This is a genomic window from Sorangium sp. So ce295 (assembly GCF_051527405.1).
Taxonomy (GTDB): domain Bacteria; phylum Myxococcota_A; class Polyangia; order Polyangiales; family Polyangiaceae; genus Sorangium; species Sorangium cellulosum_B.
In genome coordinates this window covers 7,217,796-7,333,138 of sequence record NZ_CP150324.1, presented here as the reverse complement: position 1 = coordinate 7,333,138, position 115,343 = coordinate 7,217,796, and the positions used below count along the sequence as shown (strand labels likewise).

At 72.1% G+C, this 115,343-nt stretch carries 82 protein-coding genes and 3 pseudogenes (2 of these 85 cut by a window edge); 47 read left to right on the top strand and 38 right to left on the bottom strand.

The features are described 5' to 3' along the window. Nucleotides 1-169 carry the end of a zinc-dependent alcohol dehydrogenase family protein gene (locus WMF11_RS27820; RefSeq protein ID WP_437979352.1) on the top strand. The gene continues 827 nt to the left of window position 1, outside the view, so the window shows 169 of its 996 coding nt (coding positions 828-996); its start codon lies beyond the left edge, outside the window; the stop codon is at nucleotides 167-169. Between the two features lie 31 nt (nucleotides 170-200). Further along, on the top strand, nucleotides 201-674 hold the full coding sequence (locus tag WMF11_RS27815) for a hypothetical protein (protein ID WP_437972858.1): 474 nt from the start codon (nucleotides 201-203) through the stop codon (nucleotides 672-674). A gap of 37 nt (nucleotides 675-711) precedes the next feature. Here WMF11_RS27815 and WMF11_RS27810 read toward each other — a convergent pair whose 3' ends face one another. The 4 genes from WMF11_RS27810 to WMF11_RS27795 all read right to left on the bottom strand — a co-directional run bounded on the left by WMF11_RS27810 (nucleotide 712) and on the right by WMF11_RS27795 (nucleotide 4,568). Further along, nucleotides 712-1,827, bottom strand: a complete 1,116-nt coding sequence (locus WMF11_RS27810; protein WP_437972857.1) for a hypothetical protein — start codon at nucleotides 1,825-1,827, stop codon at nucleotides 712-714. Nucleotides 1,828-2,209: 382 nt separating this feature from the next. Next, nucleotides 2,210-2,485: a hypothetical protein gene (locus WMF11_RS27805; RefSeq protein WP_437972856.1), complete on the bottom strand. Its 276-nt coding sequence runs from the start codon at nucleotides 2,483-2,485 to the stop codon at nucleotides 2,210-2,212. A 287-nt stretch (nucleotides 2,486-2,772) separates the two neighbouring features. Then, a complete protein-coding gene (locus WMF11_RS27800; protein WP_437541213.1) occupies nucleotides 2,773-2,913 on the bottom strand; it encodes a hypothetical protein in 141 nt (46 codons plus the stop codon). Between the two features lie 53 nt (nucleotides 2,914-2,966). After that, nucleotides 2,967-4,568 carry a PAS domain-containing protein gene (locus tag WMF11_RS27795; protein WP_437972855.1) on the bottom strand — a complete coding sequence of 534 codons (1,602 nt, stop codon included), beginning with the start codon at nucleotides 4,566-4,568 and terminating at the stop codon, nucleotides 2,967-2,969. Nucleotides 4,569-5,217: 649 nt separating this feature from the next. Here WMF11_RS27795 and WMF11_RS27790 point away from each other — a divergent pair. From WMF11_RS27790 to WMF11_RS27760, 7 genes are all read left to right on the top strand, one after another. Next, entirely contained in the window at nucleotides 5,218-6,417 is a 1,200-nt protein-coding gene (locus WMF11_RS27790) for an MFS transporter (RefSeq protein ID WP_437902299.1), read from the top strand. 216 nt (nucleotides 6,418-6,633) lie between these two features. After that, a complete protein-coding gene (locus WMF11_RS27785) occupies nucleotides 6,634-7,860 on the top strand; it encodes a flavin-dependent oxidoreductase (RefSeq protein WP_437972854.1) in 1,227 nt (408 codons plus the stop codon). Beyond that, complete coding sequence (locus WMF11_RS27780; protein WP_437541203.1) at nucleotides 7,857-8,303, top strand: DUF3237 family protein; 447 nt, start codon at nucleotides 7,857-7,859, stop codon at nucleotides 8,301-8,303. The genes WMF11_RS27785 and WMF11_RS27780 overlap by 4 nt, the downstream gene beginning before the upstream one ends. Before the next feature lie 57 nt (nucleotides 8,304-8,360). Continuing rightward, on the top strand, nucleotides 8,361-9,674 hold the full coding sequence (locus WMF11_RS27775; protein WP_437972853.1) for a hypothetical protein: 1,314 nt from the start codon (nucleotides 8,361-8,363) through the stop codon (nucleotides 9,672-9,674). A gap of 291 nt (nucleotides 9,675-9,965) precedes the next feature. After that, the gene (locus WMF11_RS27770; protein ID WP_437902296.1) at nucleotides 9,966-10,943 is read left to right on the top strand and encodes a fumarylacetoacetate hydrolase family protein; all 978 of its coding nucleotides are present in this window, start codon (nucleotides 9,966-9,968) and stop codon (nucleotides 10,941-10,943) included. Continuing rightward, nucleotides 10,940-12,091 carry a 4-hydroxyphenylpyruvate dioxygenase family protein gene (locus WMF11_RS27765; protein WP_437972852.1) on the top strand — a complete coding sequence of 384 codons (1,152 nt, stop codon included), beginning with the start codon at nucleotides 10,940-10,942 and terminating at the stop codon, nucleotides 12,089-12,091. Before WMF11_RS27770 ends, WMF11_RS27765 begins: the two co-directional genes overlap by 4 nt. Beyond that, complete coding sequence (locus WMF11_RS27760; protein ID WP_437972851.1) at nucleotides 12,091-13,251, top strand: homogentisate 1,2-dioxygenase; 1,161 nt, start codon at nucleotides 12,091-12,093, stop codon at nucleotides 13,249-13,251. The genes WMF11_RS27765 and WMF11_RS27760 overlap by 1 nt, the downstream gene beginning before the upstream one ends. An 89-nt stretch (nucleotides 13,252-13,340) precedes the next feature. Here the strand turns inward: WMF11_RS27760 and WMF11_RS27755 are convergent, their stop codons facing one another. From WMF11_RS27755 to WMF11_RS27745, 3 genes are all read right to left on the bottom strand, one after another. Beyond that, nucleotides 13,341-14,933: a serine/threonine-protein kinase gene (locus WMF11_RS27755; protein ID WP_437972850.1), complete on the bottom strand. Its 1,593-nt coding sequence runs from the start codon at nucleotides 14,931-14,933 to the stop codon at nucleotides 13,341-13,343. Beyond that, nucleotides 14,917-15,534, bottom strand: coding sequence for an ECF-type sigma factor (locus WMF11_RS27750; RefSeq protein WP_437972849.1), 618 nt, complete (start codon nucleotides 15,532-15,534; stop codon nucleotides 14,917-14,919). The genes WMF11_RS27755 and WMF11_RS27750 overlap by 17 nt, the downstream gene beginning before the upstream one ends. 72 nt (nucleotides 15,535-15,606) lie before the next feature. After that, a complete protein-coding gene (locus WMF11_RS27745) occupies nucleotides 15,607-16,146 on the bottom strand; it encodes a MarR family winged helix-turn-helix transcriptional regulator (protein WP_437972848.1) in 540 nt (179 codons plus the stop codon). A 413-nt stretch (nucleotides 16,147-16,559) separates the two neighbouring features. Here WMF11_RS27745 and WMF11_RS27740 point away from each other — a divergent pair, with 413 nt between their 5' ends. From WMF11_RS27740 to WMF11_RS27720, 5 genes are all read left to right on the top strand, one after another. Next, nucleotides 16,560-23,276: an SDR family NAD(P)-dependent oxidoreductase gene (locus tag WMF11_RS27740; RefSeq protein WP_437972847.1), complete on the top strand. Its 6,717-nt coding sequence runs from the start codon at nucleotides 16,560-16,562 to the stop codon at nucleotides 23,274-23,276. Then, entirely contained in the window at nucleotides 23,273-24,007 is a 735-nt protein-coding gene (locus WMF11_RS27735; protein ID WP_437972846.1) for a 4'-phosphopantetheinyl transferase superfamily protein, read from the top strand. Before WMF11_RS27740 ends, WMF11_RS27735 begins: the two co-directional genes overlap by 4 nt. Before the next feature lie 30 nt (nucleotides 24,008-24,037). Next, nucleotides 24,038-25,615 (top strand): SDR family oxidoreductase, encoded by a 1,578-nt coding sequence (locus tag WMF11_RS27730; protein WP_437972845.1) that lies wholly within the window; start codon nucleotides 24,038-24,040, stop codon nucleotides 25,613-25,615. A 94-nt stretch (nucleotides 25,616-25,709) separates the two neighbouring features. Next, nucleotides 25,710-27,191, top strand: a complete 1,482-nt coding sequence (locus WMF11_RS27725) for a cytochrome P450 (RefSeq protein ID WP_437972844.1) — start codon at nucleotides 25,710-25,712, stop codon at nucleotides 27,189-27,191. Between the two features lie 257 nt (nucleotides 27,192-27,448). Continuing rightward, complete coding sequence (locus tag WMF11_RS27720) at nucleotides 27,449-29,116, top strand: LamG-like jellyroll fold domain-containing protein (RefSeq protein WP_437972843.1); 1,668 nt, start codon at nucleotides 27,449-27,451, stop codon at nucleotides 29,114-29,116. A 185-nt stretch (nucleotides 29,117-29,301) separates the two neighbouring features. Here the strand turns inward: WMF11_RS27720 and WMF11_RS27715 are convergent, their stop codons facing one another. From WMF11_RS27715 to WMF11_RS27700, 4 genes are all read right to left on the bottom strand, one after another. Beyond that, nucleotides 29,302-29,568 (bottom strand): hypothetical protein, encoded by a 267-nt coding sequence (locus WMF11_RS27715; protein ID WP_437972842.1) that lies wholly within the window; start codon nucleotides 29,566-29,568, stop codon nucleotides 29,302-29,304. Nucleotides 29,569-29,941: 373 nt separating this feature from the next. Further along, nucleotides 29,942-32,818 (bottom strand): CHAT domain-containing protein, encoded by a 2,877-nt coding sequence (locus tag WMF11_RS27710; RefSeq protein WP_437972841.1) that lies wholly within the window; start codon nucleotides 32,816-32,818, stop codon nucleotides 29,942-29,944. Next, the gene (locus tag WMF11_RS27705) at nucleotides 32,815-33,795 is read right to left on the bottom strand and encodes a hypothetical protein (protein WP_437972840.1); all 981 of its coding nucleotides are present in this window, start codon (nucleotides 33,793-33,795) and stop codon (nucleotides 32,815-32,817) included. Before WMF11_RS27705 ends, WMF11_RS27710 begins: the two co-directional genes overlap by 4 nt. Then, a complete protein-coding gene (locus tag WMF11_RS27700) occupies nucleotides 33,792-34,538 on the bottom strand; it encodes an RNA polymerase sigma factor (RefSeq protein WP_437972839.1) in 747 nt (248 codons plus the stop codon). Before WMF11_RS27700 ends, WMF11_RS27705 begins: the two co-directional genes overlap by 4 nt. A gap of 340 nt (nucleotides 34,539-34,878) precedes the next feature. Here WMF11_RS27700 and WMF11_RS27695 point away from each other — a divergent pair, with 340 nt between their 5' ends. Continuing rightward, complete coding sequence (locus WMF11_RS27695; protein WP_437972838.1) at nucleotides 34,879-36,963, top strand: TonB-dependent receptor; 2,085 nt, start codon at nucleotides 34,879-34,881, stop codon at nucleotides 36,961-36,963. 140 nt (nucleotides 36,964-37,103) lie between these two features. Here the strand turns inward: WMF11_RS27695 and WMF11_RS27690 are convergent, their stop codons facing one another. The 4 genes from WMF11_RS27690 to WMF11_RS27675 form a co-directional block, all read right to left on the bottom strand. After that, on the bottom strand, nucleotides 37,104-38,675 hold the full coding sequence (locus WMF11_RS27690; RefSeq protein WP_437972837.1) for a glycoside hydrolase family 43 protein: 1,572 nt from the start codon (nucleotides 38,673-38,675) through the stop codon (nucleotides 37,104-37,106). A 386-nt stretch (nucleotides 38,676-39,061) separates the two neighbouring features. Continuing rightward, a complete protein-coding gene (gene leuA / locus WMF11_RS27685; protein ID WP_437972836.1) occupies nucleotides 39,062-40,753 on the bottom strand; it encodes a 2-isopropylmalate synthase in 1,692 nt (563 codons plus the stop codon). A gap of 348 nt (nucleotides 40,754-41,101) precedes the next feature. After that, nucleotides 41,102-47,119 carry an AAA family ATPase gene (locus tag WMF11_RS27680; RefSeq protein WP_437972835.1) on the bottom strand — a complete coding sequence of 2,006 codons (6,018 nt, stop codon included), beginning with the start codon at nucleotides 47,117-47,119 and terminating at the stop codon, nucleotides 41,102-41,104. Between the two features lie 163 nt (nucleotides 47,120-47,282). Beyond that, entirely contained in the window at nucleotides 47,283-48,464 is a 1,182-nt protein-coding gene (locus tag WMF11_RS27675) for an LLM class flavin-dependent oxidoreductase (RefSeq protein ID WP_437902276.1), read from the bottom strand. Nucleotides 48,465-48,822: 358 nt separating this feature from the next. Between WMF11_RS27675 and WMF11_RS27670 the strand changes: the two genes are divergently transcribed. From WMF11_RS27670 to WMF11_RS27650, 5 genes are read left to right on the top strand one after another with little or no spacing between them, the layout of a single operon-like run. Then, nucleotides 48,823-49,542 (top strand): hypothetical protein, encoded by a 720-nt coding sequence (locus tag WMF11_RS27670; RefSeq protein WP_437972834.1) that lies wholly within the window; start codon nucleotides 48,823-48,825, stop codon nucleotides 49,540-49,542. Continuing rightward, entirely contained in the window at nucleotides 49,539-50,240 is a 702-nt protein-coding gene (locus WMF11_RS27665; protein WP_437972833.1) for a hypothetical protein, read from the top strand. The genes WMF11_RS27670 and WMF11_RS27665 overlap by 4 nt, the downstream gene beginning before the upstream one ends. After that, the gene (locus tag WMF11_RS27660; RefSeq protein WP_437972832.1) at nucleotides 50,237-50,929 is read left to right on the top strand and encodes a hypothetical protein; all 693 of its coding nucleotides are present in this window, start codon (nucleotides 50,237-50,239) and stop codon (nucleotides 50,927-50,929) included. Before WMF11_RS27665 ends, WMF11_RS27660 begins: the two co-directional genes overlap by 4 nt. Beyond that, nucleotides 50,926-51,627, top strand: coding sequence for a response regulator (locus WMF11_RS27655; RefSeq protein WP_437972831.1), 702 nt, complete (start codon nucleotides 50,926-50,928; stop codon nucleotides 51,625-51,627). The genes WMF11_RS27660 and WMF11_RS27655 overlap by 4 nt, the downstream gene beginning before the upstream one ends. Nucleotides 51,628-51,652: 25 nt before the next feature. Further along, the gene (locus WMF11_RS27650) at nucleotides 51,653-53,197 is read left to right on the top strand and encodes a sensor histidine kinase (protein ID WP_437972830.1); all 1,545 of its coding nucleotides are present in this window, start codon (nucleotides 51,653-51,655) and stop codon (nucleotides 53,195-53,197) included. 79 nt (nucleotides 53,198-53,276) lie between these two features. Here the strand turns inward: WMF11_RS27650 and WMF11_RS27645 are convergent, their stop codons facing one another. The 3 genes and pseudogenes from WMF11_RS27645 to WMF11_RS27635 form a co-directional block, all read right to left on the bottom strand. Then, a complete protein-coding gene (locus tag WMF11_RS27645) occupies nucleotides 53,277-53,861 on the bottom strand; it encodes a hypothetical protein (RefSeq protein WP_437972829.1) in 585 nt (194 codons plus the stop codon). Then, nucleotides 53,858-54,577 carry a PD-(D/E)XK nuclease family protein gene (locus tag WMF11_RS27640; protein ID WP_437972828.1) on the bottom strand — a complete coding sequence of 240 codons (720 nt, stop codon included), beginning with the start codon at nucleotides 54,575-54,577 and terminating at the stop codon, nucleotides 53,858-53,860. The genes WMF11_RS27645 and WMF11_RS27640 overlap by 4 nt, the downstream gene beginning before the upstream one ends. Before the next feature lie 92 nt (nucleotides 54,578-54,669). Beyond that, nucleotides 54,670-55,905, bottom strand: a pseudogene (locus WMF11_RS27635) (type I restriction enzyme endonuclease domain-containing protein); the annotation flags it as partial. A gap of 379 nt (nucleotides 55,906-56,284) precedes the next feature. Between WMF11_RS27635 and WMF11_RS27630 the strand changes: the two are divergent. Further along, the gene (locus WMF11_RS27630; protein WP_437972827.1) at nucleotides 56,285-56,608 is read left to right on the top strand and encodes a hypothetical protein; all 324 of its coding nucleotides are present in this window, start codon (nucleotides 56,285-56,287) and stop codon (nucleotides 56,606-56,608) included. A 268-nt stretch (nucleotides 56,609-56,876) separates the two neighbouring features. After that, nucleotides 56,877-57,494 (top strand): JAB domain-containing protein, encoded by a 618-nt coding sequence (locus WMF11_RS27625; RefSeq protein WP_437972826.1) that lies wholly within the window; start codon nucleotides 56,877-56,879, stop codon nucleotides 57,492-57,494. A gap of 55 nt (nucleotides 57,495-57,549) precedes the next feature. Here WMF11_RS27625 and WMF11_RS27620 read toward each other — a convergent pair whose 3' ends face one another. Together WMF11_RS27620 and WMF11_RS27615 are read right to left on the bottom strand one after the other, a co-directional pair. After that, nucleotides 57,550-57,705 (bottom strand): hypothetical protein, encoded by a 156-nt coding sequence (locus WMF11_RS27620; protein ID WP_437972825.1) that lies wholly within the window; start codon nucleotides 57,703-57,705, stop codon nucleotides 57,550-57,552. 3 nt (nucleotides 57,706-57,708) lie between these two features. After that, nucleotides 57,709-58,765, bottom strand: a pseudogene (locus WMF11_RS27615) (AAA family ATPase). A gap of 723 nt (nucleotides 58,766-59,488) precedes the next feature. Between WMF11_RS27615 and WMF11_RS27610 the strand changes: the two are divergent. Then, nucleotides 59,489-60,325, top strand: coding sequence for a hypothetical protein (locus WMF11_RS27610; protein ID WP_437972824.1), 837 nt, complete (start codon nucleotides 59,489-59,491; stop codon nucleotides 60,323-60,325). A gap of 790 nt (nucleotides 60,326-61,115) precedes the next feature. Here WMF11_RS27610 and WMF11_RS27605 read toward each other — a convergent pair. Then, entirely contained in the window at nucleotides 61,116-62,240 is a 1,125-nt protein-coding gene (locus WMF11_RS27605) for a hypothetical protein (protein ID WP_437972823.1), read from the bottom strand. Between the two features lie 223 nt (nucleotides 62,241-62,463). Beyond that, the gene (locus tag WMF11_RS27600) at nucleotides 62,464-62,889 is read right to left on the bottom strand and encodes a DUF6968 family protein (RefSeq protein WP_437972822.1); all 426 of its coding nucleotides are present in this window, start codon (nucleotides 62,887-62,889) and stop codon (nucleotides 62,464-62,466) included. A gap of 370 nt (nucleotides 62,890-63,259) precedes the next feature. Between WMF11_RS27600 and WMF11_RS27595 the strand changes: the two genes are divergently transcribed. The 3 genes and pseudogenes from WMF11_RS27595 to WMF11_RS27585 form a co-directional block, all read left to right on the top strand. Further along, nucleotides 63,260-63,646 carry a VOC family protein gene (locus WMF11_RS27595; protein WP_437972821.1) on the top strand — a complete coding sequence of 129 codons (387 nt, stop codon included), beginning with the start codon at nucleotides 63,260-63,262 and terminating at the stop codon, nucleotides 63,644-63,646. A 336-nt stretch (nucleotides 63,647-63,982) separates the two neighbouring features. Then, the gene (locus WMF11_RS27590) at nucleotides 63,983-64,822 is read left to right on the top strand and encodes a TetR/AcrR family transcriptional regulator (protein ID WP_437972820.1); all 840 of its coding nucleotides are present in this window, start codon (nucleotides 63,983-63,985) and stop codon (nucleotides 64,820-64,822) included. After that, nucleotides 64,819-65,769, top strand: a pseudogene (locus tag WMF11_RS27585) (PEP/pyruvate-binding domain-containing protein); the annotation flags it as partial. The gene WMF11_RS27590 and the pseudogene WMF11_RS27585, both read left to right, overlap by 4 nt. A 59-nt stretch (nucleotides 65,770-65,828) precedes the next feature. Here the strand turns inward: WMF11_RS27585 and WMF11_RS27580 are convergent. Next, nucleotides 65,829-66,179 (bottom strand): hypothetical protein, encoded by a 351-nt coding sequence (locus tag WMF11_RS27580; protein WP_437979422.1) that lies wholly within the window; start codon nucleotides 66,177-66,179, stop codon nucleotides 65,829-65,831. A gap of 131 nt (nucleotides 66,180-66,310) precedes the next feature. Between WMF11_RS27580 and WMF11_RS27575 the strand changes: the two genes are divergently transcribed. Together WMF11_RS27575 and WMF11_RS27570 are read left to right on the top strand one after the other, a co-directional pair. Continuing rightward, nucleotides 66,311-67,003 carry a PEP-utilizing enzyme gene (locus WMF11_RS27575; RefSeq protein WP_437979351.1) on the top strand — a complete coding sequence of 231 codons (693 nt, stop codon included), beginning with the start codon at nucleotides 66,311-66,313 and terminating at the stop codon, nucleotides 67,001-67,003. Next, entirely contained in the window at nucleotides 67,000-67,491 is a 492-nt protein-coding gene (locus tag WMF11_RS27570; RefSeq protein ID WP_437739268.1) for a permease, read from the top strand. The genes WMF11_RS27575 and WMF11_RS27570 overlap by 4 nt, the downstream gene beginning before the upstream one ends. A 225-nt stretch (nucleotides 67,492-67,716) precedes the next feature. Here WMF11_RS27570 and WMF11_RS27565 read toward each other — a convergent pair whose 3' ends face one another. Next, a complete protein-coding gene (locus WMF11_RS27565; RefSeq protein ID WP_437972819.1) occupies nucleotides 67,717-68,076 on the bottom strand; it encodes a hypothetical protein in 360 nt (119 codons plus the stop codon). 245 nt (nucleotides 68,077-68,321) lie between these two features. On the opposite strand from WMF11_RS27565, the gene WMF11_RS27560 reads away from it, so the two are divergent. The 5 genes from WMF11_RS27560 to WMF11_RS27540 all read left to right on the top strand — a co-directional run bounded on the left by WMF11_RS27560 (nucleotide 68,322) and on the right by WMF11_RS27540 (nucleotide 76,134). Further along, on the top strand, nucleotides 68,322-69,866 hold the full coding sequence (locus WMF11_RS27560) for a dockerin (RefSeq protein ID WP_437972818.1): 1,545 nt from the start codon (nucleotides 68,322-68,324) through the stop codon (nucleotides 69,864-69,866). A gap of 441 nt (nucleotides 69,867-70,307) precedes the next feature. After that, nucleotides 70,308-73,199, top strand: a complete 2,892-nt coding sequence (locus WMF11_RS27555) for a LodA/GoxA family CTQ-dependent oxidase (protein ID WP_437979350.1) — start codon at nucleotides 70,308-70,310, stop codon at nucleotides 73,197-73,199. Then, the gene (locus WMF11_RS27550) at nucleotides 73,196-74,293 is read left to right on the top strand and encodes an FAD-dependent monooxygenase (RefSeq protein WP_437972817.1); all 1,098 of its coding nucleotides are present in this window, start codon (nucleotides 73,196-73,198) and stop codon (nucleotides 74,291-74,293) included. The genes WMF11_RS27555 and WMF11_RS27550 overlap by 4 nt, the downstream gene beginning before the upstream one ends. Before the next feature lie 162 nt (nucleotides 74,294-74,455). Next, nucleotides 74,456-75,031 carry a TetR/AcrR family transcriptional regulator gene (locus tag WMF11_RS27545; RefSeq protein ID WP_437902263.1) on the top strand — a complete coding sequence of 192 codons (576 nt, stop codon included), beginning with the start codon at nucleotides 74,456-74,458 and terminating at the stop codon, nucleotides 75,029-75,031. Continuing rightward, a complete protein-coding gene (locus WMF11_RS27540) occupies nucleotides 75,028-76,134 on the top strand; it encodes an MBL fold metallo-hydrolase (protein ID WP_437972816.1) in 1,107 nt (368 codons plus the stop codon). Before WMF11_RS27545 ends, WMF11_RS27540 begins: the two co-directional genes overlap by 4 nt. A gap of 39 nt (nucleotides 76,135-76,173) precedes the next feature. On the opposite strand, the gene WMF11_RS27535 is transcribed toward WMF11_RS27540, so the two are convergent. Next, on the bottom strand, nucleotides 76,174-76,566 hold the full coding sequence (locus WMF11_RS27535; protein WP_437972815.1) for an MAPEG family protein: 393 nt from the start codon (nucleotides 76,564-76,566) through the stop codon (nucleotides 76,174-76,176). Between the two features lie 269 nt (nucleotides 76,567-76,835). On the opposite strand from WMF11_RS27535, the gene WMF11_RS27530 reads away from it, so the two are divergent. The 4 genes from WMF11_RS27530 to WMF11_RS27515 all read left to right on the top strand — a co-directional run bounded on the left by WMF11_RS27530 (nucleotide 76,836) and on the right by WMF11_RS27515 (nucleotide 79,644). Then, a complete protein-coding gene (locus WMF11_RS27530; protein WP_437902261.1) occupies nucleotides 76,836-77,318 on the top strand; it encodes a DUF1348 family protein in 483 nt (160 codons plus the stop codon). A gap of 14 nt (nucleotides 77,319-77,332) precedes the next feature. Beyond that, the gene (locus WMF11_RS27525) at nucleotides 77,333-78,010 is read left to right on the top strand and encodes a class I SAM-dependent methyltransferase (RefSeq protein ID WP_437972814.1); all 678 of its coding nucleotides are present in this window, start codon (nucleotides 77,333-77,335) and stop codon (nucleotides 78,008-78,010) included. Between the two features lie 174 nt (nucleotides 78,011-78,184). Next, the gene (locus tag WMF11_RS27520; protein WP_437902259.1) at nucleotides 78,185-78,646 is read left to right on the top strand and encodes a hypothetical protein; all 462 of its coding nucleotides are present in this window, start codon (nucleotides 78,185-78,187) and stop codon (nucleotides 78,644-78,646) included. Then, the gene (locus tag WMF11_RS27515) at nucleotides 78,619-79,644 is read left to right on the top strand and encodes a phosphotransferase enzyme family protein (RefSeq protein ID WP_437902258.1); all 1,026 of its coding nucleotides are present in this window, start codon (nucleotides 78,619-78,621) and stop codon (nucleotides 79,642-79,644) included. Before WMF11_RS27520 ends, WMF11_RS27515 begins: the two co-directional genes overlap by 28 nt. A gap of 11 nt (nucleotides 79,645-79,655) precedes the next feature. Here WMF11_RS27515 and WMF11_RS27510 read toward each other — a convergent pair whose 3' ends face one another. Beyond that, nucleotides 79,656-80,876: an acyl-CoA dehydrogenase family protein gene (locus tag WMF11_RS27510; protein WP_437902257.1), complete on the bottom strand. Its 1,221-nt coding sequence runs from the start codon at nucleotides 80,874-80,876 to the stop codon at nucleotides 79,656-79,658. Between the two features lie 362 nt (nucleotides 80,877-81,238). Here WMF11_RS27510 and WMF11_RS27505 point away from each other — a divergent pair, with 362 nt between their 5' ends. The 3 genes from WMF11_RS27505 to WMF11_RS27495 all read left to right on the top strand — a co-directional run bounded on the left by WMF11_RS27505 (nucleotide 81,239) and on the right by WMF11_RS27495 (nucleotide 83,531). Continuing rightward, nucleotides 81,239-81,817 (top strand): TetR/AcrR family transcriptional regulator, encoded by a 579-nt coding sequence (locus tag WMF11_RS27505; RefSeq protein WP_437707404.1) that lies wholly within the window; start codon nucleotides 81,239-81,241, stop codon nucleotides 81,815-81,817. A gap of 52 nt (nucleotides 81,818-81,869) precedes the next feature. Next, nucleotides 81,870-82,733, top strand: coding sequence for a phosphatase PAP2 family protein (locus WMF11_RS27500; protein WP_437902256.1), 864 nt, complete (start codon nucleotides 81,870-81,872; stop codon nucleotides 82,731-82,733). Nucleotides 82,734-83,021: 288 nt separating this feature from the next. Beyond that, nucleotides 83,022-83,531 carry a hypothetical protein gene (locus tag WMF11_RS27495; RefSeq protein WP_437902255.1) on the top strand — a complete coding sequence of 170 codons (510 nt, stop codon included), beginning with the start codon at nucleotides 83,022-83,024 and terminating at the stop codon, nucleotides 83,529-83,531. 108 nt (nucleotides 83,532-83,639) lie between these two features. On the opposite strand, the gene ribA is transcribed toward WMF11_RS27495, so the two are convergent. From ribA to WMF11_RS27480, 3 genes are all read right to left on the bottom strand, one after another. Next, entirely contained in the window at nucleotides 83,640-84,398 is a 759-nt protein-coding gene (gene ribA, locus WMF11_RS27490) for a GTP cyclohydrolase II (protein ID WP_437902254.1), read from the bottom strand. 242 nt (nucleotides 84,399-84,640) lie between these two features. Then, entirely contained in the window at nucleotides 84,641-86,086 is a 1,446-nt protein-coding gene (locus tag WMF11_RS27485; protein ID WP_437902253.1) for an NAD(P)/FAD-dependent oxidoreductase, read from the bottom strand. A 591-nt stretch (nucleotides 86,087-86,677) separates the two neighbouring features. Next, complete coding sequence (locus tag WMF11_RS27480) at nucleotides 86,678-88,609, bottom strand: type VI secretion system contractile sheath domain-containing protein (RefSeq protein ID WP_437972813.1); 1,932 nt, start codon at nucleotides 88,607-88,609, stop codon at nucleotides 86,678-86,680. A gap of 56 nt (nucleotides 88,610-88,665) precedes the next feature. On the opposite strand from WMF11_RS27480, the gene WMF11_RS27475 reads away from it, so the two are divergent. From WMF11_RS27475 to WMF11_RS27455, 5 genes are all read left to right on the top strand, one after another. Continuing rightward, entirely contained in the window at nucleotides 88,666-90,078 is a 1,413-nt protein-coding gene (locus WMF11_RS27475; RefSeq protein ID WP_437972812.1) for a homoserine dehydrogenase, read from the top strand. Next, complete coding sequence (gene murI / locus WMF11_RS27470) at nucleotides 90,075-91,004, top strand: glutamate racemase (RefSeq protein ID WP_437972811.1); 930 nt, start codon at nucleotides 90,075-90,077, stop codon at nucleotides 91,002-91,004. Before WMF11_RS27475 ends, murI begins: the two co-directional genes overlap by 4 nt. A gap of 52 nt (nucleotides 91,005-91,056) precedes the next feature. Continuing rightward, nucleotides 91,057-92,241, top strand: a complete 1,185-nt coding sequence (gene aroC / locus WMF11_RS27465) for a chorismate synthase (RefSeq protein WP_012237475.1) — start codon at nucleotides 91,057-91,059, stop codon at nucleotides 92,239-92,241. Nucleotides 92,242-92,246: 5 nt separating this feature from the next. Further along, a complete protein-coding gene (gene aroB / locus WMF11_RS27460) occupies nucleotides 92,247-93,857 on the top strand; it encodes a 3-dehydroquinate synthase (RefSeq protein ID WP_437902249.1) in 1,611 nt (536 codons plus the stop codon). 209 nt (nucleotides 93,858-94,066) lie between these two features. Then, a complete protein-coding gene (locus WMF11_RS27455) occupies nucleotides 94,067-94,450 on the top strand; it encodes a response regulator transcription factor (RefSeq protein ID WP_437707394.1) in 384 nt (127 codons plus the stop codon). A gap of 493 nt (nucleotides 94,451-94,943) precedes the next feature. Here the strand turns inward: WMF11_RS27455 and WMF11_RS27450 are convergent, their stop codons facing one another. Continuing rightward, nucleotides 94,944-95,690: a TenA family transcriptional regulator gene (locus WMF11_RS27450; RefSeq protein WP_437972810.1), complete on the bottom strand. Its 747-nt coding sequence runs from the start codon at nucleotides 95,688-95,690 to the stop codon at nucleotides 94,944-94,946. 295 nt (nucleotides 95,691-95,985) lie between these two features. Next, nucleotides 95,986-96,591, bottom strand: coding sequence for a hypothetical protein (locus WMF11_RS27445; RefSeq protein WP_437541087.1), 606 nt, complete (start codon nucleotides 96,589-96,591; stop codon nucleotides 95,986-95,988). Nucleotides 96,592-97,082: 491 nt separating this feature from the next. On the opposite strand from WMF11_RS27445, the gene WMF11_RS27440 reads away from it, so the two are divergent. Beyond that, nucleotides 97,083-97,859, top strand: coding sequence for a chlorite dismutase family protein (locus WMF11_RS27440; protein WP_437902247.1), 777 nt, complete (start codon nucleotides 97,083-97,085; stop codon nucleotides 97,857-97,859). Nucleotides 97,860-97,874: 15 nt separating this feature from the next. On the opposite strand, the gene WMF11_RS27435 is transcribed toward WMF11_RS27440, so the two are convergent. From WMF11_RS27435 to WMF11_RS27415, 5 genes are all read right to left on the bottom strand, one after another. Next, nucleotides 97,875-99,650, bottom strand: coding sequence for a phospho-sugar mutase (locus WMF11_RS27435; protein WP_437541083.1), 1,776 nt, complete (start codon nucleotides 99,648-99,650; stop codon nucleotides 97,875-97,877). 171 nt (nucleotides 99,651-99,821) lie between these two features. Further along, a complete protein-coding gene (locus tag WMF11_RS27430) occupies nucleotides 99,822-101,222 on the bottom strand; it encodes an acetyl-CoA carboxylase biotin carboxylase subunit (protein WP_437972809.1) in 1,401 nt (466 codons plus the stop codon). Between the two features lie 92 nt (nucleotides 101,223-101,314). Beyond that, entirely contained in the window at nucleotides 101,315-102,478 is a 1,164-nt protein-coding gene (rlmN, locus tag WMF11_RS27425) for a 23S rRNA (adenine(2503)-C(2))-methyltransferase RlmN (RefSeq protein WP_437902245.1), read from the bottom strand. Nucleotides 102,479-102,543: 65 nt separating this feature from the next. Then, nucleotides 102,544-103,695: a CgeB family protein gene (locus tag WMF11_RS27420; protein WP_437902244.1), complete on the bottom strand. Its 1,152-nt coding sequence runs from the start codon at nucleotides 103,693-103,695 to the stop codon at nucleotides 102,544-102,546. 886 nt (nucleotides 103,696-104,581) lie between these two features. After that, complete coding sequence (locus tag WMF11_RS27415) at nucleotides 104,582-105,472, bottom strand: serine/threonine-protein kinase (protein ID WP_437555500.1); 891 nt, start codon at nucleotides 105,470-105,472, stop codon at nucleotides 104,582-104,584. 589 nt (nucleotides 105,473-106,061) lie between these two features. Between WMF11_RS27415 and WMF11_RS27410 the strand changes: the two genes are divergently transcribed. Continuing rightward, nucleotides 106,062-109,919, top strand: a complete 3,858-nt coding sequence (locus WMF11_RS27410) for a serine/threonine-protein kinase (protein WP_437902243.1) — start codon at nucleotides 106,062-106,064, stop codon at nucleotides 109,917-109,919. 23 nt (nucleotides 109,920-109,942) lie between these two features. Here WMF11_RS27410 and WMF11_RS27405 read toward each other — a convergent pair whose 3' ends face one another. Beyond that, nucleotides 109,943-110,224, bottom strand: a complete 282-nt coding sequence (locus WMF11_RS27405) for a pyrimidine/purine nucleoside phosphorylase (protein WP_437541072.1) — start codon at nucleotides 110,222-110,224, stop codon at nucleotides 109,943-109,945. 68 nt (nucleotides 110,225-110,292) lie between these two features. Then, nucleotides 110,293-115,343: the 3' portion of an RHS repeat-associated core domain-containing protein gene (locus WMF11_RS27400; RefSeq protein ID WP_437972808.1), read on the bottom strand. 685 nt of this gene lie beyond the right edge of the window; 5,051 of the gene's 5,736 nt are visible here — the last part of the coding sequence; its start codon lies off the right edge, out of view; its stop codon occupies nucleotides 110,293-110,295.

Here is a 115,343-nt window from a genome sequence, read left to right as displayed (position 1 = left end):
GTCGGTGGCGAACCTGACGCGCCGCGACGGCGAGGAGTTCCTCGCGCTCGCGCCGCGGGTGCCGGTGCGGACGGAGGTGAACGTCTATCCGCTGGCTGCGGCCAACGAGGCGCTCGACGATCTGCGGAACGGCCGCATGTCCGGGGCAGCGGTGCTCGTGCCGCCGTGAACCAGCGCTCACCGATATCGATATCGACGGCGTGGTCTATGAGTTCGATGGCGGGATCGGCATCCACAAGAAATGGGGCGACTCGGGCGGATCCTGCGACAATGCGTGCAAGGCGTGGGTGTCGGCATGCGTACTTTCCAGGATCAACCACCTCGGGATCCCGACCCCCATCTCGATGCGAGGGAACAAGAGCGAGCTGTCCTCCGACTCGGCGGAGCGGGCCGCGTACGCGACGCGCGAAGGGGCCTACTATGGCAACATCTTCGCGAATCCGCCTCTTTACTACGCTTGCCTGTCACCCGATCAGACCTCGATCCAGCGGGTGTGCGGGTCATCGCTGGACGACTGCGTCGTCACGGCCGTCGGCAGCTGCCGCGACGCGTGCGACAAGCCGCAAGGCGATGGGAGCTACTCGAACTGCCGCGATCAACCGCGCAACGCCTCCGGCAAGTTCCCGAGCGGCACGAGCACCTATAACGGCTCGATCACCATCTTCTTGCAGTAGAGGACGCAACGGCGGGCGCAGGACGTTTCAGGCGGGTTCACCGCAGGCGGCGCCAGCCGTCGCGTCGCGCCGCGTCGCGCAGGTGCTCGCCCATGCCGTAGGCGAAGCGCAGCCCGACCGTATCCACGGTCGAGATCTGACGGTCCAGGAACAGCGAAAGCTGCCATTCTTTGGACGAGAACGGCATCGCCCATTCGGCCGCAAAGTACGGGTCGGCGTGGTCGTTCTGAAACGTGTTCGCCTGGCCGAGCCTGTCGAACCCGACCCCCACCTCCAGGACCACGCTGGGCAGCGGGAACAGGCGTCCGCCGATCGCGGCGCGCCACAGATCCTCGAATCCGCGAGCTCGTTCGTGGTGCGCCATGGCCACGAACGAGAGCTCCTGGGTAGCATGGGCTTCGAGCTGAGCCGTGGCGAGCGCCGTATCGATCCCCACGTAGCGGCGATAGCCGCCGTGAACACCGAGCGAAGCCCAGCCGAGGTGTCCGACGACGGCGAGGCCGATCTCTGCCACCGGCTCTTCCGCGAGCGTTCCGATCTCGGTATCGAGCACGGCGATCACCGCATCCGAGATGCGCTCTGCGCCCCGAAGGCGCGCGGCGAGCAGCGCCGCGTCACCGACGCGGCCTGCTTCGGCGTCGATCGAGAACCCCGGAGCGTAGCCGGCGCGGGCGCTGCCCCCCGCGCCATGAGGCGGCGCGTCGGCCCACGGGCTCTTGCTCGGCTCACCGCGGAGCACCGCGTACTTCAGCTCCAGCCCAGCGCCGTAGCCGTCGTACGCCGGGTTGTGCGGGCCGAGCCCCTGGCCGTTGGACAGGTGCGCCGCGAAGCCCTTGACCCCGACAGACCAGCGATCGTCGAGGGGAACGTCCGCCCCGACGCCGAAGCTGACGAGCCCCTCGTAGACATCGCCTCCTGGCAGGAACGGTCGCCGGGGAAAGAGGAGCAACCCGAGGCCAGTGTACACGTAGGGTCGCACGGACCAGGTCGGCCACGGCGAGAGCCGCAGGCCGAGCTCGCCGCCCCAACCCGAGCGCGCCGGCGGGCCGAGCTCCGCTGTCCCGGCCGTGATCAACCCGAGCGCCGCCGCGTGGGCCTCCAGCGTGGGAGCCAGCTGAAACCGCATGCCGATGCCGTCGATCTCGAGGCTCATGCCGGCGACGCGGTCCACACCGAACGCAAACCGCTGGTCGACGAGGACGGCGCCACGCCAAGCTTGAAGCGGAGCGGGCTCGGGCGCAGTCTCCGCGGCTTCTGCCGCGCCGGCGCTCGAGAACAGGAACCCGATCGCGCCCAAAGCACCCCTGTGGCATCGCCTTCCCATGCGCCCCTTGTTCAGCACCATCGGCCCCTGCATCCCAGACGAGCAAGATACGCTGCCTTCGGCGGATTGACCCGACCTTGTCGTGCAGCGGACGGGCCGGCTGCTGAGGCGCGCCACGGGGGCCAGGGCGATCGGGGCCACGTCGGCCGATGCACGCGCCGGGCCCACCAATGAAAAAGAGGCGCTCGGTCTCCGAGCGCCCCTTCCGGTCTCATTGCGCCGTGCGATGCAGGAGACGAACCGAGACCAGGTTCGCGGTGATCGGGTTACAGCGCTTGCACCCGATGTTCCCGCAGGGGCCCGCCGCATGTTGCCTGGTGCGGACGGTCGCCTTTCGCAGCCGCCTCGCTCGGAGCTTCGCGCGCCGGCTCTTCGTGTTCTGCCCCGCCGCCTTCCATGCTTCGTACTTCGCTCTCTCGGCGGCCTTGCGCGCGCGCTTCGCCGCCCTCCGATGCCGCTTGGCCTCGGACTTCTTCCTCTTACTCATGGGACCACCCAACGCCGCTTCAGGGATCTCGCGGAGTAGGCGGCCGGGGACGGCGCCCGCGGCTCATTTCAACCGGGCGCGGCGTCCCCGAGCACGCCCGGATACGGGGTACCGGGCTAGCGCGTGACGATGCCTCCGCGTGACAACGTCACGCGCAGAGGACGAGGGTGTTCTTCATCGAGCTCCTCCAGCCGAGTCGCAGGTCGGTTTGACGACGCCAGAATGAGAGAGGCCGCCTCCGGATCCCCGGGGCGGCCTCTTGAACGCGTCGCGCGCTCCGTCGCCCGTCAGCGGGGCTCGCTCGCGGGATGGGCCGTGAGCGAGAAAGGGGAGGCGGCAAGGACGACCATAACGACGGCGGAAGGATGCATCGAATCGAGCCGGCCGTCAAGGGTCTTGAGTCGAATCAGCACGTCTTCCATCTCCATTGCGCGCTCCTTTCCTCGTCGCCCTCGCGGAGGACGGGAGACGCCGGCATCGCTCAGCGAAGGCCGGACAGCGCGCGGAGGCAGACCTCGATGCCGGCGCGGAGGTTGCCGTGTGTGGTGACGCCCGAGAGGTCGACCCCGAGGCCACACATGGATTGGGCGACGGCGGGCCCGATGCCGGTGAGGACGCCGCTCGCGCCGAGCAGGCGGATCGCGCGGACGATGCGGACGAGGTGGTCGGCCGTCGCGGCGTCGACGCTCTCGATGCCGGTGACGTCGATGATGGCGAAGCGAGCGCCTGTGCGCACGACCTCGTCGAGGAGCTTTCCGGTGACGTCGGCCGCGCGGGCGTCGTCGAGCGCGCCGATGAGGGGCACGGCGAGCACGCCCTCGGCGACCTGGAGGATGGGCGTGGACAGCGCGCGGATGAGCGCCTGCTGGCGCTGGATGACCGCGAGCTGACCGGCGATGGCGTGCTTCTGCCGCTCGAGCTCGGCGATGGTGGCGGTCATGTGCTCCTCGTGCTCCCGCTGCGCCGTGATGTCCGTCCCAATGGCGAGGATGTGCGCCGTGCCGTCCTGCTCGACGAGAGGCACCTTGACGACGGACATCCACCGCGTCTTGCTGTTCGGGCGCGTGACGGGGTAAACCCGCGAGACCGGCTGCATGCGCGCGAGCACCTCCCGGTCCATCTCGCCGACGACGGAGAGCTCGGCGTGGGAGCGCGGCAGATCGTCAACGGTCTTACCCACCGCGCCCTCCACCGTGGTGTTGTACAGCTCGGCGTAGCTCTTGCTGACGAGCTTCATCTTGCCGTCGCGATCCTTGACGGTCACGACGATCGGGATGGTGTCGAGCACGAGGCGGATGAACTGCCGCTCGCGCTCGAGGGCGAGCTCTGCCTCCTTGAGCGCGGTGGTGTCGATCCGCAGGCCGACGAAGCCGCCGTCGGGGAGGCGCCCGCTCTTGAGCGTGATCCAGCGGTCCCCGAACCGCCGCACGAAGACGTCCCCGGGGCGGCGATGCTCCGCGAGGCGAGCGGCGACCCACTCCTCTTCGCCGAGGCCGCTGTGGAGGTGGATCCCCTTCCGGCAGCCCTCGCGGACGACCTCTTCGAACGTATTGCCCATCTGAATGGCGGCGGCACATTCGGGGTAGAGCGATTTGTACGCCGCGTTGAAGAAGCGGAGCCGCTCCTCGGCATCGTAGATGACGAAGCCGACGTCGAGCGCCTCGATGGCCGCGCGCAGGCGCGCTCCTTCCTCGCACGCCGCCCGCTCGGCCCGGCGTTGCTCGGTCACGTCGCGCAGCGCGAGGAGCACGGCGGCGCACGCGCCCGCAGGGTCGACGAGCGGGCTGAGGCTGCCTTCGGCGAGGACGGCGCGCTCGTTCGCGAGGTGGAGGGTGAAGTCGGGCGGCAGGGCGCGCGGGGCGCGATCGCGGAGCACCTGCTCGAGCAGCGCGCCGAGGGGCGCATCGGGCCGCAGGACCTCATCGACGGGCCTTCCCAGCGCCGTCGCCCCGGGCGTGGAGGAGAGGCGCTCGGCGGCGGGGTTCAGCGCCAGGATCCGACCGCTTCCATCGAGCATGAGCAGCGGGTCGACGCTGCAGGTGAAGGCGAGCGAGCAGAGATCAGCAGGAGCGTCGCTAGGCATCGGGAGGAGCGTAGAGCAAGAGCCCCTCAGGGTGTCAGCCTCGGTGACCTCATGACGCATCGACAGGCAGCGGAGCCGCTGGTCGAGCTCAGCCCGGGCGCGGTCCCGTGAACCGCGCGAATCGTCGGACGACGGCCGCTGCCGGCGCCGCGCCACCTGGACCACCGCGCGCCGCGGCGCACCGGGTTGCCCTCCTGGCATTGCCCGCCCATGCACCCTCACACTGTGTGATTCATCCCTCCATTCCTTTCCTCGTCGCTGAGCTCGTCAGGTCACTTGTGCTGTTGTCTTCACCAGAAGGGCTGTCGGCCAGAGCGGGACGTTGGCCGCGAGTCGGCGCAAGCGCGAGAGCGGATCCAGAGAGCACCGCTCCACGCTCTCGACGAGGGGGCGTGTCGACGATTCGGCAGCCTCCGCGCCCGCCTCCGCCCCGACCCCCATCGCGGCAGCAAAAATCCTGTCGCCTGAGAACGGCTCGCCTCGAGGCATAGGCGGGTATGCCTATGCCTCGAGCCGGAGGGCTCGGGTACGAAGTCGTTGCATCACCGGGTCCGTCACGCTCCACCAGCTACGTTCAAACACCGCATCGGTTCGGCTGCCGCCGGCTGCAACCATCCCGGGCAACGGGAACGAAACGGGAGGTTTCCCCATGGGCGCATCGCCCCCTAACGCGCCGCGCGGCGCCGTCACGCTGTCGCTGTGCTTCTTGATCGCGCTGCTGGAAGGGTTCGACATCCAGGCGGTCGGCGTGGCCGCCCCCCTGCTGATCCCCGCCCTCGGCCTGACGCCAGGGCAGGCGGGCGTCGTGTTCGGGGCCGGCATGGTCGGGCTCGTCTGCGGCGCGCTGGCCGGCGGCTGGATGGCCGACCGCATGGGCCGGAAGCCGCTGCTGATGCTGGCCGTCGGCGTCTTCGGCCTGTTCACGCTGGCCACCGTGGTGGCGGGAGGGCCGGTGTCGCTGGGCCTCTACCGGCTCCTGGCGGGGACAGGGCTGGGGGCGGCGATGCCCACCCTGGTGGCCATCGCCCTGGAGATCGCGCCGGCCGACCGGCGGACCCGCACCACCACGTTGATGTTCAGCGGCATGCCGGCCGGCGGCGCGCTGGCGGCGCTGTTCGCGGCCGGCTTCCTGGCGCGGTTCGGCTGGCAGAGCATCTTCGTGGCCGGCGGCGTGCTGCCGCTGCTGCTGCTGCCGGTCATGGCGCGGCTGATGCCCGACAGCCGCACCGCAGCGGCCAGCGGCGCCCAGCGGCCGGGCGGAGGGGATGCGCTGTTCGGCGATGGCCGGCTGCTGGTCACGCTGCTGGCCTGGTTCACCTTCGGCCTGACGCTGCTGGTGCTGTATCTGCTGCTGAACTGGCTGCCGTCGCTGGTCGCCGCCAAGGGCCTGGGCGGAACGGGGGGCGCTGGCGCCGCCTTCGCGTTCAATGTCGGCAGCGTCATCGGCTGCTGGGTCATCGGATTGCTGGTGGACCGGCTCGGGCCGCGCCTCCCCATCATCGCGGCCTATCCCGCCCTGGCCCTGTCGCTGTTCGGGCTGGCGGGGGCGAGCAGCCTGCTTCCGGTGCTGGTGCTGGCAGGCCTGGCCGGTTTCTTCCTGCTGGGCGCGCAATATTCGCTCTATGGCGTCATCCCGCTCTATTACCCGGCGCGGGCGCGCGGGCTGGCCACAGGGGCCTCCATCGCCGCCGGCCGGCTGGGTTCCATCGGCGGGCCGCTGGTGGCGGGCCACCTGCTGGGGCAGGGCTGGGGCCCCGCCGGCGTGGCCATGGCCATGGTGCCAGTGGTCCTGTCGGCCGGCGTGGCCGCGGCGGTGATGACCATTCGTGGACGTCATGCCGCTGATTGAGCAAAGGGCGGAGGCGATCCGCGCCCGGCAGCGCGCCGGGCGCCATCCGGGCGGCGGCGCCTTCGGCCTGCGCCGTCCCGGGGGTCGCCGCCCGCTGGATCGTTCGAGAGGACTGGCTGCTGCAGGCGCTGGCGGCGCTGTTCGTCGCGCGCTTCGCCCGCTTGGCGGCGGCTTCAACGAGGTGCGGCGTCGAGCCGCATGTCTGCGGGAGGACTCATGCAGGTAATCGTCGCGGGCGCCGGGATCGGCGGCCTGGCCGCAGCTCTGGCGCTACACGCCTCGGGTCATGAGGTGACGGTCTTCGAGGCCGTGCCCACCATCCTGCCGCTCGGGGTCGGCATCAACCTCCTGCCCCACGCCGCCGAGGTGCTGGACGAGCTGGGCCTCGTCGAGGCCTTGATGGCCCACGGGGTGGCGACCCGCGAGCTTGTCTATTTCAACCGCTTCGGCCAGCGCATCTGGGGCGAGCCGCGCGGCCGCTTCGCGGGTCACGCCGCGCCGCAGATCTCCCTGCACCGCGGCGCCCTGCAAGGCGTGCTGTTCGACGCCGCCGTCGAGCGGCTGGGCACAGACCGGGTGATCTGCGACCGGCGCCTCCTCGCCCACGAAGAGGCCGAGGGCCGCATCGTGGCGCGCTTCGTCGACCGCGAGGGCGTGGTCAGGACGGTTCCTGCCGATCTCCTGATCTGCGCCGACGGCATCCATTCGGCGGCGCGCGCCGGCCTCTATCCGGACGAGGGGCCGCCGGTCTACGGCGGTCGCATCCTGTGGCGGGCGACCAGCCTGGCGGCGCCCTTCCTCACCGGCGCCAGCATGATCATGGCCGGGCACCAGGACCAGAAGTTCGTCGCTTACCCCATCTCCCCACCGGGGCCGGACGGCCGCCAGACGATCAACTGGATCGCCGAGCTCACCGTCGCCGAGAGCCTGCGACGGGAGGACTGGAACCGGCGGGGCGATCCCGCCGACTTCCTGCCCAGGTTCGAGGCCTGGCGCTTCGACTGGCTGGATGTGCCCGGCCTGATCCGGAACGCCGACGCGATCTACGAGTTTCCGCTGGTCGACCGCGATCCGCTGCCGCGCTGGAGCCATGGGCGCATGACGCTGCTGGGGGACGCCGCCCATCCGATGTATCCCATCGGCTCCAACGGGGCGAGCCAGGCCATCCTGGACGCCCGCGCCCTGGTCCGCGCGCTCGCCGCCCACGCCGATCCCGTGGAAGCGCTGGCCGCGTACGAGGCGCAGCGCCTGCCCGCCACCGCCGCCATCGTCGCGGCCAACCGCGGCAACGGTCCGGAGCAGTGCATGCAGATGGCCCAGGACCGCGCGCCCGACGGATTCGACCGTATCGAGGACGTCTTCGCCCCCGGCGAGCTGGAGGCCATCGCCGCCCGCTACAAGGTGCTGACCGGGCTGAAGCGCGCCTCGGAGCCCCGCGCGTGAGCCCTCCCCTCATCCCTCTGATGACGCTCGAGGTGGCGGTGGCCCCGCCGGTCACCGTCAATCCGAGCTCGCCCGGCCGGCGCTTCATCCCGATTGTCGGCGGCACGGTGGCCGGCGGCCTCGAGGGGCGGGTGCTGCCGGGCGGCGACTGGCAGACGATCTGGGCCGACGGGCGGATGGACATCTCCGCCCACTACATCCTCGACATCGCCGGCCATGGAACCGTGGAGATCCTCTCCGAAGGCGTCCGCGCCGGGCCGCCGGAGGTGCTGGCGGCGCTCGGGCGCGGCGAGGCCGTGGACCCCGGGCTCTACTACTTCCGCACCGCCATCCGCATGCGCACCTCGGCGCCAGGGCTCCTGCGGCTGAACGCCCTGCTGGCCCTGTCCGTGGGCGAGCGGCTCGCCGACCGGGTGCGGCTCACGGTGTACGAGATCGGCTAGGGGGCGCGAGCGCGGCTGAGAGCTTCAAGGCCTCGGATGGCCTGACACGGAGAACGCATGAGCACACAGACGAGAGCGGCGAGACGCCGGGGCGATGTCGGCGCAGGGTTCTTGGCCGTCATCCTCGGCATCACCTCCTTCCATCGCCCGGCAGGGGCACAACCGCCGCCCGAGGCGCCGCCGGCGCCCGCGGGCGAAGCTCCGGCGATCGCGGCCCCCGCTGCAGACGCGAGCGCGGCGCCAGCGCCGCCTGCGGAAGCCAACGCCGGCGCGCCGGCGCCTGAGAGCGCTGCCGGGCCCGGTGCAGCTGCGACGGCACCGCCGGCGGACAAGGAGCCATGGAAGAAGCCGGTCAGCGTCGCGGCCTGGGCCCGCGTCGGAGGTCGCTTACAGAACCCCGGCGAGCGCGAGAAGATGGACCGGCTGCTCGGGGACGGAGAGCTGGATCTGTCGTTTTCAGGCGAAATCAACCGATTCATCGGCCTGCAGGGCGCGGTCGTCGCTCAGTTCGGGCCGACCCCGACCGGGGGCAACATCACGGGCAGCGTGACCATCCGTGACGTCATCGCCAAGTTCCAGTTTCATGATCTGCTGAACGTCTGGATCGGTCGAATGATCGTGCCGTCGGATCGCTCCGCCTTCTCCGGGCCGTGGTCGATGGGGCCGTGGAACTATCCCGGGTTCTTCGAGCCCTATGCGCCGCCGATCGGGCCGAGACAGGGGCCTTTCGGGCGCAACGATGGGGTGACCGCCTGGGGCAAGGCGGCGGGCGGCCTGTTCAAGTATTACGTGGGGGCCTTCAACCTGCATGACTCTTCGGTGAGCCCGCTTTACACGGCGAGGCTCAACCTGAGCGTGCTCGACCCGGAGCCAGCCTATTACCAGAAGGCCACGTACCTCGGGGAGAAGAGCATCCTCGCGCTCGGCGTGGCGGGTGAGGTGCAGAAGGAAGGTTCGGTCGAATCGCTGCCGCCCCCTGCGGCGGGCGAGCCCGCAGGCATCCCGCGCAAGGATACCTACGGCGAGGTCAACGCCGACCTGCTGTTCGAGAAGAACCTCGGCGCGGCGGGCACCCTCACGCTCGAGGGCGCGTTCTACAAGTACTTCGGAGACTTCGAGAGGTTCGACTACTCTTATTTTGCGCTCGCGAGCTACCTCACGCCGAGCAACGTCGGGGTCGGGAAGTTGCAGCCTCTGGTCCGACTGCAACAGGCGAAGCCGAAGAACGCCGACTCCTATCTGCTCATCGATGCCCAGGTGGGCTACATCATCGAGGGGCACGCCGCGCGTGTCGCGCTCGGCTATCAAAGGAGCGATCTGTCGGGGGCGAAGGGGAACGCCCTCTTCCTCGGTGTCCAGCTGCAGAAGTGATCCCCGGGACGATGGGGGGGCGCGCCCACGATCCACGGCATAGGCGCGTATGCCTATGCCGCGAGTCAGAGGGATCGGGTACGAGATCGTTGCAATCACCTCCATGGCGCGCCGCGCGAGATCGTGGGGCGCCGTGAAACCATCCAATCCGGTGTTCATGCGGATCCGTTCAACCGGTCACCCGGTGCACAGCGCGCAAACGAGGACGAGCCCTGGCAGGCGCGACGGGATTCCTGCTCGTCCGGCGGAGACGAAGCGACTGCCGGGGCGCCATGGGGAGCTCGCACACGCATGAAGCTCGCCTCTCTCCGCGGCCCCGGCCGCGATGGCACGCTCGTCGTCGTCCGTCGCGACGGCCTCGCTTATGCCCCCGCCGGCGCCGCCCTCCCCACGCTCCAGGCCGCGCTCGACGACTGGGAGCGCGCCGAGCCCGCGCTCCGCCGCATTGCGGACGATATCGAGCGGGGCGACGCGCCGGTGACCCCGCTCGCCGTGGAAGATCTCGCTGCGCCGCTGCCCCGCGCGTACGAGTGGGTCGACGGCTCGGCGTACATCCACCACATCATGCTCGTGCGCAAGGCGCGCGGCGCCGAGCCCCCCGAGACGCTGACGACCGATCCGCTCGTGTACCAGGGCGGCTCCGGCGTCCTCCTCGGCCCGACCGACGACATCGTCCTGCGCGACGAGGCCTGGGGCCTCGATTTCGAGGCCGAGGTCTGCGCCGTCCTCGGCGACACCCCGCAGGGAACGCGCCGTGAAGAGGCCCACCGGCACATCCGCCTCTTCCTGCTGGCCAACGACGTGACGCTGCGCAACCTCGTGCCCGCCGAGCTCGCGAAGGGGTTCGGGTTCTTCTGCTCCAAGCCCGCCACAGCGTTCTCGCCGTTCGCGATCACGCCCGACGAGCTCGGGGACGCGCTCCGCGACGGACGCGTCCACCTGCGGCTCCGCTCGACCTACAACGGCGCGCTCATCGGTGATCCCGAGGCCGGCCCGGAGATGCATTTCTCGTTCTTCGAGCTCATCGAGCACATCGCCAGGACCCGCGGCTTCACGGCGGGGACGCTCCTCGGCAGCGGCACCGTCTCGAACCGGGACCCGGCGCGCGGCGTGTCGTGCCTGGCCGAGAAGCGCATGCTCGAGATCCTCTCGGACGGCGCGGCCACGACGCCTTTCATGAAGCCAGGAGACACGATCATGATCGAGATGCTGAATCGCGCGGGAGAGAGCCTGTTCGGGCGCATCGCGCAGCGGGTGGTATCCGGATGAGCGCCAAGGTGGAGTCGATCGGCATCAAGCGGGTGGAGGCGCTGCACTACTACGTGCGCGACCTGGAGCGGAGCCGCAGGTTCTACACGGAGAAGCTCGATTTCCAGGAGATCGCCGCGAGCTCGCCGGAGCTCACCGCGGCGGCGGCGCAGCGCTCGGTCGTCTTCCAGGCCGGCGAGTGCGTCGTCGTCTGCTCGCAGCCGATCGGCGAGGGCGGGCGGGCGTGGCGCTACCTGCGCAAGCACCCCGACGGGGTGGGCACGGTCATCTTCGAGGTGGAGGACATCGACCGCGCCTTCCGGCTGCTCGACGGCCGCGGGGGCACGCCCATCGACGAGATCCACCGGGCGACGGACGAGGGCGGCACCTTCGCCTCGTTCTCGATCACGACGCCGTTCGGCGACACCACCTTCCGCTTCGTGGAGCGGCGCGGCTACCGGGCGCTGTTCCCCGGCTGCGTGGCCTACGACGCGCCGCGCGGGGGCGAGAACCGCTTCGGGATCGCCCGGTTCGATCACATCACCTCGAACTTCCAGACGATGGCGCCCGCCCTGCTCTGGATGGAGCACGTGCTCGGGCTCGAGCCGTTCTGGCAGATCGCGTTCCACACGAACGACGTCGCGAAGGACACGGGCCACGGCTCGGGCCTGCGCTCGGCCGTGATGTGGGACCCGGCCTCGGGCGTGAAGTTCGCGAACAACGAGCCTTACCGGCCGCACTTCAAGAGCTCGCAGATCAACGTCTTCAACGAGGAGCACCGCGGCGACGGGGTGCAGCACGTGGCGCTCGCCGTGGAGGACATCCTCGCCGCCGTGCGCGCGATGCGCGGCCGGGGCGTGGAGTTCATGCCGACCCCGGCCGCCTATTACGACATGCTGCCCGAGCGCCTGCAGCGGCTCGGTATCGGGCAGATCGACGAGGACGTGGCGGCGCTGCGCGAGCTCGAGGTGCTCGTGGACGGCGACGGCGCGAGATCGTACCTCCTCCAGATCTTCCTCAAGGAGTCGTCGGGCACGCACCGCGATCCCGACGCCGGGCCGTTCTTCTTCGAGCTCATCCAGCGCAAGGGGGACCGCGGCTTCGGCGCCGGCAATTTCCGGGCGCTGTTCGAGAGCATCGAGCGGCAGCAGAAGGCGGGGCACGGCTGATGCTCGATCGCGTCGTCGCCGGGATCGTCCCGCCCAAGCACCACATCGCCCTCCGGAGCGAGGCGGGGGATCTCCGCTACGAGGAGTGCCTGACGCGGGCGGGCTTCGACGGCCCCTACACGATCGCCTACCACGAGCGCCGGCCGCACGAGCATCGGGTCGCGGAGGCCGCGCACGGCTTCACGCTGCCGGTCGCCGCGCCGGCGCGCCCGCTGGCGAAGCGGCACTACCGGTCGCAGGATCTGCCGCGGCGGGGCGGGCCCGCCGTCGACTGCCGCGTGCCGCTGCTCTTCAACGACGACGTGGTGATCGGGCTCGCCCAGCCGGACGCGGCCGATCCTGTGTACTTCGCGAACGCGGACGCCGACGAGCTGTTCTTCGTCTTCCACGGGGGCGGCGTCCTGCGCACGATGCTCGGCGATCTCCGCTTCGAGCAGGACGACTACGTCGTCATCCCGAAGGGGCTCTTCTACCGCTTCCTCCCGGACGCCGCGCCCCAGCGGTGGCTCTCGATCGAGGCCGCGGACATCCACCTCCCGCACAAGTGGCGCAACGAGGTCGGCCAGCTGCGGATGGACGCGCCGTACTCGCACCGTGATTTCCGGCGGCCCACGTTCGTCGGCCCCCTCGACGAGGGCATCCGCGCGCTCGTCGTGAAGCGCGGCGGCGCCTTCCACGGCTTCACCCTCGAGCGCTCGCCGCTCGACGTCGTCGGCTGGGACGGTGCGGTGTACCCGTTCGCGTTCCCGATCCAGCGCTTCCAGGCGCGCGTCGGGCTCGTCCACCTGCCTCCGGACTGGCACGGGACGTTCGCCGCGCGCGGCGCCCTCGTCTGCAGCTTCGTGCCGCGCCCGACCGACTTCCATCCGGAGGCGATCCCCTGCCCGTATCCCCACGCGTCGGTCGATTGCGACGAGTTCCTGTTCTACTGCCGCGGCAACTTCACCTCGCGCCGCGGCGTCGGCCCCGGCAGCATCTCGCACCATCCGGCCGGCGTCCCGCACGGGCCGCACCCGGGCGCGTACGAGGCGAGCCTCGGGGCCCGCGAGACGAGCGAGCTCGCGGTCATGCTCGACACGATCCGCCCGCTCTCGGCCACCGCCGCCGCGCTCGCGGTGGAGGACCCGGGCTACCAGGACAGCTTCATCGCGGGCTCATGATCGGGGTCAGGCGCTCGGCCGACGATCGTCTCGTTGGACTCCAGCGCTCGCCGTACGCCGTGAATCGACCAGGGACAGGCGACAGCGCGCTACTCGAGATGCCACACCACGATGGCGATCGTCAGCGAGCCGAGCACGCCCGTGACGTAGATCGCGGCCGCGTGCTCCGGGAAGACCGCGGCGGCCGCCGCGCACGCCGCGCAGAGCGCGGCGGCTAGCCAGCTCGCCCTCGGCAGGCTCGGCGCGGCGGTCGCGTGGACGGCCGCGAAGAGGAGCAGGTTCGTCGCGAGCGCGCGCTCCACGGGCTCGTCCGTGATCACGGCGAGCGCCCGGTGAAGGAGCATCGCGACGAGCAGCACCTTCACCACGTGGCCGATCCGCCGGTTCACAGCGCTCTTCGAGAGAGGGCGGCGGAAGACCCGGAGCAGCGTGAGCCCCGCGAGCGTCGTGACGCAGCCCATGGCGAAGAGGTCCACGGGGCGGACCACCGGGACGACGCGGCCGATACCCACCGTCGCCATCACGACGCCGAGGGCGCCGATCAGGAGGCCGAAGCGGATGCGCTCGCGCCTGGAGACCGTGAGATCGAACTCGGAGCTCCTCGCCAGCTCGTCGGCGAGGACGCTCAGCAGATCGTCGAGCCTCGGCCACCGCTCCTCGGGCCGAGCGCGGAGCCCGCGCGCGAGCGCGCCGCGGACCCGCGCGGGCACCTTCGAGCCGGCCGGCGCCGGCCTCAGGAGATGGCGCCGCGCCCCGTCGAGCCGCGCCCGGACGTCGTCGCCCTCGAACGGCGGCTCCCCGTAGAGCGCCTCGTAGAGCGTGGCGCAGAAGCTCCACTGATCGCTCCTCGCCGTCGCCGGCTTTCGCTCGGCCTGCTCGGGGGCCATGTACGCCGGCGTCCCCATGAGCGTGCTCCCGGCCGTGAGCGGCGCTCGGAGCGCGTCCTCCCCGGGGATCTCGGCTCCGGGGCCCCCGCTGGAGAGGGGCCGCTCCTCCTCGACGTGGAGGCGGGCGAGCCCGAAATCGGCGATGCGCGCCCGGCCATCCTTGCCGATCAGGATGTTGTCCGGCTTGACGTCGCGGTGGACGAGCCCCTCCTGGTGCGCCGCCGCGAGGCCGCGGCCCGCCTGGATCCCCGCGGCGAGCGCGGCCTCCCACGCGCGGGGCTGCTCGCCGCGCAGGTCGCGCAGCGTCCGGCCGTCGACGAACTCCATCGCCACGAACACGCCCCGCTCGTGCTCGCCGATCTCGTAGATGGGGACGACGTTGGGGTGCGAGAGCCTGGCCATCACCTGCGCCTCGCGCACGAGGCGGGCTCGGTCCTCCGGATCGAACCTCCCCGGCGCGATGAGCTTGAGGGCGACGCGTCGGTCGAGCTCCGCGTCGTAGGCCGCATAGACGACGCCCATCCCGCCCTGGCCGGCCTTGGCGAGCACCGTGAACCGCCCGATGCGCGTGCCGGGGCTCAGCGATTCGTCGCGGCCGGGGAGGGCGACGGCGGCGCCCTTCAAGAACCCGTCCGGCTGCTCACCGTCGCTCCGGAGCAGGCTCCACACCTCCCTGAGGAGCTCCGGGCGGCCCGCGCACCGCGCCTCGAGGAACGCCCGGCGGTGCTCGTCGCGCTCATCGAGCGCCGCCTCGAAGAGCGCCTCTACCTCGCGCGGATCAAGGGGCGGGCTCATCTCCGCCGTGGAGCGCCCGGTAGAGCCACGCCTTCGCGAAGCGCCAGTCGCGCTCGACCGTGCGCGTCGTCACGCCCGAGAGCTCGGCGATCTCGTCCTCGGTCAGGCCCGCGAAGTACCGCAGCATCACGATCTCGGCCTTGCGCGGGTGCTCCTGGCTCATCTTGCGCAGGGCATCGTCGAGGGCGAGGAGGTCCTCGACGGGGAGATCGAGCGCGAGGGGCAGCTCGTGCATGTCCTCCTCGGGGACGCGCACCTGATCGCCGCCCCGCTTCCGGGCGGCCTTGTGGCGCGCGTAATCGACGAGGAGATCGCGCATCGCCTGGGAGGCGGCGCCGAAGAAATGGGCGCGGCTCTGGAAGCGGGCCTCGCCGTCCCGGAAGAGCTTCTCGTACGCCTCGTGGACGAGCGCGGTGGGGCCGAGGGTCTGCCCGGCGCGGAGGTGGCGGACGCGGGCCAGGGCGATGGTCTTGAGCTCGGCATAGACGGCGCGGAGCAGGGCGTCCGCGGCGTCCCTCTGGCCCTCCTGGGCGGCGTGCAGGAGGCCCGTGATGGCCTCGCCGGCGCTCGGTCCGGGGGCGCGTCGGTCGCTCGCGTTCATGGGGGGCGCCTCGATCAGGCCGGAGCGTACACCAAGTGGCCGCGCCGACGAGCCCGACCGCGCGCGGCGATCTCACGTCGCCTTGCGCTTGCCCGACCGCGCCTTCTGCTGCGCCGGCGCCCTCTGCTTCGTCCGCTCGGGTTCCGCCGCCTTCTCGGGCCGCGTGGCCAGGGCCACGACGCGGCCGAGCTCCTCGCGGAGCGCGTCGGCCCTGCTCTCGCCGAGCTGCTCGCGGACGTGCTTCTGCGTCCGCTCCCACAGCGGGAACGCCGCCTCGATCGCGCGCTCTCCCTGGCGCGTGAGAGAGATGATGCGGACGCGCGCGTCGCCGGGCGCCCGCGCCACGCGGAGCAGGCCCGCCTTCTCGAGCGGCACGAGGTTCCTCGTGAGCGTCGTGCGATCCATGACGAGCCCGTCCGCGAGCGCGCTGAGCTGCACGCCCTCGTCGCCGCACGTCGCGACCGCGGCGAGCATCGTGAGCTGCGTCGACTGGAGCCCAGCCGCGCGCAGGCTGTCGTCGTAGAGCCGCGTCAGCGCGCGCGACGCGCGGCGGACGCGCACGAGGGCGCACTGGCTCGCGATGATCTGGGCGGCGCGGGCAAAATCGGTCACCAGTGTATCTACACCGTTTCGACCGGGTCCGTCAAATCACGGCCTGGATGGCGGCTTGACATCCGTTCAGGTGTAGCTACACCTATCTCGTCCTCGACGACGTGGATCCGCCTCGTCCGCACGACGCCTGCTCGGCTTCGGCGGTCCTGGCGGCCCCGGCGCGCGCTGGCCGATCCCTCGAATCGATCGGTCATCCGTCGCCAAGGGGCGCGGCGGCGCTGAGGCGAGCATCGCGGCATCACGCGCGCGGCCGGGGGCCATGGGCCCGCGGCGCGCTCCGAGCATTTACGTGTAGGTACACTTATTCGAACAGCCCGAGCGGCGCAACGGTGAGGAGCGCACGAACAGCGGCTGGCACGCGGTGCCAGGCGTGCGTCGGCGCCGCGTGCGGTCGGGCTGCGTGGAGAGGATCTATGGGCGAGTTCTTCGTCGTTCCGTACTGCGTGAAGTTCGAGGACAGCATGGCCTATGGCAGCCATCACTACCTCACGAACTTCCGCTTCCAGTGCATCGCGCGCGAGACGCTCTACTTCGCCGAGGCCGCGGACGGCACGCTCCCGCACGAGGAGGATCGCGCCGCGATCCGGCTGCTCACCACCGAGGGGTACAGCCGGAACCTCGCGCCGGTGCGCGTGGGCGAGCGCGTCGCGATCTTCATGAGCCTCGGCGGCGTGACGCGCTCGAGCGCGTACGGCTACTTCCGCACGGTCCGCTTCGACGGCGAGCCCGTGGCGTGCGGCTACCAGCGCATCGTCGCCGTCGCCTCGGCGAGCGACGAGCTCGCGCCGCTGCCCAGGTCGGTGACGGCGCACGTCGGGGCCCTCGATGAGCCCGTTTCGCACCAGCGCTTCGTCGAGCTCTGCCTGCGCGGCGGCTCCGCGCTGCGCGAGCTCTTCCCCGAGCGCCTGCTCCGGCACGCCGCCGAGGTCGCGCGGGGGCCGCTCCACGAGGCGCGCCCGCACAGGGCGCGGTGGGGCGCGGACGCCGCGGCGGGCGGGGAGGCCGCGCAGGGGCGCTCCGGGGAGGCCGCGCGGGAGGGCGGCGGCGTCGCCGGCAAGATCGCGCTGCTCCTGCCGGGCCAGGGCTCGTTCGACCTCCGGCTCCTGCGAGCGCTCCACGCGCGCTTTGACGCCGCGCGCGAGGCCGTGGCCGCGGCCGAGCCCGCGGCGCGCGAGCTGCTCGGCGCCTCGCTCGCGGCGCTCGTGACCGCGGGCGAGGCGGAGGCGCGGGCCGCCCTGGAGGCGTGCGTCGATCTCGATCAGCTCGGGATCCTCGTCCAGGGCCACGTCGCCGTCGCGCTGCTCCGGTCCGCAGGGCTCGAGCCGGACGTCGTGGCGGGGCACAGCCTCGGGGAGATCGCCGCGCTGGCCGCGGGCGGCGCGTTTCCCCTCGCGACGGCCGCCGAGGTCGTGTGCCGCCGGGTGCTCGCCCTCCGCGGCGCGCCGCCCGGCCGCATGCTCGCCGCCCACACCGGCGCGGAGCGCCTGCGCGACGAGGTGCATGCGCTCGGCCGGGACGACGTGTTCGTCGCGGTGGTGAACGCGGCCGATCAGGCGGTCGCGTCGGGCACGGCGGACGGCATCGCGGCGCTCGAGCGGCGGCTCACCGGCGCCGGCGTTCGCGCGACGGTGCTCGCGAGCCGCTACGCCTTCCACTCGCCGCTGCTCGCGCCGGCGGTCGGTCCGTTCGCGAGCGCCCTCGCGCGCGCCGGCGCGGCGCGGCCCGCGCTGGCCACGTACTCGCCGATCGATCGCGTCCACTACGGCGACGGCCCGCTCGCGCCCGCGCGCCTGCTCCCGATGCACCTCGTGACGCCGCTCGACTTCGAGGCGGCCGTGCGCGACCTCCACGCGGCGGGGGTCCGCACCTTCGTCGAGTGCGGCGGCGGCGGCGCCCTGACAGCGCTCACGCGGCGGAGCGCGCCGCCCGGGCCCGATCTGCGCGTGATCTCGGCGTTCCGCGCCGGGGAGGACGTCGTGGCCGAGCACCGGCGCGTGATCGACGCGCTGCGCGCAGCGGGGCGCGCGCTCACGGCGGTCGCGGCGCTCCCGGAGGAGGAGCCGGACGGCCGGCGCCCGCGCGAGGCCGCGAGCCCTGCAGCCGCCGCGAGCCCCGCCGCAGCCGCGAGCTCCGCGAGCCCCGCCGCCGCCTCCGCTGCGGGTGCGACGCCGATCGCGATCGTGGGCATGGGCGCGGTGCTGCCGGGGGCCGGCGGCGTCGACGCCTACCTCGCGCAGCTGCTCGCGGGCACGTGCGGGATCGCCGACACCGGCGAGCGACACCCGGAGCTCGCGACCGACTTCCTGAACCGCGGCCGCGCCGCCGACAAGACCTACAGCCTGCTGGTCGGCACGGTCGACGCCCTCGGCCCGTACGCCGAGCAGACCGGTTACGACACGCGCGCGCTCGATCGGCTGCCCAAGACGGCCCGCATGCTGGCGTGCGCGCTCGCCGAGGCCCGATCGCACGCGGCCGCGCTCCGCGGCGGCGCGCCCCTGCGGATCGTGTGCCTCCTCGGGTCCACGGCCGACGGCTCGATCGAGCACGACGAGGCCACGCTGCTGCTCGGCGTCGAGCGCGCGCTCGACGGCGCCGCCGCGGGCGAGGCGGCCCGGGCCGCCGTGGTGGACGCGCTGGCGGCCGAGCTCGGGCTCGACGCCGGGCGGCGCGCGGCGTGCCGCGGCCACCTCGAGCCGCTCGCGCGCGTCGTGCGCGACGTGGTGGGGGAGGGCGCGCGCACCGTCCTCGTCGACGCGGCCTGCGCGTCGTCGATGCACGCGGTGCACCTGGGCGCCGCGATGCTTCGCCGCGGCCTCGCCGACGTCGTGATCGCCGGCGGCGCCTACCAGCCCGGCCCGACGAACGCGTGCCAGTTCTCGCAGTTCGGCGGGCTCTCCGCGACCGGCAGCCGCCCCTTCGACGCGTCCGCCGACGGCGTCGTGTTCGGCGAGGGCGCCGCGGTCGTCGTGCTCGAGCGGCTCGACGACGCCCGATCATGGGGCGATCGCGTCGACGCCGTGCTCCTGGGCAGCGGCCTGTCGAGCGACGGCCCGAGCCCGTCCGTCACGGTGCCGCAGCGCCGCGGGCAGGCCCTGGCGATGCGGCGCGCCCACGCGCGGGCCGGCGTCGAGGCGCGGAGCGTCCAGTACGTCGAGGCGCACGCCACGGCGACGCCGGTCGGCGACGCCACCGAGTTCCAGGCGCTCGCCGAGGTGTTCGCGAGCGACGCCGGCGACGCGGGCGCCCCGCGCATCGCCCTGGGCAGCGTCAAGTCGCTGCTCGGCCACACGGGCTGGACCGCGGGCGTCGCGTCGCTCATCAAGGTCGTGCTCGCGATCCGCGAGCGCACGCTCTTCCCGCAGCACGGGTTCCAGGCGCCGAGCGCGCGCATCGATCTGGCGCGCTCGCCGTTCGCCATCCCGACGGTGGCCACCCCCTGGATCGCCGAGGGCGGAGCCCCCCTGCGCGCCGCGCTCGACAGCTTCGGCTTCGGCGGCACCAACGCCCACCTCGTCGTCGAGGAGCACCGCCCCGATCGCCACCCCGCGCGTCCGCGCCCGCGCGACGGCGCCCGCGCCCTGTGCGTCGTCGGGCTCGGGTCCGTGTTCCCTGCCACAGGAGGCGCGACCGCGGGCGCCCCGTCGGACGTCCTCGCGTTCGACGAGGGCGCGCTACGGCTGCCGGCCCGCGCGCCGGTGCTCCCGGACGCCCTCGAGGCGATGGACCCGACGCAGCTGCTCGCGGCGATGGCCGCGGAGGAGGCGCTCGCGGCGCTGCCCGCGCGCGAGCTCTGCGAGCGCATCGGCGTCGTCGTCGGCCACGAGGGCAAGACGCGCCGCGGCGCGCGCGCCAACGAGCGCATCTTCGCCGACCGCGTGGCGCGGGCGCTCCGGGCGCGCGGCGTCAGCCCCGCGCTGGCCTCCGCGACGGCCGACGCCCTCCGCGCGGGATCGCCCGCGACGGGGCCGTACACGCAGCCGGGCAACATGCCCAACGTCATCTCCGGGCGCGTCGCCAACGTCTTCGGCCTGCGCGGGCCGAACTTCGTCGTCGACACCTCGGCGACATCGCTGCTCGACGCGCTCGCGGCCGCCGATCTCGTGCTCGACGAGGACTGCGACGTCGTGCTCGCGGGGGCCGTCAACGCCTTCAGCGACGACGTCGCGCGGGGCACGTCCGCTACCTGTGATCCGCGGCCGGTCGGCGAGGCGGCGCTGCTCGTCGCGCTGTGCACCGAGGACACCGCCGCGCGCCACGCCTGGCCGGTGCTCGCTCGCCTGCACCTCGTCGCCGGCGCGGCGGAGGGCGCCGCCGGCGCGGCGGGGCGCGGCCCCTCGGCCCGCGAGCTCGCGGTCGGCGGATCGAGCGCGCGGCTGCGCGGGGCCGAGGGCGCCGTCGAGCTCCACGCGGCGATCCGCGGCGCGGGCGCGCACGGCGCCGCGCTGGTGCGCTGGCCGTCCGATCCCCGCGCCGTCCAGGTCACGCCCCCCGAGGCCGCGTCGGTCGCGCCGGCGCGAGCGGCCTCGGGCTTCGCGACGGGCACGCCGATCCACGGCTTCGTCCCCGAGATCGCCCCCGCGCCGGCGACGGGGCCATCGGCGCGCGTCCCGTCCCGCGTCCTCTACGTCTGCACCGACGCGGCGCTCGCCACGGAGATGCGGCGCGCCGCCCGCTCCGACGAGGAGCGCGCGCGCGTGCTCGCGCTCGCCATCGAGGAGGCGTCCGGCACGGCGGAGGCCGGGACCCCGCGCGACCTCGCGGCGCCTGGGGCCGAGGCGTCCGGCGGTGCGCCCTCGCTCGACGCCCGCGACGAGGCGCGGCTCGGCGCGTCGTTCGCGGCCCTGGCCCCCGATGATGTCGATGCGGTCGTCGTGCTCACCCGCGCCACGGACGCGCTCGCGTTCGTCGACGGCGCGCCGGGTTCGTACAGGCCGGCGCTGCGCGCGCTGTTCGGCGCTGCGCGCCGCTATTACGGCGCCATCGCGCGCGGCGAGGTGGCCTTCGCCGCCGTCGTCGCCTCCGCCGTGGACCTCCACGGGCGGCTCGCGCCGGTGAGCGGCGCGGTCGGCGGCTTCGTGAAATCCCTGGCGCGCGAGCTCCCGGGCGGCGACGTGCGCGTCGTCCACACCGACGCGCGCGACGTCGCGGCCGCGCTGGGCGCGCTCTCCGAGGAGTGGCGCCACGCCCGGCCCGCCGTGCCCGAGGAGGTGGTCGATCTCGGCGGCGCGCGGCACACCGTGCAGCTCGCCCGCGCATCCGCGAGGCCGCGCGCGCGCGCCGTGCCGCAGCTCGGCGCCGATTCGGTCGTGCTCGTGACGGGCGGCGCGCGCGGCATCACGGCGGAGCTCGTCGAGGGCCTGCTCGACCGCTTCGGCTGCCGCGCCGTGCTCCTCGGCCGCTCGCGGCTGGAGGACGCTCCGGCCCGCGCGCTCGCGATGACCGACGCGGCGTTCGACGCGTACGAGCGGGACTTCTACGCCGAGGCCCTGCGCGAGAGCCCGGGCCTGCGGATGGGCGTCCTGCGCGACCGCTACGCGCGCCTCCGCGCGGCGCGCGAGGTGCACCGGGTCCTCGCCCAGCTGCGCGCCGGGGGCGCCGGTCGCCGCGTCGTCGACTACCACGCCGTCGACGTGACGCGCGGCGAGGACGTCGACCGCGCCGTCGCGGCGGTCGCGGCGGCGTACGGCCGGGTCGATCTGGTCGTGCACGGCGCCGGCATCCAGGTGTCGAGCCGGCTCACGTCGAAGCCGCTCGATCTGTTCGAGCGGATCGTCGACACGAAGCTCGCAGGCCTCTCCCACCTCCGCCGCGCCCTCGCGCGCCACCTGCCCGACGCGCGCCCGCACGTCCACCTCGTCACCTCGGCGTTCAGCGTGCTCGGCAACGACGGTCAGCCGGACTACGGGGCGGCGAACGAGGCGATGAACCGCGCGGCGGCGTACTTCGCCGCCGAGGCCGGCGCGGGCCCGTGGTCGAGCATCGCGTGGCTCGGCTGGAACGGCGTCGGCATGACCGCCGGGTCCGAGTACAGCGCGCTCGGCGCGGCGCGCGGGCTCCGGGGCGTCGAGCCGGAGGAGGGGAGGCAGATCTTCCTCGACCTCGTCGCCGAGCCGCCCGCCGGCGCGGCCCAGGTCCTGCTCAGCGACGGCGAGATCGAGCGCTTCGCTCCGCGCATCGTCGCGGAGGACGCGGCCGCCGCTGCGGACGGTGCGTCCGGGAGCCCGCCCGCGAGCGCGTGGACGCTCGATCCACGCGTCGATCCGTGGCTCTCCGACCACCGGGCGCGCTCGAGCGCCGTCGCGGCCGGGGCGTTCCTCGTCGACCTGGCCGTCCGGCACGCGCTCGCGACGTCGGGCGGCGGGGCGCTCGTCCGCGAGGTGCGCGACGTGCGCTTCCTGGAGTTCCTGCGCCTCGCCGACGACGCGCCGCGCGACGTGCGCGCGGTGACGACCCGCCGCCAGCGGCTCCCAGGCGGCAGCGTCGCGTGCGCCGTCGAGGTGCGCGGCGATTTCGTCCACCGGTCGGGCGTGATCCTCCGCGCTGGCGTGGTCTTCGCGACCTGCGTGGTCGAGCTCGGCCCGATCCACGTCGACCGCGACGGCCTCGCTCCGCGGCACGCCGGGCGGGTCGACGGGCCCCTGGTCCGCGACCCGTACGCGAGCCCTGGCTCGCCGGTCCGGCACGCGGGCTGGTTCGATCACCTCGGCACCTTCGTGCTCGGGCCCGCGCTCAAGGAGGCCCGGTTCCGCCTCACGACCGACGGCGCCCTCGCAGGGCAGCGCGGGGCCGCCACGCCGTTCCTCCTGCTCGACGCGCTCCTGTCGCTGGGCACCCTGCGCCGCGACGAGGCGGGCGCGTTCCCGGTGTGCGCCGCGGGCGGCGTCGACCGGATCCGGTTCGGGACGGCGGCCAACGACCTCGTGCTCCGCGACGCAGGCGTCCCCGTCCGGCTCGTCGCCACGGTCCCGACCGCGGCGGGCGAGCGCGTCCTCGGCGCGTGGGCGCAGGCGCTCGACCCTTCGGGCGGCGTGCTTCTGGAGGTCGAGGGGCTCGAGGGGCGGGTCGTGGGGCACGTGGCCGCGGACGCCCGCCCGGCGGCGCAGGCGACGCTGACGCTGGGGGCGCCGTGACGCCGCCGCTCGCCATCGCGGTCGCGCGGGCGGACGCCGAGGCCGCGGCGCGCCTCGAGCCCTACCTGACGGCCGGCGAGCGCCGCGCGTGCGCCGCGCAGCGCGTCGCGGCCCGGCGGGCGCAGTCCGCGTGCGCGCGCGTCGCGGCGAAGTGGCTGCGCCTCGAGCTCGCCGCCGGCCGCGGCGCGCCGCTGGTCGCGCTGGACGCGGCCTCGCTCGAGGCGCACCCGCGCGCGGACTACCTCGCCTGCGCGGTGACGGGGCCGTCCGGCCGTCGCCCGCGCTTCGAGGACGGCGCGTTCGCGCTGTCGCTCTCGCACGCGGGCGAGCTCGCCGCGGCCGCGGTCACCACGGCGCGCGCGGTCGGCGTCGATGTCGAGCGGGTCGAGGATCGCGCGGCGAGCTTTGCCGACGAGCACTTCACCCCGCGCGAGCGCGAGGGCCTCGCGCGGGGCGCCGCGGCGGGCGCCCCGCGCGCCGCCCTCGAGACGTTGCTCTGGAGCGCCAAGGAGGCGCTCTACAAGACGGGGGCGCTCGCGCTGCCGGCGCGGTTCTCGTTCCAGGACATCGACGTCGCGTTCCCGCCGGGGGGCGCGCGCCTCGCGCAGCCCTCGGTCCGCTCCTTCGCGCTGGGCGCGCGGGGCGGGCAGTTCTTCGGCCGGGCCGTACTGACCGGTGCGTTCGCGCTCGTCGCGGCCGTCCCGGTCCCGCCGGTCGCCGCTCTCGGATGAATGGCACTTACCAAATACGAGGTTTCGACGATGCAATCTCATGATCTCCTCGACCACGTTCGCTCCGTCTTCGTGCGCATGACGCGTTACCCCGACGAGGTCGTCGTCGCCGACGCCGATCTGGAGCAGGACCTCGGCATCGACTCCGTGAAGCGCGGCGAGATCCTCGCGACGCTGCGCGCCGATTTCGGTCTCGCGAACGCCCTCAAGGCGGCGCCCGACGAGCTGCGCACGGTGGCCCGCGTCAGCGAGTTCCTGTCGCGAACGATCGCGGCCAGCGCGGAGGCCGGAGAGCACGCCGATGGCCACGTGGAGACCGGAAACCACGCCAATGGCCATGTCGAGGCTGGAGGGCGCGCCAATGGCCATGTCGAGGCCAGAGCGCACGCCAATGGCCACGTGGAGGCTGGAGGGCGCGCCAATGGCCACGTGGAGGCGGCGAAGCACGCCAATGGTCCTATGGAAGCTGAAGGGCGCGCCAATGGCCCCATGGAGGTCGGAAGGTACGCCAATGGCCATATTGAGGCCGGAAGGCACGCCAATGGCCACGCGGGCGAGGCGCTCCATGTCGTGGTCCAGGCGCTCGCGGACGCGACCCGCCACCCGGTCGATCTGCTCGTCCCCGACGCGCGCCTCGAGGAGGACCTCGGGGTCGACCTCCGCCGCCGCGACGAGCTCCGCGCGCTCCTCTGGCAGCGCGGCGCCCAGCCGGGCGTGCTCGAGGTGGCGCTCGACGAGGCCCGCACGGTCGGCGATCTCGCGCGCCTCGTCGAGTCCGCGCCGCCCGCGCAGGTCACCGCGGCGCGCGCCCCCGCGGCCCCCGCGGCGCAGCGGGCGCTCCCTGCCCCCGGGGTGGCGCTCGCGGGCAAGACGGTCCTCGTGACCGGATCGAGCCGCGGGCTGGGCCGCGCCATCGCCGAGAAGCTCGGGCGCGCCGGCGCGCGGGTCGTCGTCAACAGCTTCCACTCGCGGGACGACGGCGAGGCGGTCGCCGACGAGATCCGCGGGGCCGGCGGCGACGCGGTGCACGTCTGGGGCTCGGTCGCCAACCCCGCGCACATCGACAGGCTCTTCGACGCGATCGCGCGCGACGTCGGCGAGCTGCACCACTTCGTCAGCAACGCGTCGAACGGCCGCTTCGGCCCCCTCGAGCAGACGACCCCGGAGCACTGGGAGCTGGCCTTCCGCACGAACGTCATCGGCTACCACCTGTGCGCCCTGCGCGCGGCGCGCCTGATGGAGCGCCACGGCGGCGGGCGGATCGTCGCGCTCTCGTCGAACGGCTCGTCGAGGTACCTCGAGCACTTCGGCGCCATGGGCGCCGTGAAGGCCGCGGTGGAGTCGCTCACGCGCGCGCTCGCCGTCGAGCTCGCCCCGCGCAACGTGCAGGTCAACTGCGTCTCCGCCGGGCCGATCTACGGCCACGTGACGAGCAACTACCCGGATCACGAGCGGATCCTCCCGTACTGGGAGTCGCGCACGCCGGGCGGCCGGCTCTGCACCGAGGACGACGTCGCCGAGGCCGTCCTGCTGCTGCTCTCCGACGGGGCGCGGAGGATCAACGGCGCGACGCTCACCGTCGACGGCGGAGGCTCGCTGTGCATCTGACCGCGGCGATGGGCGGCGCCGGGGTGCGCTCGGCGCAGGTCCGCGCGGAACAGCGCACGTCAGCTTCCTTGGAGCTCGCGAAGAAGGAGGAATCATGAGTGCCACGCTCGATCGGCAGCCCCCGGGCCCTGGCCCGCTCGCCAGCCTGCGGTACCTGGCGAATTTCAGGACCGGTGACATGCGTCATTACGAGGACCTCTTCGCGCGTCATGGCGACGTCGTGCGCCTGCGGGCGCCCGGGGCCGAGGACTTCGTCATGGCGTTTCACCCGAACGACATCGCGCACGTCCTTCGCACGAACGCCCGGAACTACCCCAAGGGCAAGCGCTACCACGAGCTCGCGCCCGTTCTGGGCTGGGGCCTCGTGAACAGCGAGGGCGAGCTCTGGCGGCGCCAGCGCAGGCACGTGCAGCCCCAGTTCAACCATGCCAACACGCTCAAGTTCGTCCCCATCATCGTCGACCACATGGAGGCGGTGCTGCGGCGCTGGGACGCCCAGCCGGGCGAGTTCGAGCGGGACATCAACGACGACATGATGGACGTGACGTTCGGTATCGCGGGCGAGGCGTTCTTCGGCGCCGCGCTGGAGGCCCACACGGACACCGTCCGCGAGGCGTTCAAATATGCGCTCTCGATCGCGCTCAAGCGGATGTACTCGCTGGTCAACCCGCCCCTGTCCTGGCCGCTGCCCAGCCACCTGCGCTTCCGCCGGGCCATGGACCGCGTGCACACCGTGATCGACGGCATCATCGACGGCTACCAGCGCGGCGCGGGCGGCGAGGACAACGTGCTCGTCCGCCTCATGAACTCCGTCGACCCCGAGACCGGCGCCAAGATGGACCGCGCGCAGCTGCGGGACGAGATCAAGACCATCCTGATGGTCGGGCACGAGACCTCGAGCGTCACCGCCTCGTGGGCGCTGTACCAGATCGCGCAGCACCCCGAGGTGTGCGCCCGCCTCACCGACGAGATCGATCGCGTCCTCGGCGGCCGGTCTCCGACGGCCAGGGACATCGAGTCGATGCCTTACCTCACCATGGTCTTCAACGAGTGCCTCCGGCTCCTGCCCTCCGTGCCGTTCATCCTCCGCAGCCCGCTGGAGGACGACGTCCTCGGCGGCTACCAGGTCGCCGCGGGGTCGACGGTGGCCATCGTCCCGTGGGTCACGCACCGGCACCCGGAGTTCTGGAGCGATCCGCTGGAGTTCAAGCCCGAGCGCTTCGCGAGCCACCGCCGGAGCGCGGACGACAAGCTCGCCTTCATCCCCTTCGGCGCCGGCCAGCGGATCTGCCTGGGCGAGTTCATGGGGCAGCTCGAGGGCAAGATCATGGTCGCGATGGCGCTGCAGCGTTATCGGCTCCGGCTGGTCCCCGGCTTCGACCCGCGCTGCCGCGGGTTCATCTCGCTGCAGCCGGTGAACGGGATGCGCATGATCCTGAAGCGGCGGGAGCCGTCGAGCGCCGTACGCGCGGCGCCGGCGGGGCGGGAGGAGCCCGCGGCGGCGGAGCCTGAGGTGACGGAGCCCGTGGCGGCCGCCATGAGGTCTCACGGCTGCCCGTTCAGCGCCCGGGCCTGAGGGCCTGGGCTCGGTGCACCTGGCCGGCGGCGCGACCGCCCGGCCTCTCCTCCCGTCTCCTCCCGGGCGGAGCCCCCGCCATCATTTTTTTCTCGGTCCATGTCAGGCCCCGGGGAGCCGCGGCGAAGTAACAGGCAGGCGGACGGCTCGGGATGAACCCCTGAGCGCTGCCTTCTTTCACGGCACTGGCGCCGCCGGCGCGCCGCGCGCTCCGACGGGGAGCGCGCGCGCGCCAGGCGAGAAAGGCATCCCTTCCCATGCGGACCCCCATGCTCACGGTATCTCGATCGATCGTCCTCACCCTGGCGGCGAGCCTCTCGGGCTGCGTCGCGGCCGGCCCTGCCGACGAGCCCGAAGACGAGGCGATCGCTGCGGCCTCTGGCCCGCTCGTCGCGGACAGGGCCAGTCTGCCGACGCCGGCGGCCTACTGGAGCTTCGACACCTGCGCGGCCGGCGCCATCACGCGCGTTCGCGAGGACTCGGGCCGGGGGGCGTTCGGCGTGATGTCCGGCCGCCGCCTTTGCAGCCCCGGATGGTCCCTGTCGGCCGGTGATTTCGACGGGGCAGGGGATCGCGTGGAGATCAGCAGCGAGGGGAGGAGCTACCTCCACTTCCAGGACCGGATCACCGCGGCGGCCTGGGTCAACCCGCGGAGCGTGACGGGCAGCCGCACCATCGTCAACCAGTGGTACGCCGCGGACTCGTTCCTGCTCGGCATCGACAACGGCAAGTACTTCTTCTCCGTGGCCTTCCCCGGCGGAGGCTTCGGCCGGCACGCGAGCGTCCAGGCCCCGGCCGTCGCCAACGCGTGGGCGCACGTCGCCGGCGTGTACGACGGCGCGGCGCTCAAGCTCTACGTCAACGGCGTGCTCCGCGCGTCGACGCCCGCGTCGGGCGCGCTTCAGCAATCGACGCGGCCGATCGTCATCGGCGGACACCCCAGCTGGAACGCCTACAATGGCCTGATCGACGAGGTCCGCCTCTACCAGCAGGCCCTGAGCGACGCGCAGGTGGCGCAGCTCGCGGGGGGCGAGGTCTACCCGGTGAGGGCGTATTATGTCTATCCGAGCGACCAGCCGTATCACCAGGAGTACGTCGACGCGATCAACACGTACCTCGACGAGCTGCGCGGCTGGTACCGCGAGGAGTCGGGCGGCTCGTTCCACCTGGTGGGCTTCGTCCAGCCGGTGCGCTCGTCCCAGAACTACCTGACCATGCGCTGCGGCCCGACGCCGACGAGCGCCTGCCGGAACAACCCGCAGGAGCTCCCGAACTGGCTCAACGCGGTGTCGCAGGCCGTCGGCGGCTTCCCTGCGCGGCAGTCCACGCTGGTCTTCGCGCAGGGCGGCGGCGGCTGGGCGGGCGCCAACCTCCAGGGCGATTACACCGGATTCGCCCTCGTGGGCGACTGGGTGCTCGAGCCCCTCTCCGGCGTGCGGGAGCCGCTCGCGATCCACTGCGGATACGCCACGTGGCAGTGCAACGGCGGCGTGCCGAAGGGGACCGTCGCCCACGAGCTCGGGCACTCGTTCGGCCTGCACCACCCGGACGGCTACACGGGCACGACGATCATGGCGTGGCACGGCGACTATCCGACGACCGACTTCCTCGATCACGAGCAGAAGATCCTCCAGGAGAGCCCGATGCTCTCGTCCGGCGTGTTCGTGCGTGGCGGGCTCTGGCTCGACTTCAACAACGCCGACGTCATGCACTGGGGCACGGCGGTGAGCCTGACCGGCTCGGGCTTCGGGCCCGGCGCGCAGGTCGAGTTCGTGGACGCCACGCACACCGCCCTCGCCAGCCCGACCAGCATCAGCGCGACGAGCCTCACGGTGCAGGTCCCGAGCGGCGTCGGCCCCGGGTACATCCGCGTGCGCAACGGGAGCGGCGCGAGCAACAAGGTGCCGGTGAACTTCCATCCATGAAGGGAGCGGCTCTCGAGGTGACCCCGCCGCGCTGACAAGCAGCGTCATCGCTGGCCACCTCGAGCGACGGCGCCCGCCAACCGTGGCAGGCGCCGTCGCGGTCTCTCGCGGAGCGCCGCTGCGGCGCGGGCCGTCGCTCTTCGCTCCGACGGCCCTGCGCGCGACCTCTCTTCAGCCTCCGATCGTCATTTCTTGTCCAGGGAGCCCCACCCGCCCCACGAGTCCAGCACGTCGGCGCTGAGCTCCTTCGCCGCGGGTTCCTTCGCCGTGGGTTCCTTCGCCGTGGGTTCCTTCGCCGCGCGCTCCTGCGCCTTGCCCTGGGCTGTCCATTGCACGATGACCTCTGCCACACCGCCCACCGGCCCCTTGGGCACGACGTAGACGGCCCTCCCGGTGCCGTCGGGGACCGGACTGAGCTCGGACCTCTCGAGCGGCTCAATTTCCGACCTCAAAGATCGGAACTTCACCGAGACCGTGGGCATCGGGTCCATGTCAGCGAGGACCACGTACAGCTTTTGAGTGCGCAGGACGTATGCCGCGCATGCACCGCACTGAGGGATCGGCGGTCGTCGAGGTCTGTCCCAGACCGGGGGTGGCGGCTGCGGCTGCACAGGGGATGACAGCGCTTGCGCCGCCTGGCCGGTGTCCGCGGCCGACTCGACGGGCGTGGCGTGCATCGACGGACCGCACGCGGCGAGGAGAAGGGTGCTCAGACCGAAAATCGAGCTTCGCATGGTTCGGATCCTCCGTGTCGTTTCCGGGGTCGATCTGTTCTTCTCCGTCGCCTCCCGGCGTCTGACAGATCTCGAGCGTTCTTCGGGGTCGTCAGGGGACCAGCACCCGGAAGCTCGCCCAGTCGCTCGACGGATCCGCCCGCAGCGCCGCGAGGGTCGCCTCGCGCAGCTGCGCGCCCGCCTCTCCTCGCTCGCCGGCGTAGAGCGCGGTCATCACCCGTTCTGCCAGCGCGTCGTCGACCGGGCGCGTCGCCGCGATCACCGAGCGCGCGCCGGCGATGAGCAGCGCCTGGGCCAGGCCGAGCCCGAGCCCCCGCGCCCCGGACGCGGCCTCCGTGCGGGCCGTGTCGCAGCCGGACAGGACCGCCCGCGCGGGCGCTCGGCGCAGCGCCAGGATGTCGCCCACGGCGAGCTCGCTCCCGCCGGAGAGCGCGAGGCTGCTGTCCCAGCCGTCGAGGCCCCCGAAGAAGCCGTGGCCCGCGTAGTGGAAGAGCGCGAGCCCGGGCTCCTCCAGCGCGCCGGCCACCGCGCGGCGCGTGGCGAGCCCCCCCGACAGCCGCTCGACGCGCAGCCCCTTCCCGGTGAGCGCCGCCGCGACCGCGTCCGCCTCGCGCCGCGCGGCCGGCAGATCGCGCCGCGGATCCGCCACGACGAGCGCGCGCTCCAGCGCCTCGCCCGCGCCGGCTCCCTCCGCGGGCTGGGCGCCGCGCTGGGGGAGATCCAGGCCGTAGGTCACCGGAATGCGCGCGACGAGCGGCGCGCCGTCCCAGGGCAGGGCGTGGACGTCGACGCGATCGAGCTCGCCATGGGCGGCGACGCGGAGGCGCGTGGCCGCGCGCAGCTGCGCATCGAACGGCGCGAGCAGCCGCGTGGCCAGCGCCGCGCCGGGGGCGGAGACGTCGAGCGCCGGCAGCCGCCTGGCCGCGACGCCGTCGCGGGTGACGGCGAAGCCGGCCCACCCTTCGCGGATCGGATGGACCACGAGCAGCAGCTCGCCCTCTTCCAGCGCCGGCGCCGCCGCGAGCTCCGCCGCCGCCGGCTCCCCGTGCCGCACCAGGAGCAGCGCCTCGTCGACCAGCGCGCGGATCGACTGCCCGCGCGACGCACGGGCGACCCGGGCCGCCTCGAGCTCGTCCGACGAGAGCCGCCAGTCGTCGCGCCCCTCCTCGTCGAAGGCCGCGCGTGCCTCGTGGTACGCCGCGAGGGCGCTCTCCCAGCGCGCCCGCTCCTCGCCGCCGAGCGCCTCGATGCGGTCGATCCAGCGGAGCGTCGCGAGAGCGCGCGCGCGTGATCGCCGCGCGGCGCGCAGGGCGCGGCGCCGATCGCGCCGGAGCAGGAGGTCGACGAGCAGCCGCGCGCTCTCCTCGAGGCGGCCGAGGTAACCGCCCCGGCCCTGCCCGAGCGGCACGAGCGCGCCGAGGTCGCCCCGCACCTCCTCCGCTTGCTCGTAGGCCACGGCGGCCGCGTCGAGCCGCCCCATCGCCTCGAGCGCCCGCCCGCGGCCGAGGGCCGCGCGGTAGCGGCCCTCCGCCAGGTCGCTCGCCTCCGCGAGCCGCGCGAGCCGGCCGTAGACCTGCAGCGCCCTCGCGGGATCGCCGCTGCCCAGCGCGATGCGCCCCTCGATCTCGAGCCAGTACATCGCCACGCCGGCGTCGGGGTGCGCGTCCGTCCGCCGGGCTTCGTCGAGGCGGGCGCGCGCGGCCTCCGTCTGACCGGCCTCGAGCTTCGCGAGGGCCAGGTTCGTCAGCGTGTTCGCGCGCTGCGCCGGCCTCGGGCACGCGGCCCCGTACAGCTCGAGCGCAGCCGTGAGCGGCGCTTCCGCGTCCGCGAGGGATCGAGGCCGCTCGGCGCGCGCGGGCTGCCCGCTGGACCCGCCGCTCGCCCACGCGATCTGGAGGGCGTTCCAGCCGAGGTCGTTCAGCAGGGAGGCTCGCTCGCACGGGGCCCTCTTGGCGGGGGAGGACGCCTGCACGTCGCGCAGCAGCGCCTGCGCCTCCAGCGGTCGGCCCAGGGTCTGGAGCACGTCGGCGCGCTCCTGGAGCACGTGCAGCCGGTGGTCGCTCAGGCCGAGGCGCTCCGCGCCCGCCGCCGACGCGTCCAGCTGCCGGAGCGCCGCGCGCAGGTCGCCGGCCTCGGACGAGAGCAGCGCCGCGTAGTACGGCTTCACCGCGCGCCCCTCGGGGTGGCTCGCCTCGAGCGGCCCGAGCGCGTCGAGCGCCGCCCGCGCCTCCGCGAACCTGCGCCCGTTGTAGAGGAGCGTGTACGAGAGCGCGAAGCGGTCGAGGAACTCGTCGGAGATCCGCCCCGCCGCCCGGTGCGCCCGGATCGACGCCTCGAAGCCCGCGATCGCCTCCGGGATCCTGCCGCGCGCGAGATCCACGCGCGCGCGCTTGCCGATCGCCAGGGCCTGGACGGCGGGGTCCGCGCCGGACGCCAGCGCGTCGAGCGCCGAGGACGCCGCGTCGAGGTCGCCGCTCCGGCGCAGCGCCTCGGCTTCCTTCAGCCGGGGCGCGTCGATGGCCGGGCGGAGCTCCAGGCGGAACGACGCGCGCCCGCCGCCCCGCTCGGCGGTCACCGAGAGGGCGCGGGCGCCCTCCGGGACGGGGACGCGCGCCAGCACGCCTCCCTGGACGCGCGCCCCATCGAGCGTGGCGAGCGGGGCGTCCGCCGCGACGGCCGCGTCGACGGCGATCGCGACGCGGGCGTCCGCGGGGGCCTTCACCCAGATGCGGAGGGTCCGGTCGTCTGGAAGCGCGCAGGCGGGCCCGGCGTGCACGGCGCTGCAGCCGGCGAACTCCACCTCGAGGGGCGGCGCGGGCGCCGCGGCGGTCGCCGGGGCCACCTCCGCCCCGGCGACCGCCGGGGCCGCGGTCCCCGTCGGGCAGCGCGCGTCGCATCCCGGCGCCAGCGCCGCCGCGCCGAGGATCGCTGCGCCCAGCGCGGGCCGGAGCGCTCGCCAGCGCGTCACGGGTCCCTGGAGGGCGCGGCGGGTCGGGCGGTGGGGAGGGGGGGCGGCGTTGCGCGCGGCAGGAGGAGCACGTTGAATCGTAAGATTCGGAATTTATTATCTTTTTCTTCTTTGGGCGGCCGCGCGTCCGCCAGTCCGGCCGCGCTGTCTGGCAGCGCCGCCGGCCGTCCGATCGCGATCGCGATCTCCCACTCGCCCTCTGGCACGCCGGGGAAGAGCGTCTCGGTGTCGCCTTCGATGCGCGCAGCGCCCTGCTCCGAGAGGTCGGCGTGCACGTCCCAGGGGCGCGCCGCTTCGCCCTGGATCAGGAAGGCGCGCACCGCGACGGGGCCGTCGACCCGGGTTGCGGGCCGCAGGGTGATCTCGAGCCTCGATCCGGGCCCGAGCCGCGCGGTCGCGCCGGCGCCGCTGGAGGCGGAGCGCTCGCGGACCTCGCCGCCGGCGAGCGTCATGGCGTAGGCGGGCACCGGGAGCATGGCCACCGCGCCCGGATCGTCGAGCAGGCCGCGCGGATGGTGCCTGTCGCCCTCCAGCGAGAGCCGCACGACGAGGACCGCCGCGGCGGCCGCCGCCAGGGCCGTCGCCGCGATCCGCCAGGGCGCTCGGCCCGGCTTTCGCGGGAGCGGGAGCACCTGGCCGCCGCGCGCTTCCGCCGCGCGCTGCCCCGGAGGTGGCGGGCCTGCCGCCTCCGCCGCCTCCGCGGCAGCGCCTCCCGTCTCCGCGCCTCGCTCTCCCGCGCTCGCCTGCAGCCCGGCCAGGATCCGGTCTGCGATCCTCGCCCGCGCCTCGCCGTCCAGCGGGCGTGACGCTTCCCACGCCTCGCGGTCCTCCGGGGAGCGCTGCGCGTCGGCCTCCAGCGCATCGCGCTCGCCGGCCTCGAGCGTCCCCAGCGCCCTTGCGGACCAGCGCGGATCGCTCGCCCGGTCCTGCTCGCGCGCGGCGCGCGCCAGCGCCTTCAGCAGATCGTCGTCGTTCATCGTCCCCCTCCCGGGCTCGCCGCGCTCGGCGAGGCGCCGTGCCCTCTTGGCTCTGCCTCGGCCGCGAGCTCCGCGGCGATCTGCCGGACGAGCCGGGCGATGCGGCTCCGCCACGCATACACGGCGTCCGCCGTCATGCCGGTGATGGCGCACGCTTCCTCGGTGGATCGCTCGTCGACGAGCAGCAGGTAGAAGAGGTCCATCCCGCGCTCGCTCAGCCGATCGCGGAGCGTTCGCGCGATCGCCGCGAGCAGCTCCCGCGAGATCGCCGCAGGCTCCGGCGACACGGAGGCGCCGTCCACGCGCTCGAGCGCGTCGTCCTCGGTGGGCTGCTCGGTCCAGGGGTTCCTGCGGCGGCTGCGCAGGATCGAGCACGCCTCGCGCTCGGCCACGAGCCCCACGAAGCTCGCGAGCGGCAGCCCCCGGCCGGCGTCCCACTGGCGCAGCGTGCGCCCGCCGTCCGCGAAGAGCGCGAGGAACACGCTCTGGGTCAGGTCCTCGACCTCCTGCCGGACGTCGCGATGACCCGCGGCCCGCCGGCGGCGGAGCAGCGGCCGCATCACCCGCTCCTGGATGGTGGGTGTCAACAGGTCGACGAGCGCCCTCACCGCGGCCGGCTCCCCCGCCATCGCCCGCGCGATGAGCGCGGCCTCCGGGCCCGGCGGAGCGGCGCCTGGGGATCCCCGCCGCGCGTCCTCGGCGATCGTCCGCGGCTGCGCGGGCAAGGGAGAGCTCGGGGCCATCAGCGCACGGATAGACGCGCTCGATACGCCCGTCAATCGAGCCACGTCTGCGCCGCGCGGGCCGCGCGGGCCGTTCGCCGAGCTCGAAATCCAATGGAGCATCGGACGCTTCGCCGGCGCGGGACGCTCCCGGGGCGACATCGGGCGAGGCACAAGGTCGCAAGGTCATGACGGGCGCTTCCCACGCTTCCCACCCAAGCTCCGGCCTCGTTGTCTGTATCATCGCCTCATGAGGCACCGCGGGGGACGGGGCTCGAGGGGATGGCCATCACGGCGGCTCGGGCCGACAGGAGCGCTGGCCGTCGCCGTCCCGCTCCTCTGTGCCTCGCTGTGGCCGTCGTTGGCCCGCGCCGACAGCTACGAGCGGTGCGTCCGCGAGGCGGCGACCCAGGCCGAGATCGACGCCTGTGCCCCCAAGGACGAGCCCATCGAGGTGAGGGTGCGGGCGAAGCCGCCGGCCCGGAGCGCCTCCGACGTCGAGGCGGACGCGCAGGTCCTCGCCGCGGCGCCGCACGGCTCGGGCGCCGACGTGCTGCGGGTCCTCCCGGGCGTCTTCATGAGCGATCGCGGCCTGCCCGGTCGCGCGCCGCACCTGTCGCTGCGCGGCTTCGACGGCACCTCGGGTCAAGACGTCGAGATCTTCGCCGGCAACATCCCGATGAACCAGGTCTCGCACATCCGTGCTCCTGGATATGCCGACATGCGCCTCATCATGCCGGAGGTGGTCCGTTCCGTCCGGATCGCCAGCGGCCCTCACGATCCGAGGCAAGGCGATTTCGGCGTCGCCGGCTCGCTCCGCATGGATCTCGGCCTGGAGGCGCCGGGCTTCTGGTTGAAGGGGGGAGTCGGCTCGTTCGGGACGAGGCGTGTCCTCATCGCGTTTGCGCCCGAGCACGACGAGATGATGGACACGTTCGCGGCCTTCGAGACCGACGCCACGGATGGCCCGGGGGGCGTGCGCGGCGGCGAGCGCAGCTCCTTCGTCGGGCAGCTCGGCGGGGGCAGCAACCAGGTCCAGTTCCGCGCGACGGTGGCCATCGGCTCGGCGCGCTTCGACTTTCCCGGCTACCTGCCGCAGGGCCCCGTGGAGCGGGGCGCCGCCCCCTACGCGGCGCAGCGGCCGCTCGGCCGCGACAGGACATCGCAGGCGCTCGTCGGCTCCGATGTCCTGTGGAGCCTCGGCGAGGGCACGATGGGCATCGGCGGGTTCGCGGGCAAGACCAAGACGACGTTTCACCAGAACCTCACCGGGTACGCGCTCGACCAGCTCGCCGGCGAGCCGATCGTCCGGAGCGACGACAGCGAGATGGTGAACGACGCCTCGACCTTCGGCCTCACGGTGCTTTACCGCCATGGCGTCGAGATCACCTCGAAGCGCGATTCCATCGAGATGGGCGCCTACGCGCGCGTGGACACGGTCGACCAGACCGACACGCGCCTGTTCGAGGACGGCACGAGGAACGCCGCGCTCGTCGACGCGACGATCGACGCCACGAACGTGGCCGCGTATGCCGATCTCTCGCTCTACCCGATCAAGCGCGTGGTCGTCCGCGGCGGCGCGCGCCTCGACTCGCTCTCGTACGGCGTGCGGGATCGCACGAGCAACGCCGGGCTCGAGCGCACCGCGCAGGGCTTCGTCGTGTCGAGCAAGGCCATGGCCGACATCGCGGTCAGCGGCGGCGTGCACCTCGTGGCGAGCTACGGCGAGGGGTTCCGTTCCCCGCAGGCGCGCGACCTCGACGAGGGCGAGCGCGTGCCGTTCACCAGGGTGCGCAGCGTCGAGGCGGGCATCCGGCTGAAGGAGGGCAAGACCTTCCAGGGCTCGGCCGTGGGGTTCGGCTCGTGGCTCGGCAATGACCGCGTGTTCGACGCGGCGTCCCGGCAGCACGTCGAGGCCCCGCCGTCGGTGCGCGCCGGCGCGCAGGTCGTGATGAGCGCGCGCTCCGGCCCGTTCGGCGCGCACCTGAGCGGGACGTACACCCACGCTCGCTTCACCGGCTCCGACGCGCGCTTCGCGGAGGGCGACCCGGTGCCCTATGCGCCGGCGTTCGTCCTGCGCGACGACGTGTTCGCCTCGGGGGTCGTCGGCCGGCTCTCCGGCAAGGAGGTGACGGTCCGCGTGGGCGCCGGCGTCGAGGGCATGGCGGGTCGCTCCCTCCCGGGCGGGCGGGACGGCAAGGACGCTGTCAGCCTCGATGCCGTCGCGGCGGTCGGCTGGCGCGGCATGGAGCTCGCCCTGAACGGCACGAACCTCCTGGGCCTGCAGTATTACGACGCGCAGTACGTCTACGCCTCGAGCTTCGTGAAGGACAGCGCGCCCCCGCAGCCGTCGCCGCACGTGCTCGTCGCGGCGCCGACTGCGTGGATGCTGACGCTCCAGATCCACCTCCGTGGCAAGGAGCGCGCGCCGGAGCAGGCCTATTAGCAGCCCTTTTCAGCGGAGAAATTGAACAGGGAGGCGGGGAGTCAGGGAGTATTTGAAGATTTCCCTCCCCGTCTCCCCGCCTCCCTGTGAATTTCTCGAAGAATTTCAGGGGACTCTTGGGCTGTCTCCCTGTCCGGACGTCACCCGATCTCGCGGTAGTCGAACCAGTCGAAGTCCGCGTGCAGGCGTGTGCCGGCCAGGTCCTGGCACGCCATCCCGACGAAATTGCCCGTGAACCCGCAGGGGATCGCGTGCTCGTCCGACAGGATCGACGCGTCGTGCTCCCACCCCACCGTGTGGTAGGTGACGCCATCCCGCGAGTAGGAGAACGATATCCGCTCGTCCTTGATCTCGAGCCGCAGGAAGATGTTCTCCACCCCGTCCAGCACGTACTCCTTCTCGACAGGGAACGTCAGGTTCCCGCGCTCGCACTTCATGATCGAAAGGGCCTTCTCGGCGTGGTCCGCCCGGGAGACGTAGAGATAGTAGAACGAGTCCGTGCTGTAGAACGCAACGAGGCCCGCCATTTGCTGGAAGTGCTGAGGGGCGAACTGCATGCACGTCGTCGCTTGCACGTGTTTGGCCTGCTGGCGCCGCGCGACGAGGCTCTGCTCGAAGTTCGAGGTGATGCTCTCGCGCCCGATCAGGCGCAGGTACCCGGGGCGGGCGGCGAGGCTGCTCACGTCTGCCGGCAGCACGCGCGGCGACTGCCACTCGATGCTCAGCGCGGGCGTGTCGAAGTCGTCGCGCTCGGGTGTCTTCGGCCATTCGTGGCGAGCCAGCTTGGGCCCCTCGTAGACGTCCAGCGGAACCTGCCCGCCCGAAGTCAGCCGCGGCCACCCCTCGACCCAGGTGATCCCCTGGAGCGCCGTCTCGCGTCCCAGCGTCGACCGGCCATTCTTCAGCGGGCGACGGCACAGGTGCGCGAACGCCCACGAGCCGTCCTTGTTCTCCACGAAGCTACCGTGACCGGCGCTCTGGAGCAGCAGCTCGGGGTGGGACGCGCTGGAGATGAGCGGATTGTTGGGCATGACCTCGTAAGGGCCGTGAATCGAGCGAGAGCGGGCCACCGTCGCGGCGTGCGTGATGAACGTGCCACCCTCCGCGGTGAGCAGGTAGTAGTAGCCATCTCGCTTGTAGAGGTGCGGCCCCTCCACGAGCCCGAGCGCGGTGCCTCGGAAGATGTTCTCCACCGGACCGACGAGCTTCTTCTCCGTCGGGCTGTACTCCTGGAGCAAGATCCCGCCGAAGGGGTTGTTGCCCGGCCGGTGATCCCACACCATGTTCACGAGCCACTTGCGGCCGTCGTCGTCGTGGAACAGCGAAGGATCGAACCCCGAGCTGTTCAGGTAGATGGGCTCCGACCACGGACCGGTGATGGAAGGCGCGGTGACCAGGTAGTTGTGGACGTCCTTGAACGCCCCCGCCCAGCGTCGCGAATTCGTGTAGATGAGGTGAAACAAGCCGTCCGCGTAGGTCAGGCACGGCGCCCAGATCCCGCCGGAGTTGGGGTTGCCGCGCATGTCCAGCTGCGAGTACCGCTCCAGCGGCCGCGCGACCACCCGCCAGTTGACGAGGTCTTTCGAATGGGAGATCTGGACGCCCGGGTACCACTCGAACGTCGAGGTCGCGATGTAGTAATCGTCCCCCACGCGAACGATCGACGGATCGGGGTTGAACCCTCTCAGTGCCGGATTTTCCACCTTGCTCATTCACTCACCTTGATTGTCTCGTTGTGTTCCAGGGCAGCCAGTCCTGCTTCCAGAGCTCGACGGATACGCCCGGCACCGCAGGCGCACCCTGCCCAGGTCCCACCGCTCGCGCGCTCGGGCGAGGCACCGGAGGTGCGTGTCCGCGGCAGCTCGGGACGCGGCGCGAGCTCGGGATGCGGCGTGGGGGAGAAGGCATCATAGGGGAACGTGGCGTCTGCAACGTCGCCCCTGCTGGTTCCCGCATCTGCCGTCTGTGGCCGCGCGGCAGGACCTGCCGGAGGAGCTCCGCCGTCGGCGCGCGAGGGTAGCACCGCGCGCGCGCGCGTCCAGGCGCTTCGTCTCGCTGCGCGGGCGCCTCCTTCGGGCTCTGGCGACCGCGCGCCCGCTCACTCCGCCGCCGCCGTGAGCTGCGCCGCATCCGCCGGCCGCGCGCGGTTCCACGCGGACGCCACGGCGGCGAGCGACGCCATGTCGGCGTCCCCGTGCGTCCCCGCCCCGAAGCTGCGCTTGCGCCCGACCGAGATGGCCACGTAAGCCGCCGTCTCGTCGCCGGCGCTCCTCTGGAGCGCGTGCGCCGCGTGCTCGTCCACCGCGATCGCGATCCCCGTGTGGCGCGAGAGCGCGCTCGCGAGCGCCTCGACGGGGCTGCCGCCGGCGGCGCTCAGCACGTGGGCGACGCCTCGGATCTGCACGTGGAACTCGTGTCGTTCGTCCGCGCCCTGGCCGACGCGCCTGTGCCGGGTGACGCGGAGCGTCCCTGCGCGGTTCACGTACTCCCGCTCGAAGATCGCCAGGATCTCGGCCTTCTGCACCTCGCCCTCGGTCCGCTCCGCCCTGCGCTGCACGGCCTGGCTCACCTCGACGGCGAGCCCCCTCGGCAGCGCGTAGCCGTGGTCGTGCTCGAGCACGTAGGCCACGCCGCCCTTGCCCGACTGGCTGTTCACGCGGATCACCGCCTCGTAGCTGCGCCCGACGTCCTGCGGATCGATGGGCAGGTACGGCACCTCCCAGCGCGGGCTCCCGCCCTCGCGCAGCGCCTTGAACCCCTTCTTGATCGCGTCCTGGTGCGACCCGGAGAAGGCCGTGTACACGAGCTCGCCGACGTACGGGTGGCGCGGGTGGACCGGCAGGCGGTTGCAGTGCTCGACCGTCTCCTTGATCGACTGGACGTCATGGATCTCGAGCTCGGGATCCACGCCCTGGGACATCAGGTTGAGCGCCAGCGTCACGACGTCGACGTTGCCCGTGCGCTCGCCGTTCCCGAGCAGCGTGCCCTCGACGCGGTCGGCGCCCGCCATCACGGCCAGCTCCGCCGCGGCCACGGCGGTGCCGCGGTCGTTGTGCGGGTGCACGCTCAGCACGATGCTGTCGCGCTGCTTCAGGTTCCTGTGCATCCACTCGATCTGATCCGCGTACACGTTGGGCGTCGACATCTCCACGGTGGCGGGCAGGTTCAGGATGATCTTCCGTGAGGGCGTGGGCTCCCAGACGTCCATCACGGCCTCGCAGATCTCCTTCGCGAAATCGAGCTCGGTGCCCGTGAAGCTCTCGGGGGAGTACTCCAGCGCGACCTCGGTCCCGGGCGACCGCGCCGCGAGCTCCTTCACCAGCCGCGCCCCCCGCACGGCGATCTCGGTGATGCCCGCGCGATCCAGGCCGAACACCACGCGCCGCTGGAGCGTGGAGGTGGAGTTGTAGAGGTGGACGATGGCGCGGCGCGCCCCGCGGATGGCCTCGAAGGTGCGCTCGATCAGCTCGGCGCGCGCCTGGGTGAGCACCTGGATCGTCACGTCGTCCGGGATGAGCCCCTGGTCGATGATCCAGCGCACGAAGTCGAAGTCGGGCTGCGACGCGCTGGGGAAGCCCACCTCGATCTCCTTGAACCCCATGCGCAGGAGCTCGTGCCACATGCGGAGCTTGCGCTCGAGGCCCATGGGCTCGACGAGGGCCTGGTTGCCGTCGCGCAGGTCCACGCTGCACCAGCGCGGCGCCCTCTCGATCACGCGGCTGGGCCAGCGGCGATCGGGCAGGTGGATGGGTTGAAAGGGCTTGTACTTGTGGACAGGCATCGTGGACATGACAGGACTCCCTGAAAGCTAGCGATGGGAGTCGTCACGACACGACGACGAGGCGGAGGACCCCCACCGGGACCAAGAGAACCGAGGGGGCCGTACTGCGAGGAGCGACGTCGATCAGCAGCGCGCGCAAAGGCCCCCGGGCCGTAGGCCTAGGCAGGGGCGTAGGGAGCGCGCGCGAGGGACGGACATCGAGGGGGGCAATCTAGCGAACGTTCGCGCGACTGTCCAGCATCGCGGTGAGCGTGAGGAGCCACGGCGTGACGCTGTCCGCCTGAATCCCCTCGCGAGCTCGCGCCGATGGTCGAGCCGGCCGCTGGCCTGGAATCGCGGCCGAAGCCTTGCCGCTCGCTAGGCCGGCGCGGCGTCGCGCTCCTCCGCCTCCGGTGGGCTCAGCGGGAGCTCCACAACGAACGTCGCGCCGGCGCCCGGCTTGCTCTCCACCCGGATGGAGCCGCCGTGCGACGCCACGATGGAGCGTGCGATGTACAGCCCGAGGCCGAGGCCGCCGAAGTTGCGCACCGACACCGCGCGCTCGAAGCGCTCGAAGATCCTGGCCTGATCCGCCTCTGCGATCCCCATCCCGTGATCTCGCACCACGAGCAGCGCGCGATCGCCCTGCCTGCGCACGCTGACCTGGACGAGGCCGCCGGCGCCGTATTTCATCGCGTTCGATAGCAGATTCATGAGGACCTGCTCCAGGCGAGACGGATCCCAGCGCCCGACCACGGGCTCGTCCAGATCGAGCTCGACGTGGCAGCGGGCGTCCGCGAGCTGCTGGCTCATGCGCTCGACGACCTCGCGCGAGAGGGCCGCCAGATCGACCGGCGCGCGCGAGAGCGTCAGTCGCGCGGCGTTCAGCCGCGTGACGTCGAGCAGCTCGTCGACCAGGTGCCCGAGCCGCGCGAGCTGGCGATCGAGGATCCGCAGCGCCTTGTCGATCCGCTCGGGGGCGAGCTCGGCGCGCTGGTAGCGGCGGAGCAGGCGATCGACGAGCTGCGCCTGCATCTGCAGCGAGGTGAGCGGGGTCTTGAGCTCATGAGAGGCGACGAGCAGGAACTCGTCCCGCCGCCGGATCGCCTCCTGAGCCTCGGCGTACAGACGGGCGTTGTCGAGCGCGAGCGCCGCGCGGCCGCCCAGCTCCTCGGCCAGCCGCAGGTCGGCGGGGCCATAGCGGCGGCTGGGCGTGGTCGCCATCAGGGTCATGACCCCGAAGCACCTGTCGCGCGCGATGAGCGGAACCCGGAGGAAGGCGTGAACGCCGAGCTGCTGCAGGAGGGGCGCGGCGCGGACGTCGCCCACCTCGGGCCGGAGCGGCGACGCCGCTGTCAGGGGGCGCAGCGCGTCGTTCAGCGCTCCCAGCTGCTCGCCGGGCACCCCCGCGGCGGCCGCCGGGCCCGGCGCCCCGTCGTCGCAGTGCACCTCGACGATGCACTGGTCGGCGAGCTCGGGCACCGCGAGCTGCGCCACGCTCTCGAGGGTGGCGCTGTAACCGAGGGCCATCAGCTTGCGGCTCGCCTCGGCCAGGAAGCGCTCGGCCTGCTCGGCTCGCTTGCGCTCGGTGATGTCGGTGACCATGCCGCAGAGCACGCCGGGCATGACCTCCTCGCCGAGGAGGAATTTGACCGTCAGGAAGGTGTGCGGTCCGTCCTCCAGCAGGACCTCCTCCTCGCATTCCACCGGCTCGCCCGAGTCGCGCGCCTTCCGGTCGCTGCCCAGGAAGCTCTCGGTGGTCCGAGCAGAGAAGAGATCGGCGTCGGCCTTTCCGAGGAGCTCACGGCTCGGCAGGCGAACGAGGTTGCCCGCCTGCTGGTTGGCGAGCAGATATCGACCCTCCCGATCCTTCAGGAAGATGGCAGCCGCCGAGTTGTCGACGATGGCCTGCAGCGTCTCCTGGTTGGCCTTGAGCGCCTGTTCCGCCCGCCGCCGCTCGGCGTTCTCCTGCTCGATCTCGGAATAGAGCAGGGCGTTCTCCAGCGAGATCGCCGACTGCGCGGCGAGCAGCTCGAGCACGCTGAGCCGCGCGGGGGTGAAGGCGCCGGTGACGAGGTTGTTCTCCAGGTACAGCACGCCGATCAGCCGGGCCTCGCGCACGATGGGGAGGCAGAGCACCGATCGCGGGCGCTTGCGCCTGAAATACTCGTCCTCCATGAACGGGTGCCGGCCGGCGGCGTCGTCGAGCCGCACGTGCTCGTGGCTCCTGCGAACGTAGTTGAGGACGGATTGCGGCAGCGCGGCCGAGGGCGCCTCGCCCGCACCGAACAGCCGTACCGCGCCCCCGGGCGCCGCGAGCGTCGCCGCGGTCGACAGGTGATCCTCCCGGAGCAGGAGCACATGCCCCTCCTCGGCGCCGGCGTGCTCGACCACGATGCGCAGCAGCGTCTCGAGCAGGCGCGGGAGCTTGAGCTCGCCGGAGATGCTCCGCGCGGCCTTGACCACCGACAGGACGTCGAACTGCTCGGCCCGCACGGCGAAGGTGACGGTGGGGGCGATCGGCTTGCGCAGGGCGAGGTGGGGAAAGCGCTGATCGAGCTGCTCGACCTTGGCGTGGGCGCCCCAGCGGAAATAGCCGGCGCGGGCCTGCTGCAGGTGGGCGCCTTCGGACGTGGACAGGCCGCGCGCGCGGTAGAACCCCGCGGCGAGCTCGCTGGCGATGGCCTCGTGCTGGACGAAGCCGCCCGCCCGCGCCGACGTGATGGCCTGCTCGTAGAGCCGGCTCGCCTCCGGTTCGTTCCCGAGGAGCCGGGCGATCTCGGCGCGGACCAGGGCGTGCTTGTGCAGGAAGTTGTCGGGGCAGCTCCTGGCCCACTCGCCGAGCTGCCGCTCGCACTCGAGGAGCTCGTCGGGGAGCGCCTCTCGGGGGGATGGTCCCGCCTCGCGCGCCTCGTCGACGAGGGCCGCGCGCGCGAGCGCGCGATAGTAGACGCACTCGGCGAGCATCGCCTGTGCATGAGTCTTCCAGCGCCCATCGACGATCACACGGTCCGTCGCCGCGACGGCCTCGCCCTTGGAGCCGAGCAGGAACAGCGCCTGAGCCTTCAAGCAATAGTGGATGGTATACGAGCCCTGCAGGCTCTCCGCCTGAAGCCGCGCCTCGAAGGCCTCCTGATCCAGCTCCGATCCATCCGGCATCGAGAAGCGGGCCGGCCTCCCTCGCAGCGTCTGGATCAGGTGCCGGGCGCTGACGAAGGGGGGCTGAAACCACGCGTGACCGACCATGGGCACGAAATCGAGGCGATGTTCGAGCCCGTGAAGCACGTCCTCCAGCGGCTCGCCGGAGAGCAACTGGAGCAGCGGGGCCCAGACGCAGTTGAGGCCCGCGCTGACGATGTCGCCGGCCTCGAGCGCGGCGGTGAAGCCGATGCGCGTATAGAAATAGGTCTCTCTGTAGTGGCGCGTCCAGAAGACGATCATCTGTCCAAAGGTGGTGAACACCGAGGATTTCGTGGTGAGGACGCTGCTCCTGTCCGCCAGGTCGTAGGCGAGCTTGCCGAACAGATAAGCCTCCTGGTATCTCCCGAACCTCGGGCCGAGCACCATCGCGAAGGCGGCATACGCGCGGGCGGACGCCTCGGTGCTCCCGTGACGCAGGCTGAGCTTCACCATCTGCACGGCGAGCAGATAGTAGAGGTCCGGGTCCATGAGGAAAGCAGGGATGACCGTGCTCGCCAGGACGTCCATCGCGACCTTGATCTCCGGGCGCGTCATGGGCGGCAGGTGGATCAGGTCCTCGATCGCCCGGTCGCCCAGCGCCTGCCAGACGCCGCTCGTCTCCTCCCCTATCTCTGCGTCGGTGGGGTGGAGCGGAAGAGCGATGCCGCAGGCGCGCAGGAACGAGAGCCCGATCTCCACCGCGCGGGTGAACTCCCCGCGGGTCGTGTGCAGGTTCACGGCGAGCACGACCACCGCGGCGCGCTCGAGCCCGTCCCTCGCGCGCTCCATGAGCTCGCCGATGAACCGCTCGGCCTCGTCGAAGCCGCCGGTGGCGTACGCGCAGTGCGCGCGCTCGAAGATCAGGCTGTAGGTCAGCTCGTGCTGCGTCTCCCAGCGGTCGGGCGCGAGCAGGCCGAGGCCGGCGGCGAAGAAGGCGGTGGCAGACTCGAAGGCCGCCGCGGACTTGGCCCTCCTGCCGGCGCGGAGGTTCAGCGCCGCGACCTCCTCCCGCTCCGTCCGGGAACCCAGGAGCGCGGCGCCGCGATTGAGGTGCCCTGCGATGTCGAAGAGCGCCTCGTCGCGCTCCTCCGCGCGCCGTGCCGAGAGGAGCAGCCGGCCGATCCGGAGGTGCATCTCCGCGAGCTGTCCTGGCGAAATAAGCGAGTAAGCGGCCTGCTGTATCCGGTCATGGAGGAATCGATAGGAACCGTCCCGATGGAGGAGCAGCCCCTCCCGCACGGCCTCCTCGAGCGCGCCGCGGAGCTCCTCCGCCGGGCGGCCCGCGACCACCGAGAGGGGTTCGAGCTCCAGGCTGCTGCCGAGGCACGCGGCGAGCTTGAGCGCTTCCTGCGCCGGGGCCGAGAGCCGCTTCAGCTTGCCCGCCATCAGGTCGCCGACGTTGTCGGTGAAGCCCTTGTCGCGGATCGCGGCGATGTCCCATCGCCAGCTGCGCTGCTCCGCGTCGAAGGCGATGAGCCCCTCCTGGTGCAGCGCGAGCAGGAACTGGAGCACGAAGAAGGGGTTGCCGCCGGTCTTCTCGTGCACCAGCCGCGCGAGCGGCTCGACCTGCTCTCCCGGCGCATGGACGGCCTCGGCGACGAGCGCCCCGACGTGGGCTTCGGAGAGCGGCCCGAGGACGAGCTCGGAGACGGCGGCGCCGCGGCGCCGCGCCTCGGCCAGCGTGACCCGCAGCGGGTGGGCGGGGCCGACCTCGTTGTCGCGGTAGGCGCCGATCACCAGGAGGTGCTCGGACCCGGCGTAGGTGGCGAGCTGCTCGAGCAAGAGGAGGCTTCCCGCGTCGGCCCACTGCAGGTCGTCGAGGAAGAGCGCCACGGGGTGCTCCTTCTGGGCGCACACGGCGACGACGCGCTGGAGCGTCGCGTGCAGCCGGCTCTGGGCCTCGGCGGGCGGGAGCTCGGGCACGGGCGGCTGCGGGCCGAGCAGCAGCTCGAGCTCGGGGAGCATGTCGGCGAGCAACCTCCCGTCGGGGCCGACGGCCTCACGGAGGCGCTGTCTCCAGCGCTCGACCTGCTCCTCGCTCGCGCTGAGGATCTCCTGCACCAGCGCCCGGAACGCCTGACGGAAGGGGAGGTAGGGGACGTCCCGCTTGAGCTGTTCGAACTTGCCGGAGAGGAAGAATCCCCGCTCCCTCACGATCGGCCGGTGCAGCTCGGTGACGAGCGACGACTTCCCGATGCCCGCGTAGCCCGACACGAGCACGAGCTCTGGCCGGCCCTGCGCCACCACCCGCTCGAACACGGCGAGCAGCGCCGTGACCTCGCGCTCGCGCCCGTACAGCCGCTGCGGGACCCGGAACCGATCGGAGATGTCGCGCTGGCCGAGCGCGAAGGGCTGGATGGCGCCGCTCGCCCGCCACCGGGCGAAGCACTCTTCCAGGTCGTGCCGCAGGCCGAGCGCGCTCTGGTAGCGCTCCTCGGCGGCCTTGGAGAGCAGCTTGAGCACGACCGCGGACAGCGCCGGGGGAACCGAGGGGACGAGCGTGTGCGGCGCGAGCGGCGTCTGGGCGATGTGGCAATAGACCCACTCGACAGGATCGCTGGCCCGGAACGGCAGGGTGCCCGTCAGCATCTCGTAGAAGCTGACGCCGAGGGAGTACAGGTCGGTCCGCTCGTCGACCCAGCGGTTCATCCGGCCTGTCTGCTCGGGCGCCATGTACGCCAGCGTCCCCTCGATGAGCCGGGAGCGGGCGATGTCCTGGGACTCGCGGGGCGAGAGGCAGGCGATCCCGAGGTCGGTGATCTTCACCTGCCCGGTCTCGGGGTTTTCGAGCAGGTTCTGGGGCTTGATGTCCTTGTGGATGACGTGGTGCCGGTGCAGCTCGGCGAGCGCGTCGGTGATGCGGAGGGCGAGGGGAAAGAAGCGATCGAGCGGCATCGGCCCTCCCTGGAGCCGATCGAGCGACACGCCCCCGAAATCCTCCAGGACCAGCGCCGGCTGATCGCCGAGCATCTCGAGCCCATAGAGCTTGACGATGGCGGTGGTGTCGATCTTCCGGGTGATCTCGACCTCGTGAAGCAGCCGCTCGCGGGCGCGGGGGCTCGCGTGATCGCGCCGCAGGACCTTGAGCACCACGGGAAGGCCGTCGTCCTCGCGCACACCGCGGTAAAGAAGGGTGTCTGAACCCTCGTAGAGGATCGCGACGATGGCGTAACGGGACGACGCCCTGGGATCGGAGCAGACGGGAATGGTGCCCACGGGAGCCCTGCTACGGGGAATGTGCGACGCATGCTGCCATGGTCGGCGCGCATCGCCATCGCTTTGAGCGGGCGAGGCGCCGGCGTTGCAGTCACGCCGAGCTCGTCCGCTCCTGCGCTGCGGCGCGGCCGCGGCGTCGAGGCGGGATTACCGGCTCACGGGACTAGGGCTTGTCGAACTCGGGGATGAGCTTGCCGATCTGGCGAATGCTGCTCATGACCTGCTCGTGCGACAGGCGCCCGACCTGCTGGAAGCTCAGCAGGCGATCGATGCCGAGGTCCTGGTAGAATTTGATCTTCTGCCGGCACGTCTCCGGGCTGCCGACGATGAGCGAGTTCTGCTCCTTCAGGGCGTCGAACACCTCCTCGTTCGGGACCTCCTCGTTCTGCATGATGCGGGCGAGGACGGCGTTGGCCTTGGTCTCGGCCGGCGTCTTCCCCGCGCGGTCGCGCAGGAGCTGGCCCACAAGGCCGCCGCCCGCCGGGTCCTTGGCCAGCGCCTGCTCCTCGGCGTGGGTCCGCAGGAAATGCTCCTTCGCCTCGAAGAACGTGAAGGATCCGTTCGTGTACCACGCGGCCGCGGAGGCGGCGCCGTTCTCCATGGCCTGCTGATCCGTCTCGGCGCAATGAGCGAACGTGAAGAACCCGACCTGGTTGTTGATGAACGCGCCGACGGGCCGCTCACACCGGCGGATGGCCTCACGGTAGATGCCGATCCACTCCTTCACCTGGTCGGGCGGCGCCCACAGCGTGACGCCGAGCGCGCCGACCCCGTTGCGCCCGGCCTGCTCGAACGAGGCCAGGCTCGAGCAGGCCTGCCAGAGGGGCGGGTGGGGCTTCTGGTACGGCTTCGGGATGATGGGGACGTTGTTGATCTCGGCGTCCTCGCTCTTCCAGGAGAACCGCTCCTGAGTCCACATCTTCGGGATCATCTCGAACGCCTGCTGCATCTGGTCGCGCGTCCGGTCCGGAGGGATGTTGAACGTGCGCCACTCCGGGATGGTCGAGCGGGCCAGGCCGAGCTCAAGGCGCCCGCCGCTCAGGTGATCGAGCATGGCCGCGCGCTCGGCGACGCGGATGGGGTGGTTGAACCGGAACGGCGACAGCACCGAGGAGTGCCCGAGCCGTATCGACGTCGTGTGCTGCGAGATCGCCGCGAGCATCACCTCCGGCGCCGACGAGTAGCTGAACTCCTCGGCCGTGTGGTGCTCGACCTGCCAAAAGCAGCCGTACCCGAGCCGATCGGCGAGCTTCGCCTGCTCGAGGGTGTTCATGATGACCCTGTGCTCGTGGTCCTCCGACCACGGACGGGGACTCTGCATCTCTGTGAACAGGTCGATCTTCATTACTTCCTCCCTCGCGAGTGCTGCGCGCCAAGCATCGATCCGTCGCGTACAAAACGGCAATGTGTGGTTTGACGCACATCGATCTACATGTCGATGGACCGCCGGAGTCGGGCGCTCAGAGGCTGTGATGTGCGTGTGGACCGTCGCGGGAGACCTCCGGTGGAGGGCTTCTCGGGGGCTGGCGGTCCCGGTCCCGGGGCGCTCCGGGGGGCGCGGGCGATCGCCACATCTTCGCCACAACCTCTCCGCGTCTGTTCCTCGTCGGGCGCGCGGGCGCGCCTCACCCGGGGGGTACGCCCAGGGAGATCTGCGGCGGCCGTGACCAGGCCGCGCAGCGCTCACCCCGATGGAGGTCCTCGTGCAGGCGCAAGCTACCTGTTTCCCCGTAACGTCATCGCCCGAGGCCGGCACGGACGCCGGCCTGAACGAGCCCGCGGAGCGTCGAGACGACGCCCCCGCGGCCCCGGTGCCCGGCCCCGCCGTGGAGCCCACCGCAGGCGCCGGACACCGCAGCTGGACGGCTGCCCTCCTCGCGGAGCGGCCGGCCTCGGACCTCCGCGGCGACCTGGCCAGGTTCGGCGTCGGCCTCGGCCTCGCCTCGCTGTACGGCCTGGCGCTCGGCGCGCGGCAGGGCGGCGCGTCGTTCGCCCACCACGCCGCCGGTGTCCCTGCGGCCATGGTCGCCGTCGCCTGCGTCGGCGTGCCGGCGCTCACGATCGTGCTGACGCTCTTCGATGCGCCGCTCGACCCGCCACGCGCGCTCTCGGCGACGGCGCGCGCCGCCGCCGCGACCGGCCTCGTGCTCGGCGGCCTCGCGCCCGCCTCGGCGCTCTTCGTCGTGACGAGCGGGGCGGACGCGACAGCGGCCCTCATGGGGCTGCTCGGCCTCGCGGTGGGCGGCGCCGTCGGCATCTGCGTCCTGCTGCGTGACCTCGGCGCGGTGCTCCAGCGCGAAGGCGGTGTCGCCGGCGTGTCCCGGTCGACGGCGGCGCTCGTCGTGTTCGCGGCGTTCGCCGTGGTGCTCGCGCTGCGCGTGTGGTGGGGGATGCTGCCGATCCTGAAGGGAGGTGCCCTGTGAGCGCCTCCGTCGTGAGCCGTCTCCTCCGGGCGCCCTCCGAGGTGGCCGCGAGTTGCCGTGAAGACAGGGACATCCGCGCCATCGCGCTCGCGTCGCTCGGCGCCATCGCCCTCGGATCGGCCGTGTTCGGCGGCGTGATCGGGAGCTTCCGCGGCAGCGAGCAGATCGTCTTTGCGGCCGTCAAGGTGCCGCTGGCGATGCTGATCACGCTCGCGCTCTCGGTCCCGGCGCTCCACGCGTTCTCGGCCGTGCTCGGGCGCCCGTGGCCCATGCGGTCCGTCATCGCGCTCGCCCTCGCGTCGGCGGGCCGCTCGTCGCTGGTGCTGCTCGCGTTCGCGCCCGTGCTCTGGCTGGCCATCGACGTGGGGCTCGGCTACCACGCGTCGTCGGTCGCCGCCTGGCTCGCCTACGCCGTCGCGGGCCTCGCGGCGCTCGGCGTGCTCGTGCGGGGCATCGGCGCGGGCCGGGGCCGCTGGCTCACCGCGGTCGCCTTCATGGCCGTCTTCTTCGCCGTCGGCGGTCAGGCCGCGTGGATCCTCCGGCCCTACCTCGGGCGGCCGAGCGAGAAGGACGTCCCGTTCCTGCGCGCCCGCGAGGGGAGCTTCTCCGACGCGCTCGTGAAGAGCTTCCGCTCCTCGCTCGGGATCTACGACCGGGATCTGCGCTCGCTCGACGGCGTGGCGGAGGAGGCGCGATGAGCCTCCGCGATCTCGCGGTGCTGTACCTGATCGCCGGGCTCGCGTGCGCCGTGGCGGTGTACCGCGCCTCGCCCGAGGGGCGCCGCCGTGCCGCCCTGTCCGCGGCGCTCTGCGTGCCGCTCTGGCCCATCTGGGCGCCCGTCGCGCTCACGGTGGGCCGCGGGGAGGGCGGCGGGCGTCCGGTCGGCGCCGCGGGCGAGGCCGCCGCGCGCGTCCAGGGCGCGCTGCGCGAGGGGGTCAGCGCCTGCGCTGGCACCTCGTTCGAGGCGCTCCTGTCGCGCGAGGCGGCCTCGCGGATCGAGGCCGAGGTGGCGCGCGCCGCCGCCCGCCACGCCGAGCTCGACGCGCTGCTGCGCCAGAGCGGCTTCGACGAGGGCGCCGCCGCGGCGCGCGTCGCGGAGATCGAGCGGGGCGGCGGCGGCGCGGGGGGGCGGTCGCTGGCGACGGCGCACCTCCACCTCGAGAACATCCGGCGCCTGCGGGCGATGCGCGACCGCGACGCCCGCGCCCTCGAGGAGCTCGCGGATCTCGTCCAGGCGCTGCGCACGCAGCTCGTGCTGGCGCGCTTCGCCGGATCCTCGGTCGAGGGCGTCGGTGGTATCGTGTCCGAGGTCTGGGCGCGCGTGGAGGGCCTCGGCGCGGCGATCGACGCGCACGGCGCCGGAACAGAGGGACCGATCGCGACGTGAGCAAGCACATCCTGGTCGTCGACGATGAGGCGCGCATCCGCGAGGTGCTGCTCTACGCCCTGCAAAAGGAGGGGTACGCCGTGACGGCGGTGGCCGACGGTCGCGCTGCCGTCGAGGCGGCGGGGGCGGGCACGGTGGACCTCGTGGTGCTCGACGTGATGCTCCCCGGGCTCGACGGCCTCGAGGTGTGCCGGCGGCTGCGCGCCGGGAGCAGGACGCCGATCCTGTTCCTGTCGGCGCGCGCCGACGAGGTCGACCGGATCGTCGGCCTGGAGCTCGGCGGCGACGACTACCTCACGAAGCCGTTCTCGCCGCGGGAGCTCGTGGCGCGGGTGCGCGCGCTGCTCCGGCGGACCGAGGCGCCACCGCCGCCCGCGCCGGCGCCCACCGGCGCGCGCACCGCGGTCCTCCGCCACGGCCCGATCGAGGTCGACACCGAGCGTCACGAGGCGCGGTACCTCGGCCAGCCGGTGTCGCTCACGGCGACGGAGCTCGGCGTGCTCGGCGCGCTGCTGGAGCGGCCCGGGGTGGTGCTCTCGCGCGGGCAGCTCATGCAGCGCGCCTACCGCTACGACAACCTGATCACGGAGCGCACCATCGACACGCACGTTCGCCGGATTCGCGCGAAGTTCCGCGTGGTTGGCGGCGATCCGATCGCGACCGTCCACGGCGTCGGCTACAAGCTGCAGGGGGCGTAGCCGGGCCGCGATGCCTGGCCCCACGATGCGCACGATGATCGAGCGCCTGCGCTGGGAGCTCGGCCGGATCCGCGTCCGGCTGCTTGTCGTGAACCTGGTGGTGCTGCTCGTGCCCGTGGCGGGGCTCGAGTTTGCGCGCCTCTACGAGCGGCAGCTGCTCGGCTCGCTGGAGCGCGACATGGCGAACCAGGCGGTCCTGGTCGCCGCGATGCTCGCGTCGGATCTCGATCGAGGGCTCGAGCTCGACGCGCCCGAGCACGGCGACATCTTGACCCAGGCCGCGAGGCTCACGCGCACGCGCGTCCGGATCCTCGACAGGGCGGGCGCGGTCGTCGCCGACTCGCACGAGAACGGCCCGCCCGAGGGGCCCGAGCCGGCGGCCCCCGCGCTCGTGTCGACGCGCGGCCATCGCCCGAGCTCGGCGGACTTCCGGGAGCTCGCCGACAACGTGCAGCCGATCGGAAAGGGCGCGCGCGAGGGCTGGTCCGAGGTCCCGGATCGACCGGAGGTGCGCGAGGCGCTCGCCGGGCGCCGCGCGGCGCGGACGCGTGTCCGGCAGCAGGAGCTGGCGGTCTTCCTGTTCCTGGCCGAGCCGATCCGGCGGGGCGGCGAGGTGCTCGGCGCGGTGTACGTTGTCCGCTCGACGCAGCCGGTGCTTGTCGAGCTGCACCGGATCCGCTCGGGGCTCATCAAGGTCCTCGTGGTCGCGAGCCTGTTCACGGGCCTCGTCACGCTGGCGCTCGCGTGGTCGATCTCGAGGCCGCTCGGCAAGCTGTCGCGCGCCGCGAAGCGCATCGCGGCCGGCGAGCGCGACGTCGTGGTGCCCGTGTCGGGGACCGGCGAGATCCGCGAGCTCGGCGCGTCGTTTGCCGCGATGAACGAGCGGCTGGGGGCGCGGCTGCGTTACATCTCGGATTTTGCGGCCGATGTGGCGCACGAGTTCAAGTCGCCGCTGACGTCGATCCGGGGCGCCGCCGAGCTGCTCGACGAGGGGGCGGCGGACGATCTCGAGGCGCGGCGGCGCTTCCTGCGGAACATCGAGCTCGACGTGGCGCGGCTCGACCGGCTCGTGTCGAGGCTGCTCGAGCTGAGCCGGATCGAGGCCTCGATCGAGGCGATGACGGTGCTCGATCTGGAGGCGCTCGTGGCGCGCGTGGTGGAGCGGCGCGCGAGCCCGGGGCAGCCGGTGGAGCTGCGGTACGAGATGCCGACTCGGCTGCTCCGGGCGCGGCAGACGGACCTGGAGACGGCGCTCTTGAACCTCGTCGACAACGCGGTGAAGTTCTCGCCGCCGGGGGAGCCGGTGGTGGTGACCGTCGAGGGCGGGGAGGGGAGGGAAGGGGAGCGGACGGCGAGGATCTCGGTGCGCGACCGCGGGCCCGGGGTGCCGCCGCAGCACCTGCCGAGGATCTTCGACAGGTTCTTCACGACCGACGAGGGCCGCGACGGGACGGGGCTCGGGCTGGCGATCGTGAAGAGCGTGGTCGAGGCGCACGGCGGGGCGGTGACCGTGGAGAGCGCGCCGGGGGAGGGGGCGAGCTTCGTGGTGGAGCTGCCGGTGCGGCAGTAGGAGAGGGGGAGGGCGGGCTGTGGTCAGCGCGGGCCGATCGCGTCACGCCTGTACCGCTTGACGCGTTGGTCATGTGCGCTCAGCCAGCCAGCACCTTCCGGATCTGCGGTTCAAACACCGTCCAGAAGAACCGCACCGATTCGACTATCTGCGCGCGGTAGGGCCCGAGGTCGTTCCAGTACTCGCCTGTCGCGTGCTCGTAGCGGTATGCGGGCCACCAGGCGGTGGTGGTGGCGAGCTTGTGCGGCTTGATGAGGTTGGCCTCTCTGAACGCCGCACGAAGCCTCCTCGACAGCTCCTTGCCGTCGTCGAGATCGAAATGTGTCCACACCCCTGTGTAGGCGCAGCTAGGAGACATCGTGAAATTGAGATGCCTCGACTTGTTCCACTCCAGGCCGATCCCGACCTTCGGCTCGAGCTCGCCTTCGCTCGATTCGAGCCATTCTGGCAAGATCAAGAAGATCTTCGGCCAATCCTCTTCCAGAGTTTTGTAAACCTGGATGTCCGGAGAAAGCTCGGCGGCGAGCCCGGCGATGTCATCTGCGCAAGAGCACAGAAAGGCGTGCGCGAGCTCGGCGGCGGGCTCGCCGAGGGCGGCCCACTGCTCGATGAGCTCCTGATGCCGGAGATAGAATACCGCGCGCGGATCGTCGATGTGGTTCATTGGAACTCCCTCTCCAGTGTGGCGAGATAGTTGGACGCCACCTCGCGTCCGTGCGCCGTCGCGCCCTTCCCCGGCGCGCAAGCCAGCGCGTCGCGGAGCATCACGGCGAGTTCGGCGTAGCTCATCGTCTTGAACGCCTCCCGCGCGTCGCCCGTCGCCGTCACGGGCGCTCGCCCCGATGGGGACAGGAAGACGAACAGCGCACCTGGCTCTGGACCGAAGCTCTCGTAAAGCTGGTCGCATTGCTGCGGCTGTTCATGTGCATCGATCTTGTTCTCGATCACGAGGTAGAGCCCAGGTCCAGCGACGACGACATCGGCGCGGGCCTTGCCCTTGCTCACCTCGAGGGCGGGCCGGGCGCGGTTCAGCTCGGCTGTCGGCGGATCGGACGTGCAGCGGCGGAGCAGCGCCTTGAGGAAGCCAGAGCCGAAGCCGTGTCGGCCCTGAGGATCGAGCAGCCACGCCAGCAGCGCGGAATGATACAGCTCCTGTCGGCTTTGCCCGAGGATGCTCAGGAGATCGTCCGGTCCGGCCACCCAGTGGCCATCTCTCAGCAGCGCCTCTTGCTCGGCGCGGAGCTCGGCGAGCTGTGTCTCCCACGCGGCGACCTGTGTCACGCGGGTCTCCTGCTCCCTCGCCACGATGGCGCGCCACTCGGTTGCGAGGTCGGTGAGCCGGGACTCGTCCGCTTCAGGCCCTGACGCGAAGAATGCCATGTGTCTCTTCCACCCTGTCCTCTCTGCGGACCTATGCGCCGCCTTGCGTACACGGGCCGTGGCCGGCCCCGGTCGCTCACCGAGCCCGTCGCTCACGCCGCCCACTCCAGCGCGAGCAGCTCGGCCTGCTTCAGCACCGTGTCGACCGCCTTCTCCGTCTTGTCGGGCGGATAGCCGAACTTCTTCAGCTTGCGGCGCACGAGGGTGCGGAGCTTCGCCCGCACCGTCTCCTTCACGGCCCAGTCGATGGTCACCGAGCTGCGGATGGTCTCGGTCAGCTCGCGGGCGATCTGCGCGAGCACCGCGTCGCCGAGGACCTTCACCGCCGAGTCGTTCGCCTCCAGGGCGTCATAGAAGGCCAGCTCGGCATCGCTGAGCTTCAGGTCCTCGCCGCGCTGCTGAGCGGACTTCATCTCCTTCGCGATGCGGATCAGCTCCTCGATCACCTGCGCCGTCTCGACGGCGCGGTTGCGGTACCGAGCGACGGTCCTCTCCAGCTTCTCGGAGAACGCCTCCGACTGGACCAGGTTGGTGCGCTTCCGGACCTTCAGCTCGTCGTGCAGGAGCTTCCGCAGGAGCTCGAGGGCGAGGTTCTTGTGCTGCATCGCGTTCACGTCGGCGAGGAACTCCTCCGACAGGATGGAGATGTCCGGCCGCTTGAGCCCGGCGGCGGCGAACACGTCGAATACGCCGTCCGTCGAGATGGCCTTCGACACGATCTGGCGGATCGCGAGCTCGACCTCGGCTTCCGACTTGCCCGAAGCCGATAGCGACGTCTTCACGACGGCGGCCTTCACGGCCTGGTAGAACGCCACCTCGTCGCGGATGGCCAGGGCTTCCTCGTGCGGTACCGAGAGCGCGAACGCCTTGCTCAGCTCCATCACGGCCTTCACGAGCCGGTCGCGCCCGCCTTCCAGCGCGAAGATGTGCTCCTGGGCGGCCGGCAGGAGCATCAGCCGCTCGATCGGCGAGCCGTTCACGAACGCCATGACGTCGAAGCCGTGGAACAGGCCGCGACAGATCTCGACCTTCTCCAGCATGACCGGCACCGCCTCGTCCTGAACCTGGGCGGCGTCGCCCTTGCCGCCGCTCTCGGTGTACGTGTCGAGCGCCTTGCGCAGGCTCTCGGCGAGGCCCAGATAGTCGACGACCAGCCCGCCGGGCTTGTCGCGGAACACGCGGTTCACGCGAGCGATGGCCTGCATGAGGCCGTGTCCCTGCATCGGCTTGTCCACGTAGAGCGTGTGCAGGCAGGGTGCGTCGAACCCCGTGAGCCACATGTCGCGCACGACGACGACTTTGAGGGGGTCGTTCGGGTCCTTCAGCCGGTCGCGAGGGTAGCCGAGGAGGACCTCGGACAGGTCGGCGCTGTGCGCCTGGACGATGGCCTCGATGAGCTGCTCACGGACGCGGTGGTCGCTCACGGGGAGGCAGAAGCGGGCCACCACGGCCAGGAGCTCGTCCCGGGTGAGGTGGGTCAGGAGGTCTCGCTTGGTCGGCATGCGGGTCGACAAGGTTACGCCCGCGTCGAATCGGCGATCAACCCGCACGGCGCCACGTAAGCCTCGCGGCGGGCCCAACCGGCGGGGCACGGAGAAGAGCTGCGCCGACGCCGACCACGGCGCCGAGGTGGGGGCGCCGCGGTTCACGGTGGGGCGATGTCGTGGACCGTCCTCGCCCGCCGAGCGCGCCTGCTAAGCTCCGCTGGTGACAAAGACGACCGAGAAGAACACAGGGGTCGTGGATGCCGACCAGCGCGACATGCTCGACCGCGTGAGTCAGCTCGATGATGGGACCGATCCCGAGGATGAGAGCGATGAGGAGGCGGCTGCCCGGATCGCCGAGGAGGAAGGAGAAAACCGTTACATGGTGCTCGCTGAGCGTTTCGGCTGGTCTCGTGGCGAGATCCGGGACAGGTTCCTCGATCCTTACAACTCTGACGCTGAACTGCTTGAGTTCTTGAACGACGAGGTGGGTTGCTCCAACGAGGAACTTGGCCGTACGCCGAGCGGAGAGCCTGAGGACGATTGACGCCGTGTCGTCGAAGCGCTCTGTTCCACGCGTTCGGCTGCCGCAGCTTGGCCGCTCCTCTATTCAGCGGGTCCTGGCGGGGCGGGGTCCGGTCGTCGAGAAAACGTGACCTATAGATTGTTTTCTCTTGGGGCAACCGTCGGTTTTACGTGCACATGCTCCGCACGCGCCACGATCCACGGCAAACTCCCCGCCTCATCAAGCCCCGCCGCCGCGCTCACCAGGCGCTCGCGCTGGCGGACCGCCCTCCCTCACGCGGAGATGCCCGATGAAGCCCGCTCCCGTCGATGTCCCCGCGATGCCCGACGCGGCCCTGCTGGATCTCCTGCTCGGCCTGCCCGATGCGGGCCGCCGCCCTCTCCCGGCCGACGACCTCCCGGCGCTCGCCCGCCTCTCCCCCGTCGCGCTGGCGGAGCGCGCCGAGGTTGCCCTCCAGGCGGCGACCCGGCTCGCGGCCGCCTTCGAGCTCGGGCGGCGCCTTCACGCCGCGCGCTCGCGCCGCTCGCAGCGCCTGCGGCGCCCGCGCGACGTCGCCCGCTTCTTCCACGCGACGCTCGCGCCGCTCGTCCACGAGGAGGTCTGGATCGTCGCGCTCGACGTGCACGACCGCGCCCGCGGCGCCCGCATGATCAGCCGCGGCGGCCTCCTCTCCGCGTCCGTGCGCCCCGCCGATGTCCTCCGCGCGGCCCTCGAGCTCGGCGCCGTCACGTTCGTGATGGCCCACAACCACCCGGGCGGCGACCCCGCGCCGTCCGCCGACGACGTGCTGCTGACCCAGGAGGTCGAGCACGCCGCCCACCTGATCGATGTACCGCTTCGCGACCACGTCATCGTGACGCCTGCCGGGCGCTTCTCCTCCGTGTTCCGGGCTGGCTCACCCCGCTGAAACCACGGCTGCTGGCCGCCGGACACGGCGACCCCACGCCTGCGTCCCGTGGTGGTCAGGTCACCTTCCAGCCAAGGGAGCCCATGCGACTCGTCTCCGCCACGAACGGCTGTGCGCCTACGGGCTTGAGCAGACGCCGCAGCGCCTGCTGAACATCCGCGGAGGAGCTCGGGAAATCGAATTTCAGGCCATCGATGCGAACCGCGGGCATCGTTCAATCTCCAGGGCTCAGGAAGCGGTCGGACTGCTCGAGCTCCTCGTCGAGCGCAGCGATGGCGCCCATGTCGTCCACGGACGGGCCTTGCTGGACGGCGACGCCGGCGTCGGACAAGTGCAGGCCGAAGAAGCGCGCGTCGATCTCCCTCCCGGCCCCGAGCGGCGAGCAGCATCTCGATCTCGCGCAGCAAGAACAGGCTGTGCGTCGCGATGAACACCTGGATCCCGCCGAGGCTCAGGTCGACGATGCTGCTGGCGACCTTCTTGATGATGCGCGGGTTGAGGTTCGCCTCCGGCTCGTCCCAGAACAGGCAACCTTTGTCGAGCAGCGCTCCGGTCGCGATGAGGCGGGCGAGCATGCCGAGCTTTCGGAGGCCCTCCGCCACGACCGGCATCTCCGTGCGGCCGCTCCCGTCCCGGAAGTAGAATCGACCGTTCTTTTCGAGCTCGATCGACCCACCCATCGCCTCTTCCAGCGGTCCAAGAAGCTCTCGGACGCGCTTCTCCTTGCTGCCCTTCTTCAGCGGCGCGCCGAGCAGAAGGCAGGTGTCGCGCCAGGTCTCATCGAACTCGAGGTAGTGGTTCTCGTAGACGGACACGAAGCCCGGGTAGATCGTGAGAAGCTCCCGCGTCGGCAGGTACACGGGCGCGGTGTCGACCCATTCCGTAGGGAGCGCGTCGATCGTCAGGTCCGACTTGCTCTGCGCCGAGAAGCCGAACGAGATATCCCAGGCATCGTTGGCGCAGGTCATCCGCACCTCGCACCGCTCTCGCCCTTGCTGACGCCGCGTGAGGCGCCCCAGCGCCTCGGGACGGAAGACGCTCACGAGCTTGTCCGCGAGCCGCACCTGCAAGGCCGCCTCGGTGGGGGTGGCGGGAGCGGCGAGCCGCCTGCGCCCCTCCTCCGAGCTCGTTGCGAGGAGGGAGTAGGCGAGCTTCAGGGCGTGAGTCTTCCCGGTGCCGTTCTCCCCGACGAACACGTTCAGGTGCGCTCCGAAGGCGAGCTCCGCTTCGCTGAAGACCGTGAAGTCCTTGACGTGAAGTGACCTGATCATGGCTTGCTTTCGAACGGGTCGAGCTGGCCCTGCGCGTCGGCGACCGCGCCGCCGGTCGGCTCGATGGCAGCCCAGGAGGTGATGAGCTCTGTGCGGGCGCGCATGACGAGAGGCGACGCACGGTAGCGGGACCCGGTTCGCCCAACAAGGGCTGGTCATCGTGTCGGGAGGCTGACCAGCTCGACCTGCGCCGGCCTTGACGTTCGCCGCCGTGGTGCTCGTGCGCCTCGTGGCGCGTGCTCGACCAACCGCGCACCCGTCCGTCCGCTGATGCGCGCCCCGGCGAGCTGCTCGCGACGGCCGAGGTGAAGGCCCGGTCGTCCAGGCGGATCGGTCACCCTGGACGCCGTGAGCTGCCGGAGCGCCGTGCACGACGTGAGCGACCACGACACCCGGGCTGGCCGCCCCGCCGAAGCCGCCTCCTCGCCCTGGCCCCGGCTCCGGGCTGGGCAGCGCATACGTCGTCGCGCTCTTGCCGAGGGGGGCGCGTTTGCCAGATCAGTGCCAACCCCGCTATCCCCTCAACATCCCTCGACCTTATCACCAATCCTCCCCCCGCCGTCGTCCCCGGACAGCAGGAATTCGACACTGCACCTTCTTCTGTAACTCTCTCTTCCGTCAAAATATCCCTGGACAGCCCTCTTCATTCCATCGATAGCTCACGATGGCCCGTCTGGCATTCCAGCGCAGTCCCGCGCTCCTGCCACGGACGAGGGTGATCTCATGAGCAAATACACCGCATCGGAAGTGATCCAGCTCCCCCGCTTCACGGCCGTGGGGGCGATGGCGCTCGGCGAGCAGCTGCTCACGGCGGCGAAGCCGGCCAAGAAGCAGCTCGTGAAGGGCGTCGCGCGGGTGCTCGCCACGCTGGCCTCGCGCCACGACGATCTCGCGTCGGCGCTGCGCGATCAGGTGTCGCTCTCGGAGGGAGGGGAGGCGAGCGAGGATGCTGTCCAGTGTGATCGCATCCTCGACGGTTGCTGGAGCGGTCTCCACGATTTCCTGACGGCGTTTACCAAGCTGCCGCCCGGCGCGCCCGAGGCCGCCGATGCAAGCGCGCTGAAGGCGGCCATCTTCACCGGAGGGCTCAAGTTCCTCCAGCTCACGTATGTCCTGGAGTGGTCCGAGAGCGAGCTCCGGATCCAGCGCATCCGCAAGAGCGGCCTCGACGCGCGCATCGAGGCGCTCGGTGGCAAGCGCTTCCTCTCCGCCTTGGAGGCCGCGCACGCCGCGTATGGCAAGGCGCTCGGCGTCACCGCGCCCGCAGCCACGGCCGCGGCTGCGCCGCCCAGCGTGCGCGACGCGCTCGCCGCGTTCACCGAGGCGCTGCGCGCCTACGTGATCAAGGTGATGGGCTCCGTCGAGCCCGACGAGCCGGAGACGCAGGAACTCGCCGACAAGCTGCTCGCGCCGCTCGCGAGCTGGAGCGTCGGGTCGAGCGGCCGCGGCGCGCCCCGGAAGAACGACAAGCCCGAGGGCGACACCGCGGCGCCCGCGCCGCCCGGCGTTCCCCTCCAGCCCGGCGCGCCGACGGCCGCGCTCGCGCCCGCCGATAGCTGATCCCGGCTGCCTGACGCGCACCGCCGGCGCCGCGATTTCCTCCCGCCTCGTCCCCTCCTCGTGACCCCGGTCCGGGGCCAAGCCCCCGCCCGTACGCTCCGGACGGCGTGGCCGTCGCCGCCGCCCGCGCCGGTGCCCATCCCCGGCCTCCGGCCCATCCCGGGGCGACCAGCGCCGCACCCTGTGCCGCCTCGGCCTCGATCTGTGCCAGATCAGGGGGGTCCGACACTGGCTCAACCGCAATGCATTGCGACACACCGGGGTCCGGACCCCTCCGAGGCGCTCCGCAGAGCGTCTCACCAGGGTCAGGTTGTGTCAAATATCGCTGTCCATCTCGTTCTTCTGTGCCATTGACCCCCGGATCCGCAGCGTATTGTGCCAGATGGGGGGGTCCGGACCCCTCCCGACCGCAATGAAGAGCGCTCGCTGGGGTGCCGGACCCCTCCGGACCGCAACGCAGAGCGCCCGCGGAGGCGCCGGACCTCTCCGGAGCGCAGCGCAGAGCGGCTGCTGGCCGACCGCCCGTCGCCTGGGCGTCGAGGCCCGTTGAGGCCTGACCCAGGTTGGGGCATTGCCGGCCGCCGCCCACCGGGGTTGAGGTTCCGAGGTTCCGACCCAGGTTGAGGCACCGCCCCGCCGCCCACCGGCGTTGAGATTCCGCCGACCAAGTTCCGCCGACCCAGGTTGAGGCACCGCCCCCCAAACCCGGCCCCCCGGTCCACGAGAAGGTGATCAAGGGCTCATGGACCACGGTGGATCCGCGGCCCTTCTAGGAACCGCGCTCACCCGCTCACCCAGGCTCCACAGGAACGAACGCCGCGCCCGACTGCAGCCACGCGGCGAAGTACGGCGCCGGCGCGCCGGCGCGCCGCAGCGCGAGCAAGAACGGTCCGTCGCACACGAGCTCGCGCCCACGGCGACGGCGGCTCTTCATGCCGAGCGCGAGCGCCTCGGACACGAGCCGCGCTCCGTGCTCGTCGAGGTCGAGCTCCAGCGTCTGACACGCGGCGACGAGGACGCGATCCCCCGGCACGATGGGCTTGCCGACGAGCTCGTCGAAGGACGCATCGACGCGCAGCGACACGACCGGGACCTGGAAGATGTCGTCGTCCTGCAGCGAGCTCTGCCCCCACAGACGAGCCCAGCGGCCAGGCCCACGATCGACCGCGCCGAGCGCGTCGTGCGTCGCCTCCGCGAGCGTCGACCAGCCTCCACGGCGAGCGACGACGACCGACGCGCCGCCGCGGCCGCGGAGCTCGATGACGAAATCGCCCGGCGACTCGTAACGGTGTACGGTCGCGGCGCCCGCATAGGCGCCCGCCCCGGCGCCGCCCCAGTGGCCGAAGCACTGCACGCGGCCCCCCAGGAACGAGAGCCCCGCTGAGCGATCGCGGACAAAGGGCCGCTCGAATGCAACCCTGGTCCGCAACAAGGCGAACGCCACGAGAGCGTGCGCCGGCACGCTCTGCGGCAAGAGCCGCGTCTGCGCATCGCCGAACCGGCGAGCCAGCTCGGCACGGATCGCAGCGACCGCCGCATCACCCTCTCCTGCGCAGGCGAATGACTCCGCTGGATCCACGGCGCCGGCGGCGACGGCAGCTGCGCGGCCCAGCGCCCGCGAGAGCTCCGTGGGCTCGACCAGCACGTCCTCGGATCTGAGCTGCCGCCGGAGCTCCGCCCACGCGAGCGCGAACGTCGCACAGTGGACGAGGTCACGGTCGATCGGCAGCGCGTGCTCGAGCGTCGGCGTCACCAGGGGGGCGGTCATGAGCTGCTCGCCGTGCACTGTACGTCGATCAGGAGGAAATCGGCACCTGGGATCGCTGAACAGCGGCGCGAGCTTGGGCCCGCGCGCCTCGCCGACGTCGGGCGCGGGAGGATCGGAGACGAAGATCTCCCCGTCCTGCAACGCCACGTCCTTGCACATCCCTGCGCCGAGGTTGAGGTTCCGCCGCCGTCTCGGTCAGGTCGAGTTCCTTCGCCACCTGTCCGATGCTCCGGTCGCCCGCCTTCGCAGGCCGTACCACCTCCGCCTTGAACTCGGACGTGAATGCCCTCCGCGTTCTCCGTCGCATCCCTACCTTCTGGTGCCGTCGGAGGTGTCCGCGGAAGCGGGGGAGCACCGGACCGAGCGAGCCTCAAGGCTCGCGCTTCCTCCGTGCGCGCTCCTTGACAACCGCAGCCACGATCTCGCCCACGCGCTCCGTTTCGTCATCTACGAGCTTCTCTAGTCTGCGCTGAAACCAGAGCCCAAACGGACCATCTATAGGAAGCGGCAGCCCGATGTCTCCGGGCTCCTGACCCAGCCATGTGATCGGCAGCCCGCATCTGTCGAGCGCGTTTCGCGCATACCGCATGGCACTTTGGATCGCCTGGACGGCGTCGACCCCTTCGACATGGTGGATATCCGGCTCCAGCCCATCAAGAAGAACAGGGCACGTCCAAGAGCCGCTGGGCGAGGCCGGTTGTATTGGTTCGCCGATCTTCAGGACGATCTCGCGATCTGGTTCACCTGCGACGCCATACCGACGAACGGCTATGACCTTGAATTTTCGTCGAGCCACCCACGCAGGATAGCTAAAACTCATCGTCGAGGCCCGACCCAGGTTGAGGCACCGCCGCTGCCGCTCACCGGGGTTGAGGTTCCCGCTCTCTGCGCCGCCCGCGCGGCAACGATCGCGCGCCGCGCGGCCTTGCCCACCCCCTCGCCTCGCCGAGCGCGCGCGGCGCCCTCCTCGACCGCCACGCCGGCGCGTCGATGTCTCGCCGGACGTTGCGAGGTCGCGATCGCTTCGCTATCTTCTCCGTCGCCGAAAGAGGTAGGCCGGTTCAGGCGAGCCCCGGCCACTCCCATGACGGGAGCCCATGTCCCCTCCACCACGGAGTGAGGTCCCACGGCACCTGGACGCACGTGCGTCCTCCGCGGAGGCTCCCATGCAGCTCAATCACATCGATCTCCAGGTCCCCGACGTCCTCGAAACGGCCGCGTTCTTCGAGCGGCACTTCCAGTTCGAGGTCCACGGCAACCGTCACTCGCCGGCTATCGCCATCCTCACGGGGCCCGGCGACTTCACGCTCGTCCTCCAGCGCCGGCGCGAGGCGGACGGCCCTTATCCGGAGGGCTTCCACGTCGGCTTCATCGTCGGCGACGTGGCCACCGTGTACGACAAGCACGCGGCGATCGTCGCGGCGGGCATCGACTGCGGCCCCGTGAGCGAGAACGGCCGCGGCGTGATGTTCTATTTCAAGGCGCCCGGCGACATCCTCATCGAGGTGAGCTGCCGGCGCCGCCCGCTCCCCGCGGTGCGCGCCGACGGTTGACGGCGACGCGCCGCCGGGACGCGTGGTGATCGAGGCAGGGGGATCCCGGGATTTCGAGGACGTTCCGCCGCTTCGGTCCTTTCGCTCGTCGAACCGGGATGCGTAGAGGGCAGGCAAGATCATCGGCCGCCTGAATGCGGATCACCGACGCGGCGACTCGCCCTCACAGCGAGGCCCTGCCGGGTGAGCCCGGCAAGGCCTCACTGTTTTTGTCCTTCGATCTTCTGCGGATCACCTGCGTTCCCGCCGCGTCTGCGGCCCCGTCGCCGGGCGGTGAGACAGGTGGCGGCGCGGGCGCGTTGGAAGTGAGACACGGTGGATGATATCGGTTTCATCATGTCTCACACTCCGACGACCGACGCGCCGGATCCCGTCGACGATCGCATCGTCCGCGCCGCGGAGCGGCTGCTCCGGCGCGAGGGCCCCGGCTTCACCATGCAGCAGCTCGCGCGCACCGCGGGCGTCTCGCGGGCCACGCTCTACCGGCGGGTGCCGAGCCGCGAGGCGCTGGTGGCGCGGCTCCGCGCGCGGGCGCCCCGCGCGGAGCTCGAGCGGAGCTCGGCGCGGGCGAGGATCCTCGAGGCGGCCCGCCGGCTCGTGGCGCGGCACGGCGCCGTGGCGATCACGGTCGAGCAGATCGCGCGCGAGGCCGGCACGGGCACGGTCACGATCTACCGGACCTTCGGCGACAAGGACGGCCTGCTCCGCGCGACCTTCGACGAGCTGACCCCGCGGCGCGACGCCGCGCGGGAGCTCGCGGACCTCGACGCGCCGATCGAGCAGGCGCTCGCGCGCTTCCTCGCCACGGCGCTGCGCTTCATCGACGAGCAGCCGGGGCTGATCCGGCTCGTCGCGCTCGGCGACGACGCGGAGGCGAGCTACTTCGAGCGGCTCCGCGATCAGCAGACGTCGACCTTCGGCCGGCTCGCGCGCTACCTCGACGCGCAGGCGGCGCGCGGGCGGCTCACGCACGGCGACGCGATCGATCGGGCGGCGGCGCTCCTCGGGATGGTGATGACCGCGTCGCTCTTCCGCGCGCGCCTCGCACGCGCGGCGGCGCGCGGGCAGCCGAGCGCGGCCGCGCACGCGCCGGCGCCGTCGGTCGAGGCGCGGGCGCAGGCGATCGTCGAGCTCTTCCTGCGCGGCGCGGCGCCGCGCGCGGAGGTGCGCGCGTGAGCCCGCACGATGCTCCCGCGCGCCTCGTGCTCCCCTTCGCCGAGGTCCGCGGGAAGGACCTCCCGCGCGTGGGCGGCAAGGGCGCGAACCTGGGCGCGCTCGCGGCCGCGGGCCTGCCGGTGCCGCCCGGCTTCTGCGTGACCACGGCGGCCTTCGATCGCTTCCTCGCGGGTGTGCCCGGGATCGGCGAGCTCCTCGCGGCGATCGACGCGCTCGATCCCGACGACCTCGACGCGACGCGCGCCGCGAGCCTGCGGGCGCGGGAGCAGCTCAAGGCGGCGCCCATCCCGCCCGAGGTGCGCGCCGCGGTGCTCGCCGCGCTCCACGCGGCCGGCGTCGAGCACGCCTACGCCGTGCGCTCGAGCGCGACGCTCGAGGACCTGCCCGACGCCTCGTTCGCCGGGCAGCAGGACACCTTCCTCGAGGTGCGCGGCGAGGACGCGGTGCTCGATCGCGCGCGCGCCTGCTGGGCCTCGCTCTTCACCGATCGCGCCGTCGTCTACCGCCGCCGGAACGGCTACGGCTCCCGCGCGGCGCGCCTCGCGGTCGTGGTGCAGCGGATGATCCGCCCCGACGTCGCGGGGATCCTCTTCACCGCCGATCCCGTGACGGGCCACCGCGGCGTGTGCACGATCGACGCGAGCTTCGGCCTCGGCGAGGCGCTGGTCTCGGGCGTCGTCGACCCCGACGTCTACCGCGCGCGCAAGGCCGATGGCGCGCTGCTCGACGTGCGCGTGGGCGCGAAGGCAATCGCGATCGTCGCGAAGCCGGGCGGCGGGACGGAGACGCGCGAGGTGCCGCCAGAGCGGCGGGCCGGGCGCGCGCTCGACGACGCCGCGGTGGCCGCGCTCGTCGCGCTAGGGCGCCGCGTCGAGGCGCTCCAGGGTGCGCCGCAGGACCTCGAGTGGGGCGTCGAAGCTGGCGCGATCTTCCTGCTCCAGGCGCGGCCGATCACCTCGGCCTACCCGCTGCCCGCGCCGCCGCCGCGGGATCCGGCGCTGCACGTCTACGTGAGCTTCGGGCACATGCAGGTCAACACCGCGGTGATGACGCCGCTCGGCATCTCGCTCTTCCGTGCGTTCTTCCCGGTGGGGAGGCCGTCCGACGGCGCGCGCTCGGAGCTCATGGCCCACGCCGGCGGCCGCCTCTTTATCGACGTCACGCCGCTCCTCCGCCGCGCGCCGTTCACCCGGCTCCTCCCGGCGATCATCGAGAACGGGAGCTCGATGATCGCCGATCGCCTGCGCGAGGTCGCGGGGCGGCCGGCGTTCCGCGAAGGCAAGGCGGCGCCGGCGCGGCTCGGATCGCTGCTCCGCTTCCTCCTGCCGCTCGTCGCTCGCGTTGCCCGGCAGCTCATGACCGCGCGGCCCGAGGAGGCGAAGGCCGCGTGCGAGGCGGAGCTCGTGCGCCACGTCGAGGCCCACACGCGGCGCCTCGCGGAGGCCGCGCCCGGGGCGCCGCGGCTGCGTGCGGCGGAGCGGATGATCCATGAAGGATTTCCGCGCGTGCGGGCTCATCCGCCGCGCGCGCGTGTACCTCTCGCTCCGCGAGCACCCCAAGTTCTTCATGATGCAGCTCTTCGATCGGGTGCGGCGCGCGGCGCGCGAGGCGGGCGCGATCGCGGTGGAGCGCGGCCTCCTCGCGTCGATCGACGACACCTGGATGCTGGAGCTCGACGAGCTCACGTCCGCGCTCGAGGGCGGCGCGGTCGCGGAGCAGCTCCAGGCCACGGTCGTGGAGCGCCGCGCCGCGCTCGCCCGCCATGCGCGGATGAGCCCGCCGCCGGTGATCACCAGCGAGGGCGAGGCCGTGGTCGCGCGCCGCGATCGCCGGGATCTGCCGGCGGGCGCGCTCGCGGGTGTGCCCGTCTCCGCGGGCGTGGTCGAGGGCGTCGCGCGCGTCGTGCGCGACCCGACGCGCGAGGTGCTGCGCGCGGGCGAGATCCTGGTCGCGCCGTTCACCGACCCCGGCTGGACGCCGTTGTTCCTCCACGCCGCGGGCCTGGTGATGGAGGTCGGCGGGCTGATGACCCACGGCTCGGTGGTGGCGCGCGAGTACGGGATCCCCGCGGTCGTCGGCGTCGAGGCGGCGACGACCGCGATCTGGAGCGGCGCGCGGATCCGCGTCGACGGCGATCAGGGGCACGTCGTGATCCTCGACGACGCGGCGGGGCACTCGTGAAGGCCGCGCTCGGGTTCATGGGGGCGACGCTGCTCGTCCTCGTCGCCCTGGTGATCCAGCGCGGGGTCGCCTCCGAGGCGGCGCGCGCGGCGGGCAGCCAGGCCCGGCAGATCGCGCCCGCGCTGGTGATCGGGATCGTGATGGCCGGCTGCCTCGAGGCGCTCCTGCCGAAGGCGTGGATCGAGCGCTGGCTCTCGGACGCGGCGGGGCTGCGGGGGATCCTGGTCGCGTGGATCGCGGGCGCGCTCACGCCGAGCGGGAGCATCGTGGGGCTGCCGCTCGCGGCGGGCTCGTTCCGCGCGGGCGTGGGCGCGCCGGTGCTCGTGACCTACCTCGTCTCGCTCTCGACGCTGTCGGCGCTGCGGCTGCCGATCGAGATCGGCTTCATCGGCGGGCGGCTCGCGGCGCTGCGCTTCGCCGCCTCCCTCGTGCTGCCGCCGATCGCCGGGGTGGTGACGCGCGGGCTCGTGCTGCTTCTGCGGGGCTGAGCGTCAACGTCGTCAACGCCGGAGGAAGCCGCGGATCACATCGAGGAAGACCTGCGGTGAGTTCGTACATCACCGCTGGATCGCAGTTGGCGCGGCCGCGCTGGGCTTGGCTTCGTCGAGCCTCGCGGCGGACGAGCTATCGCACCATCGCGTCGAGCTCACGGCGGCTCGAACGCTGCCCGGTTGCGAGGATGCGTTCGAGTTCGAGGCGTCCCTGAGGAACTGCTACCGGCCTCTCTTCGCCAGCGCCGCGCCGAGCTTGGCGAGCTTTCTCTCGCCGGCAAACCAGGAGAGGCATTCGTGGCGCGTCTTGCGTTGCGTCGCGGAGAGGCTCTTTCCATTGTCGAGCTTCCCCGCGAGCACCTCGATCAGGATGTTTTTCATGAACGTGAGGTGATTGTCGTTCGAGAGGTGCTTCGTGGTGGTTCGATAATGCTTGGCCACGAAGCGGCGCTCGCGAGGATCGCTGCTCCCGGCGTGAGACGCGAGCACTTTCAGGTGGCCGCCGAGCGAGGAGATCGAGTGGGTCCGCTGCTCGATCTCCGACAGCTTCGCGAGCACCTCCTTCCGGAGCCCGTTCGGCACGGCGCCCTCGAGCTCGAGCCAAGAACCGGAGTCGACGTCGAGGACGTGCCACCGAGGTTGACGCCCCGAGGTTGACGCCCCCGGCGGAGCTCCCGACCGAGGTTGCGGTCTCCAGAAACTGAATCGGTTCAGTTTTTCTGCGCCTCCGTGCTATGGCCGGTCGTGGTTTCCACCACGCGGCCTGACGATCGACGCTCCGGGCCGCGCGATCACCCGGCCCGCTCGTGCAGCGGCAAGGAGCCAACATGCGACAATCTTCGTTCTTGAGCCTCGGTTCGTCAGGCACGCTCGCTCTCCTCCTCGCGGCGCTCGGATGCGACTCGTCGGACGGGTCGTCCTCTGGCGCCGGCGGTCAGGGCGCCGGCGGTCAGGGCGCGACGAGCAGCGCGAGCGGCGCCGGCGGCGCCGGCGGTCAGGGCGCGACGGGCAGCGCGAGCGGCTCCGGCGGCGCGGCGGGCACCGGCGGCGCCGGCGAAGGGGGCGGCGGCGCGGCAGGCACTGGCGGCGCTGGCGGCGCTGGAGAAGGGGGCGGCGGCGCGCCGCCGGCGCCGCTCTGGGACTGGAGCGGCATCGTCGGCACGGGACAGAGCCTCTCGGTCGGCGCGGAGGGCACGCCGCCCCGCACCACGACGCAGCGCTTTCACAACCTGAAGCTGTCCCTCGGGAACGCGAGCGTGCCCCCCTTCGACGCGGCGAACACGGCCCTCTCCCTGGTCCCGCTCGTCGAGCCGATCCGCGGGTTCGCGACGACCTACCCCAGCGCTTACCCGAAGAACATCTATGGCGAGACGCCGCACACGGCCATGGCCGACCAGATCTCGTCCCTCGCGGAGGCAGCCGCCGGCGGCGAACACGTCACGGTGCACACCGTCGTCGGCGAGAGCGGGCAGCCGATGAGCGTCCTCCGGAAGGGCGCCACCCAGACGGCCACGGGCGACACGTCGATGGGCCGCGCGTACGCGGCGACGCTCTTCGAGGCGGAGGCCATCGCGCGCCTCGCCAGGGAGGCCGGCAAGACGTACGGCGTCGGCGCCATCGTGATCACGCACGGCGAGTCCGACGCCGGCAGCGCGACCTACGGCGATGAACTGGTAAAGCTGTGGTCCGACTACAACCAGGATCTCCTCCGGATCACCGGCCAGTCGCGGAGCATCCCCCTGCTGGTGTCCCAGCAGAACTCGGTGCACACCGACGCCGGCACGCGGTCGACGTCGACGCAGGCGCAGTGGCGCGTGGGCGTCGATCACCCGGGCGACATCGTCTGCTCGGGTCCGAAGTACCAGTATCCGTATGCCAACGATCACATCCACCTGAACGCGAACGGCTACCAGCAGCTCGGCGAGAAATTCGGCCAGATCTACTTCGAGAAGGTCGTCCTCGGGAAGGACTGGCGGCCGCTCCAGCCGACGCGCGTCGAGCGCAGCGGCGACGTCGTCACCGTGCACTTCCATGTCCCGGTGCCGCCGCTCGCCTGGGACAGCGCGCTGCCGTCTCCCCACCAGACAGCGTTCACGGAGTGGGCGCAGGGCCGCGGCTTCGAGCTCTGGAGCGGCAACTCCCGGATCCCGATCAGCGGCGTGGAGATCTCCGGCGATTCGGTGCAGATCACCGCGCGGAACCTCCCCGCGTCCGGCGTGATGGTCGGCTATGCGATGACGACCGACGGGACGTCGATGACGGGCGGCACGATCCGCTGGGGCCAGCTGCGCGACTCCGATCCGTTCGTCGGCTCGACGACGGGCAAGGCCCAGCCGAACTACAGCGTGGCGTTCGAGATGAACGTCCCCTGACGGCGCGGCGCCGGTGTGTGGGGGTTGTCCGCCGCGCACCGGCGCTCGGCCGCGCCGGGTACTCGACACACAGGGCCAGATCTGAGGCGCCGAGGACGCCGGAAGAAGAAGCAATAGAGTCCTCCTCTTCTCTTCGTGTCCCACAGCTATCCGCTGCTGGAGCACGGCGTGTCCTGGTCCTGGCCGGCCCGGCGACTGTGCGAAGGAGCAGCCGTGTCATGCGCGCAGCAATGGTGGAGAAAGGGGACGCCCCGAGCTCGCCGTCCAGCAGCTTGACGTCGAGATGGCGGTACTGTCTCCTGCATCACTTTCATCACCAAGGAGCCAGGCATGACCCACCGCCTCCGCCTCGAAGCAGTCGACTCCGCGTCCAGCAGCTCGAAGGTCGTCGCCGCGCCTAGCATCGATTGCGACGCCGATCCGGTCGGCTCGCTCGTACAAATGTTCGTCGACATGGTACAGATGGGCCGTATCAAGGCCGGACAATGCCCGGCTCTGCGGCCCGTCTTCTTGAAGCCGCATGGCGTGGTGCGCGCCACCTTCCGCATCAAGCAGGATCTGCCCGAGACATACCGCGTTGGCCTGTTCGCCGGTCGCGAATACAAGGCGTGGCTGCGCTTCTCCTCCGACGCGCTGCCCACCGACAACGATTACAAGACCACGCTGGGCATCGCCATCAAGCTGTTCGGCGTGCCGGGCGCGAAGAGTTTCGGCGAGCCGGAGGACACCACGTTCGACTTCATCCTGCAGAACATGAGCGTGTTCTTCGTCGCCACCGCCAAGGACATGTGCGAGTTCACCCGCGCCGGCGTGGTGAACCACGATTACGACAGCTATCTCAAGGACCATCCCAAGACGAAGAAGATCCTCGATGAGATGGCCAGGCCGGTGGGCAGCGTGCTCGGCACGTCGTACTGGAGCGGCCTGCCTTTCTCGTTCGGCCCGAAGGACTACGTGAAGTACAAGCTGGAGCCCACCATCGAGGTGCCCGCGCCGGAGACCCCGCCGGCCGATCCCACGTATCTGGCCGCCGATCTCGAGGCGCGGCTGAAGGCCGGGCCGGTGACGTTCAAATTCTGCGCGCAGTTCCGCACGAATCGAGACACCCAACCGCTCGACGACGCAATGATCCCCTGGACCGAGGAGGCCAGCCCGCCGGTGCACCTCGCCGATCTGATCCTGGAGCAACAGGACATCACGGTGCGAAGCCAGCCGGAGTATGGCGAGAACCTGTCGTGGAATATCTGGCGCGTCACGGAGGAGCACCTCCCGCAGGGGTCCATCGCAAAGGCGCGACGCGACGTCTATGCGGCTTCCGCGCAGGTGCGGCGCGACGCCAACGGCGTGCCCACCGGCGAGCCGGACCGACCGAAGCCGAGCGGCGACTGCCCGCAGGCCAAGGACAGCGTGATCGTCCGCGCCGCGATCCACCCCGCGATCGGCATCTGCCGCGTCGGCGACAGCCTGAGCGAGTACTATATCGGTCCCCAGGTGACCGAGCCTTCCCCCTTCGCACCGGGCTTTCACCGCGACGCCACCGGCGCGCTGAAGCGCGAGGCGGCGCAGTTCCGCATCTACGGCTACAACGCCGCTGGTGAGGTCGTGAGAGAGCTCACGGCTGATGACGCCAACATCGAGTGGACCGTGCGTCTGGCCAACCGCAAGGCGCAATGGTACCAGTTCGACATGGCGCTCGATATCCCGGACGCCGTCGGCACGAGCGTGCCCCTGCGCAACCCGACGGTGAAAGGGGCAGACCGCGCCGCGCTGGCGATCGATCCTGGGCCGCGGAGCATCAGCGGCAAATCGGTGTCGGGCGGCAGCGAGCACAGCTTCGATACCGGCCAGTTCATGGGCGTGAACGTGCCGCTGGGCGAGATCCGGACCGACGACCGCGGACGCCTTCTCGTGCTGGGCGGGCATGGCAAGTCCGGGTCGCCCACCAACGCACCGGTCTACGTGCCGGCCGACGAGAAGAGCTTCAACAACGCCGACCAATGGTACGATGACATCTCCGACGGTCCGGTGACCGCCACGGTGTCGATCAGCGGCCGCGCCGTGCCGGTGCAGCATGCCTGGGTGGTCTGTACGCCGCCGAATTACGGCACCAACGTGGTCGGCTGGCGAACCATGCACGACATGCTCGTGGATTGCTACATCGCCTGCGGCTGGATGGCGATGCCGCAGACCACGTCGTTCTCCAGAGACATCTTGCCGTTCCTGCGGCGGCTGTCGAGCCTGCAATGGGTGAACAAGGGCTTCGCCGCGATGTTCGGCAAGGGGGGGCCGATGGATTTCGAGGATCTCGCGTTCATCGACAAGCTCGCTCAGGCGCCTTCGAAGGCGGGCGCCGGCGGTCGGAGCGACACATGGAGCGAGCTGCGGCGTGTCATCATGAACTCGTTCCGACCCCACGAGACGTCGGACTACCAGCCGCGGATGTGGCCGTATCTGTACGGTGACGCCTACGGCTCCTCCACCGAGAATTCGCCGCGCAACTTGCTGGATCTACCCCGGGTGCAGCAGGTGCACCTGCAGCGCTGGGTGGACGGGGACTTCATCGGCGACTGGCATCGCGACGCGGTGCCGCCGCAGAGCATCGATGACGTGCCGCTGGCCGAGCAGCCGGCGATGCTCGACAAGGCGGCGTTGCACTTCTGTCTCGCCGATGCGTTTCATCCGGGCTGCGAGATGACATGGCCGCTGCGCCATACCAGCATGTACGAGGCGCCTTTCCGGTTCCGCCTGGGGCCCGAGGGGACGGTGCCGCTTGATTTCGGCAGCGAGCTGACGCCGGAGAGCGCGATGGCTCCGGGCGGTCCGCTCTACGACCAGACCGCCGGCACCATCAGCCGCTGGATGGCGCTTCCCTGGCAGGGCGACACCACCTTCTGCCGCTCGGGGTATCCGCCGGGCTTCGACCCCTACATCCCGTCCTTCTGGCCGGCCCGGGTACCGAATCAGGTGCTGACCGAGGAGGAATACAAGGTCGTGGTGGACACCACGAAGAGCCGCGAGGAGCGCCTCGCCGCTTTCAACTACCGCGCCTTCTGGACCCGCGGCACGGCGCGCGATCCGGTCGCGGCGATGATGCAGATGGTGGCGCATTTCGCTGACATGGGCGTGGTGGAGGCGCGGCCGGGCATCCCCGACGATCCGGATTTCCCGCCGGTGATCTATGTGGAGAGCATCCCCGAGCATCGCGTGCAGAAGCTACGCGAGGAGGCCGAGGGGGCGCCAGCGGGGCCGCTCAGCCCGGCACAGCGGGCGGGCTGGGAGGACGAGGAACATAGGAACGCCTTCGCCGCCGTCCGGATCCGCTTCCGCCGATGAGCGGATCGGCCGCGACCTGCGACGTGGCGGTGGCCGGCGCCGGCCCGGCCGGCGCGGTGGCGGCCTGTCTGCTCGCCCGCGCCGGCCTGTCGGTGTTGCTCTGCGACTCGAGGCTCGTTGACGGCGCCGCCCCGGCCAAGCCCGGCGAGGCTCTGCCCGGCGCGGCGGTGCGTCTGCTGCGCGCATGCGGTCTGCCGCTGCCCGGCGACAGCGGCCGGCACACGCCGATCGGCGGCAATATCTCGGTCTGGGGCTATCCTGAGCCGATTTACCGTGATTTCCTGAGCGAGCCAGATGGACCTGGCTTTCGGCTCGATCGTGCCACCTTCGAAGCCGAGCTTGTGTCCGCCGCGCTGGCTGCCGGCGCTCGGGCATTGCCGCTGAATCTGGCGCGGGTCGCGCGGGGCGATACGCGCTGGCAATTGTGGAGCCGAGACGGCGCCGAATGGCGCGTGTCCTTCCTGGTCGACGCCAGCGGGCGAGCCGCGTCGCTGGCGCGCCGGCTCGGCGCGACGAGGCGGCGCGACGAGGCGCTCGTCGCGGTGGTCGGCCGCGCCCGTCCGGATCCGGCCTATCGCCTGAACCGTACGCTCGTGGAGACCGTGCCGCAGGGCTGGTGGTACGCGGCGCTGCTGCCAGATGGCGCGCCGGTCTTCATGCTGCATTCCCGGCCCCACGAGGCGGCGCGGCTGCTGGCGCGGCCCGAGGAATGGCGCGCAGCGCTGGCCGACACGCGCCATGTGGCGGCCGCTTTCCCCGGCGCGGTGTTCGACACGCCGCTGAGCGGCCATGACGCCTGCGGCGCTTGGCTGGAGCCGGTCTACGGACCCGGCTGGGTGGCTTGCGGCGATGCGGCGCTCAGCTTTGATCCGGCTGCCGCGCAGGGCATCCTCGCGGCGCTGCATGGCGGCATGGACGTGGCGCGCGCGATCCCCGCGGCGATGCGCGGGGAGCTCGGACCGCTGCGGGCCTACGCTGCGCGTCTTTTGGAAATGCGCCGGCTCTATCGCCAGCGCCTGATCGCGCACTATGCTGACGAGCGGCGCTGGCCCGAGGCGCCGTTCTGGCGCGAGCATGGCCGTGTGACGGCCTGAGCCGGGCAGGCAATGATCCGCTGGATCACGGGGATCACGGGTATCGTGGTGCCTTCCGGCGGCGCCTCAGGGCAGCACCTCGGGCGCGCGTCGCCGGCCTTCTCGGCGGGCCGCGCGCCGGCAGCCCTTGACAAGACAGACCTGTCTGTCTAAAGCAGGGTCGTGCGGGACGCGCGCAGCCACATCCTCGAGGTCGCGGAGCGCCTCTTCTACGCCGAGGGGTACCGCGCCGTCGGCGTCGATCGCCTGATCGCCGAGGCGGACGTCGCCAAGGCCACGTTCTACCGGCACTTCCGGACGAAGGACGACCTGCTCGTGGCGGTGCTGGACGCGCGCGACGCGCGCTTTCGCGAGTGGCTGGCAGGGCGAGTCGAGGCGGCAGCGGACGATCCGCGGGACCGGCCGCTCGCGGTCTTCGACGCGCTCGCCGAGCTGTTCGCCGCGGACGACTTTCGCGGCTGCGCGTTCCTCAACACGATGGTCGAGGTCGCGAGCCGGAGCCACCCGGCGCACCAGGCCGCGCAGCGCCACAAGCAGCGGCTCATCGACTATTTCGAGCGGCTCTTGCGCGAGGCCGGCGTGCCGTCGGCCAGCGCGCTGGCGCCGCAGATCCTGCTGCTGATCGACGGCGCGATCGTGACCGCCGTCCGCGAGGGGGGACCGGGCGCCGCCGCGCGCGCGCGGTCCCTCGCCGAGAACCTCATTGCAACAGCGCGGCCAGGAAGGCGACGACGATGAACCGCATCACGGGTGTCCCGAGCAGGTGGAATGGACGTGCCGAGCAGCTCCCGCAGCCCGCCGGGGCGGAGCCCGGCGCAGGCGCGCCCTCGACGGGTCGCCCGCGCAGGCCACGGGCGCCCATGGGCTCGGTGGTCGCCGCGCTGCTCGCGCTCTCCCTGACGGCCTGTGCATCGCCGGACCGCGGCGGAGCCAGCGCGCCGCCGGCCGGCGCGGCCGCCGCGACCGCGCCGCCGGCCGGCGCGGCCGCCGCGACCGCGCCGCCGGCCGGCGAAGCCGCCGCAGCCGAGGCCTCGAGCGGGCGCCTCCAGTGGCGCGGCGGCCCGACGGCGATCCTCGAGCGCGACGGCCTCCGGCTGCTCACCGATCCCGTCCTTGGCCCGCGCGGCCCGGCGGCGTTTGCGCTCCCAAAGCACCCGTCGACCGGCGTCGAGAACGCGCCGGTCGCCCGCTATACCGATCCTCCGGCGGAGCCGCTCGGGCACCTCGACGTCATCCTCCTCAGCCACAACCATGCTGACCATTTCGACGCCGTCGCGAAGGAGACGCTCCCGAAGGACGTCACCTTCATCCTCCCTCCCGACGCGGTCGGCGCGGCGCGCGCCGCCGGATTCACGAAGCTGACGCCGCTCGATTGGGACAACGAGGCCGTGCTCCCGACCCGCGCCGGCCGCCTGCGGATCCTCGCCGTCCCGGCGAACCACTCCCACGATGCGGCGCTCGACGCGACGCTCGGCAAGGGCAACGGCTATGTGCTCCGCTGGGAGGGCGCGACGCCCTATTCGATGTACTGGACCGGCGATTCGGTCTTCACCGAGCCGATGCGCGCGGTGGCGGCTCGCTTTGCGCCCATCGATCTCTGGCTCCCGCACCTCGGCGCGGTCGGCGTCGACGGCGCGCGCGGCCTCCGCACGATGGACGCGGAGGAGGCGGTCGCCGCCGCCGCGCTGCTCCGCGCCCGTCACGTGATCCCCATCCACCACACAACGTTCGCCCATTACCGCGAGCCCGTGACGGCGTTCACCCAGCGCGCCGCCTCGAAGAACCTGCCCGCGCAGGTCCACGTCCCGACGGACGGCGCGTGGATGCCCCTGCCGCGCTGAGCCTGCCACGGCGCCCCCGCCGCGCCGGCGCTGCGGCGTTCAGACCAGCCACTTCAGGAGGAATAGACCCACGGTGGCGGCGAAGCCGATGATCCAGACAGCGGTCCGGGCAGAGGCCTTGTCGCCGATGTACATGACCAGATAGAGAACACGCGCGGCGACGTGGGTGACGGCGAGGATGGCGCTCCAGCCAGCGTCGGCGCCCGCGAGGTGGGCCGTGAAGACGGCGGCGGCGAAGGGCGCAAACGCCTCGAAGCCGTTCTGGTGGGCGGCGAGGGCGCGGCGCCCGACGCCCGTGAGCTTGGCCTGCTGGTCGCGCGGGTTGCGGTTGTCCAGGCCCTCGGGCTGCTGTGACTGCGCCCTGGCGACGAACAGGCGGGCCACGTAGATCAAGAGAAGTGAGATGAAGACGCACGTCAACGGAATGGTCATCGGATCCCTCTCGAGCGCACAGGCTCCTCGAAGCGCGGAGCGACTCTAACGAGCTCTCGCCGCCGGCGCGAGCGCCAAGCGTCGTGGCCGCTCCCACGGCGCCTGCGCCGGAGCGGGCAGGGCGGTCCCGCGGGGCGGCGCGCGCGAGCGACGGACGCGCGCCGATGGCAGGACGGGAGCGGCCGGTCCGCGGTACGGCCCTGGGGAGCTTCGCGTGAAAAGGGGTTGCCGGGGATGAGAGATTCGAGGAAGGTTCGTTCAGGTGCACCTTGAGCGAAGATCCTGTCGTGTCGCGCCCGCCGCTGCCGCCCTTCACCGCCGAGACCGCCGCCCGGAAAGCGCGGCTGGCGGAGGACGCCTGGAACAGCCGGGATCCCGCGCGCGTGGCTCAGGCCTACACGGTCGATAGCCGCTGGCGGAACCGGGCGGAGTTCTTCCAGGGGCGGGCGGCGATCGAGGCGTTTCTGCAACGCAAATGGCAGCGGGAGCTGGACTACCGCCTGATCAAGGAGGTCTGGGCGTTCACCGGGGACCGCATCGCGGTGCGCTTCGCCTATGAATGGCACGACGACAGCGGCAACTGGTACCGGTCCCATGGCAACGAGCAGTGGGAGTTCGATGCGCAGGGGCTGATGCGGCGGCGCGAGGCGAGCATCAATGACGTGCGGATCGCGGCGGAGGAGCGGAAGTTCCACTGGCCGCTCGGGCGGCGACCCGACGAGCATCCTGGGCTGAGCGAGCTCAGCTTGTGATGCGGAGCGAGCTCATGTCCAGCTCTCCAGACAAACCCGAGATCGCCACGGCCTACGATCGCTGGGCCGCGACGTACGATGACGATTTCAACCGGACCCGCGAGCTGGCGGCGGAGGTCCTCCGGCAACGCGGCCTGGCGCTGGCCGGCAGGGACGTTCTCGAGATCGGCTGCGGCACAGGGCGCAACACGCAGTGGCTCGACGAGCAGGCGAGGAGCGTCCTCGCGCTGGATTTCTCCGAGGGGATGTTGCGTCGCGCGAGGGCCCGCGTGTCTTCTCCCCGCGTCCGGTTCGTGCAGCACGACATCCGCGCTTCCTGGCCCCTCGAGGCGGGCTCGTCCGACGTCGTGATTGCCATGCTCGTGCTGGAGCATATCGAGGACATCGACGCGGTCTTCGCCGAGGCTGCCCGCGCCTTGCGCGCGGGAGGGGAGCTCTTCCTGTGCGAGCTGCACCCGGTGCGACAGATGCGCGGGGGCCAGGCCAATTTCGTCAACCCGGAGACGGGCCAGCCCGAGCGTGTGACCGCGTTCCTGCATGACGTGTCACAGTACGTGAACGGCGGCCTGGGGGCTGGGTTCGAGCTCGTTCACCTGGGCGAGTGGCGCGACGCGGAGGCCGCCAGGAGCGACCCGCCGCGGCTCCTGTCCGTGCAGCTCAGGCGCACGGCACGCCATCCGCCTGGGGCTTGAACAACGTCCTGATCGACGGTTCCTGTTCCTTACCACGCTCGGCATCGAGGCATGCTCTGCCGTGAGCCGTCGATCGGCGACCACCTGATGAAGCTCGAGACGAGACCCCGGAGCGCGCTGCAGCGATCGCCGTTCGGGTGACGTGGGTCGGGCCATCGGTCTAGGATGGTCTCCATGAAGCTCTCGTCACGCCGGCGTCGCCGCGTGCTCGCGTCCTCATTCGTCGTCACGGTGGCCGGCGGCGCAGCGGCTTGTGGCACGTCTCAGCCGCAGCCCGATCCGCCGGAGCTGATCGCCAACCCGCCGCGCCTGGAGCTCATGCAGACGTCTTCGTCTGGCGTGGGGGACGCGGCCACGTTCAGCGACGCCGGGACGACGGAGACGCAGGACGCGGCGGTGCCGGAGACGTCGCAGGACGCCGGGACGACGTCGGCGCAGGGCGAGGAGGAGCCGCTTCCGCAGCCCGCGCGGGGAGCGAAGGTGGTCCGGGGCCCTGACGGCACGTGCAGGCAGTTTCTCCCGAACACCTGCCCGCCGCCTCAGCCCTCTCGCGACGGAGGCCCTCCCGTGGTCGTCATGTGCAACCCGCCGCCGCCCCAGAGGGTCGTGTGCCCGCCGGAAGGCAGCCAGCCCTGAGCGCGGGGCTGCCCTCTGGAGCGGACGATACGACTCCCGTAGATCCCGTTCTGCTCGATCGCGCTCTGGCGCTCTACGGGCTCGATCCGGCGACCTGCCGGCACATCGGCGGCTTCGAGTGCCAGGTGTTCGAGGCGCGGCGGCGCGACGGTACTTTCGTCCTGAAGCTCGGGGATCCCGGGCGCAGGTCCCTGGACGCGGTCGAGGCGGAGTGCGAATGGCTGGAGTACCTGACGACGCAGGGCGTCCGCGCCGCCCCGGCGATCCGGGCCGCTGACGGCAGCTACGCGGCGTTGCTCGGCGAGCCCGGCCAGGCCGTCTGCGTGCGCGCGTACGCGAAGGCGCCAGGCGCTCCGCTCTCTTCCGACGATCTGACGCCGGACGTGGCGACCGCCTGGGGGCGGCTCCTGGGGCGACTTCACGCCGCGACGAAGGTGTATGTTCCGCCGTCGGCGAGGCGGCGTCATGCGTGGCATGAGGACGGCGACTTCACCAGGCCGCGGGAGCTCTTGCCGGCAGACGAGCGCGACCCGATCGGCGGCCGGCTGGAGCGTCTCGTCGCGGAGCTCCGGGCCTTGCCGACGGACCGCGACGCCTTCGGCCTGGTGCACACCGACGCCCACTTCGGGAACGTGCTCAAGGACGGCGGCGCGCTCACGCTGATCGATTTCGACGATTGCGCCTACGAGTGGTTCGCGAGCGATCTCGGGATCGTCCTCTTCTATGTCGCGATCGACCCGCTCGGCCCCGGGCGGCCGCCAGAGCTCCTCCGGATGTTCCGCGACAGGTTCCTGGACGGCTACGCCCGGGAGAACGCGCTCTCCGCGCGGTGGCTGGCCGAGATGGACCGGTTCATGAAGCTGCGCGAGCTCGTGCTGTACACGGCGATCCGCCGGGTCAGCCGGCGCGAGGCGCCGGACGCCTGGTGTCGCGCCTATCTGGAGCGCCACAAGCCGCGCATCCTCGGCGATCAGCCGGCGTGGCCGGAGCCTGGTTGAGAGCGCGTCGCTCAGCCGCCCTGTCGAGCTAACCCACCACCCGAGGGCGGCCGCGGCGCGAGCATCGGGTGCAGCTCGGCGATCCCGAGCCGCGCGCGCCCCGCGAACTCGTAGGCGTCGTCGGTCGCGGCGATGTGCTGCGTCGCCGCGTGGATGTCCCGGAAGCACCGCTGCAGCGGGCTCGCCGCGTAGAGCGCGCCCCCGCCGCCGGCCCGGTAGGCGAAGCCCGCGACCTCCGCGGCGACGTCGGTCACATACGTCTGGACGAGCCGGATCGCCGCCCAGTCCTCGATCGAGAGCGCCTCTCCAGCGCGCGCCTGGTCCCACATCCGCCCGAGCACGTCGAACGCATAGGCCCGCGCCGCCGCGAGCTTCGCCTCCGCGCGCCCGAGGTCCATGTGGAAGGCCGCGTGGCTGCCCAGCGCGAGCTGCGGCCAGGCTTTCACGCGGCGCGGGGCGACCGCGGCGATCTCGTCGAGCGCGCGCCGCCCGACGCCGAGCGCGAAGCCGACGTGACCGGCCGCGAGCAGGGCAAGCAACGGCAGCGAGTACAGCGCGCCGCCGCGCCGCTGAGGCGCCGCCGGGAAGGGGCACGTCCGCGCCTCGGGCACGAGCGCGCCCTCGATCCGGTAGTGGTCGCTCCCCGTGCCGCGCAGGCCGGCCACGTCCCACGTGTCCTCGATCACCACCTGCTCGCGCGGGACCGCGAGGCTGATCATCTCGGGCGGCCCCGCCGGAGGGGCCCCGCCCTCCGGGGCCACGATGGCGCAGGTGAACACCCACGACGCGTGCCGCACGCCGCTGCCGAAGGCCCAGCGGCCCTCGAGCACGTACCCCCCGGAGACGCGCCGCGCGAGGCCGGTCGGGATCTGGAGCCCTGCGAACGTCGGGAATGGCCCTGCGAACACCTGGCGGGCCCCCTCGTCCGGCAGGGTGCCCCCGGCGAGGGCGGCGAGCAGCGCGCTGATCATCAGCGACCACCCCGCCGACGTGTCCGCGCGCGCCATTGCCTCGAAGACCTCGACCTGCGTCAGCGGGTCGCTCTCGACGCCGCCGAGCGCGCGCGGCGCGGCCATCGCGAGCAGGCCGCTCGATTGCAGGGCGTCGACGACCGCGGGCGCGAGCGTGCGCAGCCGCTCGGACGCCTCGGCGTGGGCGGTGGCGACGCCGCGGACGCGCTCCACGGCGGCAAGGAGGCGTTCGCGCTCGGGGGATCGACGGGGCTCGGACATACGGGGCTCCTTCCTGGATCAGGTGCAGCGCGCCGGCCACCGGCCGCCCGCGCGCCCGATGATGACACTGACAACATGGGAAAGTTTCCACTGCCTACATTTTCTTCGCGTCCGCCCGCAGCTCCTGAGCTCGCGGCCCTGTGCATCCGCGATCCCGGGCCCCGCGGCTCGGTGGGACCGCGGCCTTCGTGGTATCGTGCGCCTGCGCTGTGGCTTCCCCCGCAAGGCGCCGCCGTCCGCGCGCGCGCACCTCACCCGCAACCGCGTCGCGCCCTTCACCTGCGCCCGCGCCGCGCCCTTCACCCGCGCCCGCGCCGCGCCCCGTCGACCGGCCCTACCACCACGGCGACCTCCGGCGCGCCGTGCTGGAGGAGGCGCTCTCGCTGATCGAGGAGCAAGGGAACGCGAGCTTCACGCTGCGCGAGGTCGCGCGGCGCATCGGCGTCTCGCACGCCGCGCCTTACCGGCACTTCGCGGACAAGCGCGCCCTGATGACCGAGCTCGCCGTCCAGGCGAGCGCGGCGCTCGGCGCGCGGATCTCGGCCGCCCTCGAGGGCGCCGGGGGCGACCTCCGGGCGCGGTTCCTGGCCGCCGGCTTCGCCTACGTCGCCTTCGCGCTGGAGCACCCCGCGCCCTTCCACGTGATGTACTCCGGCGAGGTGGACGTGGACGACCCGCGGGTCGCGGCGGCCACCTCGCAGAACCTGGGGGTGCTCCTCGGGTTCATCGAGGAGGCGCAGCGCGCCGGCGCGTTCCCGCCCGGCGATCCGTGGGCGCTCGCGGTCCCGATCTGGGCGATGCACCACGGCCTCGCGACCCTCGCGGCGTCGGGGGCCCTCTCCAAGGCCGGGCCGGCGGCGCTCCGGAACCTGGTCGACGACGCCCACGCGCGCCTGCTCGACGGGCTGCTCCTCGCCACGCCGGGGCCGTCGCGCGCCTGACGCCCGCGACGGATTTCCGTGCCCCTCCGCCCCGGCTACGCTTGCGCCCCTCATGCGTGCTACCGCCGCGCTCGCGCTGTCCGCCTTCCTCGTCGCCGTCCCGTGCTCGCCGGCCGCTGCCGCCGACCCGTCCCCCGAGCTCACGTACCGGCCCGAGATCGATCTGCCCATCACCGTCGTCGGCGGCGCCGCATGGATCGCGTCCGAGCTCGCGAAGAAGGGCCTCGCCCCCGAATCGTGCCGCTGGTGCACGGCCAACGCCCTCGACACGTCGGTCCGCGACGCGCTCGTCTGGAGAGGCAACCCGAACACCGCTCATGATCTGAGCAACGTGACGGTCCTCGGCGTCGCGCCCGCCGCAGCGCTGGGCCTCACGGCGCTCGCCGCGTGGTACGACGGCCGCTCCGACAACATCGCCGCGGATCTCGTGATCGTCACCGAAGCGATGGTGGTGGCGATGAACATGAACCAGATCACCAAGTACATCGCCGGCCGCCAGCGGCCGTATGCCCATCACGACAACCTGGATGTGCTCCGCGCGGGCGAGGGCACCTCGGGCGCCCTCCCGCACGACGACGATCTCTCGTTCTTCTCCGGCCACTCGACGGCCGTCTTCTCTCTCGCCGCCGCGAGCGGCACCGTGGCGTCGATGCGCGGCTATCGCGCGGCGCCGTGGGTATGGGCGAACGGAATGGCGATCGCCGCGCTCTCCGGCTACCTGCGCATCGCCGGCGATCGCCATTATTTCACCGATGTGCTCACGGGCGCCGTATTCGGCGCCGCCTCCGGCGTGCTGATCCCGGCTCTGTTTCATGCCCCGCGCCCGGGCGTTGCCAGCTCTGGCACCCGGAGTTTTCGCCTCTCGCTCGCGCCGGCGGGCGGCGGCGCGGGCGTGGGCATCGCCGGCGCCTTCTGAGCCGGATAGCGCGATTTCGGCCATCGGCAAGCGGCAAGCGCTGCTTTCGGACGGCGTAAGTAAGCAGTGTTGACAAACCGGGTGTTCATTTTTACAATACGCCTGTCAGCTAGGAATGCTGGTGCTCGGGCCGTCGTTGCTGGAGCGCCAGCTCATTACGTCGAATACGCCGTGCCGCCCTGGCGGACATGGCGACGGCGAGCTGCGGTCCCGCGATGGGCACGCGCGTTTTCGCGGGCCCGTTTCGGCGGGGTGCCGCCAGCTCGGCCCCATGAAGGAGTCGACGACATGCATGTCGTTCACCATGCGTCACACACCCGGTGGATCGCGGGAGGCCTCGCCGCCCCGCTCTTCGCCCTCCTCGCAGGTTGCAGCGATCAAGCGCTCGGGGCGCCCGTGCCGGCGCCCGGCGCCGAGCTGCAGCCTCGGTCCGCGCCCGGCGTGGGCCGAGAGCTATCCCAGGGGAGCGCCGGTCAGGGCGAGCCCACGCTTCGGCCCGCCGCGACGGCGGCCGCGCTGCTGGAGCGCGACGAGCTGCTCCGGGAGGCCGAGCGGCTCGCGGAGATCAGGGCGGTGCTCGCGCGATCGCCGGAGGCGCCGCTCGCCCTGCTCGACGAGCACCGGGCCGAGTTCCCGGAGGGGCGCCTCGCGGCCGAGCGGGAGATCGTCGCGATCGACGCGCTCTTGCGCAGCGGGCGCGCCGACCAGGCGCGCGTCCGCGCCGGGGATTTCCTCTCGAATTTCCCGGCGAGCCCCCACGCGGACCGGGTTCGCCGCCTGACCGGCGCCGCGCCATGAGACGATCTCGACACCGCCGCACGGCGCCGCCGTAGCGCCGGACGGGCATCGATGGAGGCTCGCGGCCGCAATGGCCGCTGAGCCTGGGCCCCCGCGCCCGCGGGGGCCTCAGCCCGCGGGCGCCGGCTCGGATTCCGGGGGCGCCATCCCGTCGACCACGACCGGATCGCTCTGCTCGACCAGGTGCGGCTTGCCCCACGTGTCGATGAAATGCCCCGATCGCTTCGCCTTGGTCTCCAGGTAGAAGCGGTTGTGATCGTTCGGCGGTATCACGTGCGGGATGCGCCCGGCCACGGAGACTCCGTATTGCGTCAGCTGCTGGACCTTGTTGGGGTTGTTCGTGATGAGCTCGATCGAACTCACGTTCAGGCTGCGCAGCATGTGCGCCGCGACCGCGTAGTCGCGCTCATCGTCCCTGAAGCCGAGCGCCAGGTTGGCCTCGACCGTGTCGAGCCCCTGGTCCTGCAGCGCGTAGGCCCGGATCTTGTTGATGAGCCCGATCCCGCGGCCCTCCTGGCGCAGATAGAGCAGGATGCCCCGATCCATGCTCTGGATCTTCTTCAACCCTTCGAGGAGCTGATCGCGGCAGTCGCAGCGCAGCGAGCCCATGACGTCGCCTGTGACGCACTCGGAGTGCAGCCGCGTCGGTACGTTCGAGGCGCCGACGACGTCGCCGTGCACCATCGCGATGTGCTCCTTGGCGTCTCGGTTGTTCCAGAACGCCACGATGCGGAAGTGGCCGGCGCGCGTCGGCAGCTCGGCGACGCCGACCACCCGCACGCAGACGTTCACGTGGCCAACCCCATCGCAGTCGTGCGCTCGATCGCGGGCGACGAGCTCCAGGAGCGCATTCATCGAGTCGGTCATGTCCTGCCTCCGCGAGGAGCCGCCTCGCGAGCCGATCCGTCGTGGGTAAAGGCGCGCACGTCTTACCAGAACACGACGGCCAGGCAACGCTCTGCAGCCGCGCGGGGCGGCCCCCCGCCGGAGGATGCCTGTCGACACGGCAGCACGGCGCGTTCGTCCCGCCGACACGGGCCTCGCGCGGCGCGGAGCCGTCTCCGTCATCACACGACCGGAGCGAGGCGGCGGGCTCAGCTATTCAGGCGTCATTCGGGCTGCCCTCGGTGGGCTGCGCCGGCCGCGGCCACCTCCGGCAGCGACCCTGACCGCCCCGCGCGAAGCACGCGCAGGATCAAGCGAGGATCCAGGAGCGCCTCCGGCCCGTCGAGCATGTGCAACGCGCGCACGAAGCGCACGTAGACCTCGCGATCGACCTGCGCGGCCCGGTGCAGCATCCCGGTGTACCAGCGCATGATCGGCTGGAGGAAGGGCCGCCGGCCCCTGGTCTCGGGGTAAGCGAGGTCTTCCCCCGTGGACATCCGCCACGGCAGGTCGACCGCCCTCGCCGCGGCCGCGTGGTAGCGGCGGGTGAGGCCCGCGATCGCGCCGCGCTCCGCGCGGCCGCGCTGCTCCTTGAGCGCGGCGTCGAGCGCCAGCGCCTGGAGGCAGGCCGACGTCATCCCCTGGCCGTAAACGGGGTTGAAGCTGGCGAGCGCGTCGCCCAGCACGGCGAGCCCCTCGGGCATCCGCGCCATCCGCTCGTAGTGCCGCCGGAGGTGCGCCGGGAACTTGGAGACCGCGACGTCCGTCACCGGCTCGGCCCCGAGCAGCGCCCGGTAGAGCGCGTCGTTGGGCAGGCCCCGGGCGAACTCCAGGAAGCCCTCGGGATCGGCGGGCGGGTGATCGCCGAACAGGCCCGCCAGCACCACGATCCAGCGCCCGCCCTCGATCGGCGCGATGCAGCCGAACCGCCGGCTGTCGGACGGCGAGCCGAGGACGTACAGCGATTTCCACGGGAGCTCTGCCGGATCCCGCGGCCGGTACTGCCGGCTGGCGTACCCCACCCGGACCTGGATTGTCGACTCGTCGGGCCGCCGGTAGCCGAGCGCCTCGAGCCACGCCGGCGCGCGCGAGCCGCGCCCGCTGGCGTCCACCACGAGCTCCGCCGGCAGCCGCTCGATCTGGCCGCCCTCGTCGCGTTGCCGGAGCACGACGCCCGTGATCCGGGAGCGATCGCGAGACGCCGAGAGCTCCACCACCTCGCGCTCGTCCAGGCGCCGCACTCTCGGCAGCGCGAACGCGCGGCGGCGCACGTGCGCCTCGAGCAGCGGACGGGTCATGCACACGGTCCGCACCCCCGTCTCGAAGCGCGGCTTCCAGGCGCCGTGGTGGTGCCACGCCAGGCCGAGCCCGAAGTCGTACGCGATGGCTCCGTCCTGGAGCAAATCCCCGGTGAAGCCGGGGAACAGGTCGTTCAGGATCCGCTCTCCCTGGGCGAGCAGCCCGTGGAGCTGGCGAGCCTGGGGTACCCCCTTGCGGGCCTCGCGGAGGTCATCCGGGATGGCGTCGCGCTCGACGACGGCCACCTCGCCGAAATGGTCGGCGAGCACGCGGGCTGCGACCAGGCCCGCGATGCTCCCACCGATCACCACCGCCCTGCGGCCGGCGAACGGGCGATTGGAGCGGATGTCCTCCTGGGTGCAGGGCTTCATGAAGCCGCCAGGATTGCAATCCTCGGGCCGCCCCTGAGGACTGCAAGGCCGGCGCAATGCTCGCTTCGTGATGAGGCGCTCAACCCGGGTTGCGCGCGCTGCGCACATCGCGCGCGACCCGCGCGACGTGCCAGCGCCCGACTGAGCAGCTGCGCAACTACGCAACTCCACGCGCTCCGTCGAGATGAAAGCGACCATCACTCCCGCGCTCTTCGTCGCCATCAAAGATGGCCCTCCGGCGCGACAGGCGCGGAGAGGCCGTATCGAGGCGCCGCCGCCCGCCGGCAGGTGGCCGCTCCGCGGCGGGTGTGAGAGAGAGCACCGCTCACGATCCGGTCCTCGCGTCTTCGTGAGAGACGCTCGACGTGCATTGCAATGCCGCGCGCCCGGAACCGCGCGACGTGAGCCGTCGTCCCGCGATGGGCGCCGGGCTACTTCTTGCGGCAGCCGCAGTCGGACGTCGGCGCTTGCGGCGCCGCAGGCCGCTGGCACGTGGTCACGAGGGTGCTCAGGACAGCGAGGAGGATCGCGACGCGGAGCCGCATGCAGGCGATCCTCCCCCGCGCGCCGGGCGGCGTCAATCCGGGGCGCTCAGCCGAGCGGCATCTCGAGCGACACCTCGTCGAGCCCCACGCCGAGGAAGCGGCGCGGGCGCACCGTGACCGCGATCAGCGCGCCGCCCTCGCCGCGGCCCGCCTTGACGGTGAGCTCGATGCTGGCGGGCGGCGCGCTCTCGAACAGCGCCCAGAGGGCACCCTCGACGACCGGCTGGACCTCCGCCGGGTCGCTGTCCGGGGGCAGCTTCGAGCAGAGCGCGCGCAGGAACTGGACGACGCGCGCGACGAAGAGCTGATCGACGAGCGAGACGCGCTCGAGGCGCTCGTCCGGCTCGGCCGTCGGGCTGTCGTACGTGAGCTTCTCCGGCGGGACGTAGGCCGTCGGCGCGGCGAGGACGTACACCGCGTCGCTGTTCGGGGCCGACGCGAGCAGCAGCACGCCGCTCTTCGAGAGCTCGCGCTGGGTGTCCGTGGACACGAACGCCTCGGTCGGGATCGCGACGCCCTCGTCGCCCTCGTACGCGCCCTTCACCTCGTGCACCGGCAGGTCCCCGAGCGTGCCGCCGCCCTTCGCGCCCGTGACGCGGCAGGGCCACGCCGTCTCGCGGAAGCTCCCTGTGATCAGCGCGCCGACGACGTACGCCGGCGAGATCCAGACGCGGCCGCCCTCATCGCCGGGCTGCTCGGCGATCGCCGCTTCCCGGATCCGGGAGGTCGTCCGATCGTACGGCATCCGGCCGAGCACGCGGTTCATCGCGATCGCGACCCACCGCGCGCCATGCCGCGCTGCAGCGGAGCGCCACGGCGCGCGGTGCGGCGCCCGGAACAGCGCGGCCTTGTTGTCGAGCCGCTCGACGCCGCCGAGATCGTCGACCCCGAGCAGGCGTGCGTCGCCGTTCACCACGGCGGGGAGCGCGTGCGCCTCGGCGACGCGCGCGATCTCCTCGAGCCGCGCGAGCGACGCGGCGCTGCCGTCGATCGCGACGTCCACGATGGCGACCGACGCCGGCGGCTCGGAGCTCGCCGTCTGCGCGAGCACCCGCGCGAGCGCGCTGGCCGCCTCGTCCGGGCGCGCGCTGACGACGTCGAACCGGACGCCCTCGGCCGCCTTCGCGCGCTCCACGAGCAGGCTCAGCCCGCGCCACGCCTCCTCGAGGCGCCGCACCTCGGGGTGCTGCAGGATCGCGCCGAGCTGCGCGCCGATCGCGCGCTCGATCTGCGCGATCGCCTCCGCCGGCCGAGCGGGCTGGCCCGCGCGCGGGCGGGCGCTCGCCGCCACGGTCGCGATGAGCTCCGAGAACCGCCCTGCCTCCGCCGGCTTCTGATCGAGGCTGCCCGGCGTCGCGGGTGGGGGCGCCTCCTCGGCGCCGTCGCTCCCGCCGAGGTCGACCATCGAGAGCAGCGCGTCCACGTCCGAGCCGGGCGCGGGCGCGGGCGCGGGCGCCGCGGGCCGCTCCGCGGCGGGCGCGGAGCGGTCGGGCGAGGCGTCCCGGCGCTCCGGGAGGAGGCCCAGGATGTCGCGCACCAGCGGGGAGCCGCCCCAGAGCCGCTCGAGCTCGGCGCGCGTCTGGTCGAGCGTGGCCGAGCCGTCGCGCAGCCGATCCAGGACCCGGCGGCCGTCGAGCAGCGAGCGCAGCAGCGGCACCTCGGCGCACAGCGCGTCGGGCCGGAAGCTCTTCAGCTCGGCGGGCGCCAGGTCGACGCGCACCGCCCGGCCCGCGGCGAGCACGCTCGGCACCTCGATCGCGAGCCGTGGCCGGAGCATCGTGAAGAGGTTATCGAAGCGGCTCGCGTCGACGCGGATCGCGCCCGCGGGCGGGCTCGCGCCGGCGTTGTGCGGATCGCGCGGGGTGAGATCGGCGACGACGAGCACGCGCAGCGGGAGCAGCGGCCCCCGCTCCACGGCGTCCCCGTCCTCGCCCACGTGGAACCTGAACTCGTCGCCCAGAACGCCCTTTTCCGTCATGGCCAGCGCAGCATAGGCGTCACCTATCGGCGCGAGAAGCGCTAAGCTCCGCGCGCATGAAGACGGAAGGCGGTCCGCCCTTGAACTTGAACCCTGAACCTCACGCCGCCAGCGATCGCAGGCGCCTCCGCGGGGGCGCCCCGATCCAGATCGGGCTCCTCGGCTGCGGGACGGTCGGCGGCGGCGTCCTGCGCCTCCTGGCCGAGAACTCCGGTTACCTGGCGGAGCGCGCGGGCGTCCCCCTCGTCGTGAAGCGCGTGGTCGTGCGCGACCTCGAGAAGGAGCGCGTCGCCGCCCTGGATCGCGGCCTGCTCACCACGAACCCCGAGGAGGTCGTCGACGACCCCTCGATCGACGTCGTCGTCGAGGTGATGGGCGGCGAGACGCCCGCGCGCGCGCTGATCGAGCGCGCCATCGACCGCGGCAAGGGCGTGGTCACCGCGAACAAGCTGCTGCTCGCCGCCCACGGCCCCGCGCTCCTCGCGCGGGCCTCGGCGCGCCAGGTCGACCTCGCGTTCGAGGGGGCGGTCGGCGGCGGCATCCCGATCATCCGGACGCTCCGGGACGCGTTCGCGAGCGACTGGGTCGAGCGCGTCACCGCGATCCTGAACGGGACCTGCAACTACATCCTCACGCGCATGCGCGACACGGGCGCGTCGTTCGACGCCGCGCTGCGCGAGGCGCAGGCGCTCGGCTACGCCGAGGCCGACCCGTCGCTCGACGTCGACGGCCATGACGCCGCGCACAAGCTGATCGTGCTGGCGATGCTCGCCTTCGGGGCGCAGGTCGACAGCGCCGACGTGCACACCTCCGGGATCCGGAGCATCGAGGAGGCCGATCACCGCTACGCCGATCGGTTCGGCTACACCATCAAGCACCTGGCGATCGGCCGCGATCTCGGCGATTCCATCGAGCTGCGCGTGCACCCCACGCTGATCCCGAAGCAGAGCGTGCTCGCCAACGTCTCCGGCGTGCTCAACGCCGTGCTGCTCGAGGGGCGCGCCGTCGGCCCGTCGCTCGTCTACGGCCGCGGCGCCGGCGACCTGCCGACGGCGGTCAGCGTCGTCTCCGACATCCTCGACGTCGCGCGCTCGATCGCGTCGGGCGTCGCGGGCATGCAGGGCCGAGGCATGTCGATCAAGCCCCGCGCGGTCCGCCCGCTGGGCGAGATCGTCTCCCGGTACTACCTGCGCTTCGCGGTCGAGGACCGGCCCGGCGTCATGGGGCGCCTCGCCGGCGCGCTCGGTGACGCGGGCGTCAGCATCGAGCAGATCGTGCAGCAGGGGCCGACGAACCCGGGCTCGGGCGCGGCGCCCGGTGGCGGGGCGGCCGCTCGCCAGCCCGCGGTGGACGTCGTGCTCATCACGCACGACGCGCGGGAGGGGCTCGTGCGGAACGCGCTCGACGCGATCGCGCGGGAGCAGTTCCTCCGCGAGCCGGTGCACCTGTTCCGCATCGAGGAGCCGTGACGTCCCACAGCGACGCGCCGCTCGGCGTGTTCGACTCGGGCCTCGGCGGCCTCACGGTCGTGCGCGCGCTGCGCAGGCGCTGCCCGGCGGAGGACATCGTCTACCTGGGCGACACGGCGCGGGTCCCGTACGGCACGCGGTCGCCGGAGACGGTGGTCCGCTACGCGCTCGGCTGCGCGCGCGTGCTCATCGGCCGCGGCGTCAAGGCGATCGTTGTCGCGTGCAACACGGTGAGCGCCGTCGCGATCGACATGCTCCGGGTCGAGCTGGATCTGCCCGTCCTCGGGGTCATCCTGCCCGGCGCCCGCGCCGCCGTCGCCGCGTCGCGCGGCGCGACGATCGGCGTGCTCGGGACGGCCGGGACCATCGCGTCCGGCGCCTATCCCCGCGCCGTGGCGTCGCTCAGCACCCGCACCGAGGTCGCCGGCCAGGCGGCCCCGCTGCTCGTCTCGCTGGCGGAGGAGGGATGGCTCGAGGGCGAGGTCCCGCGGCTCGTCGCGCGGCGGTACCTGGAGCCGCTCATCGGCGCGGGCGCCCGCTCGATCGTGCTCGGGTGCACGCACTTCCCGCTCCTCCGCGCCGCGATCGAGGCCGAGACGGCATCGCTCGCCGGCGGCCTCCTCCCGATCGTGGACAGCGCCTCGGCGACCGCCGAGGAAGTGGCCTCGTTCCTCGCGGAGCGGGGGCTCGCGACCTCCCGGAGCACGCCGGGCGGCCTCTCGCTCCTCGTCACGGATCTACCGAAGAGCTTCGCCACCGTGGCGGCCAGGTTCCTCGGGGAGCCGGTCGTCGCGGACGGCGCCGTCCGCTCCTCGACCCAGGCTGGCGCCGCTGTCCGCTCTCCGACCCAGGTTGGCGAAGACGCCGCTGGCCATTCTTCCCCTTTTTCCGCCCAAGGCGTCGACGTGGAGCAGATCGACCTGTAATACGCAGCAAGCTTCGCCCGGGGCTCCGGGCGCGGAGGAGGTTTTCCACACGATGACGCAGCTCAGGTGGCTTTCGGCCGGCGAGTCGCACGGGCCGGAGCTCGTGGCGACCGTCGAGGGTATTCCGGCGGGCATGCCGCTCCTCGCGGAGGACATCGACGAGGATCTGGCGCGTCGCCAGCGCGGCTATGGGCGCGGCGGGCGGATGAAGATCGAGACCGATCGCGTCCGCCTCGTCGCCGGCGTGCGCGGCGGCGAGACGCTCGGCGGCCCCATCGCCATGGTGATCGAGAACCGCGATCACGCGAGCTGGGCCGGGCGGATGGGCCCCGAGCCGTTCCCCGAGCCGCCCGAGGCGCTGACCCGCCCGCGCCCTGGCCACGCGGATCTGGCCGGCGGCCTGAAGTACGCCCGGCGGGACCTGCGCGACGTGCTCGAGCGGGCGAGCGCGCGCGAGACCGCGGCGCGGGTCGCGGTGGGCGGCGTTTGCCGCAAGCTCCTCCGGTCCGTCGGCGTCGAGGTCTTCGCCCATGTCCTGTCGATCGGCCCGGTGGCGTCGCCGACCTCCGCCGCCTCGGGCGGGGGTGAGCTCCCGCTCACCGAGCTCCGGGAGCGCGCCCGCGCCTCGGATCTCGCGTGCGTCGACGCCGTTGCCGCGCAGGCGATGCGCGACGCCATTCGCGAGGCCGCGCACCGGGGCGACACGCTCGGCGGCGTCTTCGAGGTGATCGCCACGGGCCTGCCGCCCGGGCTCGGGAGCCACGTGCAGTGGGACCGCAAGCTCGACGGACGGCTCGCGCAGGCGCTGATGAGCATCCAGGCGATCAAGGGCGTCGAGATCGGCATCGGCTTCGAGGCCGCGCGCATCTCGGGCTCCGAGGTGCACGACCCCATCGCCTACGATCAGGGGGCGCACGCGTTCACCCGCCCGTCGAACCGCGCCGGCGGCCTCGAGGGCGGCATCACGAACGGCATGCCGCTCATCTGCCGCGCCGCCATGAAGCCGATCGCGACGCTCAAGCGCGCGCTCCCGTCGGTCGACGTGCGCACCAAGGAGCAGTTCGACGCCGCCTTCGAGCGCAGCGACGTCTGCGCCGTCGCGGCCGCCTCGGTCGTCGGCGAGGCGATGGTGGCGATCACGCTCGCCGCCGCCCTGCTCGAGAAATTCGGCGGCGACAGCCTCACGGAGCTCTCGCGCAACGTCGACAGCTACCTCCAGCAGGTCCGCTCTTACTGAAGGCCATGGAATTCCTTTCCGACGCACCTCCGCTCCTGCTCACCGGCTTCATGGGGGCAGGCAAGTCCACCGTGGGCCGCATCGCCGCCGCGCGCACGGGGCTCCCGTTCCTCGATCTCGACGACGCCATCGTCGAGGAGGCCGGCGAGAGCGTCCCGTCGCTCTTCGCGAAGCGCGGCGAGGCTGGCTTCCGCGCGCTGGAGGCGGCGACCCTGCGCCGGCTCCTGGCGGCGCGCGGCCCGCGCATCATCGCCCTCGGCGGCGGCGCCCTGGTCGATCCCGCGCTCCGCGCCGAGGCGCTCGAGCGCGGCTGCGTCGTCGCGCTCACCGCCACCCCGCGCACGATCGCCGCGCGCACGCCGAACGGCAACCGCCCGCTCCTCGACGGCGCGCCGGATCGCGAGGCGCGCATCCGGGAGCTCCTGGCCGCGCGCGCCCCCGTCTATGCCGAGGCCCACGCGCGCGTCGTGACCGACGGCGTCTCCCCCGCGGACGTCGCGGCGCGGGTCCTCCGCGCCTACGCGGATCGCCCGCTCTTCGTGCCGCTCAGCGACAAGAGCTACGCGGTGCGCATCGCCTCCGACGGGGCGGCGTCCACGGCGGACGCCATCGCCGCGCTGGCGCCGACGTCCGTCTTCGTCGTCACGGACGAGAACGTGAGCCGCCTCTGGGGCGCGCCGCTGCTCGGCGCGCTCGCGGCGCAGGGGACGCCGGCCGCGGCCGTCACGGTGCTCAAGCCCGGCGAGGAGCACAAGCGGCTCGCGGCCGTCGAGGCGGCGCTGACGGCGATGATCGACGGCGGCGCCGATCGCGGCGCGGTGGTGCTCGCGCACGGCGGGGGTGTGGTGACCGACATCGGCGGCTTCGCCGCGTCCACGCTGCTGCGGGGCGTCCGCTGGGTCGCGGCGCCGACCACGCTCCTCTCGATGGTCGACGCCTCGGTCGGCGGCAAGACCGGGGTCGACCTCGGGCCCGCGAAGAACGCCGTCGGGACGTTCCACCAGCCGTCCGCGGTCGTCGCGAGCCCGGCGGCGCTCGCGACCGAGACCGACCGCGCTTACCGGAGCGGGCTCGCGGAGGTGGTGAAATCGGCCTGCATCGGCGATCCGGAGCTGCTCACGCTGCTCGAGCGCGAGGCCGACCGCGTCCTCGCGCGCGACCCCGGCCTGCTCGCCGAGATCATCCGCCGCTCGATCGCCGTGAAGGCGGCCATCGTCGCCCGCGATGAGCGCGAGTCGGGCGACCGCGCCCTCCTGAACCTCGGTCACACGCTGGGGCACGCCCTAGAGGCCGAGGGGGGGTTCGTCCGGCTGGCGCACGGCGAGGCGGTGGCGCTCGGCATGGTGGCCATATTCCGCGTCGGATGCGCGCTCGGCGTGACCGACCGCGCGGCGGCCGACCGGGCGACCCGCCTGCTCGCGCGGCTCGGTCTGCCCACCCGGATCGAGGACGAGCCGGTCTCCGCCGCGCTGCGCTTCCTGTCGCTCGACAAGAAGCGCCGGGGCTCGTCGGTCCGGACGGTGCTGATGCGGGACATCGGCAGCACGTTCGTGGAGCCGATGCCGCTCGATCGCCTCGCCTCGCTCCTCGAGCGCGCGGCCGCCGGCGCGACCTGATCCTCGGACGCCGCGCGATGCGCCTGAGACAGCCCTGCTCCGGGCGAAGCCCCTGCGTCGGCGCCGGACGCCCTCCTCGCTGAGCGCTACCGGCGCAGACGGCGCTTGCGCTGTCGGTGAATAAAATCGATGTGTTGCCAACGTTCTTCGGAAAAAAATTCCGGCACACCGCCCGCATCGTCCGCTCCGCGCTATCTTTCCCGGCGCCGATGGTGACCGCGACGAAGAAGAGAATCCTGGTGGTGGAAGACGAGCAGGACACGGCGGCGATGATCGCCCGGTTCCTCGGCGACGAGTTCGACACCGTGGTCGCGACGAACGGGGTCGATGGGCTCGCGCTGGCCCAGCAAGAGCCGCTGCCCGATCTGGTGATCGTGGACATCATGATGCCGAAGCTCGACGGCGTGAGCATGACGAAGCGGCTCCGCGAGCACGAGCCGATGCGCCGGGTGCCCATCATCTTCCTGACCGCCAAGTCAGATCCGATGGACGTCATCGCCGGCATCCAGGCGGGCGCACGCCATTACATCACGAAGCCCTTCGTGCTCGACGATCTCAAGAAAAAGGTCCGCAAAGCCGTCTACGGCCGCTAGAGCGGCGGTCACTCGCTTCGGATACGGGCCCACCTCGACGTTTTCGGTGCTCAGCGCACAGGAGTGCGCTTGCGCGCCGAAAACGTCGATCTGGGCCCGTCTCCTGTGCGAGAGACCGCCGCTCTGCCCCGGCGGACAGCGGGGCCGGGGGAAACGGCAGCAGGGGGCGGGGGGGACCGCAGCAGGGGGAGGGACTGGCTGGGGGTTCGCGGTGGGGGCCGCGCTGGTCAATGAGTCGAATGGCGAAGAGGTTGAGAGAAGGGGAGAATGCCGACTGGCGATCTTGGTATCTCCGAGGTCTCTCGCTTCGAGCAGGTCCGTTTCTCGCGTGCTGCTTGGTGCCGTAGGGGAGGAATCGCGGCGGTTTCTGATGCCGTCACGCGCCGGCACCGCGGGGCGCTCGCCTTGTGTTCTTTGAGGGTTCTTCGGAGAGCCCGTATCTCCGCTGGGGCTCGGCGCCGGTCGTGCGCGGCGCTGGCAGGAGGTGGCCGCGTCAGCTGCCGGCGCGGTGCGGGACGCTGCAGGCCCTGAACGCCTTCTCGAACAGCTCGAGCGAGCGGGAAATGCTCGAATGCACCCGGCGGATCTCCTCGGCGGAGGTGGTCGCGAGCTTCACGATCTCGAGCGCCTCGCGCGGGTGGGCATCATCGTAGTTCGCATGCGCGGCGAGCCACGTCAGCGACTTGCTCCCCTCGCCATAGAGCTTCGTAAAGCCCGGCAGCACCACGCGAGAACACTCGCCGATGACCCCCTCGATCGCATAGTTCACCGCGCCGACCGCCTCCGCGAGGGAGCCGCGGTAGGACACCGACCAGAGCCACTCGAAGAGCGACGCGATCTCCGGGCTCGGGCGGTGGCTCGTGATGTCCGAGGTGCTGTGCCCGTGCCACGCGGCCCAGTCGAGGTACCAGCGCACGTGCAGCGCCTCGACCCGGATGTTGCCGATGAGCCAGTCGCGCACCAGGGAGTCGCGCGGCGTCTGGCCATAGGTCGTCTTGGCGAGGCTGAGCCCCATGTACTTCGGGAACGCCTCGACCACGCAGAAGAACTCACGGAGGAGCCCCTTCCACATCTCCTGATCGACCGGCGCCGTCATCGTCTGCGCGATCGGCGGCGTGTAGACCGCGGCCTTCCACTGGTCGGCCAGAGATTCGAGCATGTCCTCGACCCAGACCGGGTGCGGCGTCGCCTGAAGGCTGTCCTTGACTTCCTTATGCCGCTGCGAGCGAGGTGACAGCATGAAATTACCTGTTGGGTTGCTGGGTCAATCCGCCTCGTGGCTGCCCGCCGGCCTCTACCCCACCGAACCCCCGAAGGCTGACCGGTCAGCGGCCGTCAGGAGACAATCCGCACAGCAGGCACGATGCTGACCCCGAGCACGAAGGACGAGAGGGGCAGCGCGAGGACCTCACCATGGGAGGCTTCGTGTACATGTGTCCTGCCTGCATCCAGTCTGGATCAAGGTGAAGGAGCAAGTCAATAGACAAACGAGGGCGCCGCCGCAACGACAAGAGGGCCGATCTCGCTCAGGTCGCTCACCATACGACCTCGGAGAGGCACTCCGTCGCGCCGCGGAACCGGCACCGCTGGTGGGTTACTTTGGGGGTGGATGCACCGCACAGGAGGAGCGCCTGCTCGACCCAGCCGCAGACGCCTTCTCCGCAGTTCATCGCGGAGGGCCCCTCGTCGTCCCCGGTCGGGCCTGTGATGGTCAGCACCCACTCCCGCGGCTTCACCATGCGCGGGAAGACCTTCCCGGCGTCGAAGTAGCGCGACCAGAACATTCCAGTCCGGGCGACGATCGTGTCGGGCATGGCGATCGAGAGCGCGAACTTCAACACCGTATTGAGGTCGCGATCCGCGACGTAGCGGGCAAACCGCTTGAGCTCAGCGGTTTGGTCGCTCGCAGTGCGCGCGTGCGTTCGCAAGGCGCGGTTCCAGACGCCGATCGGATACCAGCTGCTCGCGAGCAGCGGCTGAGAGAGTACGTCCCGGTCTGACTTGGGCAGCGACGTCACCAGGCGCTCCCATGAACCGGCGTCGCGGGTCGTCGTGACGAACGACCGGAGGTTGACCAGCAACGTTCCTTTGCATCTACCGGCGGGGATCGAGGTCTTGGTCTTCGTCTCGTGCGTCTTCATCGCGGCGAACCTACGGCGGGAAGGCCCCGGCGAAGCTGAGCCCGATCGGGGGGGCGGCGCACGTACCCTCGGGCGGGAAACCCTGCCCGGGAGCACATCGTCGGGGCAACTCCAGGAGTCGTGGTTGTACCTCGCAGGGGAGCGTGAGTCGGGCTCGATGGCAAGAGATGATTACGTGGGAGCAGCCGTACGACACGAGCCGACGTGGCCCCGCGCAAGATCACGCCGGTTGTCCAGCTCTCCTTTCGACCCGAGACGCCAGACCCCCGGCGACCGCCGCAGACGTCAGCGCGCGCAATGGTGTGATGCGCATTACGTGATTTCGTGCGGCGCTCGTCGCTCGTCGGTCGTCGCGCCCGTCGACGGGCGCTCGTCGCGGTGACGGGGGCTCGCAGCGGCGACGGGCGCTCGCGGCGGGGGCTGCGCGTCGCCCGCGGAGGTGGTGCGCCAGGCAGTTGCCGTCCTCCGCGAACCTCGGTACCCCTACGCCCATGAGCGAACCCACCACGGGCCGGCCCGCCGCCGGCCACGCGGAGCCCGAGCTGCCGCACATCGACGTCGCCGAGCGGGGGGCGCCGCGCGACGGCCGGCCGCAGGTCATCGACGGCCGGCTGTTCATGCAGCTGCTCGTGTTCCGTTGCCCCGGCGACGCCGATCCGGCGGAGCTGACCCGCGCAGCCGGCCAGGCGCTCGCGTCGCAGCGCGTCGGCGCGGTCGTCTACGAGGACATCAACGATCCGCGCGGGATCGCCGTGCTCACGTGGGCGGAGGACCCCGCCGTCTTCGTCCAGACCGTCCGCCCGGCGCTCAACCGCAGCGAGCTCCGGGCCCTGGAGCTTCGCCCCGATTTCACCATGCTGGGGCGCACGTACTCGACCGGCTACGAGCAGGAGCTCGACTTCTGGCTGCTCCGGCGCCCGGCGGAGACCGTCTTGAACCCCGCCTGGCCGTGGGCGGTGTGGTATCCGCTGCGCCGCAGCGGCGCGTTCTCCAAGCTCGAGGGGCGCGAGCAAGGGAGCATCCTGCGCGAGCACGGCACCATCGGCAGGGCCTACGGCGCCCAGGACCTCGCCCACGACATCCGCCTCGCGTGCCACGGCCTCGACGCCCGCGACAACGAGTTCGTGATCGGGCTCGTCGGCAAGGAGCTCCACCCGCTCTCCCACATCGTGCAGACGATGCGGAAGACCCGCCAGACCTCGGAGTTCATCAGCCAGATGGGCCCGTTCTTCGTGGGCCGCGCCGCCTTCCGCAGCCCGGGCGGCTGACGGGGCCGCTCCCCCTCAGCCGATGCCGGCGAGGCCCGAGAACGCCAGGGCCAGGGCGTCGAGCCGCACCGCGGCGCGGGCCTCGGCGTCGCCCAGCGGCTCGTCCGCGGCGACCTCCTCGCGCACGTCGAAGTAGAACTTGATCTTCGGCTCCGTCCCGCTCGGGCGGGCGATGAGCCGGCTCCCGTCGTCGAGCTCGTACACGAGCACGTTGCTCGGAGGCAGCACGAGCGGCTCGACGAGGCCGTCGCTCGTGGTGCGCGTGCGCGCCTCGAAATCGCGCCACGCCACCACAGGGACGCCGCCGATCGCGGCAGGCGGCCTCTTCCTCAGCGCGTCCATGATCGCCGCGATCTTCTCGAGGCCGTCGACGCCGCGCAGGGTGTAAGAGCGCTGCCCGCTCATGTAGAGGCCGTACTTGCGGGTGATCGCCTGGAGCTCGTCGAGCAGGGTCCTGCCCTCGGCCTTGCGCACCGCCGCGAGCTCGGCGACCAGCGCCGCGGCGCTGATGCCGTCCTTGTCGCGCACGACCGGGCCGACGGTGTAGCCGAGCGCCTCCTCGAAGCCGAACACGAAGCGGGCCCCGGTCGAGCGCTCGATGTCCATCGCCCGGTTGGCGATCCACTTGAACCCGGTCAGGGTCTCCTCGTAGTGAACCCCGAGCGCCGCGGCGATGACGCCGAGCATCGGGGTCGAGACGCAGGAGGCCAGCACGAGCCGGCGCTCGTCCGCGCCCTGCGCGCGCCCCTCGGTGAGCAGGTAATGGCCGAGGAGCACGCCGACCTGGTTGCCCGTGAGCTGCACGTACTCGCCGTCAGGGCGCCTCACCGCCACGGCGAGCCGGTCGACGTCGGGATCGTTGGCGAGGACGAGGTCGGCGCCCTCCCGCTTCGCGAGGGCGAACGCCAGGTCCATGGCGCCCTTCTCCTCGGGGTTCGGGAACGCGACCGTGGGGAACGCGCCGTCCGGCTCGGCCTGCTCGGGCACGCTCGCCACGCGCGTGAAGCCGGCTTCGCCGAGCGCCTGGCGGACCAGGCGATTGCCGACGCCGTGAAGCGGCGTGTAGACGATGCAGAGGTCGCGATCCCCGTCGCTCCGCACCGCGAGGCCGCGGATCGCGCCGAGGTAGCTCCGCTCCAGCTCCTCGGGGAAGTCGCGCACCAGCCCGAGCCTCCTCGCCTCGTCGAGGGGCATGCGGGGGACCTCATCCGCCGGCGGCGAGGCGTCGATCGCCGTCGCGATGCTGGTGTCGTGGGGTGGGATGATCTGCGCGCCGTTGTCCCAGTACACCTTGAAGCCGTTGTACTCGGGCGGGTTGTGGCTCGCCGTCACCATCACGCCCGCGGCCGCGCCGAGGTGGCCGACCGCGAACGCCGCGACGGGCGTGGGGCAGGGGACGGGCGAGAGGTGGCTCGGGATGCCCGCGGCGGCGAGGGCGCAGGCGGTGTCCTCCGCGAACTCTCGGCTCATCCGGCGGCCGTCGTAGCCGATGACGACGCCCGCGCTCCGCGCCTTGTCGCCGATCGCTTCGAGGAGGTGACGGGCGAGCCCCGCGGTCGTGCGGAGGATGACGGCGCGGTTCATCCGGCTCTCGCCGGCGCCGAGGACGCCGCGGATGCCCGCGGTGCCGAACTCCAGCGGGCCGGCGAAGCGCTCGGCGAGCTCGGCGCGGACGCCGTCCTCGCCCGCCCTGGCCGCGTCGATGAGCCGGCGCAGCTCGCTCTGGGTCTCCGGATCGGGGTCGTGGGCAAGCCAGCGTTCGGCGGGCTCGAGGACGAAGTCGTGGCTCACGCCTGATATTTAGTTCATGCCGGCCGTGGTTTGCACCACGAGCGCGCGATTCGGCGCGGCGGCGGCGCGGGCGGCGACCGCCGCGCTGTAACCCGCTCGGCCCGGCGCCCGCCCGGCCCGGCGCCGACGTAGCCGGCGGCTCCCGGCCCGCTCAGTCCGCTCGGCCGAGCGTCAGCCCACCTTCTTGCCGGCGGCGAGCGCCTCGGCGAAGCGCGTGTCGTACTGCCCGCCGCGGAAATCGCCGTCCTGCAGGATCTGGCGGAGGAATGCGAGGTTGGTCGCGGCGGGCCCGGCCGGACCGGTGAGCTCGATCGTCGTCTCGGCGAGCGCCCGGTCGAGGCGAGCGATCGCCTCGTCGCGCGTCGGGCCGTGGGCGACGATCTTGGCGAGCAGCGGGTCGTAGAACGGCGTCACCTCGAGCCCCTCGGCGACGCCGGTCTCGATCCGCAGGTCGCCGCCGGCGGCCGGCCAGCGGAGCGCGGTGATGCGACCGGGCTGGGGGGCGAACTTCTTCGCCGGATCCTCCGCGTAGAGGCGCGCCTCGACGGCGTGGCCGCGGCAGGTGTGGCCCCGGACCTCCGGCGCGAGCGGCTCGCCCGACGCGATGCGGATCTGGTGCTCGACAAGGTCGAGCCCGGTGCACATCTCCGTGACGCAGTGCTCGACCTGGAGCCGCGCGTTGACCTCCAGGAAGAAGAGCTCGCCGCTCTCCGCCGCGACGAACTCGACGGTACCCGCGCCGACGTAGCCGGCGGCCGTCACGACCCGGAGGGCGCTGTCGTGGAGCTCCTTCCGGCGGAGCTCGCCCGCCGCTCCCTGGAAGAACGCGGCCGGCGACGGGGTCTCCTCGACGATCTTCTGGTGCCGGCGCTGCGCGCTGCACTCGCGCTCGCCGAGCGCGACGGCGCCGCCCTGCCCGTCGCAGAGCACCTGCACCTCGATGTGGCGCGGGCGCTCGATGTACCGCTCCATGTACACGCGCGGATCCCCGAACGCCGCGCGGCCGCGGTCGGAGCACGCGGTGAGGGCGCGCGACAGCTTGCCTGGATCGGTGACGACCTGCATGCCGATGCCGCCGCCGCCGCCCGCGGCCTTGACGAGCAGCGGAAAGCCGATGCTCTCGGCGGCGCGCTGGGCGGCCTCGACGTCGGCGGGGTCGACCGGACCGCCCGTGCCCGGCGGCGGGAACACGCCGGCCCCGCGCGCGTGATCCCGCGCGAGGATCTTGTCGCCGAAGGCGTGGAGCACCGCGGGCGGCGGGCCGATGAACGTGACGCCGGCCTCGATGACGGCCTCGGCGAAGGCCTGGTTCTCGCTGAGCAGGCCGTACCCCGGGTGGATGCCGTCGGCGCCCGTCGCGCGGGCCGCCTCGACGATCGCATGGATGACCAGGTAGCTGTCCCGGACCGGCGGCGGCCCGATGCGCACCGCCTCGTCGGCCATCGCGACGTGCGGCGCGCTCGCGTCCGCGTCGGAGTACACGGCGACCGTCGCGATCCCGAGCCGTTTGCAGGTCCGGAGGACGCGGCAGGCGATCTCTCCACGGTTGGCGACGAGGATCTTCTTCAACACGGCCGACAGCTACGCCCCCGCGCGGCGGCGCGTCAAGACGCCCGCTGCAGGCGGCGCTCGCCCGCGCGCTCCCGGGAGGCGAGCGGGCGTGCTCAGCCGAGCGCCCGCCGCACCTTCGGCTTGGCCCCGAGCAGCACGAGCTGCCCGCAGGCCGCCGAGACGTCATCTCCGCGCCGGCGGCGAACGAAGCAGGAGTATCCCGCCTGGGTGAGCACCTCCTGGAACGCCGCCACGCGCTCCTGGGCCGGCGGACCCAGCGAGGAGGCCTCGATCGGGTTCATCGGGATGAGATTGATCTTCACGGGGAGCCCGCGAAGGAGCTTCGCCAGCCGCCGCGCCTCGGCGGGATCGTCGTTCTGCCCGGCGACGAGCGTGTATTCGATGGTGATGCGCCGACGCCGCGGCAGCGGGTAAGCGCGCAGCGCCGCGAGCAGCTCGTCGAGCGGGTGCTTGCGGTTGATGGGCATCAGCGCCGAGCGCGTCTCGTCGTCCGCGGCGTGCAGCGAGATCGCCAGCGCGATCTGCCCGCCAAAATCCGCTCCGAGCCGCGCGATCTCGGGCACGAGGCCCGACGTGGACACAGTGACCCGCCGCGTCGAGAGGTTGATCCCTTCCGGGTGCGTGAGCAGACGCAGCGAGCGAGCGGTCGCTTCGTAGTTGTGGAGCGGCTCGCCCATGCCCATGTACACGACGTTGCGGAGCTCCTCGCCCTCCTCGAGCATCGCCCGCCCGAGGAGCACCTGGCCCGCGATCTCCTCGGCCCCGAGGTGGCGCTTGAGCCCCGCCACGCCGCTCGCGCAGAAGCCGCACCCCATGGCGCAGCCGACCTGCGTCGAGATGCACTGGGTGACGCGGACGCGCGGCGCGGCGCCCGCCTCCGCGGCCGCATCGTCGTCCTCGTCGTCAGCCGCCGCCGCGTCGGCGTCGAGCTGCGCCTGCGAGCCGGGGCCCGACACCGACGGGAGCAGGACGGACTCGATGGTCGCGCCGTCGCGGAGGCGCAGGAGCAGCTTGCGCGTGCCGTCCTCGGAGCGATGAACCCGCTCGGGCGTCAGCACCTCGCCCAGCCCCTCCGCGGCGAGGTGCTCGCGCAGCCGCGCCGGGAGGTTCGTCATCGCGGCCGGATCGAGGACGCCGCGGCGATGGATCCACTGGAATACCTGCTTCGCCGTGAACGACCGCTCTCCGCGGGCAGCCAGCGAGGCCGACCACTCTTCAGGCAGCCGGGCGACGGGGTGGAGCGGCGTGGAGCGCACCTGCCTGGCCTACTGCGCGCCGCCCCCAGCGGCAAGGGGAGCAGGCGGGCGGCCAGGCCAAAGCGTCAGCCGCTCTGGCTCTCCACCTGTGACGTCGTGAGCTGCCCGTCGCGCTCGCGGCGCGCGCGCGTCCGGCTGGCGGCCTCGAGCACCTCGCGGGTGTAGCGCTCGAACGCCTCGGCCCGGTGCATCGCTGTGTGCTCGGCGAAGACGCGCTGCCTCGCCCGCTGGCCCACCGTGAGGCGCTTGTCCTCCTTCATCTCCCTGAGCTTCCGGAGCACGTCCTCCGGCGAGCGCACGAGCAGGATCTCCTCGCCGGGCTGGAAGAACGTCTCGATACCTGGCCAGGTGTCGCTCAGGACAGGGGTCCCGCACGCGGCCGCCTCGAACAGGCGCGCGCTCGGCGACCACCCGGACTCCACCATCGCACGGCGGGTCAGGTTCAGCGTGAAGCGCTGCGAGTTGTAGAAGATGCGGTGCTCGTCCGGCGGGAGGTGCTCCGTCCGGGAGACGTTCTCCGGCCACGCGAGCGACGTCGGGTACTGAGCGCCCGCCACCGCGAAGCGCCCGCGGCGCATGCGCCGCGCCGGCTCGAGGAGGAGCCGCTCGACGGCCGCCTGCCGGTCGTCGCTGTAGGTCCCGAGGTAGCCGAGATCCCAGCGCATCGGCGCCGGCTGGGGATGGTACACGTCCGTGTCCGCCGAGCAGTAGAGCGCCCGCGCGCGCACCGCGCCGTGGCTGCGCTCCAGCCGCTCCAGCGTCGGACCCCCCGTCGCCGACAGATAGAGATCATACCGCGGGATCAGCGCCGGCGTCAGGTACGCGTGATCCCCGTGCGCCAGCCGGCCCAGCGTGACGGGGGTGTCCAGATCGTAGAACGCGGCCTTTCCGCGGGCCTCTTCCGTGATCCATGCCCCGACCGTCGCCCCTTCCGGTACGAAGGAGCCGACGATCACGAGATCGGCTTCGCGCACGGCGCGTGAGAATCTATCGCGGAGCTCGGTAATGCTCGAGTACTGCTCGGTCGTGCCGTAAGGCGGGTTGGGCAGGTCGCGGTGCTGATCGTAGATGGGGAGGTTCCGCTCCAGAAAGAGCACCCGGTGGCCGCGCGACGCGAGCGCACGGAGGAGCGCTCTGTACGTCGTGGCGTGGCCGTTGCCCCACGAAGACGTGATGGAGAGCCCCAGGAAGACATAGCGGTAGGTAGTTGTCGTCATAGCGTGGTGGCAGCAAGGGTTGAGAGATCCCAGACGGCGTGCCGGCCCGGAGTGCGCCGGTCCCGAGAGGTACACCGCGGCGGCCCCGGAGAGGCGAAAGACGCCTCGCGGACACCTGCGCAACGTGCGTAACGTGCGTAACGTGCGTAACGTGCGTAACGTGCGTAACGTGCGCAAAACGAGCGGCACGCCGATCCAGTTGCCCTGGCGCCGCGCGAGAGGGCGCGGCGACGAGCGCACCCGGGATTAACATGCGTGCTCACCCTCTGCAATGCTGTGAGATGCAGTTTCTTGATCGAAGGTGCGTATTCCTCGTCAGACGCCAGGCGGTAAGGTCCGCCCTTTTCCCGTGACGACGAAGCGCGCGAAATCGCCGCTTGCTCCGGGATAACGCGGCTCGTTCGGGTAAAGCACCCGACGGCAACCGTCCTCGCATCGCAGAGGAACCGGCCTGCGCGGTAAACGCTGTTCGGAAGCGATGATGGTGAGAAAAAGAGGGACGTTGTCGCAATGGTCTGTGACGGCTGCTGATCGAACGGAGCGTCGACGGGGGAGCCCTGCTCCGGAACGCCGGGGCAGCGCTGGCGAGGCGCCGCCCAGGCCGGCGCGTGCTGTCGGACGCGTACGCGGCGGAGCGACGGGGCCTCTGGGCGCGGCCGGCGGCAGGGGATTCCGCCGTCCAGCTGAGCTCGCCGGCGAACCGGCGGCCTCGGCCGGGCAGGGGCGCCTGGCCTCGCGGAGAAATCGGGCGGGGGAGCAGGAAGGCAGCAAGCGCGCGGCGCTGTCCGGGTGCCTTCCTGTCGGCGCGGGGACGCTGCGGTGGAATCGGCAGGCCGGGTGTCCAGCCTTCAGCGGCGCTGGGGCCGCGCGAGAGCCGTCGAGACGTTCAGGCGGCGGGGCTCAGCGCCTGCCAGCCCTGGATCACCTCGGCGATGCTCGCGAAGCGGCGGTCCGGGCTGTGCGCCAGACCCCTGTTCACGAACACCTCGATCTCCCGGTCGACCGGCGGAGGCATCAGGCTGCCCAGGCGGCGCGGGGGCGTCCTCGTCTTGAGATCGGCGAGCATCATCAGATTGCGCGCGGCGTAGGGGAGCTCGCCGGTGAGCGCGTGAAAGATCACCGTCATGGCCGCATAGAGGTCGGCCCGGTGATCCACCGTCTTCCCCTTCGTGAGCTGCTCGGGCGGCGCGAACCTGAAATCGCCGAGACACCGGCTCGGTAACGTCGGCGCGGCGTCGGAGAGCCCGGGAGGGAGCTTGCACGAGCCGAGATCCAGGAGCGTCAGCCGCTCGCCGTCAGGACCCTGGTCGAGGAGCACGTTCGCGGAGCTGATGTCGCGGTGGATGATGCCAATCTCGTGCAGCTCGGCGATCGCCGACCAGAGCTGCCCGCCCAGCGGGTGAACGGCGCTGAACGGGAGCGGCCCCTGCCGGGAGATGCGCTCGCTGAGGAGCTCCCCCTCGCGCAGCTCGAAGACGAGGAGAGGACCGTGCGCCGGGTCCTTGCCGCCGTCGAGCGAGGGCAGTGTGTGCGGGCCCCGCAGCCGCTCGCACGCCACCGCCTCTCGCCGGAAGCGCGCCTCGGCCTCCTGCTGGGGCATGCGCTCTGGCGTGTTGAGCACGCCTCCCGGCTCCTGGCGTACCGGGGGCTCCCCGAGCACCTTGACCGCGACGCGCCGGCCGGCGCTCGCGTCCTCGGCGCTGAACACCTCACCGAGGCCTTCGCGGCGGAGATGACGTACCACGCGGTAGCGCTGGAGCAGAACGGTTCCGGGCACGATTGACAAGAGCGGCCTCCTTCGCTTGACAAAGGGGGTCCAGCGCGTTCCGGTCGCCTCCCCCCTCTCCCCAGACAAGCTCATTTATCACGCAGACGCGACAGAGGAAGCGCCGCGCGCAGCGTCACACGACGAAGGGCCCCCGCGCCTCGTTTTCCGGGGCGCGCCGCTACACATCGGCCGCCCGTCGCACCCGAGGTCGCCTGGACGAAAAAGCCGCGGGGGCATGGGGCGGGGAAAAATGGGGCGCGGCCCGCGGGACCACGGGGCGAATGCGGTCCGGGGAGCCGGAGCGCGGGTGGCCGGCCAACGCCCGTCGCGGCGGCGGGAGCGGCCAGCGCCTGGGCCACCACGGCCGCGCCGGTCTCAGCGGGGCCGCCGGCGCTTCGACGCTGCAGAGTTGCCCCTGGCCGCGCTCTCTGGTGACGATGCGCACCGGAGCGCGGCAATCGGTGGTGATTGCATGACAGCGGCGGCGCCTCTCGGCGCCCGCTTCCGGGGACACGCCCGTCACCCTGAACCGCTGGCCATTCAGGTGAACTTCGCGTAGCTCCCACACAGGGCGGACGATCCGGAGCGACGGCAGGCAATGCGAGCGGGAGACGTCATCGACGGCCGGTTCGAGATCATGGAGCTCGCGGGCGCCGGCGGCATGGGCCACGTCTTCCGCTCGCGCGACCTCAAGACCGGCGAGACCATCGCCCTCAAGGTCCTCCAGAACGCCGCCTCCCAGGACTCGAACCGCCTCGCGCGCGAGGCGCAGGCGCTCGCCACGCTGCGGGTGCCGGGGGTGGTGCGGTACATCTCGCACGGCCGCACGGAGCACGGCCACCCCTACCTCGCCATGGAGTGGCTCACCGGCGAGACCCTCTCCCAGCGCCTTGCCCGGCAGGCGTTCACCCTGGAGGAGAGCCTCAAGCTCGGCCGGCGCGTCGCGACCACCCTCGGCTCCGTGCACCGGCTCGGCGTCGTCCACCGCGATCTCAAGCCGAGCAACCTGCTCCTCGTCGGCGGCACCATCGACCGCATCACGCTCATCGATTTCGGCGTCGTCCGGATGTCCGGCATCGACCAGCAGCTCACCATGCCCGGCGCCATCCTCGGCACCCCCGGCTACATGGCGCCGGAGCAGGCCCGCGGCGAGGCGCACGTCGACGCGCGCGCCGACGTCTTCGCGCTCGGCTGCCTGCTCTACAAGTGCATCTCGGGGCGCGCCCCGTTCCGCGGCGCGCGCGGGCTCGCCGTGCTCGTCAAGGTGCTGATCGAGGAGCCGCCGTCGCTCCGGTGGCTCCGCGACGACGTGCCCGAGGCGCTCGACGCGCTGGTCCAGCGGATGCTGTCGAAGTCGCCCGAGGGGCGGCCGAGCGACGGCAACGCGGTCGCGATCGAGCTCGCCGGGCTCATGGATCCCGCGGCGATCTCCGTCCGCCCGCCCTCGATGTCCGTCCGCCCGCCTGAGCTCACGACCGGCGAGCGCAAGGTGATGTGCCTCGTCCTCGCGCGCGACGGCCTCTCCACCGCCGAACCGTCGCTCCCCGAGGTCGACGAGCAGGCGCGCGCGCAGGCGCTCTCGACCACGGCGGCGCGCTACAAGGGCCAGCTCGAGCTCGTCGACGCGCGGCTGCCGCTCGTCGTGCTGTCCGGGGCCGGCGCGACGACCGACCTCGCGGCCCGGGCCGCCCGCTGCGCGCTCGCCGTCCAGGCGCTCCTCGGCGGCGCGCCGGTCGCGGTCGTCACGGGCAGGGCGGAGATCGCCTCGCGCATGCCGATCGGCGACCTCATCGACCGCGTTGTCCAGCTGCTCCCCGAGGGCCGCGCGACGTCCCGCGCGCCGGCGATCCGCATCGACGAGGTGACGGCGGGCCTGCTCGGCGCGCGGTTCGAGATCACGTCCGACGGGGGCGGCCCCTGGCTCCACGGCGCGCGCGAGGAGCCGGAGGCGCCGCCCCACGTGCTCGGCAAGGCGACGTCGTGCGTCGGACGCGAGCGGGAGCTCGCGCTGATCCGGGACGAGCTCGCCCGCTGCATCGAGGAGTCGACCCCGAGCGTCGTGCTCGTCACGGGGCCGGCGGGCATCGGCAAGTCGCGGCTCCGCCACGAGCTCGTCCGCGCGATCCGGGAGGACGGCGAGCCGGTCGAGGTGTGGCTCGGCCAGGTGGATCCGATGAGCGCCGGGTCGGCCTTCGGCCTGCTCGCGCACGCGCTCCGCCGGGCGATCGGCCTCACGGACGCCGATCCCGTCGAGGAGCGGCGGCGCAAGGTGCGGGCGCGGGTCGAGCGGCACGCGGCGCTCGACGCCGCGCGGGTCGCGACGTTCCTCGGCGAGCTCGTCGGCGCGCCGTTCCCGGACGACGACGTGCAGCTCCGGGCGGCGCGGCGCAACCCGATGCTCATGGGCGATCAGCTGCGCCTCGCCTGGGAGGACTTCCTGCGCGCCGAGTGCGCGGTGCAGCCGGTCCTCCTCGTGCTCGAGGACCTGCACTGGGGCGACCTGCCCACGGTCACGATGGTCGACGCCGCGCTCCGGAACCTGAAGGACCGGCCGTTCATGGTCATGGCGCTCGGCCGGCCCGAGGTGCACGAGCTCTTCCCGAAGCTGTGGGACGAGCGGCGCGGGCACAAGCTCCGCCTCGCGGGGATCTCGCGCCGGTCGAGCGAGCGGCTCGTGCGCCAGGTGCTCGGCGAGCGCGAGAGCCCGGCGCTCGTGGCGACGCTCGTCGAGCGCGCGGACGGCAACGCCTTCTACCTCGAGGAGCAGATCCGCGCGGCGGCGGCGGGCAAGGGCGTGGACCTGCCGGAGACGGTGCTGGCGATGGTGCAGGCGGAGCTCGACGCGCTCGACGTGGGCGCGCGGCGGGCGCTGCGGGCCGGGGCGATCTTCGGCGAGACCTTCTCGCGGAGCGGGGTCGCCGCGCTGGTCGGCCGGGCGGAGGTCGAGCCGCTGCTCGCCGAGCTCGAGGTGCGGGAGCTCATCGTCCGGCGTTCCGTGGAAGGCGCGCCGGAGGCGGCCGAGTACCGGTTCCGGCACGCGCTCGTGCGCGAGGCGGCGTACGGGATGCTGACCGATCACGATCGCCGCCTCGGCCACCGGCTCGCCGGCGAGTGGCTCGAGCGGACGGGCGTGGCGGATCCGATGGCCCTGGCCGAGCATTTCGAGCGCGGCGGCGAGCCGGCGCGGGCCGCGGCGGCGACCCTGCGCGCGGCCGAGCAGGCGCTGCTGGGGAGCGACCTGGGCGCGGCGATCGAGCGCGTCGAGCGCGGCATCGCGCGCGGCGCCTCGAAGGCGACGGCCGGGGCGCTGCGGCTCTGCCAGGCGGAGGCGCACCTCTGGCGGGGCGAGTTCGCGCTGGCCGAGCGGCGGGGGACCGAGGCCCTGGAGCGGCTCGCGCCCGGGTCGGCGCCGTGGTTCTCGGCGCTCACGCAGGTGATCCTCGCGGCCTCGAAGCGCGGCAACCACGACCAGGTCGAGGGCCTGCTGCGCCTGGCGCAGGGCACCGAGGCGCGGCGGTCGGCGCGCCCCGCGCGCAGCGTGTGCCTGTGCGCGGGCGCCGGGCGGCTCGTGTTCGGAGGGCGGTACCAGCTCGCGGACGAGCTGCTCGACGGGATCGAGCAGGACGCCGAGGAGACCGAGCAGGAGGTCGAGGTGCTGGCGCGGCTCCACGAGGCGCGCGCGTACCGGGCGATGGCGGTCGGCGATCCCGGCGCGTGCCTCGCGGGCTTCGAGGCGGCGCTCGCGGCGTTCGAGCACGCGGGCGATCGCCGCAACGCCTGCTGGGCCAGGAACAACCTGGGCTCCTGCTACGCGGAGCTCGGCGATTTCGAGGGGGCCGAGGCGGCGCTCAGCGCGTCGCTCGCGGACGCGGAGCGGATGGGCCTGTCGGACGTCCGGCTCGGCGCGCTCCTCAACCTCGGTCCGGTGCTCGCGCAGCGGGGCCTCGTCGAGGAGGCGCGGCGGACGGCGGAGGAGGCGATCGCGACGTCCCAGCGCCTCGGCGACGCGCGCGGGGAGGGCGCCGGGCGGGCGTGCCTCGCGAGGATCGTGCTCCAGGCGGGCGATCTCGGGGGGGCCGAGCGCGAGGCGCGCGCCGCGGTCGCGATCCTGTACGGCGCGCCGCCCTTGCGGGCCTTCGCGTACGCGGTGCTCGGGCGGGCGCTGCTCGACGCGGGGCAGGCGGTGGACGCGCTCGCGGCGACGACCGAGGCGCTCTGCCTGCTGGAGTCGATGGGGGCCGAGGTGGGCGAGTCGCTGGTGCGCCTCTCGCACGCCGAGGCGCTCTCGGCCTGCGGCCACGGGCGGGAGGCGATGATGGCGATCGCCTCGGCGCGGGAGCGCCTGCTCGAGCGGGCGCGGAAAATCGGCGATCCGGTGTGGCGCGGGAAGTTCCTCGGCAATGTGCCGGACAACGTGGCCACGCTGGAGCTGGAGCGGCGCTGGCTCGACGCCTAGGCCGCTCTACGCCGCGGGCGCGCTCAGAGGAACTCGCAGAGGTAGCCGGTGGGCTGGGTGGCCCTGACGTCGAAGCCGCTCTTGCCTGCCACCTCGAACGACGTCCCTGCCGGATAGGCGCGCCACTCCGTGGAGCCGTCGATGCGGATCGCGAGCTCGCCGGCGACGACCGTCATCCGCTCCGGCGCCTCGGTCGAGAAGTGGAACTCGCCGGTGTCGATGACACCCACCGTCTGACGGCGCCCATGGCGCTCGAAGCCGACGCTCTGGACGTTGCCGTTGAAGTAGCTGTTGTGCTTGAGCATGGCGCCCTCCTACCGCGTCCCGCCGCGAGAGACCAGCCCGGACGGACGGGAGAGGTCCGCCCGGCGAGCTACGGCTTCCCGCCCGGGATCGGCACGTAGGCGTGCTGGATGAGGTGGTTGTCTGAGCCCTCGTGGCTCGTCGCCAGCGTGGTCCAGACGCCTTGCTTGCCGCTCTTCCATACGCCGACCAGGATCTTCGCCGACTCCGCCTGATGGCTGAACTTGTACGTGACGTTGGCGCTCCGCCCCGTCTCGCTGGTCGATTGGCTGGTGCGCTCGGTGCCGGATTTCGTCGCCTCCTCGTAGGAGGTCCCGAAGTTCGCGCTCGCAGTCTTGGAGTCTCCTGCCGAGAGGCCGAGGTTGGCGCCGCTCTTCGTCGCGGTCTCGGTATACTCCTTGAACGTCATGCCGAGCGTGATCTTCTCCGACGTTCCGGACGTCATCGATGCCTCGCTCAGCGTGCCGGCGATCGGCGTGATGACCATGATGCGCACCTCGTAGCCGTTCGAGGTCGTGAACGTCCAGTCGCCGACGCCGGTCGGAAACGTCCGGAGCTGCTTGTCGATCTCGTTCAAATCCCGCTGCGGGATGCTGCCCTCGAGCCACCTGCTGCTCGTCCAGAGACCCCAGTCGCGGTAGTAGATCTCCCCGTTCGTGGCGTCCCAGCGCTGCTTGATGCTATCGAGCGTGATGGCGTAATCGATGCCGGAGATCACCCTGTCGCCCGCCGCGAGCGCGTGGCTGTTCTCGTAGCGGAGCCCGGTCTTGGCCCTCATCTCCGCCACGCGCTTGTCGTCCCCTCCCTCGAGCTCCGGAGGCGTCCTCCGGTTGTCCGCGTCGGTGCCCGTCGGATCGACGTAGCTGACCGGGTTGTTCCTGGCGTAGCCGTAGAGGTTGCACTCGGCCGGCGACGCGACGCACTTGTCGATGCTGGTCAAGAACAGGGGATCCGGCGTCCAGAACTGCCCGAGGAGCGGGTCGTAGTCGCGCACGCCCATGCGCACGAGGCCGAGATCGCGGTCATAGCCCTTCTGCACATAGTCGATCGCCTCGGCGAGGGGGCCGTACTCGATCCGCGCCCCGTAGGCCGAGGCGAGCGAGAGCGCGCCGGCCTCGTCGGAGATGCTCGTGCCGCGCGGGTCGAACGGCAAGCGCTCGAACACGCCGTTGTCGATCACGCCGACCGTGATGCCCGCGACGTTCACCGGCTCGACGAGCCCGTCCTCGCTGAGGTAGGCGCCCGCCACGTACCCCGCCACGGGCACGCCGTTCCTGTACTTGAGCACCCGCTGCCCTGCCTCGTCGTACGCGAAGCGAAGCTCGTCGGCGCCGCGATAGGCACGCTCGACGTCGCCGCTCGGACCATACTCGACCGTGAGGTCGTCGTGCGCGGTCACGCGGCCCATGGCGTCGACCTGGTAGCTCTCGCCGCCCGCCGTGATGGCCGCGGCGCTGCGCGCGATGGGCCGGTCGCCGAGCTCGTCGCTCGCCGACGCGATCAGCCCGGACGCGTCGTAGCTGTAGCTCGCCGAGCCCGCGCCGTCGGACGCGCCGACGAGGAAGCCGCGCGCGTCGTACCGATAGCCGCGGCGCAACGTGTCGTCGCCGAGCTCGAAGATCTCCGCCGCCATCAGGCCACGCGCGTTCTTCTCCCAGCTCACCGCGCCGGAGACGCTCCCGCTCATCTCATAACCTCGCCGCGCCCGCGTCATGGGGTCGTAGCTCAGGTCGAGCGCGCCGTCCGCGAAGTACACGGTCTCGGGCCGGCCCTCGCCGTCGTACGTCATCGTGAACAGGAGCGCGCCGTCCAGCCGGCAGCTGACCAGTCGGCCGTAAGCGTCGTAGTCGTACGCCCTCGTCGTCACGAGGAGGGGGGCGTCGTTGCGGTCCGACACGCGGAGCGTCACGCTCTTTGTCGCGCCGTTGGCGTAGAGCGAGATGTCCTGATCGAGCTTGCGCCACCCGTCGAGATCCCAGCGTGTCGCCGAGACCTTTCCGTCCGCTCGGCGCGTCGTGACCTTCGTGATCTCGCCGGTCGTCACCGTGGTCGCGAAGCCGAGCTGGCCAGGGAGGGTGAGGCCGCCAGGCAGCGCGCCATCCCAGCCCGTCTCGACCGTGCGGGTCTCGCCGCTCGACGACTTCGTCTCGACGGTGCGGGTGATGCGCCCGATCGCGTCGTGCTCGTACCTCGTCCTCCGGTCGAGCACGCCGGCCGTCGACAGCTCGCGCCGCTCGGTCATCCGCCCTGTCTCCGCGGCGTACGACCACTCGACGCGCTGCACGTCCTCGCGCTGGACGACGGAGGGGCGGCCGTACGCGTCGAAGTCGAGGCTGTGGACGCCGGCCGGCGTGTAGACCCGCCGGAGCCGGCCCATGGCGTCGTGGGCGTAGGAGGTCACCGCCCCGCTCTGATCTTCGAACCAGCGCGGCCGGCCGTCGGCCCCCGCGCCGGTCCTCGTCGCGTAGGCGCCGTTCTCGATCGCGGTCACCACCAGCTCGTCGCCGACGATCTCGCGGATCACCTCGTTCTCGCTGATGACGCCGCTCTGCACCGTCGACCACGACGAGAGGTCGCTGCCGGCGCCCGTCTTCTGGGACACGCCGAGCAGCGTCGCGCCTGCGAGCAAGGACGCGTGCGTCAAGCCGCCCAGCGAGGGCATGGGATCGCGCGCGAACTCGCGCACCTCCGCGGACGAGCGGCTCACCTGCGTCACCCGAGACAGGCTGTAGCCGCCGGGCTGGAGCGCGGCCTTGGCCAGCACCGCGCCGTCCGCGGCGAGGAGGTCCGCCATCTCGGTGGCCGCGCCGGTCGCGGCGTCGACGAGGTGGCGCTCGAGGATCTGACCCGGCGCCGCGGCCGTCGCCCAGACATAGTCGATCTGGTTGAGGGGACGGGCGGGCGTGGCGCCGGAGAGGTCGTCCCAGGTGGCGCGCAGGCGCTCCAGGCCGTCATGGTCGGCGAAGTTGTTCCAGGCGGCGCCGCCGCGGGTGATCCGCGAGTGGACGAGCGCGTCGGTGATCGGATCGCGGCCAACCACGCTCTCCACCACGCCGTCGGGCGACGTCACCGTGCTGAGCTGCCCGGTCACGGGATCGTAGGTGTAGAACGACGTGCCGGCGCCTGGCGAGCCGATGGACGCGACCCGATGGTCGTCGTCATAGGCCACCTCCTGCAGCACGATCGGGCCTGTCGGCCCGGCCTGCGAGGCGCGGGTGACACGGCCGAAGTCGTCCCGCTCGATGTCGACGCGGTAGTCGTAGTCGAGGGTCGCGTCGTCGTGTGTACCGATGACGCGCTGCGAGCCGGTGAGGCAGACGAGCTCGGGATCGAGCTCGGCCACCTCCATCAACGTCGTCTCCTGTCGGCCGATGCCGTCCGGCCCCGTGGTCTCGACCACGGTCGGGCAGATCCCGTCGTGGTACTCGCGGAAGTCGGTGCGCGTCGTCACCGCTGCGCTGCCGTCCTCCGCCTGCCATCCGCGCTCCTCCCACAGCACCCGGAGCCACGGGACGCCGTGGAAGGCGGCCGGCTCCAGGCCCCGCTCCGAGAAGCGCACGAGGCCGGGGATGCGGTCGTCCTCGTCGCGCGTGCCAGTGACGACGCCCGCGATGTCGTTGTCGTTATGGAAAGCGACCGTCTCGTGCAGGTAGGGAGACGCCTTGCGCGCCTCTTCGAACCCGACAAGGTATTTGCCCGCCGTGTGCCATACGGGCGAGCCATACTCGTAGGTGTACGTGACAGGGTCGTAGCCCGAGGACTCGACGCGCATCGACGTGAGGATCGAATAGAGCTGGTTCACCCCGGGCGCCGGGCGCACCCGGCCGTAGCCGAAGTGGACGACGGTGCCCTTGCCGTCGTCGGACGAGAGCAGGAGGCCGGTGGACGGCCGCGACAGCTGCAGCACCTCGGCGTGCGCGCCGTTCGCCATGACGATCTGCTCGTTGCCCGAGCCCGACAGGTCGACGACCACCGGAAAGGAGACGGACCAGGGGATCGACGCGAAGGCGGACACCGGGGTCTCGACGAAGGAGCTGCCGCGGTTCGTGAAGAGGAGGACCGTCTGGCCCTTGGTCAGGATGAGGTCGGACAGGCCGTCGTTGTTGAAGTCGCCGTGGCTGAACTCGTAGGTGGAGAGCCCCGAGAGAGGCAGTCCAGAGGCCGTGGTGAACAGGTACGAGGTCCCGGTCTGCTCGAAGCGGCCGGAGCCGACGCCGCGCCAGACCACCACGCCGCCGCTGTGGCGCACCATGAGGTCGGGCCGCCCGTCGCCGTTGACGTCGAGGACCCAGCTCGCCGTGGGCGTCACCCTCGGCAGGAGCGATGAGGTCGCCCCCGGCGCGAACGACGCCTGAGCGGGCGAGATCGAGGTGTTCCGCAGCACCTGCGCGCTGCCGTACGAGACCCGCACGATGTCCGGCCGCTGGTCGAGATCGAGGTCGGCGAGGCGGGTGTTCGGCCCGGTGGCCCAGGCGCCGGTGATCCACTGATCGAGCTGCGTGAAGCCGGCGCGATCGCAGACGATCACGCGCGTCTGCGCCCCCGTCGAGCTCGCGGCCGTCACGACCACGTTGGGCTCGGTGGCGTCGCCGTGCATGCGCGCCAGGAAGCGCGGTTTGTTCGTCGCCGACGGGGCCGGCCGGCAGAGCGGGTTCTCGGCGCCCGTGGGGGCGGGCAGCGCCTCGAAGACATAGCCTGTCTCCGTCTGCCGAACGAGCGTCTGGTCGAGGTGCACCTCCATGTCGGTGAGGCCGTTGCGCTCGAGGTCGGTCATGGCCGCCTTGTCGGGCTGAATGGCGCCTGATCCGTACGTGGCGAGGTACCCGTCGAGCGCGGGGGCCGGCTGGAACGTGGCGTTCGCCAGCTGATCGGTCGAGAAGTCGTAGCGGTAGGTGACGGGCGGCTCGGTCGCGCCCGAGGCGTAGCGCTTGGTCACGCTCGCCAGGTAGAACGCCGGGCCGGTCGGCGAGGTCTGATACGTCAGGTCGTAGCGATAGCGCTCGAGGTACGCGCCGTTCCGGGCCGACACCGCGACGCGCGTGACGCGCCGATCGAGCAGCGTCTTCGCGCCCGAGACGAAGGTGGCGAACGGCGTGGACAGCGGCTCGTAGGTGAACGTCA

What these genes read in the sequence shown, in the direction of transcription:
- WMF11_RS27810 (WP_437972857.1), bottom strand. Translation starts at nt 1,827, where the DNA reads ATGAGCCTCGAGATCGACGGCATCGGCATGCGGTTTCAGCTGGCTCCC.
- WMF11_RS27805 (WP_437972856.1), bottom strand. Translation starts at nt 2,485, where the DNA reads ATGAGTAAGAGGAAGAAGTCCGAGGCCAAGCGGCATCGGAGGGCGGCG.
- WMF11_RS27800 (WP_437541213.1), bottom strand. Translation starts at nt 2,913, where the DNA reads ATGGAGATGGAAGACGTGCTGATTCGACTCAAGACCCTTGACGGCCGG.
- WMF11_RS27795 (WP_437972855.1), bottom strand. Translation starts at nt 4,568, where the DNA reads ATGCCTAGCGACGCTCCTGCTGATCTCTGCTCGCTCGCCTTCACCTGC.
- WMF11_RS27790 (WP_437902299.1), top strand. Translation starts at nt 5,218, where the DNA reads ATGGGCGCATCGCCCCCTAACGCGCCGCGCGGCGCCGTCACGCTGTCG.
- WMF11_RS27785 (WP_437972854.1), top strand. Translation starts at nt 6,634, where the DNA reads ATGCAGGTAATCGTCGCGGGCGCCGGGATCGGCGGCCTGGCCGCAGCT.
- WMF11_RS27775 (WP_437972853.1), top strand. Translation starts at nt 8,361, where the DNA reads ATGAGCACACAGACGAGAGCGGCGAGACGCCGGGGCGATGTCGGCGCA.
- WMF11_RS27770 (WP_437902296.1), top strand. Translation starts at nt 9,966, where the DNA reads ATGAAGCTCGCCTCTCTCCGCGGCCCCGGCCGCGATGGCACGCTCGTC.
- WMF11_RS27765 (WP_437972852.1), top strand. Translation starts at nt 10,940, where the DNA reads ATGAGCGCCAAGGTGGAGTCGATCGGCATCAAGCGGGTGGAGGCGCTG.
- WMF11_RS27760 (WP_437972851.1), top strand. Translation starts at nt 12,091, where the DNA reads ATGCTCGATCGCGTCGTCGCCGGGATCGTCCCGCCCAAGCACCACATC.
- WMF11_RS27755 (WP_437972850.1), bottom strand. Translation starts at nt 14,933, where the DNA reads ATGAGCCCGCCCCTTGATCCGCGCGAGGTAGAGGCGCTCTTCGAGGCG.
- WMF11_RS27750 (WP_437972849.1), bottom strand. Translation starts at nt 15,534, where the DNA reads ATGAACGCGAGCGACCGACGCGCCCCCGGACCGAGCGCCGGCGAGGCC.
- WMF11_RS27740 (WP_437972847.1), top strand. Translation starts at nt 16,560, where the DNA reads ATGGGCGAGTTCTTCGTCGTTCCGTACTGCGTGAAGTTCGAGGACAGC.
- WMF11_RS27730 (WP_437972845.1), top strand. Translation starts at nt 24,038, where the DNA reads ATGCAATCTCATGATCTCCTCGACCACGTTCGCTCCGTCTTCGTGCGC.
- WMF11_RS27725 (WP_437972844.1), top strand. Translation starts at nt 25,710, where the DNA reads ATGAGTGCCACGCTCGATCGGCAGCCCCCGGGCCCTGGCCCGCTCGCC.
- WMF11_RS27720 (WP_437972843.1), top strand. Translation starts at nt 27,449, where the DNA reads ATGCGGACCCCCATGCTCACGGTATCTCGATCGATCGTCCTCACCCTG.
- WMF11_RS27705 (WP_437972840.1), bottom strand. Translation starts at nt 33,795, where the DNA reads ATGAACGACGACGATCTGCTGAAGGCGCTGGCGCGCGCCGCGCGCGAG.
- WMF11_RS27700 (WP_437972839.1), bottom strand. Translation starts at nt 34,538, where the DNA reads ATGGCCCCGAGCTCTCCCTTGCCCGCGCAGCCGCGGACGATCGCCGAG.
- WMF11_RS27690 (WP_437972837.1), bottom strand. Translation starts at nt 38,675, where the DNA reads ATGAGCAAGGTGGAAAATCCGGCACTGAGAGGGTTCAACCCCGATCCG.
- leuA (WP_437972836.1), bottom strand. Translation starts at nt 40,753, where the DNA reads ATGTCCACGATGCCTGTCCACAAGTACAAGCCCTTTCAACCCATCCAC.
- WMF11_RS27675 (WP_437902276.1), bottom strand. Translation starts at nt 48,464, where the DNA reads ATGAAGATCGACCTGTTCACAGAGATGCAGAGTCCCCGTCCGTGGTCG.
- WMF11_RS27660 (WP_437972832.1), top strand. Translation starts at nt 50,237, where the DNA reads ATGAGCCTCCGCGATCTCGCGGTGCTGTACCTGATCGCCGGGCTCGCG.
- WMF11_RS27650 (WP_437972830.1), top strand. Translation starts at nt 51,653, where the DNA reads ATGCGCACGATGATCGAGCGCCTGCGCTGGGAGCTCGGCCGGATCCGC.
- WMF11_RS27645 (WP_437972829.1), bottom strand. Translation starts at nt 53,861, where the DNA reads ATGAACCACATCGACGATCCGCGCGCGGTATTCTATCTCCGGCATCAG.
- WMF11_RS27640 (WP_437972828.1), bottom strand. Translation starts at nt 54,577, where the DNA reads ATGGCATTCTTCGCGTCAGGGCCTGAAGCGGACGAGTCCCGGCTCACC.
- WMF11_RS27625 (WP_437972826.1), top strand. Translation starts at nt 56,877, where the DNA reads ATGAAGCCCGCTCCCGTCGATGTCCCCGCGATGCCCGACGCGGCCCTG.
- WMF11_RS27620 (WP_437972825.1), bottom strand. Translation starts at nt 57,705, where the DNA reads ATGCCCGCGGTTCGCATCGATGGCCTGAAATTCGATTTCCCGAGCTCC.
- WMF11_RS27610 (WP_437972824.1), top strand. Translation starts at nt 59,489, where the DNA reads ATGAGCAAATACACCGCATCGGAAGTGATCCAGCTCCCCCGCTTCACG.
- WMF11_RS27595 (WP_437972821.1), top strand. Translation starts at nt 63,260, where the DNA reads ATGCAGCTCAATCACATCGATCTCCAGGTCCCCGACGTCCTCGAAACG.
- WMF11_RS27590 (WP_437972820.1), top strand. Translation starts at nt 63,983, where the DNA reads ATGTCTCACACTCCGACGACCGACGCGCCGGATCCCGTCGACGATCGC.
- WMF11_RS27580 (WP_437979422.1), bottom strand. Translation starts at nt 66,179, where the DNA reads ATGAGCTGCCGGGCAACGCGAGCGACGAGCGGCAGGAGGAAGCGGAGC.
- WMF11_RS27575 (WP_437979351.1), top strand. Translation starts at nt 66,311, where the DNA reads ATGAAGGATTTCCGCGCGTGCGGGCTCATCCGCCGCGCGCGCGTGTAC.
- WMF11_RS27560 (WP_437972818.1), top strand. Translation starts at nt 68,322, where the DNA reads ATGCGACAATCTTCGTTCTTGAGCCTCGGTTCGTCAGGCACGCTCGCT.
- WMF11_RS27555 (WP_437979350.1), top strand. Translation starts at nt 70,308, where the DNA reads ATGTTCGTCGACATGGTACAGATGGGCCGTATCAAGGCCGGACAATGC.
- WMF11_RS27550 (WP_437972817.1), top strand. Translation starts at nt 73,196, where the DNA reads ATGAGCGGATCGGCCGCGACCTGCGACGTGGCGGTGGCCGGCGCCGGC.
- WMF11_RS27540 (WP_437972816.1), top strand. Translation starts at nt 75,028, where the DNA reads ATGAACCGCATCACGGGTGTCCCGAGCAGGTGGAATGGACGTGCCGAG.
- WMF11_RS27535 (WP_437972815.1), bottom strand. Translation starts at nt 76,566, where the DNA reads ATGACCATTCCGTTGACGTGCGTCTTCATCTCACTTCTCTTGATCTAC.
- WMF11_RS27525 (WP_437972814.1), top strand. Translation starts at nt 77,333, where the DNA reads ATGTCCAGCTCTCCAGACAAACCCGAGATCGCCACGGCCTACGATCGC.
- WMF11_RS27520 (WP_437902259.1), top strand. Translation starts at nt 78,185, where the DNA reads ATGAAGCTCTCGTCACGCCGGCGTCGCCGCGTGCTCGCGTCCTCATTC.
- WMF11_RS27510 (WP_437902257.1), bottom strand. Translation starts at nt 80,876, where the DNA reads ATGTCCGAGCCCCGTCGATCCCCCGAGCGCGAACGCCTCCTTGCCGCC.
- WMF11_RS27500 (WP_437902256.1), top strand. Translation starts at nt 81,870, where the DNA reads ATGCGTGCTACCGCCGCGCTCGCGCTGTCCGCCTTCCTCGTCGCCGTC.
- WMF11_RS27495 (WP_437902255.1), top strand. Translation starts at nt 83,022, where the DNA reads ATGCATGTCGTTCACCATGCGTCACACACCCGGTGGATCGCGGGAGGC.
- ribA (WP_437902254.1), bottom strand. Translation starts at nt 84,398, where the DNA reads ATGACCGACTCGATGAATGCGCTCCTGGAGCTCGTCGCCCGCGATCGA.
- WMF11_RS27485 (WP_437902253.1), bottom strand. Translation starts at nt 86,086, where the DNA reads ATGAAGCCCTGCACCCAGGAGGACATCCGCTCCAATCGCCCGTTCGCC.
- WMF11_RS27480 (WP_437972813.1), bottom strand. Translation starts at nt 88,609, where the DNA reads ATGACGGAAAAGGGCGTTCTGGGCGACGAGTTCAGGTTCCACGTGGGC.
- WMF11_RS27475 (WP_437972812.1), top strand. Translation starts at nt 88,666, where the DNA reads ATGAAGACGGAAGGCGGTCCGCCCTTGAACTTGAACCCTGAACCTCAC.
- aroC (WP_012237475.1), top strand. Translation starts at nt 91,057, where the DNA reads ATGACGCAGCTCAGGTGGCTTTCGGCCGGCGAGTCGCACGGGCCGGAG.
- aroB (WP_437902249.1), top strand. Translation starts at nt 92,247, where the DNA reads ATGGAATTCCTTTCCGACGCACCTCCGCTCCTGCTCACCGGCTTCATG.
- WMF11_RS27455 (WP_437707394.1), top strand. Translation starts at nt 94,067, where the DNA reads ATGGTGACCGCGACGAAGAAGAGAATCCTGGTGGTGGAAGACGAGCAG.
- WMF11_RS27450 (WP_437972810.1), bottom strand. Translation starts at nt 95,690, where the DNA reads ATGCTGTCACCTCGCTCGCAGCGGCATAAGGAAGTCAAGGACAGCCTT.
- WMF11_RS27445 (WP_437541087.1), bottom strand. Translation starts at nt 96,591, where the DNA reads ATGAAGACGCACGAGACGAAGACCAAGACCTCGATCCCCGCCGGTAGA.
- WMF11_RS27440 (WP_437902247.1), top strand. Translation starts at nt 97,083, where the DNA reads ATGAGCGAACCCACCACGGGCCGGCCCGCCGCCGGCCACGCGGAGCCC.
- WMF11_RS27420 (WP_437902244.1), bottom strand. Translation starts at nt 103,695, where the DNA reads ATGACGACAACTACCTACCGCTATGTCTTCCTGGGGCTCTCCATCACG.
- WMF11_RS27410 (WP_437902243.1), top strand. Translation starts at nt 106,062, where the DNA reads ATGCGAGCGGGAGACGTCATCGACGGCCGGTTCGAGATCATGGAGCTC.
- WMF11_RS27405 (WP_437541072.1), bottom strand. Translation starts at nt 110,224, where the DNA reads ATGCTCAAGCACAACAGCTACTTCAACGGCAACGTCCAGAGCGTCGGC.